This is a genomic window from Dorea sp. BIOML-A1, assembly GCF_009875615.1.
Classification (GTDB): domain Bacteria; phylum Bacillota; class Clostridia; order Lachnospirales; family Lachnospiraceae; genus Dorea_A; species Dorea_A amylophila.
On sequence record NZ_WWSA01000002.1, the window covers coordinates 1 to 115,343 of the forward strand.

A 115,343-nucleotide genomic window follows, 5' to 3' on the forward strand; every position below is an offset into this window, starting at 1 on the left:
GACGGAACCTGAACAGGAACGGCTTCCTACTTTTTATGCAGGTCCGGGTCGTCGTGCCTTTCTGAATTAAATCCCAAGCGATTGAGTAAAAAGCTGCGACTTCTCCAGCCTCTCATAAAATTCCTCATAAAAATTCCCATCTTCCCCATAAGGCGTCAGATAAAATTGTGTCAGCACATGCATACTGATTGTTCTGGCAGTTGAATCAGAATTTGAAGAAGAATCAGAAGTAAGATTCATAACGTATTTCTGAAGCCCTTTCAGAAAGAAATGCCAGTCAGCAATATATTTCTCGTAGGTTTTCAGATTCGGTGTATCCAGCCATTTTTTGATCTTTACTTTAGAACGATCCGTTTTCGGACATTCATGTACCTGTAAGAAATATTGGAAAGAATGGTTTTCATAAAAACGTCCCAGAGGGAACATGCGGCAGATTCCGGGACGGAATGCATGAACCGTACACCGTCCGTCCGCATCAAGGAAAGAACAGGCCTCTTTGGTTCCGGTCATCTTCAGATTCGGAAGAATGATCCCGTCTGCCACATTCAGTTCCAGCGGACCGGCCAGGAGTTCATTCACTGGTTTTGACAGATTGATGGAAAGCCGGTACACATCCAGTGGATCAAGGATGATGGAACTTCCCATACCGTGACAGCAGGCGGAGCAACCGTCACAGCCTTTGCAGTCAGTCCTGGCCATATCGTTGCTGCTGTATAATTTCCCATCGGATATTTCATCCAGATTAATCTCTCTTAACATACTCATTACCTCATATCTGTGATTATAGTTTTTTGTATAGTCTTGTTAGATAAGTTGATTATAGTGTAATATAGAGAAAGATGCAAATAAAATAGAAGGGATGTGGACAGGTATGAAATTTTTCCATTTATCGGATCTGCATATCGGAAAGCAGCTTCATCGTTATAATTTAAAAGAAGATCAGCAGGTGATCTTAAAAGAGGTCATTGCCTATGCAAAAGAATTGCGTCCGGATGCAATTGTGATTGCCGGGGATATTTATGATAAGTCAGTTCCATCAGCGGAAGCAGTGACTATATTTGATGAGTTCCTGACGGAACTTTCAGAGATCACACCGGCAATTCCGATTCTGATCATCAGCGGAAATCATGATTCACCTGATCGTCTGAATTATGCTTCAGAGATTTTGAGACGGCATCATATTTATCTTGTGGGGAATGTTCCGGAGCAGCCGGAAGAGCATATTGAAAAAGTAACATTGCAGGATAAATATGGAGAGGTAGATTTTTATCTGTTGCCATTTATGAAACCTGGATATGTAAGAAATGTTTTTGTTAACAATGTACCAGAGACATATGCAGATGCTGTGAGAGAAATCATTAAACGAGAAGAGATAGATTATAATAAAAAAAGAAATGTATTAGTTTCTCATCAGTTTTATGTAGGAGAAAAGGAAGGAAGTCCGGAAACCTGTGATTCGGAAGTATTTTCCGTAGGAGGGATTGATAATGTAGATATCGGGGCAGTGAAAGAATTTGATTATGTGGCGCTTGGACATCTTCACGGGGCACAGTACGTCAGCAGGCCAAAGATCCGGTATTGCGGTACGCTTTTGAAGTATTCTGTCAGTGAGAGCACGCAGACCAAAAGTCTTACTGTGGTGACTTTAAAAGAAAAAGGGGAGAAGCCGGAAATTGCATGCTATCCGCTGCATCCGCTCAGAGATGTCAGAAAGAAAAAAGGAACGCTGGAAGAAATTATAAAAGAAGCCGGTGAAGAAGAAAAAGAGGATTACATCAGTATTACGCTGACAGATGAGATCGATCCATATAAACCGAAAGAGCAGCTGGAACGGGTATTTTCCCATATATTAGAGATCCGGGTAGATAATCAGAGAACAAGAACCAAATTAAAAGAAATGGATGAAGATCTTGTTATGAAGGATCCGTTTACCTCTTTTTGTGAATTCTATAAGGAGATGCAGGGAAGAGAGATGAATACGCAGGAGGAGACAATCATGAAAGAAATCTTTGACAATGTGAAGGGAGTGGAGTAGATGAGACCGGTTAAGCTTATTATGTCAGCGTTCGGATCATATGCCGGCAGAACAGAGATTGATTTTACAGAGATTCCCAATGGACTGTTTCTGATCACAGGAGATACAGGTGCAGGTAAGACTACGATCTTTGATGCAATCACATATGCGTTGTATGACAGGACCAGCGGCGGCACCAGAGATGGAAATATGATGCGGAGCCAGTATGCGGATGAAGGAACGGATACTTATGTTGAGTACACGTTTATATATCAAAAGAAACAATATAAGATACTAAGAAATCCGGAATATATGCGCCTGGGAAAAAGAAAATATGCAGACGGGTCACTGAGATATGTGAAGGAGACCCCAAAGGTAGAACTGACACTGCCGGATGGAAGTGTATTCAAAGGAAAGAAGAGAGAGACGGATCAGAAGATTGTAGAAATTACAGGGCTGGATGCAGATCAGTTTACCCAGATTTCCATGATAGCACAGGGAGAATTTCTGAAGCTTCTGCTGGCTGAATCAAAAGAACGGAAAAAGATATTTTCCAGAATATTTCAGACACGCTTTTATTACAGAATACAGGAAGAATTGAAGAAACAGGCAGTACAGTTATATGTCAAACTGGAACAGAATCTGCAGGAAATGAAGCTTGAGATGGCCAGGACAGAGTATCCGGTGTGTGAGAACGGAAAAGAAACGGAGCTTAGCAGAAAATGGAAAGAAGTATCCGGACAGGATATTCCGGACAGAGACAGAATATCGGAGATACTAAAAGAAATCATCGGACAGGGAAGCCGATTGGAAAAGGCCTGCAAAAAAGAAGCAGACGGGGCACAGGTGCTTCTGGAAGATAAGAACCGTCTTCTGAAGGAAGCAGAACTTCTAGATCAGCTCTTTGATTCGTATGGACAGGTACTGAGCCATCTGAAAGAAAAAACAGCGGAAAAGGCAAAATATGAGCTTATGAAGGAGCAGATACAGTCCGGTAAGAGTGCAGAACGTGTCAGAACAGAGGAAAAGAGATATCTGGAAGAAGAAAAAAGGCTGACAGAGTTAAAAACACAGGATCATAGTCTTCAAAAGAAATTACAGGAATGCAGACAATTGTTGCAGGAACTTACAGAAGATCAGAAAGAGGCTGTGAAAGAAAAGACAGAAAAAGAGATTGTACTGACCGAGAAAAAAGTGCGGATACAGGATGCAATTTTGCAATATGAGAGTATTAATAAAAAGCAGGAAACTTTGAATAAACTTGCAGAAGAAATAAAAAAATATTTAAATCATGCAAGAATAATAAAAGAAAAGAATGAAATCCTGCAGAATAAGAGCGAAGAAATAATTGAATTTCTAAAGCAACATGAAGATGTTGAGATATGCATAAATGAATGCAGAAATAAAAAACAACAGACAGAAGAAAAAATGCGGCAATATAAGGAACTGGACAGACAGGAAAACAGAAAAGAACAATTAAAGGAAGACTGCGAAAGAGCAAAGAAAGAAGCTGAATGTGAACAGAAGAATTATGAACATGCATGGGCGGAATATGAAATGAAGTATCAGAAGTTTCTGAAAGAACAGGCGGGAATACTGGCTTTGACACTGGAAGCAGGACAGCCTTGTCCGGTCTGTGGTTCCAGAGAACATCCTCAGATTACATTATTGAGTGACGAAGCACCGACACAGGCAGAAGTAGAATCTGCAAAGGAGGAAAGAGACAGGAAAGAAAAAACAAGAGATATAAAAGTCGCTGCATTCCGGGAATGTCTTGCAGGATACCAGGCAGCACAGGAAATCTGCCAGACGCTTCAAATGAACATAAAAGATGCGCCGGAAGACGGATTTAAGACTAACTGGAAAAAGATTATGCAAAATCTGGGACAGACGTTTGCAGAAACAGAAGAACAATTAAAACAACTGGAACAGATTTCCGAAAAATGCAAAGCATTAAAGAAGAATCAGAAACAGATTGCGGAGCAGTCGGTGGAACTGGAAAGAAAAGAACGGGAAACGGACCAATGCCTGACGGAATCAAAGCTGGTATATACAAAAGTACAGGCTGAATATCAGACTGCGAAGGAGAAACTGCCATATGAGACCATAGAAGAAGCAGAAAAACATCTGGCACAGACAGTAGGAGCATTGGAGCAGTTGAGAAAGAATTATGAGACAGTGACCAGACGTCTGACAGAAATGCAAAATAAAGAAAAGGAACTGGAAGGACGTAGTAAGACCGTGAAGGCATCTGCTTTACAATCTCAGAAAGAAGCAGAGAAAAAGAAACTCCGTTATGAACAGGTAATGAAGGCACAGGGATTTGCGGATGAGGAGAGTTATCATAGGAAATGCATAAAGGAGACGGAACTGGAAGAAGCAGAACGGTGGACAGAAGCATATCAGAGAGAACTTCAGGAACTGGAAGCAAACAGAAAATTACTGGAACAGCAACTGAAGGGGAAAGAAAAGAAAGATATAGCGCAGATCAAACAGGAAATAAAAGAAGCATCTGAAGTGCTGGAGCAGATTCGCAGGGAATATATGAGGCTTCATAATATCAATGAAAAGAATAGAGAAATCAGGGATAATCTGAGACGCAATTTTGAGAAGAACAGTGGACTGCAGAACCAGTATGAAATCATTGGTAATCTGAGTAAGACGGCGAATGGAAATCTGAGTGGAAGTGCAAAACTGGACTTCGAGACTTATATCCAGAGGCAATATTTCCGGCAGATCATACGTGCCGCAAATAAGAGGCTGATCCGTATGACATCCGGCGAATTCATTCTGCAATGCAGAGATGTTGAAAAGCTGGGAAGCCAGGGACAGGCCGGACTGGAACTGGATGTGTATCATATGGCAACAGATACGATCAGAGATGTCAAAACCTTATCCGGCGGAGAATCTTTTATGGCAGCGCTGTCTATGGCATTGGGACTTTCTGATATAGTGCAGAATACAGCAGGTGCGATCCATCTGGATACGATGTTTATAGATGAAGGTTTCGGATCTCTGGATGATGCATCGAGAGATCAGGCAATTCGTGTACTGAATGATCTTGCGGATAAAGACAGACTGGTGGGAATTATTTCACATGTAAATGAACTGAAAGAACAGATCGATCATAAGCTTGTAGTGAAAAAGACGGACAAGGGAAGTTCTGTCAGCTGGTCGGTATAAGGACGGAAAATCTGTTATCGGATCCGTTATATACAGAGATAAAAACAGGGAAGCTGTTGCATGATACGCAAGCGTTAGCAACAGCTTCCCTGTTTTTATTCGTTTAATAGTTATTTATGTTCTTCCTGATATTTCAGAGAAGCTTCGATAAATCCTCTGAACAATGGATGCGGTCTGTTCGGTCTTGATTTTAATTCCGGATGTGCCTGTGTGGCGATGAACCAAGGATGTTCAGGAATTTCAATCATTTCAACAATCCTTCCATCCGGTGAGAGACCGGAGAGCTTCATGCCGTGAGAAGTAAGAGCCTCGCGGTAGTCATTATTGACTTCGTAACGATGACGGTGGCGCTCACTGATCTGATCTGTTCCGTACATTTCGTAAGCTTTGGATGTCTTATCAAGTACACAAGGATAAGCCCCAAGTCTTAAAGTTCCGCCGATATCTTCAATGCCAATCTGCTCTGGCATGATATGGATGACCGGATGAGTGGTGTTTGGATCAAGTTCTGCACTGTGAGCATCATTGTAACCGATGACATCTCTTGCAAATTCTACGATAGAAAGCTGCATTCCGAGGCAGAGACCTAAGAACGGTATATTGTGTGTACGTGCATATTTGATCGCCTCGATCTTTCCTTCGATACCACGGTTACCGAATCCGCCGGGAACCAGGATACCACTTACGTCACTAAATAATTCCTCGGCATTATCGGCAGTAACGGTTTCTGAATCGATCCATTTGATATTTACAGTAGCACGGCTGAAGATTCCACCGTGTTTTAATGCTTCTACAACACTGATGTAAGCATCATGAAGCTGAATATATTTACCAACCAAAGCAACTGTGACTTCGGTGGTTGGATTCTTAAGGTAGTCGACCATTTCTGTCCAGTCTTTTAAATCCGGTTCCGGGCAGTCGAGGTGGAGACATTCACATACAACACCTGCAAGATTCTCTTCTTCCATTGCAAGAGGAGCTTCATACAGATATTCTACATCCAGGTTCTGCAGTACATGATTAGACGGTACATTACAGAATAATGCGATTTTGTCTTTCAGTCCGACACCGAGTGGATATTCGGAACGGCATACCAGAATATCCGGCTGGATTCCCATTCCCTGAAGATCTTTAACGCTTGCCTGGGTAGGTTTTGTCTTCATTTCCTGAGAAGCCTTCAGATATGGAATCAGTGTGACATGAATCAGGATAACATTTTCACGTCCTTTTTCATGCTGGAACTGACGAATGGCTTCCAGGAAAGGCTGACTTTCGATGTCACCAACGGTTCCGCCGACTTCAATAATGGCAATTTCCGTATTCTCAGCGGCTGGATTGCGATAAAAACGGGATTTGATTTCATTTGTAATATGTGGGATAACCTGAACCGTTCCTCCACCAAAATCTCCACGGCGTTCCTTCTGAAGAACAGACCAGTAAATCTTACCGGTTGTTACGTTGGAATTCTTGCTCAGACTTTCATCGATGAATCTTTCATAATGTCCAAGGTCAAGGTCGGTCTCAGCACCATCATCAGTTACAAATACTTCACCATGCTGTACAGGGTTCATAGTACCAGGGTCAATGTTGATGTATGGATCGAATTTCTGCATTGTAACTGTGTAACCACGAGCTTTCAGCAGACGTCCGAGAGATGCAGCTGTAATCCCCTTACCTAATCCAGATACTACACCGCCTGTAACGAATACGTATTTTACTGCCATAACTTCCTCCTTAAGTCAAAATTAGTTTCTCTGTTATATAAAGTGTTCAAAAAAATACTTTAAGATTATACACCTTTGTTATTAAAAAATACAGAGTTTTTTTCATATTTTGCTTCAAAAGTTGCCTGAATAGACAGCAGTTTGAATTGTTTGATGTCTACAGACCCCGGCATAACAGATACATGAGCCTGACAGCCTTTTAATTTAGGAAGCTGTTCCATCGCAAGTTTTGCATCTTTACTGGTAGCAGCACTTACAGAAAGGGCAATCAGAACTTCATCGGTATGAAGGCGTGGATTGCGGCTTCCCAGATATTTTGTTTTCAGACTCTGGATTGGTTCGATCGCCTGTGGAGAGATGATCTTGATCTCATGTCCGATACCTGCAAGTTCTTTTAATGCATTCAAAAGAAGAGCAGAGCATGCGCCAAGAAGATCCGATGTCTTGCCTGTCACGATCGAGCCGTCTGGGAGTTCCAGTGCAGCTGCAGGCCCGCCTGTACGCTCGGATTCGGTGAGAGCCGCATCGACTACCGGACGGTCATGAACGGTAATATCTGCCTGGTTCATTAACATTTCTAATTTATAAGTTTCTTCTTCAGAGCATGCGCCGAGAAGAAGTCTTCTCCTGGATGCATAGTATCTGCGGATGATTTCCTGACAGGAAGCGTTTCTACATGCGTCATCATTGCAGATACAGTTGCCAGCCATATTTACCCCCATATCTGTTGGGGATTTGTAAGGACTTTCTCCGTAGATGCGCTGGAACATGGCATTTAATACAGGGAAAATCTCTACATCACGGTTATAGTTGATCGTTGTCTCACCATAGGCTTCCAGGTGGAACGGATCTATCATATTAATATCATTTAGGTCGGCCGTAGCTGCCTCGTAAGCCAGGTTGACCGGATGTTTTAACGGAATATTCCAGATTGGAAATGTCTCAAATTTGGCGTAACCTGCTTTGATTCCGTGCTTGTGTTCATGATATAATTGTGACAGGCAGACAGCCATCTTTCCACTTCCAGGTCCCGGAGCAGTCACAACGACCAGAGGACGGCTTGTTTCTATATAATCATTTTTTCCGTAACCATCGTCACTTACGATAAAAGGTACATTTGTCGGATATCCGGGAATCAGGTAGTGACGGTACACTTTGATGCCAAGCTTTTCCAGACGGTTTTTGAATAATTCGGCACTTTCCTGTGCGTTATATTTGGTAATAACGACACTTCCGACATAGAGCCCAAGTTCCTGATAGATATGCATCAGGCGGAGTACATCGGAATCATACGTGATACCAAGGTCACCACGGATCTTATTCTTTTCAATATCTTCAGCGCTGATGACGATGACGATTTCGGCCTGATCGGACAGCTCGCATAACATACGGAGTTTGCTGTCAGGCTGGAATCCAGGAAGAACTCTGGAGGCATGGAAATCATCAAAAAGTTTGCCTCCGAATTCCAGATACAGTTTGTTGTCAAATTGTCCGATACGTTCACGGATATGTTCAGACTGCATCTTCAGGTATTTTTCATTATCGAATCCAATTTTCATAAGTACATTCCCTCATCTAAAATATATTTGATTTTTTATAGTGGAAAATCTGCCGGAATCGGCATAAGCATTTTCATTTCAAGTATACTACAACACATAGGAAGTTTACAATCTTTTCATAATGTTTTTATTGATTTCTAACATAGTGGTCTTTATAATAATTAGTTATACAGGAGGATTAAAATGGACAACCAAAATAATAAGAATAACAAGAATAATAAACAAGGTATTTCGTTTATTTTATTGGTCACAGTTATTACATCGATTCTTGTGGTTGCACTGTTCCAGTTTCAGGGAATGACCTCTGCAAAAGAGATTACTTATAATAAATTCCTGAAGATGGTAGATGACGGCAAGGTCAAAAAAGTAGAGATTCAGAGTGATAAGATCATGATTGTCACGAAGAAGGATAAGGACAGTGGAATTTCACAGGAATATTATACCGGAGTTGTGAATGATGACGAACTGACCAACCGTCTGGAAAAAGCCGGTGTAGAATTTAATCAGGAGATTCCGGATACCACATCCGCGGTAGCAATGAACGTTATCTTAACATTCCTGCCAATCGCATTCTTTGTCGGAATGATCGTCTGGATGACAAAGCGTATGTCAAAAGGCGGCGGCATGATGGGAATCGGTAAGAGCAATGCCAAGATGTATGTAGAGAAGCAGACAGGTGTGACATTTAAAGATGTGGCCGGTCAGGATGAAGCAAAAGAGTCCTTACAGGAAGTAGTAGATTTTCTGCATAATCCCGGGAAATATACGAGTGTCGGTGCAAAGCTTCCGAAGGGAGCGTTGTTAGTCGGTCCTCCGGGAACCGGTAAGACACTTTTGGCGAAAGCAGTAGCCGGTGAAGCAAAGGTACCATTCTTCTCACTGAGCGGTTCAGCATTTGTGGAAATGTATGTCGGGGTAGGAGCATCCAGGGTACGTGATCTGTTTAAACAGGCTCAGCAGATGGCACCATGTATCATTTTCATTGATGAGATTGATGCAATCGGTAAGAGCCGTGACAATCAGATGGGCGGCAACGATGAGCGTGAACAGACACTGAACCAGCTTCTTGCGGAGATGGATGGATTTGAAAGTAATAAAGGACTGGTGCTTCTTGCAGCAACCAACAGACCGGAGATCCTGGATCCTGCGTTATTGAGACCAGGACGTTTTGACAGACGAATCATCGTGGAAAAACCAGATCTGAAAGGACGTGTAGAGGTCCTGAAGGTACATTCTAAAGATGTAAAGATGGATGAGACTGTTAATCTGGAAGAGATTGCACTGGCAACTTCAGGAGCAGTTGGTTCCGATCTCGCCAATATGATCAATGAGGCAGCAATCAATGCAGTAAAACATGGAAGAAATGCAGTGTGTCAGTCAGACTTATTTGAAGCAGTAGAAGTAGTACTTGTAGGAAAAGAGAAGAAAGACCGGATTATGAGTCAGGAAGAACGGAGAATCGTTTCCTACCATGAAGTCGGACATGCGCTGGTAAGCGCATTGCAGAAAGATGCGGAACCGGTACAGAAGATTACGATTGTTCCACGTACGATGGGAGCACTTGGTTATGTTATGCAGACTCCGGAGGAAGAAAAATTCCTGAATACGAAGAAGGAACTTCAGGCGATGTTAGTCGGATTGCTTGCAGGACGTGCCGCAGAAGAAGTGGTATTTGATACGGTTACAACGGGAGCTTCCAATGATATCGAGAAAGCAACAAGCGTTGCAAGAGCCATGATCACACAGTATGGTATGAGTGAGAAGTTCGGACTGATCGGTCTGGAATCCATTCAGAACCGTTATCTGGACGGACGTCCGGTCAGCAACTGTGGACAGCAGACAGCATCCGAGATTGATGAAGAAGTCATGAAGATGCTGAAAGATGCTTATGAAGAAGCAAAACAACTGCTGAGAGATCACAGACAGTCACTGGATAGGATTGCGGCATTCCTAATCGAAAAAGAGACGATCACCGGAAAAGAATTTATGGAAATCTTCCATGAAGTAGAAGGAATTGATCCGGATGCACCGAAGAAGGAAGAAGCAAGAATCGGTATGAATCCGGTAGAAGGTGAAGGGTTTGTTATGAAATCAGCAGATGATACAGCCGAAGAACCTGTTGAAGCAATAAAGGAAGTTGTCTGCGAAGAAGAATAAGTATAAAGAGAATAGATATATGAGGAAAGATACAGGGTAAAGTTTGAGAAAGCCCTGTATCTTTTTTCTTTTCAATTATATCTGCCTGGTATATAATAGGCAGGATGAGAGTATTCTGGAGGAAAGAGTATGAAGGGAAGATTATTCGGAGTCGGAGTCGGACCGGGAGATCCGGAACTTATGACATATAAAGCAGTACGTATCATAAAGGAATGCCAAGTGCTCGCAGTGCCTGCGAGAGGCAGGAAACATGCGGTCAGCTACAGGATTGCAGCGGAGATGATAGAGAACATGGAAGAAAAAGAATTCCTGGGTCTGGATACGCCGATGACAAAGGACAGACAGATTCTGGATCGGAATTATGAAAATGCAGCAGGGAGAATTATAGAAGAACTGGAAAAAGGGAAGGATGTAGCATATCTGACGCTGGGAGATCCGACAATCTATTCGACTTATATGTACATTCACCGCATAGTAAAAGCAAAAGGGTATGAGACAACGATCATCAGCGGAATTCCGTCCTTTTGTGCTGCAGCGGCGAGACTGGATGACAGTCTTGTTGACCAGGCAGAAGAACTTCATGTAATCCCATCCAGCTATGGGATAGAAGCGGCACTAAACTATTCCGGTACAAAGATTCTGATGAAGTCCGCATCCGGAATAAGTGAAGTAAAGAGGACTTTGGAAGAAAAAGACGGAAATGTGAATGTAAAGATGATAGAAAACTGTGGAATGCCAGAGGAGCGGATATATGAAAGAATAGAAGATGTTCCGGAGCAGGCAGGCTATTATTCTTTATTGATTGTAAAAGAGTCGGAAAAAGAGCGATAACAGGATTCAAAAAATCAGAGAAGATGTTTAGAATTAGAAAATAAAAAATATACAGGAGACGTATATGGAGAATTTTAACATACAGGAAGAACTGAAGAAGCTGCCCGGAAAACCGGGTGTATACCTGATGCACGATGAAAGGGATGCAATCATCTATGTCGGAAAGGCAATCAGCCTTAAGAACCGTGTCCGTCAGTATTTTCAGAGCAGCAGGAATAAAGGTGCCAAGATAGAACAGATGGTGACACATATTTCCAGATTTGAATACATTGTGACAGATTCTGAATTGGAAGCACTGGTGTTGGAGTGTAATCTGATAAAGGAACACAGACCGAAGTATAATACTATGCTGATGGATGACAAGAGTTATCCGTTTATAAAAGTTACAGTAAATGAGCCGTTTCCGAGGGTTATGCTGGCAAGACAGATGAAGAAGGACAAGGCAAAATATTTTGGCCCTTATACCAGTGCAGGCGCAGTGAAAGATACGATAGAATTGATCCGTAAGCTTTATCATATCCGCAGCTGTAACCGTTCGCTGCCAAAAGACATAGGGAAAGAGAGACCTTGTCTGAATTATCATATCCATCAGTGCCAGGCACCATGCCAGGGATACATTTCTCAGGAAGAGTATCGGAAATCCATAGACGAAGTTGTACGTTTCCTGAATGGACATTATGATCTGGTGTTAAAAGAACTGGAAGAAAAGATGATGGCAGCATCGGATAGTCTGGAGTTCGAAAAAGCAATTGAATACAGAGAACTGCTTACAAGTGTACAGAAGGTTGCTCAGAAGCAGAAAATCACAGATACGGCAGGAGATGACAGTGATATCATTGCAATGGCTTCTGAGGGAGAAGATGCAGTTGTGCAGGTATTTTTTATTCGAAGCGGAAGACTGATCGGACGGGATCATTTTTATCTGAAGAGCGCAGAAAATGATACGGAAGGCGAGATATTGTCAAGCTTTATCAAGCAGTTCTATGCAGGCACACCATATATTCCTGCGGAACTGATGCTGCCGGAAGAGATTGAAGATCAGGATATCATTGAAGAATGGCTGACGGCAAGGAGAGAACGCAGAGTACATCTTCGCATTCCGAAGAAGGGAACGAAGGAAAAACTGGTAGAACTGGCACAAAAGAATGCGCAGATGGTGTTAAAGAATGACAGAGAACGTCTGAAACGTGAAGAGGGAAGAACGATCGGTGCAGTGAAAGAACTGGAAAAGATACTGGGACTAAAAGGCATCATACGCATGGAGGCATATGATATTTCCAATACGAACGGATTCGATTCTGTCGGATCGATGGTAGTCTATGAACATGGGAAACCAAAACGGAACGATTACCGCAAATTCAAAATTAAAACTGTGCAGGGTCCGGATGATTATGCCAGTATGAATGAAGTACTGACCAGAAGATTCGGGCATGGATTGCGTGAACAGCAGGAAGAAAGTGAAACCGGAGGCTTTCAGATATTTCCGGATCTGATCATGATGGACGGAGGACGGGGGCAGGTGAATATAGCACTGGAAGTACTGGAAAAGCTTCATCTGCATATTCCTGTGTGTGGAATGGTAAAAGATGACAATCACAGAACGAGAGGACTGTATTTTAATAATACCGAACTTCCGATTGACCGCAACTCGGAATGTTTCCGGCTGATTACCAGGATACAGGACGAAGCGCACCGTTTTGCAATTACATTTCACAGACAATTGCGCAGCAAGGGGCAGGTGCATTCTGTGCTGGACGATATTCCGGGAGTCGGCCCTGCAAGAAGAAAAGATCTGATGCGATGCTTTGAGAATATTGATGCAATCCGTAATGCAACAGTAGAAGAGTTAAAAGAACTGCCAAGTATGAATGAAAAATCTGCACAGGAAGTATATAAATTTTTTCACCAGAATCATTAAGTATGGTATAATAATTAAAGAGATTTTTAATACGTGTGAGGTAGAAGAATATGGCGAATAAAGTTGAATTAAAAACACTTGTTGAAAAAATGAATCTTAAAAATTTAACACCGGATGTAGATCTGTCTGATAAAGATGTAGAGATACCAGATATTAACAGACCGGCACTGCAACTTACAGGATTTTTTGAACATTTTGATTCAGAACGTGTACAGATCATTGGTTATGTAGAATATACATTTCTGGAGAAGATGACAGATGAAGATAAGAAAAAGCGGATTTATGAGACACTGCTTTCTTATAAGATTCCTTGCCTGATCTTCTGCAGGAATCTTCCACCGGAAAAGATGCTTCTGGAGATGGCAGAAAAGGCAAATATCCCTGTATTCCAGACAGAGAAGAAGACATCGGAATTTACAGCAGAGATCATCCGATGGCTGAATGTGGAACTTGCACCATGCATTTCTATTCATGGTGTGCTGGTTGATGTATACGGTGTTGGTGTGCTGATCATGGGTGAAAGTGGAATCGGTAAGAGTGAAGCCGCACTGGAACTGATCAAGCGTGGACACCGTCTTGTCAGTGATGATGTCGTAGAGATCCGCAGAGTCAGTGATGAGACACTGGTTGGATCGGCACCGGATATCACAAGACATTTCATTGAATTGCGTGGTATCGGTATTGTAGATGTAAAAGCATTGTTCGGTGTACTGAGTGTCAGGGAGACACAGAATATTGATCTTGTTATCACGCTTGAAGAGTGGAATAAGAACAAAGAATATGACCGTCTCGGACTGGAAGAAGAGTATACAGAATTCCTTGGAAATAAAGTGGTGTGTCATCATCTTCCAATACGTCCTGGACGTAATCTGGCGATTATCGTTGAGACAGCGGCCGTTAACCACAGACAGAAACAGATGGGATATAATGCAGCACAGGAACTGTACAAGCGTGTACAGCAGAATCTAACAAAAAAATAGGAGAGTAGCAAAATGAAATATTGTTTTGGTGTAGATATCGGGGGAACAACAGTAAAATTAGGTTTGTTTACGACCGATGGGGAGATTGTAGATAAGTGGGAGATTAAGACCCGTACAGAGAATCAGGGAGAGGCAGTTCTTCCGGATATCGCAGAGGCGTTAAGGGAAAAGCTTGAAGAAAAGAAGATCGACAGAGATGAGGTGGAAGGAATCGGAGTCGGAGTTCCGGCACCGGTGAATGCGGAAGGTGTGGTACAGAACACTGCAAACCTCGGATGGGGATATAAAGAAGTAAAAAGAGAGATGGAAGAGCTTTCCGGCATGAGAGCCGAGATCGGTAATGATGCCAATGTAGCCGCACTTGGAGAAATGTGGCTGGGAGCCGGCAAAGGACGCAAAAATATCGTTATGGTAACGCTTGGAACAGGTGTAGGCGGTGGAATTATCATTGATGGAAAACCATTGGTAGGAGCGCATGGTGCCGGTGGTGAGATCGGGCATCTCTGTGTGAATTATGAAGAGACAGATCATTGCGGATGTGGTAATACCGGATGTCTGGAGCAATATGCATCAGCCACAGGAATTACCAGACTGGCGAATATCCGTCTTGCCAAAGATGATGCCAAGTCAGTATTAAGAGAGCAGGAAGTCAGTGCAAAGACTGTATTTGATGCAGTGAAAGCCGGAGATGCAGTGGCAAAAGAGATTGCAGAAGAATTTGGAAAATATCTCGGACATGCAATGGCTAATTTGGCAGCAGTGGTAGATCCGTCAGCAATTGTGATTGGCGGGGGTGTATCCAAAGCAGGTGAAGTACTGATAGAGTATGTGGAAAAGAACTTTAAAGAGAGAGCTTTTTTTGCTAACAAAGATACCGAATTTGTCCTTGCGACATTAGGGAATGATGCAGGAATCTGTGGAGCTGCTAAATTAATTCTTTCATAAAGGATATTGGAAAAAATGAGATTGATTTTACAATCAAAAAAATATGTATAAAAAATGCGGGATGGTTTTAACTATCCCGCATTTTTCTATATATTACTGAGGTGTAGTACCGCCGGTTGAGCCACCGGTTGTATCGCTGCCGGTTGAACCACCTGTAGTACCGCCGGTTGAACCGCCGGTTGAACCGCCGGTTGAACCGCCGGTTGAACCACCGGTTGAGCCGCCCGTTGTAGTACTACCGGTTGAGCCGCCCGTTGTAGTACCGCCGGTTGTATCGCCGCCGGTTGCTGTGTTACCGGTTGTATTGCCGGCCGTTGAATTACTGCCGTTTTCTCTATTGGAATCGCCGGAAGTATTAGCAGTAGAATTGCTGTCGTCTTCTGTGGAAGAGTTCGATTTGCTTCCGTATGAATATCCATGTCCGGAACATGTTTCGGTAGGCAGTGTGTCTTTTGCAAAATATTCTGTAATAGACGGGCATCCGCTTCCTGCGAGTTTTCCTGTAATTGTACAGATGCTTTTACGTTCAACGGAAGAAGGAACTTTGAAATCTTTTTCTTCCAGATTCTCGTGAATACGGCTCATGATACCTTTCCAGAGTCTGAAACGGAAACTTGTGTCATAATCACATTCCTTGTTGTCATCATATCCTCCCCATACGGCACAGGTATAATATGGTGTAAATCCACAGAACCATAAGTCTTTGTTGGAAGTTGTGGTACCAGTTTTACCGGCTACCGGCATATTAGGAAGCTGGCATGCAGTACCGGTACCGGAATTGACGACATCTTCCATTGCGCTGGTGAGAAGGTATGCTGTACTGTCTTTGAGTACGGTATGTGATTCGCCGGTACCATCCAGAAGGACATTGCCATCATGGTCAACTACTTTGCTGTAAAGCGTTGGTTTATTATATTCGCCGCCGTTGGCAATCGTTGCATATGCTGCACACATTTCGTAATTGTAGACACCTTCTGTGATACCACCAAGAGCAAGAGTCTGGGAAGTGCTGTCATCGAACACTTTTCCATTGATCGTCTTATTTTTTACAAGAGTACTGATTCCGAATTTCTGACAATACTCATAGCCTAATTCCTGAGTGATCTCATCACTTAATTTTACAGCTACTACGTTGATGGAACGTTTGATACCTTCACGGAGAGTTGTAGTACCGCCATATTGCTTATTGGCATTTCTTAAAACCTGTCCGTTTTTCAGTGTATATGGTTCATCATCAATTGTTGTTGCAAGAGTTTTGTCACAGGAATCTAATGCCGGTGCATAAGCCGCAAGAATCTTGAATGTAGATCCCGGCTGTCTCTTAGAACCCTGGTAGGCTCTGTTAAGACCAAGGCTGGAAGCTTTTTCTCCACGTCCGCCGACCATTGCTTTGATCTGTCCGGTCTTCTGATCCATGATCGTGATAGAAGACTGTGGCTGCGGAGTGATCGTGATACGTTCATCATAAGTATCTCCCTCCCTGGCAATTGTTGCTTTCCATTCTTCGACCATTGCTCTGGCAGCATCTTCGCTGGAATATAAAAGTCCCTGATCTTTTCCGTAAGTTTCTTTTACATAATTCTTGATGTTATTGCTGCCATAATTTTCCGTTGATCCATCGGCACGGGTTACAGTCAGTGCATAATCCAGACCATATTCTTTCAGTCCCGGATAATTGGAATCATCATTGGCTTCTTCATCGCAGATCTGCTGCATGGTTTGATTCTGTGTAGAATAAATACTAAGACCGCCGCTGTAAACAGCATTATAAGCCTGCGTATCAGTATAACCAAGCTGGTCTTTCAGATCCTGAATAACTTGCTGGGCAAGTGCATCAACAAAATAACTATAGGTATTATCTGCCTGAGAAGCAGTATTGGTTGTCTGGATCCGCGCATATACATCATCGGCAAGTGCTTCATCATATTGTTTCTGGCTGATATAATCCTGTTCCAGCATATTCTTTAATACTTTATTGCGTCTTACTTTATTGTTATCCGGATGAGTGATCGGATCATAAGTACTTGGACTTTGTGTGATTCCGGCAATGACTGCACATTCAGATAAGGTCAGATCAGATACATCTTTTCCGAAATAACGCTGCGATGCAGCCTGAACCCCGAGACAGTTCTGCCCAAGATTGATCGTATTCAGATAACTTTCAATGATCTCGCTTTTATCCATTTTCTTTTCAATCTGTAAAGCAAGATACTGTTCCTGGATCTTACGCTGGAATTTGTCATAAAACGTTTTTTCTTTGGTAAAGTTCGGGAACACATTGTTCTTGATCAGCTGCTGTGTAAGAGTACTGGCACCTTCAGTGAAATTACCACCTCTTGCAATGCCGACTACTGCAGCACGGGCAATACCCTGCAAATCTATACCGTTGTGTTTGTAAAAACGTTCATCTTCAATCGCAACAAAAGCATGCTGCAGATCTTTTGGTATCTCATCAACGGATTTGTATACCCTGTTAGAACCGGAAGATACAAATCGTTCAATCTCTGTGCTGCCGTCATCGGCGTAGACGAAAGTGGTAAATCCTTTCGGTTTAACGTCAGATGCGGAGACATGAGGAGTATCATCAATGATCTTTTTTATAAAAAGACCGCCGCCGGCTACTCCGACTACTGCTGCAAGAACAATACAGATCAGTAATGCTTTGAATAAACGGACAACGATACGTTTTCCCTGCATCGTAGATTTGGACGTTATTTTTTTCTGCCTTTTCGCAGCCTTTTTCTTTCCATAATTCATGCGTTTAGGCCTCCTTTATACCAGGTTATTATAGCAAATGTACACTCTTTTATAAAGAAAAAAATGAAAACTTCATATTAGACTAGGAAAATCTTAAGAAATTAGGTATTATATTATGTATAAATTTACAAATTATACGAAAGGACGACAAAATGTTACCAGAATACAGAACCATCTATCAGGGCGGAGAAGATGAGATTGTAGAAAAAAAATCAAGATTTATCGCAACTGTAATACCGGTGGAGAATGAAGAAGAAGCACTGGAATTTATAGAAAAGACAAAAAAGAAATACTGGGATGCCAGACATAACTGTTTTGCATATGTGATCGGAGAGAGAGGACAGCTTCAGCGCTGCAGTGATGACGGAGAGCCGAACGGAACAGCCGGAAAACCAATGTTGGATGTATTGCTTGGAAATGAACTGAGGAATGTGGCTGTGGTTGTGACACGTTATTTTGGCGGTACACTGCTTGGGACAGGAGGGCTGGTTCGGGCTTATTCACAAGCTGTGAAAGCCGGTCTGCGGGCATCGGTCGTGATAACGAAGATTCTGGGTGTGAAACTTCATATAGAGACAGATTATACAACATTCGGTAAGATCCAGTACATTCTGGCCCAGAGAGAGCTGAAAATACTGGATACGGTATATACGGATAAAGTAGAATTGGAAGTACTGATCCCGAAGACGGAACTGGAACAGGTGATGCATGCAATTACGGAAGGGACGAACGCACAGGCAGATATGACACCGAAAGAAGAGTGTTATTATGCTGAGATTGACGGTGTGCCAACGGTTTTGGAATAATTGCTTTGATGGTTTCTGGTGCATACAGGAAATAAAAAAGAGACGGCATGATAGGCTGCCGTCTCTTTTTTGCATCCTGCATTACAGGTATTGTGTTGCATTTTATATAGAATTTTAAGAAAATTCTGGTTCGATCAATCCAAATGTTCCGTTCTTACGTCTATATACAACATTTACTTCGTCAGACTCTGCGTTACAGAATACATAAAAATCATGTCCGAGAAGTTCCATCTGAACACACGCATCTTCCGGATACATAGGTTTAAATCCGAATTTTTTGGTACGTACGATTTTAATCTCGCCGTCATCTTCAATATTATCTTCGGCGTCAAAGAATTCCTGTTTGAAGTTACCGCCTTCCTGTTCACGTGCTACCAGTTTATTTTTATATTTACGAAGTTGACGTTCGATGACTTCTTCTACAAGATCAATCGATACATACATATCAGAACTTTCCTGTTCGGAACGAACCAGACCACCCTTTACAGGAATTGTTACTTCAATTTTCTGATGTCCTTTCTGTACACTTAAGGTTACGTGAATCTCTGTATTCGGAGTAAAGTACCTTCCTAACTTTCCTAACTTGCTTTCTACGGCCTCTCTTAAGCCTGGTGTTACATCGATGTTCTTTCCAATAATAATAAATTTCATGATGCCCAACTCCTTTGCGACATAATTTCAAATAATTGCACGTTATACAATCATCAAATAAATGAATTATAATCTGACAATTGTTACTCGAACCGGCAATCTATCTGATATGTGTAGTATAACATGTTTGGTCGCTAATGTATAGCACGAATTACCTGAATTCTTGAAATTTTTCCATCATGAAGTTTGGCAACCCGCAGACCGCAATCGTGGAAGTAATAACATGCACCAACACGGGGCGTGATATTCTGTTCTTCGAGATGCCGCAGCAGTACATTGGAAAGGGTATCATCTGCTTCATGCGGAATGCTCACGCTGAGAATCTTGTTGACAACTTTAGCCTTGGTTGAAGCACGGAATACCGTTTCGTCTGCTATGTCGAATTCTGAGAATAAGAATTTTCTGGTTGCAAATAAGACTGCGATGGAACAGACGCCGATCAGACTGCTGTAGATGGAAGTGTGGTCCATAATGATGTGTCTTGCAATCGCAAAAAGCAGAACCTCAAATACGGTACTCGGAGAGTGCGAATACATCATACGGATCAATTCGACACCGATGATCAGATTAAAACAAACCTCGAGAAGATCATCGTAATTCGGATAGGTGTTCAGATTCGGAATATACTGAAGTGAACATACCATACGAAGGCAAAGCAGTATGATACCGATCGCAAGCATAAATGCAATCACATATTCCAGAATTGCGGCCACCTGTTTGAGAAGGTGAGAAATCAGTTCTTTCATTCGTGGATTCCTTTCTTTTATATAGATTTTCGCTGTAATTCCAGTATAAGTGAAAAAAAGATATTTGCCAATATCCCAAAGAAAGATATCATATCAAAATGAAGAACAATGGAGAAGAAAAATTTTTAGTAATGTGTGCTGCAGATGAGAACAAAAAAGCGGCAGAAAATAAAATATATAAATTGTCAGGTTTTCGTGAACAAAAACTGTTTTATATATTTTATTTTCTGCCGCTTTCGTGCGGTCAGTTATAACCGTAAATGTTTATTCATTAGCGATTTACACGTTTTCTCATCTTAGGATCCAGAATCTTTTTACGAATACGGAGTGATTCCGGAGTAACCTCCAGAAGTTCATCTGTATCGATGAAGTCGATTGCCTGCTCCAGACTGAGGACCGTCGGAGGTGTCAGACGAAGTGCATCATCTGCGCTGGAAGAACGAGTATTGGTAAGATGCTTGGTCTTACATACATTTACTTCGATATCATCTGTTTTTGCATTTTCACCGATGACCATACCGGAATAAACTTTTTCACCGGCACCGATGAAGAGTGTTCCACGCTCCTGAGCACTGTACAGACCATAAGTTACAGACTCACCGGTCTCGTATGCAATCAGAGATCCCTGTTTACGATACTGGATATCTCCCTTATATGGAGCGTATCCGTCGAATGCAGTGTTCATGATACCATTTCCCTTTGTGTCTGTCAGGAAATCACCACGGTAACCGATCAGACCACGGGATGGGATACGGAACTCAAGACGTGTATATCCACCATTGGCAGCACCCATTGTCTGTAATTCACCTTTTCTCTGGCTCAGTTTATCAATAACGACACCAGTGTATTCATCAGGTACATCAATGTAAGCAATCTCCATTGGCTCAAGAAGTTTACCATTCTCGTCTTTGTGATACAGAACCTCAGCTTTGCTGACTGCGAATTCATATCCTTCACGTCTCATATTCTCGATTAGAACGGAAAGGTGAAGTTCACCACGTCCGGATACTTTGAATGCGTCCATGTTTTCGGTATCTTCAACACGAAGGCTGACATCTGTGTTCAGTTCGCGCATCAGACGATCACGTAAGTGACGGGAAGTTACATATTTTCCTTCCTGTCCGGCAAACGGACTGTCATTTACAACGAAATCCATAGAGATTGTTGGTTCAGAAATCTTCTGGAACGGAATTGGTGTCGGATTTTCAGGTGAGCAGAGTGTATCACCGATGGAAATGTCAGAGATACCTGAAATTGCCACGATTGCACCGATAGATGCTTCTTTTACTTCTACTTTCTGCAGACCGTCAAATTCATATAATTTACTGATCTTAACTTTCTTCTGTTTGTCAGGATCATGATGGTTGACAACAACCATGTCCTGGTTAACTGCGATCGTACCGTTATCTACTTTACCAACACCGATACGTCCAACATATTCATTATAGTCGATCGTACTGATCAGAACCTGAGTCGGAGCTTCCGGATCACCTTCTGGTGCAGGAATATAATCCAGAATGGTCTCAAACAGAGGCTTCATGTCTTTCATTTCATCCGAAATCTCAAGTGCAGCCACACCATTCTTAGCGGATGCGTATACGAATGGGCAGTCTAACTGTTCATCAGAAGCACCAAGGTCAATGAGCAGTTCCAGAACTTCATCGATAACTTCTTCGGCTCTTGCTTCCGGACGGTCAATCTTATTGATACATACGATGACCGGAAGTTTTAACTCCATTGCCTTGCGGAGTACAAATTTGGTCTGCGGCATAGCACCCTCAAACGCATCAACAACGAGGATAACACCATTAACCATTTTAAGGACACGTTCTACTTCGCCGCCGAAATCAGCATGTCCCGGAGTATCTATAATATTGATTTTTACACCGTTATAGGTGACGGCAGTATTCTTGGAGAGGATCGTGATTCCACGTTCTCTTTCGATATCGTTAGAGTCCATGACACGTTCTGCTACTTCCTGATTTTCACGGAATACACCGCTTTGCTTTAATAATTCATCTACTAATGTTGTCTTACCATGGTCAACATGGGCAATAATCGCGATATTACGTACATCTTCACGTTTTGTCTTCATTACGAATCTTCCTTTTCTCTACCTATTATTATCTGCAACCACATTAGTTTATCACATTTTTTGAAATTTACAAGTATTTAGTTCTAAAATGCTGATTTGATTCATAGACTTTGTAATGACTTAAAATACGATCCAGAGGAAGGGAGATTACAAAATTATGTCAGATAAGATGATTGAGAACAACCAGGTAACTATGATGGGAGAAATCGTATCCCCGTTTTTATTCAGCCATGAAGTATTCGGAGAAGGCTTTTATATGGTAGAAGTGGATGTGAAAAGACTCAGTAATTCCAAAGACAGGATACCGCTGATGATTTCAGAACGTCTGATAGATGTTTCGAAAGATTATACAGGGGAATTTATTATGGTAAACGGACAATTCCGGTCTTACAACAGGCACGAAGAGATGAAAAACAGATTGATTCTTTCTGTTTTTGTCAGAGAACTCTTTTTTATTGAAGAAGAGCTTGACGGGGCAAAGACGAATCAAATCTTACTGGATGGATATATCTGTAAACAGCCGGTATATAGAAAAACACCGCTGGGAAGGGAAATCGCAGATCTGTTGCTGGCAGTGAACAGACCGTACGGGAAATCCGATTACATTCCATGTATCTGCTGGGGAAGGAATGCCAGATTCGCTTCTGCATTTGAAGTTGGGGAGCACGTGCAGGTGGTTGGAAGAATTCAGAGCCGTGAATATACGAAGAAGATCACAGAAACAGAAACACAGAAAAGAGTTGCCTACGAGGTATCGGTCAGCAAGCTGGAATGTATGGATGAGCCGGTGTAAAGGATGAATTTTCGATAAGGGTTCGGATTGACATCATATTTAATTGATGATAGAATTTCATTAGATTATATGAAAGTCAGGAGGATCACTATGGCTATTTTTACAGGAGCCGGCGTGGCAATAGTCACACCATTTAATGAAGATGGAAGTATTAACTATGACAGACTTGATGAGTTGATCGAGTTTCATTGTGCACATAAAACAGACAGCATTGTAATCTGTGGTACAACAGGAGAGTCTGCTACCATGACAGAAGAAGAACACATGCAGTGTGTGAAATTTACAATCGACCGTGTGAATAAGAGAGTTCCGGTTATCGCGGGAACAGGTTCCAATTGTACACGTACTGCAATAGACATGTCAAAAGAAGCTTCCGAGTATGGAGCAGACGGTCTGCTTCTGGTTACACCTTATTACAATAAAGCAACACAGAACGGACTTATCGGACATTTCAGTGCGGTAGCAAAAGAAGTGACAGCACCGATCATTATGTACAGTGTTGCCAGCAGAACAGGCTGTAATATTGAACCTGCAACAGTTGCAAGACTGGTAAAAGATGTAGATAATATCGTGGGCATCAAAGAAGCATCAGGAAATATCTCACAGGTTGCAAAGATCATGAACCTGACAGACGGTAATGTTGACCTCTATTCAGGAAATGATGATCAGATCGTGCCGGTATTATCACTTGGAGGAAAAGGTGTGATCTCTGTACTGTCGAATGTGGCACCGGATGCAGCACATGACATTTGTGAGAAGTATTTTGAAGGGGATGTGAAAGGAAGTGCAGAACTTCAGCTGAAGGCACTCCCTCTGATCGATCAGTTATTCTGTGAAGTGAATCCAATCCCGGTTAAGAAAGCAATGCAGCTGATGGGAATCGACTGTGGCCCGCTTCGCATGCCGCTTACAGAGATATCCCCTGAACATGAGAAGAATCTTGCTCAGGCAATGAAAGATTTCGGTATTCAGTTAGTATAATAAAAAGACAGAAGGATATCATACGTCTATGGTATCCTTTGTTTTTACCGGCATACGCCCGGAAGAAGCATGTATACAGAGGAGGACAAGAATATGGTAAAAGCGATTATGCATGGATGTAACGGACATATGGGACGTGTTATTACAGATATTATCAAGAACACAGAAGGAATTGAACTTGTAGCAGGTATTGATAAATACACCAAAGTGCCAAATGAGTACCCTGTATTTGAGAACATTGGTGCGTGCGATGTGGAAGCGGACGTTATCATTGATTTTTCGAATGCAGCGGCAGCAGATGATTTGTTGGGTTATTGCGTGGAGAAGCAGGTGCCGGTCGTACTTTGTACAACAGGACTTTCAGAAGAGCAGCTTGCAAAGGTGGAAGAATCTGCAAAGAAAGTTGCAGTTTTAAAATCTGCAAATATGTCACTTGGAATCAACCTGCTTCTGAAGATCTTGCAGGATGCTACTAAGGTACTTTCACCGGCAGGATATGATATCGAACTGGTAGAGAAGCACCATAATCAGAAGCTGGATGCACCAAGCGGTACTGCACTTGCACTGGCTGATTCTATCAATGAAGCAGCGGATAATCAGTATCATTATGTATATGATAGAAGCCAGGTGCGCCAGAAACGCGACGGAAAAGAAATCGGAATTTCAGCTGTACGCGGAGGAACGATCGTTGGAGATCATGAGGTGCTTTTTGCAGGGCAGGATGAAGTGATCGAGTTCAAACATACAGCGTATTCCAAAGCGGTATTTGGAAAAGGAGCAGTGGAGGCTGCAAAGTTCCTGGCAGGAAAACCGGCCGGAAGATATGATATGTCAGATGTGATCCAGTTCTAAAATGTGATATGATATAAGATATTGGAATCTAAAGTCCCATCTATGATGCCGGTGGATTGTTCTGTGCTTTGTGCTCACACAATCCCGGCATCTTAAAAAAATAAAGGGGAGACCGGGAGGTAATTATGAGACAATTGGAGGAACGTTATCTGGAAAGACTTTCTCAACTGTATCCGACCATCGCCAAAGCTTCTACAGAGATCATCAATCTGCAGGCAATCTTAAATCTGCCAAAGGGTACAGAACATTTTCTGACGGACATTCATGGGGAATACGAGGCATTCGCACATGTTTTAAAGAATGGCTCTGGTTCTGTGCGCCGTAAAATTGATGATGTATTCGGTAATACTTTGAGTAGCAGGGACAAACAGACGCTTGCTACTCTTATTTATTATCCGAAAGAGAAGATGGACCGGATCAAGAAGACGGAAAAGAATATGGAAGACTGGTATAAGATCACACTATATCGCCTGATCGAAATCTGCAAAAGAACCGCCAGCAAGTATACCAGATCAAAGGTCAGAAAAGCATTGCCCGCAGATTTTGCATATGTGATTGAAGAGCTGATCACGGAGAAAAAGGATATGACGGATAAAGAGTCTTACTATAATGCAATCGTAAGCACGATCATCCGTATCGGAAGGGCAGAGAAATTTATTATTGCCATGAGTGAACTGATCCAACGGCTGACGGTAGACCATCTGCATATTGTGGGGGATATTTATGACAGAGGACCGGGACCGCATATTATCATGGACAAGCTGATGGACTATCATTCGGTAGATATCCAGTGGGGCAACCATGATGTCCTGTGGATGGGTGCGGCAGCCGGGCAGAGAGGATGTATTGCCAATGTGATCCGTATCTGTGCGAGATATGGAAATCTGGACATTCTGGAAGAAGGATATGGAATCAATCTGCTTCCGCTGGCAACATTTGCCATGAATACATATCGGGATGATCCGTGCGAATGTTTCAAATTAAAAGGCAGTCCGAATTACAGTGCAAGTGAGATGCTGCTGGATGTGAAGATGCACAAAGCGATTTCGGTGATCCAGTTCAAGGTAGAAGGGCAGATTATCAAGAAAAATCCGGGATTTAAACTGGATAAACGCAATCTCCTGCATCATATTGACTATGAAAAGGGTACAATTGAACTGGATGGGAAAGAATATAAAATGCTGGATTCGAATTTCCCGACAATTGACCCGAAAAAGCCATATGCACTTACCAAAGAAGAAGAGGATATTATGGAGCGTTTGGAAAGGGCATTTGAAAACTGTGAAAAATTACAGAGCCATATGCATTTCCTGTTGAACAAAGGCGGATTATATAAAGTGTATAATGGAAATCTGTTATATCATGGCTGTGTACCATTAAAAGAAGATGGCAATCTGAAGAGTGTGAGGATTTTCGGTCATACATATAAGGGGAAAGGTCTCTATGAAGTCCTTGAAAGTTATGTAAGAAAAGGATTCTATGCTATGGATTCCAAGGAAAAAGAACGTGGAAAAGACATTATGTGGTATATCTGGCTGAGCGAGAATTCACCACTGTTCGGTAAAGACAAGATGGCGACGTTCGAACGTTATTTCCTGGCAGAAAAAGAGACACATAAAGAGAAGAAAAATCCATATTATCTGTTGCTGGAAGATGAAAAGGTAATCTGCCATATACTGAAAGAATTCGGACTGGAAAATGAAGATGCGCATATTATCAACGGTCATGTACCGGTAAAATGCAAAGATGGGGAAAAACCGATCAAGTGCGGCGGAAAAGTTCTGGTGATCGATGGTGGATTTTCGAGAGCGTATCAGAAAGAAACAGGTATTGCAGGATATACATTGATTTACAATTCTTATGGACTGATCCTGGCTGCGCATGAGCCGTTTGAATCTACAGAAGCGGCCATTGAGAAGGAAAGTGATATACATTCAGACAGTACCGTAGTTAAACGGACATTGGAACGTAAAAAAGTGGAAGATACCGATGTGGGAAGACATCTGAAAGAACAGATCGCAGATTTGGAAGTGCTCCTTGCAGCATACAGAAGTGGTGTGATAGCAGAGAGACTGTAGAAATGTAAAAAAATACCAGTATCAGCAGCATACGGATTTTGTATATATTTTCAAAAAATGCAGATATTACTGATGACAGGTAATACTTGATGGCAGATGAAAAATATACGAAAGGAAGATTGTACAATGAAACAATGGAAAAAAATGCTGCTGATATTAATGTGTGCAGGAGCAATGTCGGGGCTGACCGGCTGTGGAAATAATACAAATGATACAGATGATAACGCAGTAAATGAAGTGGAAGATGGTGTAGAAGACGGTGTGGATGATATCGTAGATGATCTGGATCCGGACGATACGGAAAAAAACGATACAGGAAAAAATGATACGGATAATACCAGATAGGAAAAGGGACACCTGATTGCTGCAAGGTAAGACAAAAAGTACAAAACAAGGATGCCGGGGTGAAGGAAAAATATCCTTCCGGCATCCTTCGTTGTTGTCCGGGGCATTCGCGGCAAACTGGACGGCTGTACTTTAGTGTGGTAAAATGGTTGAAAACGCAAAAAGGAGATAAACATTTATGAAATTCAGACCATGCATTGATATACATAACGGAAAAGTAAAACAGATTGTCGGAGGGAGCCTTCGGGATCAGGGAGACCAGGCGGAAGAGAATTTCGCGGCAGATCAGGGAGCCGATTATTTTGCGGAAATGTATAAAAAAGACGGACTGAAAGGGGGACATGTCATTCTCCTGAATCCGGCATCGTCGGAATATTACGGACAGACAAAAAAACAGGCATTAAAGGCATTGCATGCGTATCCGGGAGGATTACAGATCGGAGGCGGAATTACGGCAGACAATGCTTCGGAATATATCCGGGCAGGAGCAAGCCATGTGATCGTGACTTCTTATGTATTCAAAAATGGTGAAATCTACTGGGATAATCTGAAAAAATTATGTATGGCAGTGGGAAAAGAACATGTGGTTCTGGATCTGAGCTGCAGGAAGAAGGACGGAAGATATTATATCGTAACTGACCGCTGGCAGACATTTACCAATGTGGAGCTTGGAACGGAGATCCTTGGCAGACTGTCCGGCTATTGCGATGAATTTTTAGTACATGGTGTGGATGTGGAGGGGAAAGCTTCCGGAATAGAACAGGAGCTGATAAATATCCTGAAGCAGGCAGACATTCCGGTGACTTATGCAGGAGGTATCGGAAGTATGGAGGATCTGGAACAGATACGCAGAACCGGAAACGGAAAGGTTGATTTTACGATTGGAAGTGCGCTTGATCTCTTTGGTGGCAGGATTCCGTATGAAGTGATAAAAGAATATCATTAATGTGCCATGCGGAATCAAAAAGTAATCCCCTATAAACAGGTCGTAAATAAAGTGTTAACACTTTATAAATCAGTTGAATTGAGGTATGGATAGTGATAAAATAATGAATAAAGTGGTCGTTTCGCGGCCTTAAAGAGAAATAAGGAGTATACATCGAATGAATATTATACAGAAAATATTTGGAACTCACAGTCAGAATGAGTTGAAAAGAGTATATCCGATCGCAGATGCGGTTATGGCACTGGATGAAGATATGCAGCGGCTTTCAGATGAAGAATTGAAAGCAAAGACAAAAGAATTTAAGGACCGTCTGGAAAATGGCGAGACTTTAGATGATATTCTCCCGGAGGCTTATGCAGTAGTGAGAGAAGCGGCAAGCCGTGTGTTGGGAATGAAGCATTACCGCGTACAGATCATCGGTGGAATCATCCTGCATCAGGGTCGTATTGCAGAGATGAAAACCGGTGAAGGTAAGACACTGGTCGCAACTCTGCCGTCTTATCTGAATGCACTGGAAGGAAAAGGCGTACATGTTGTAACTGTCAATGATTATCTGGCAAAACGTGATGCAGAATGGATGGGACAGGTACATGAATTCCTCGGACTGACTGTAGGTGTGGTACTGAACAGCATGGATAATGATGAGAGACGTGCCGCATATGATTGTGACATCACATATGTGACAAATAACGAACTCGGATTTGATTATCTGAGAGATAACATGGTTATTTATAAAGAACAGCTTGTGCAGAGAGGGTTGAACTATGCACTGATCGATGAGGTTGATTCCGTACTGATCGATGAGGCGAGGACACCACTTATCATTTCCGGACAGAGCGAGAAATCTACAAAGCTTTACGAAGCATGTGATATACTTGCACGTCAGCTGGAACGTGGTGAGGCAAGCGGAGAATTCACCAAGATGAATGCCATCATGGGTGAGGACATTGAAGAAACAGGAGATTTCATTGTTAATGAAAAGGAGAAGAATATCAACCTTACCGAAGATGGTGTAAAGAAAGTTGAAAAGTTCTTCCATATCGATAACCTTGCAGATTCGGATAATCTGGAGATTCAGCACAATATTATTCTTGCATTACGTGCACACAATCTGATGTTCCGTGACAAGGATTATGTAGTAAAAGATGATGAAGTGCTGATCGTGGATGAATTTACCGGACGTATCATGCCGGGACGCCGTTATTCGGACGGACTGCATCAGGCAATCGAAGCAAAAGAACATGTAAAGGTTAAGCGGGAAAGCAAGACCCTGGCAACCATTACATTCCAGAATCTGTTCAATAAATATACGAAAAAGTCAGGTATGACAGGTACAGCTCTGACAGAAGAAAAAGAATTTCGTGAAATTTACGGAATGGATGTTATTGAGATTCCGACAAACGTGCCTGTAAAGCGTCAGGATCTGGAAGATGCAGTGTATAAGACACAGAAAGAAAAGTTCAGAGCTGTGTGCGATGCAATTGAAGAGGCACACGCAAAACACCAGCCGGTACTGGTTGGTACGATCACGATCGACAATTCGGAACTGTTAAGTGGTATGTTAAAGCGCCGCGGCATCAAACACAACGTACTGAATGCCAAGTTCCATGAACTGGAAGCTGAAATCGTTGCACAGGCAGGTATCCATGATGCGGTAACCATCGCAACAAACATGGCAGGCCGTGGTACGGATATCAAACTGGATGATGAAGCAAGGGCGGCCGGAGGTCTTAAGATCATCGGAACCGAGCGGCATGAATCCAGACGTATCGATAACCAGCTGCGTGGACGTTCCGGACGTCAGGGGGATCCGGGAGAATCCAGATTCTACATTTCCCTGGAAGATGATCTGATGAGACTGTTCGGATCGGAAAGACTGATGAATGTGTTCAATACACTTGGTGTGGAAGACGGCGAGCAGATCGAGCATAAGATGCTTTCCAGTGCGATTGAAAAAGCACAGGAAAAGATCGAGAGCAACAACTTCGGAATCCGTAAAAATCTGCTGGAATATGACCAGGTAATGAACGAACAGAGAGAGATTATTTACGAAGAAAGACGCCATGTGCTGGATGGAGATAACATGCGCGATTCTATCTTCCACATGATGAATGATTATGTGGAAAACGCGGTAGACATGGTAACCAGTCCGGATCAGGATTATGATGAGTGGAATCTGACAGAATTGAATCTGACGATCCGGAATACGATTCCGATGGAAGTGATTACGGAAGAAGATGTCAAAGATATCAGTCAGACGGAACTGAAGCATATGCTGAAAGAACGTGCGGCAAAGGTTTACGAGGCGAAAGAATCAGAATTTCCGGAGCCGGAGCATATGCGTGAGATTGAGCGTGTCGTTCTCCTGAAAGTGATCGACGCAAAATGGATGGATCATATTGATGATATGGATCAGCTGCGTCAGGGAATCGGTCTTCAGGCTTATGGCCAGAGAGATCCAAAGGTTGAGTACAAGATGATCGGATACGAGATGTTTGATGAGATGACAAGAAGCATTGAGGAAGATACGGTACGTACGATCCTGCATGTCAAACTGGAACAGAAGGTAGAAAGAGAACAGGTTGCAAAAGTAACCGGAACGAACAAGGATGATACAGGAGTACGTGAGCCGAAGAAACGTGCCGAAAAGAAAGTATATCCAAACGATCCATGCCCGTGCGGAAGCGGAAAGAAATACAAACAGTGCTGCGGACGGAAGAATTAATTTCAGAATGCAGACGTATATGATATTATGAGATGACGGCGGCAGGGATAACCCGGCTGCCGGATAAAGAAGAATATAAGAAAAGAAAGAGGTGGAAATGTGGTTGAATTAGATCAGTTCAAAACAATAATGAACGCTTATGAAGAACCTCTTGCCGAAATGAGGGATTCACTTTGACGTTGCAGGGAAAGAGCGGAGAATCGAAGAACTGGAACGAAAGATAGAAGAACCTGGATTCTGGGATAATCCGGAAGAATCACAGGAACTGATGAAAGAATTGAAGAATCTGAAAGAACTTGTGGAGACAATCCATAATCTCTACAGTTCTTATGAAGATATCGGTCTTTTGATCGAGATGGGATATGAAGATGAAGATCCGGAGATGGTAAAAGAACTGGAGGAAGAGATCCATACATTTGAAGAAGTGTTTGAAAAGCTGAAGATCCAGACACTGTTGTCAGGCGAATATGATTCCTGCAATGCGATCATGACGATACATGCCGGAGCCGGCGGAACAGAATCCTGTGACTGGGCAGGTATGCTTTACCGTATGTACAGCCGGTGGGCAGAGAGAAAGGGATTCACACTTCAGGTGCTGGATTTCCTGGACGGAGATATCGCCGGAATTAAAGCAGTTACATTTGAAGTGAATGGTGAGAATGCCTATGGCTATCTGAAATCAGAAAAAGGTGTCCACAGGCTGGTGCGTATTTCACCGTTTAATGCGGCAGGAAAACGCCAGACATCTTTTGCATCGTGCGATGTACTGCCGGATCTGAAAGATGATATCGATATTGAGATTGCAGATGATGATCTGAAGATTGATACATACCGCGCAAGTGGTGCCGGAGGACAGCATGTAAATAAGACGTCTTCCGCAATACGTATTACGCATCTGCCAACCGGAATTGTGGTACAGTGTCAGAATGAACGGTCACAGCACCACAACAAAGAAAAAGCAATGCAGATGTTAAAAGCAAAGCTGCAACTCATGAAAGAGCAGGAGCAGGCTGAAAAAGTATCAGATATCCGGGGTGAAGTGAAAGATATCGGATTTGGCAATCAGATCAGGTCTTATGTTATGCAGCCATATACACTGGTGAAAGACCATCGTACAAATGAGGAAAACAGTAATGTAAATGCCGTAATGGATGGTGATATTGATTCATTTATCAATGCATACCTGAAGAAGATCGCGAACGGCTAAAGGGAGGGAATATATGATCAATATAGCAGTAATGGGCTACGGGACAGTGGGTTCCGGAGTGGTAGAAGTCATCAATACCAACGGGGCACGTATCAATCAGAGAATCGGTGAAGAACTGAATATCAAATATGTGCTGGACATGAAAGATTTCCCGGGAGATCCGGTGCAGGACAAGATCATACATGATTTCGAGACGATCGTATCAGATGAAGAGGTACAGATTGTTGTGGAAGTGATGGGTGGTATCGAACCGGCGTATACATTTGTAAAACGCTGCCTGCAGGCCGGAAAGAGTGTGGCAACATCAAATAAGGCACTGGTGGCAAAGCACGGAGCAGAGCTGCTTTCCATTGCAGCGGAACATAATATTAATTTCCTGTTTGAGGCAAGTGTCGGAGGGGGTATTCCAATCATCCGTCCGCTGAATTCTTCTCTGACTGCAGACGAGATCGAGGAGATCACCGGAATCTTAAACGGAACGACAAATTATATGCTGTCCAAGATGTTTTACGAAGGGGCAGATTATGATACCGTCCTGAAAGAAGCACAGGCAAATGGATATGCGGAAAGAAATCCGGAAGCTGATGTAGAAGGTTACGATGCCTGCAGAAAGATCGCAATCCTGTCATCCCTGATCTCGGGACAGCAGGTTGATTTTGAAGATATCTACTGTGAGGGAATCACAGAGATTACGGTAGAAGATATGAAATATGCAAAGGCAATGGGAACAACGATCAAGCTGCTGGCGTCCAGCAGACGTTATGCGGGCAACAGACTGCATGCGATCGTAGCACCATGTATGTTATATCCGGATCATCCGCTCTACAATGTCAATGATGTATTTAATGCAATCTTTGTGCATGGAAATGTACTGGGAGATGCGATGTTCTATGGAAGCGGGGCAGGAAAACTTCCGACTGCAAGCGCCGTAGTTGCAGATGTGGTAGACGAAGCAAAACATCTGAACCGTAATATTATGACAATGTGGAAAGAAGAAAAGCTCCAACTGGAAGATAAGGCGGATTCCAAGAGAAGATTCTTTGTGAGAATTAAGGGAGATAAAGAAAAACTGATTCCACAGCTGAAAGAATCATACGGAGAGATTGAAGTCGTAAACGTTCCGGAACTGGAAGATGAATTTGGATTCGTAACACCTGTTATGATGGAAGGTGATTATGAGACCAGATCAAAACTTTACAAAGAGCAGATCGTACATATGATCCGTATACAGGATTAATCAGATTGGTCTGTCACAGGAGGAAACATGTTAATAGTTAAGAAATTTGGCGGCAGTTCTGTTGCCAATAAAGACAGAATATTCAATGTGGCAAAACGCTGCATTGAAGATTACAGGGCCGGACATGACGTGGTGGTTGTACTTTCTGCAATGGGAGATACTACAGATGAACTGATCGCACTGGCGAATACGATCAATCCGGACGCAAAAAAAAGAGAACTGGATATGCTGCTTACTACAGGAGAACAGGTGTCGGTATCCCTGATGGCTATGGCAATGCAGGCACTGGATGTACCTGCTGTATCCTTGAATGCTTTTCAGGTTATGATGCACTCCACATCCCGTTACGGGAATGCTAGATTTAAAAGAGTAGACACCGAACGCATCATGCATGAACTGGATTCCAGAAAGATCGTGATCGTAACCGGATTCCAGGGAGTCAATAAATATGACGATATCACAACACTCGGAAGAGGCGGTTCCGATACAACAGCCGTTGCACTGGCGGCGGTACTTCATGCTGATAAATGCGAAATTTACACAGACGTAGACGGTGTGTTCACCGCAGACCCGAGAGTTGTAAAAACTGCAAAAAAACTGGATGCGGTTACTTATGATGAGATGCTGGAACTTGCAAGCCTTGGTGCAAAAGTTCTTCACAACCGTTCTGTGGAAATGGCAAAAAAATATAATGTGGAATTAGTGGTGCGGTCCAGCCTGAACCGTTCAGAAGGTACCGTAGTCAAGGAGGGTTCGAATATGGAAAAATTACTGGTTACAGGTGTGGCTGCAGATAAAGATACAGTCAGAATCTCTGTTATCGGATTAGAGGATAAGCCGGGGACGGCATTTGCTGTATTTAATACACTGGCTGCAAATAATATTAACGTAGATATCATTCTTCAGTCTGTCGGAAGAGAAGGAACAAAAGACATTTCCTTTACGGTTGCATCTGAGGATCTGCAACATGCGATTGAAGTACTGAATGCGAATAAAGAAAGACTTACGATCCAGGATATCACATGGAATGAAAAGGTTGCAAAGCTTTCCATCGTTGGAGCCGGAATGATGAGTAATCCGGGAGTAGCTGCGAAGATGTTTGAATCATTATACAATTCCAGAGTCAATATCAATATGATCTCCACATCCGAGATCCGTATTACGGTACTGATTCCGGAAGAAGATATTGAAAAAGCAATGAATGCAGTTCATGATGGATTTGGACTGGGAGCCTGAGAAAAAGTCGGGAAAAAAGGAAAGACAATTATTTATCTGAGTGAAGAAAACCGGTAGCGAGTTTACGCTTCTCATCGGAAGAAGAACGGAATGCGAATACAAGATCCACTTCTTCTTCGGTGAGATAGATGTAGTTACCGGTATTTTTTTCGATTCCCTGCATATAAGGAGTAACCGTCTCGCGCATGCCGGAAGGATATTCTGATCCGGGAATAAAATGTTCGGCTTCGAGATCACAGAGGATAAGCTGATCCATAGTAACGTGAAAATGTGCAGCAAAAGAAGCCAGATAACCAAGATCCGGCGTACGTGTACTGGTTTCATAATTGCTGCAGGCCTGACGGCTGATATTGAAGATATCAGCAATATCATCCTGCTTTAGACCAGATATGGTTCTGAGATAGAATAAGTTTTTGGCCAGTTGCAGATTTGCCATGTTAAACCTCCACAAGTTACATATTGCTGTTAGTATAACAATCTGACCATAAAATAGATATGATATGCAACAAGACGTGACAAAACGAGAAAAAGCAACGAAATGTGGCGCGCGGACAAATATCAATTTATAAACGGCTCAGATAGCTGTTATGATATTTTCCGGAAAAAGTGACATCTTCGCCGAACCAGCCGGGAGCGGTGAAAGAATCTGCATCGTCTTCGGTTTGGAATTCTACTTCTACAAGCATAAGAGGAGCAAGATCGCCTTCGAAGATATCAAGCTCTGCGGTGAGGCCGGAAGAAAGCGGGATTACATACCGTTTCTTTTTAATCAGACGTCCATCAATCTTGCCAAGAAGATGATGATAGGATTCCCGGTCAAGAGGAAGGTTATATTCCTGACGGGACATCAGTCCGGCAGACTTGTAAGTGAGTTCGTACTTTTCATTATCACGACGGATACGTACAACGGGATTGGTGTTCAGATACCCCTGCTCGAGAAGGCGGCATGGGTAAGTTTCCAGCTGATCCGGCAGCTTTGCAACAAGATATTTTCGTTCTATTTCCATATTATAAAGTCTCCTTTCATTTGCGGTGAAATTATGATACAACAGTTTACAGAAAAAGTAAACGGTGATAGAATTTAGAATAAATAAGAGATGAGGAGGATAATGAAGATGAAAAAAGTATGCGTATTATTGGCAGACGGATTTGAAGAGATCGAAGGTCTGACTGTTGTTGATCTGTTAAGAAGAGCAAAGATATATGTAGATACAATATCCATCATGGATGATTACATCGTACATGGAGCACATGGAATCAATGTGCAGACAGAAGATTTATTTGATGAAGTAGATTTTGATGAATTTGATATGGTTGTGCTTCCGGGCGGAATGCCGGGAACCCTGAACCTGAAAAACCATGACGGAGTTAGATATGTGGTAAAACAGTATGCAAAAGAAGGAAGATATGTGGGAGCGATCTGTGCGGCACCTACCATATTAAAGAGCCTGGGAGTACTGGAAGGCAGGAGGGCAACCTGTTATCCGGGCGTGGAAGATGAGATGGAAGATGTCGTGCTGACAGAGACAGCGGTTGTAGTAGACGAGAATATTATCACCAGTCAGGGCGTTGGCACTGCAATTGATTTTGGACTGAAATTGATCGAGATTCTGGATGGCGAAGAAAAAGCGAAGGAAATCGCAGATTCTATAGTCTTTTAATAGTTTTTCATAAAATTTAATAAAAATAGAAGAAAAAAGCGGAAAAACACCGGATTTAAGCAAAAACGGGGACTAGATATTTACCAGAGTTTGTGTTATACTTCTGTGGTGAATGTATTGTAATATACCCGCTTTTTTTCCGCTACCCATGAGGCGGGTTAGAAACAGGAGGAAATAGTAAATGAGTTTACAGGTAGAAAAGTTAGAAAACAACATGGCGAAACTTACTATCGAAGTTCCGGCCGATGATTTAGAAAAAGCGCTTCAGAGTGCATATATGAAGCAGAAGAACAAGATCGCTATGCCGGGATTCCGTAAAGGAAAAGTACCACGTCAGATGATCGAGAAAATGTATGGACCGGAGATCTTCTACGATGATGCAGCAAATGCACTGATCCCTAAGGCATATTCTGAAGCATATGAAGAGTGTGAACTTGAGATTGTTTCAAGACCGGAGATCAACGTTGTTCAGATTGAAAAAGGAAAATCATTCATCTTTACAGCAGATGTTGCAACAAAGCCGGAAGTAAAACTCGGTGAGTATAAAGGACTGGAAGTAGATAAAGTATCTACACGCGTAACTCAGAAAGAAGTAGACGCTAAGATCCAGGAAGAAGCAGAGAAAAATGCAAGAGAAGTTGTAGTTACGGACCGTGCGGTAGCAGACGGTGATGAAGTAATTCTCGACTTTGAAGGATTTGTTGATGGTGAAGCATTTGAAGGCGGAAAGGGAGAGAACTATCCACTGACTATCGGATCAGGATCGTTCATTCCTGGATTTGAAGAGCAGTTAGTAGGCGCTGAAGCTGAGAAAGAAGTTGAAGTAAAAGTTACTTTCCCGGAAGATTATCATGCAGAAGAATTAAAAGGAAAAGAAGCTGTATTCAAATGTACAGTTCATGAGATCAAAGCAAAAGAACTGCCGGAAATTGATGATGAGTTCGCAGCAGAAGTATCTGAATTCGATACATTAGAAGAATACAAAGCAGACGTAAAAGCAAAGATCAAAGAGCAGAAAGCAGCAGACGGAAAGAGAAATCAGGAAGATCAGGCTGTAGAGCAGGCTGTTAAGAATGCAGAATACGAGATTCCACAGCCAATGATCGAGACACAGACAACTCAGATGGTAGAGGATTTTGCACAGAGAATCCAGTCTCAGGGAATCACTCTTGAGCAGTACTTCCAGTTCACAGGACTGACTGCAGAGAAGATGATGGAAGATATGAGACCACAGGCAATCAAGAGAATTGAGACACGTCTTGTACTTGAGGCAGTAGCAAAAGCTGAAAATATCGAAATCACAGATGAGAAGATCGATGAAGAACTTGCCAAGATGGCTGAATCTTACAACATGGAAGTTGAGAAACTGAAAGAATTCATGGGTGAGAACGAGAAGAAACAGATGAAGGAAGATCTGGCAGTTCAGGAAGCTGTTACATTCCTTGTTGAGAATGCAGTAGAAAAATAAGAATGTCAGATCATAACATAGTATAGTCAGGAGGCATATACATGAGTTTAGTACCTTATGTCATTGAACAGACAAGCCGTGGAGAACGTTCTTACGACATCTATTCAAGATTATTAAAAGACAGAATTATATTTCTGGGCGAAGAAGTAACAGATGTATCTGCAAGTGTGATCGTTGCACAGCTTCTGTTTCTTGAAGCAGAAGATCCGGAGAAAGATATCCATCTGTACATCAACAGTCCGGGAGGCTCTGTAACAGCCGGAATGGCAATTTATGATACCATGCAGTATATCAAATGCGATATTGAGACAATCTGTATTGGTATGGCTGCAAGTATGGGTTCATTCCTTCTTACAGGAGGAACAAAGGGCAAGAGACTTGCGCTTCCAAACTCTGAGATCATGATCCATCAGCCGCTTGGCGGAGCTCAGGGACAGGCAACAGAGATTCAGATCGCAGCAGATCATATCTTAAAAACTCGTCAGAAACTGAATCAGATTCTGGCAGAAAATACAGGACAGCCGTTAGAGGTCATCAACGCAGATACAGAAAGAGATAACTTTATGACTGCGGAAGAAGCCAAAGCGTATGGTCTGATTGACGAAGTCATCAAGAACCGCTAGGGCAGTCCTCAGACGAGGTGAAAAGTATGGCAGGAAAGAACGATGATCAGGTAAGATGCTCGTTCTGTAACAAGACGCAGAATCAGGTGAGAAAGCTGATCGCAGGTCCGAATGGGGCATATATCTGTGATGAGTGTGTGGATGTCTGCGCAGAGATTATAGAAGAAGAATTTGAATACGAGAACGGAAGAGAATGGAATCCGTTCTCGGATATCAATCTTTTAAAACCGGAAGAGATCAAAGCATTTCTGGATGAATATGTCATTGGTCAGGAAGAAGCGAAAAAAGTATTATCGGTAGCTGTTTATAATCATTATAAACGTGTAATGGCGGGAAGAAATATGGAAGTAGATCTTGGTAAAAGTAATATTCTCATGCTCGGACCGACAGGATGCGGTAAGACGCTTCTGGCTCAGACACTGGCAAAGATTTTGGGAGTACCGTTTGCGATTGCTGATGCAACAGCATTGACAGAGGCCGGATATGTCGGTGAAGATGTAGAAAACATTCTTCTGAAGATCATTCAGGCGGCAGACGGAGATATTGAACGTGCAGAGTATGGAATTATATATATTGATGAGATTGATAAGATTACAAGAAAATCAGAGAATCCATCGATTACCAGAGATGTATCGGGTGAGGGTGTACAGCAGGCGCTTCTGAAGATTATTGAAGGAACAGTTGCCAATGTACCTCCACAGGGAGGAAGAAAGCATCCGCATCAGGAGATGATCCAGATCGATACCACGAATATTTTATTCATCTGTGGAGGAGCCTTTGAAGGAATCGAAAAAATCGTTGAAAAACGTATCGATCAGAAATCAATTGGATTCAATGCAGAGATTGCAGAAAAGCATGAAGATGATGTGGACAGACTGCTTCAGCAGATTCTGCCGCAGGATCTTGTGAAATTTGGTCTGATTCCGGAAATCGTAGGCCGTGTACCGGTAACAGTAGCATTGGAAATGCTGGATAAAGATGCATTAATGAAGATTCTTACAGAGCCGAAGAATGCATTGACTAAACAGTATCAGAAGCTGTTGGAACTGGACGATGTAGAGCTTACATTTGATGATAAAGCACTGGAAGCAATCGCAGAGACTTCCCTGAAGAGAAAGACGGGAGCAAGAGGACTGAGAGCGATTATGGAAAGTATCATGATGGATATCATGTATAAAGCACCATCGGATGAGACATTAAAATCATGCCACATCACAGAAGATGTTGTAAAAGGAACAGGAGAGCCTGTATGTGAACATGCAGAACCTGACTCAGAAAGTGCATAATAAATGAAAAGAAAGACGGCGGGTGCGAAGAATAATTGTACCCGCTGATTTTATACCAAGATAATCCAGTCGGTGAACAGGAGTGTGAATATATGACAGGAGAAACCTATAGTCTGCCTATGGTTGCCTTAAGAGGACTTACGATACTGCCGGAAGAGGTCAGACATTTTGATGTAAGCAGGGAAAAATCACTGCAGGCGATTGAAGAGGCGGTAAAAAACGGCCAGAAGTTATTCGTCAGCGCTCAGAAGGATCTGGAAATAGAAGAGCCGGGAGCAGAAGATGTCTATCTGGTTGGCTGTGTTGTTACCATAAGGCAGGTAGTAAAATTACCAAAAAAAATGAGCCGTGTACTTGTATCCGGAGAAGTAAGAGCAAGTCTTGTAAGAATGGATAGTGAGACACCATATCTCCAGGCAACGGTAGTAGAACTGCCGGATGATGAAGTAGTATCCGGAGAGCGGGAAGAAGACGATCCAATGAACCGGGAAGCAATGATCCGTGGATTACAGGATGTCTTCAAAGAATATCTGTTAAAGAACCCAAAGCTTTCAAAAGAACTTGGCATGCAGGTGGAATCCATTCATGATCTGAAATACCTGACAGATGTGATTGCTGCAAATATGCCGTTTTCATTCGAAGATGCGCAGGAACTGCTGGAAGAGACGAACGTTATGAGACGGTATGAACTTCTGCTATATAAGATTGTGAATGAGATCCAGGCACAGAAAGTAAAAGAAGAGATCCAAAGTAAGGTGAAAGAACGTGTGGACAAGAATCAGAGGGAATACATCCTACGGGAAGAACTGAAAGTAATCCGTGAGGAACTTGGTGATGACAATACCATGTCGGATGCGGATGAATTCCAGCAGGCGGCAGATGCATTGAAAGCTTCGAAAGAAGTAAAAGAAAAGCTGAACAAAGAAATCAAAAGATTCCGCAATTCCATGAATTCCCCGGCGGAAACAGGCGTTATCCGGACCTATATCGAAACAATGCTTGAAATGCCATGGGATAAAACTTGCAAAGAGCATAAAGATATTGCATTTGCAAGACAGGTACTGGATGAAGATCATTACGGTCTGGAGAAAGTAAAAGAACGAGTACTTGAATATCTTGCAGTACGGGCGCTTACGAAAAAAGGCGAAGCACCGATCATCTGTCTTGTGGGTCCTCCGGGAACCGGTAAAACTTCGATTGCGAAATCTCTTTCCAGGGCGTTGAAGAAGCCGTATGTGAGAATTTCGCTTGGAGGTGTCCGTGACGAAGCGGAAATCCGGGGGCACAGAAAGACTTATGTAGGAGCAATGCCGGGAAGAATCGCAAATGGAATGAAACAGGCAGGAGTCAAGAATCCACTGATGCTGTTGGATGAGATAGATAAAGTCAGCAATGACTATAAAGGAGATACATTCTCAGCACTTCTGGAGGTTCTGGATGGCGAACAGAATAATAAGTTCGTAGACCATTATCTGGAAGTGCCGATGGATCTGTCGGAAGTGTTATTTATCACAACGGCAAACAGCCTGCAGACCATTCCAAGGCCGCTTCTTGACCGTATGGAAGTCATTGAGGTTACCAGTTATACAGAAAATGAAAAACTGCATATTGCGCAGGAACATCTGATTCCAAAGCAGATCGAAAAGCATGGACTGAAAGCAGATCAGCTGACCATCAGTAAAAATGCGATTTGGAAGATGGCAAGAAATTACACAAAAGAAGCAGGGGTCAGACAGTTGGAACGTAAGATCGGTGATATCTGCCGTAAATCAGCAATGGAGATCCTTGAGAAAAAGAAGAAATCCATTCATGTGACAGAGCGGAATATGGAACACTATCTGGGTAAGGAACTTTACAGTTATCAGATGGCAAATGAAGAAGATGAAGTTGGTATTGTGCGTGGACTCGCATGGACCAGTGTCGGCGGTGATACACTCCAGATCGAAGTGAATATGATGCCGGGAGAAGGAGAAATCCTGCTGACCGGACAGCTTGGCGATGTCATGAAAGAGTCCGCGAGAACCGGTATCAGTTATATCCGTTCCGTAAGCAAAGAGCACGATATTACAGATGATTTTTTTAAGAAACATGATATACATATCCATATTCCGGAGGGAGCCGTTCCAAAAGACGGACCATCTGCCGGTATTACAATGGCAACTGCAATCATGTCTGCGGTGACAGGAAGAAAAGTACGGGCAGACCTCGCTATGACAGGAGAGATTACACTGCGCGGACGTGTACTCCCGATCGGAGGGCTGAAAGAAAAGCTTCTGGCTGCAAAAAATGCAGGAATGAAGACCGTACTTGTCCCGGCAAAAAATGAAAGAGATGTTGAGGAAATTTCAACAGAGATTACAAAGGGACTGGAAATTAAATTTGTAACACACATGAATGAGGTGCTGAAAGAAGCACTTGTATAGTCAGATCTTCTGGCACGGGTCAGAAGATGGATCAAAGGAGAAATATATGATAATCAGAAATATTAATCTGGAAACCGTATGTGGAATCACCAGCAAACTTCCGGAGAATACACTTCCGGAGATTGCATTTGCAGGAAAATCCAACGTAGGAAAGTCATCCCTGATCAATGCGCTTATGAACCGCAAATCATACGCAAGAATATCTGCAACACCGGGAAAGACACAGACGATCAACTTCTATAATATTAATGAGGCATTATATCTGGTCGACCTGCCGGGTTACGGATATGCGAAGGTATCCGAACAGGAGAAGATCAAATGGGGACAGCTGATCGAACGTTATCTGCACGGGTCGAAGCAGTTGAAAGTAGTATTCCTTCTGATCGATATCCGTCATAAACCATCCGGTAACGACAAGATGATGTATGAGTGGATCGTGTCACAGGGATTCCATCCGGTGATCATTGCAACAAAACTCGATAAGATCAAACGCAGCCAGAAAGACAAACAGATCAAGATTGTAAAAGAAGGTCTGGGAGTGTTACCGGGAACAATTGTCATCCCGTTCTCATCAGTGACGAAACAGGGACGTGATGAGATATGGGAGCTGGTGGAAAGAAATTATCTGAATACTCAGGAGAATGAAGAATAGACAGAATCCATTTCAGATGGTAATTAATGAGATAAAGTTTGTCAAAGGATTGACAAACTTTATCTTTTTTGTTATGATTAGACTAAAGTACAAACATTGGTCTAAAACGGGTAAAAAATGTGAAAATAACAAGTATAATAAGAGGAAAGGAGAATATCATGGATCTGATAACCAATATCCAGAAGTATTCTATTCATGACGGGGACGGAATCCGTACGACCGTATTTTTTAAGGGATGTCCGTTAAAGTGTGTGTGGTGCCATAATCCTGAGACACAGCGCTTCGAGCAGGAAATTCAGTATGATGCGGAGAAATGTACCGGTTGCGGCGTATGCGCAAAAGTCTGTCCGAACGGCGCGGTTACCATGGAAGACGGAAGACCGAAGCTGGATAAAAAACTTTGTAAGCTCTGCGGAAAATGTGAGAATTTCTGTACACAGGGAATCCGGGAGATCGTTGGCCAGGAATATCCGGTAAAAACACTTGTAAAGGAACTGATGAAAGATCTGATGTTCTATGAACAGTCCGGCGGTGGAGTTACACTTTCCGGTGGTGAAGTGATGACTATGTCTACAGATTATGTACTTGCGATCGCAAAAGCTTTGAAGAAAGAAGAAGTATCGCTTACAATTGATACATGCGGATATGTTCCGTATGAGAAGTTCGAAGCAATCCTTCCATATGTCGATACATTTTTATATGATGTAAAGGTAATGGATCCGGAATTACATAAGCAATATATCGGAGTAGACAATAAACTGATCTTAGATAATCTTGTAAAACTTTCAGATGCAGGAGCAAGGATATACATCCGCATCCCTACTGTTAAGGAAGTAAATGGAAACGAAGAGAATATGAAAGAGACGATCCGTTTCCTGAAAGAACACGATATTCATCCGGCACAGGTTAATTTGCTGCCATATCATAATACGGGAAGCAGTAAATATCCGAAGCTGGATATGGAATATAAAGGTAATGACTTGAATGCACCGACAAAAGAAGAGATGGAGGGGTTTGTGAAACTCTTCCAGGAAGCAGGTTTTTCTAACACAAAGATAGGAGGTTAAAACAATGGCTGAAAAAAGAGGCATGAACGAAAGAATCCAGAAGTTAAGAGAACTGAGTGTTACAACACCGGTACACATCGATCTGGAAAGAGCAAAGATCGAAACAGATTTTTACAGAGAAAATGACGGAAAATATTCTATCCCGGTTATGAGAGCTATGGTGTTAAAAGAGTATTTTTCAAAGAAGACACTTTACCTTGGAGACGGTGAGCTGATCGTAGGAGAGAAGGGAAAAGATCCACAGGCATCTCCGACATTCCCGGAACTTTGCTGTCACAGCGTTGAGGATATGACAGTTATGAGTGAGCGTGATCTGGTATCCTTCCACACAACAGAAGAAGACAGAAAACTCCAGGCAGAAGAGATCATTCCGTTCTGGAAGGGAAGAACTATGAGAGAGAGACTTCTGGCTTCCATGACTCCGGAATGGAACGACTGTTACGCAGCAGGTATGTTCACAGAATTTATGGAGCAGAGAGGACCGGGACATACATGTGGTGGAGAACAGGTATTTACAACAGGATATCTGGACTACAAAGAGAAGATCAAAAAGACAATGGATGCTCTTGATTTTATGAATGATCCGGATGCTCTGGATAAAATGGAAGAGTTAAAAGCCATGGATATTTCCTGCGATGCAGTGATTATTCTTGGTGAGAGATATCATGAATTAGCACTAGAGCTGGCAGAAAAAGAGGCTGATCCGGTACGTAAAGAAGAATTAAAACAGATTGTAGCCAACCTGGAGGTTGTACCGGCACATGCACCACAGACATACTGGCAGGCAATCCAGTTATACTGGTTCACACATCTGGCAGTTACAACAGAACTGAACCCATGGGATGCATTCAGCCCGGGACGTCTTGACCAGCATCTGATCAAATATTATGAAGCAGATACAGAAGCAGGAATTCTGGATGATGAGAGAGCAAAAGAACTGTTAGAGTGCTTATGGGTGAAATTCTACAATCAGCCTGCACCGGTTAAAGTAGGTATCACATTAAAAGAAAGTGCCACATACACAGACTTTGCAAATATCAATACCGGAGGAGTTACACCGGACGGACGTGATGGTGTCAATGCAGTCAGCTACCTGATCCTTGACTGTATGGACGAGATGAAGTTGGTTCAGCCAAACTCTAACGTAACGATCAGTAAGAAGACCCCTGCACGTTTCCTGAAGAGAGCATGCGAGATCTCAAGAAAGGGATGGGGACAGCCTGCGTTCTACAATACAGAAGCACAGACCATGGAGCTTATCAATGCAGGAAAATCACTGGAAGATGCACGCCGCGGCGGATCTTCAGGATGTGTTGAGACAGGAGCATGGGGAAGTGAAGCATACATCCTGACAGGATACCTGAATATTCCAAAAGTATTCCAGCTGACACTTTATAATGGATTTGACAAGGAATCCGGAAAACAGCTCGGCCTTAAGACCGGTGAAGCAAAAGATTTCAAGTCTTATGATGAATTATGGGATGCATTCCAGAAACAGCTGAAACATTTTATTGATATTAAGATTCGCGGAAACAATGTGATCGAGAAATTATATGCAGAGAATATGCCGGCACCTTGTCTGTCAGTGGTAACAAATGACTGCATCAGCAATGCAAAAGATTACAATGCAGGTGGAGCAAGATACAATACAAACTATATCCAGGGTGTAGGTATCGGAACAGTTACCGACTGTATCACATCTGTTAAGTATAATGTATTCGATAAGAAGAATTTCACAATGGAAGAGCTGCTTGAAGCTATGGATCATAACTTCGAAGGTTATGATGCAATCTTCCGTATGGTACATGACAAGACACCGAAGTATGGTAACGATGATGATTATGCAGATTCTGTTATGCAGGATGTATTTAATCTGTATCATGACCTGATCACAGGACGCCCGACCATGAGAGGCGGAAAATACGGAGTAGATATGCTTCCTACTACATGTCACGTATACTTCGGAGAAGTGATCGGAGCAACTGCAAACGGAAGAAAAGCGAATGTACCTGTATCGGAAGGTATCTCTCCAGAGAAGTCTGCTGATACAAACGGACCTACAGCTGTTATCAAGTCATGCTCTAAGATGGATCACCTTGCAACAGCAGGAACACTTCTGAACCAGAAGTTTACGCCTGATGTTGTTGCCGGAGAAAAAGGTCTTGAGAATATGTCAAGCCTGATCCGCAGCTACTTTGCAATGGACGGACATCACATTCAGTTCAATGTCATCGACAGACAGACACTGATCGAAGCACAGAAACATCCGGATGATTACAGAGACCTGATCGTTCGTGTTGCCGGATACAGTGACTTCTTCCGTAACTTAAGCAAACCGTTACAGGATGAGATCATCAACCGTACAGAACAGTCATTTGAATAAAATGAAATCTGCAGGGTAAACCTGAAGATAATTAAAAAATAAAAAAGTCCTTAGGCAGGAATCGTGATGCCGGCTGTTGCCGGATGTATAAATTCTTGTTTAAGGACTTTTTTTCAGGCCTGGCAGCAAAAATATGATATGATATTAGTGAACGTAGAAATACGGATAAAAAATATGTTAAGAAAAGAGATGGAGAAAAGTTATGAATCTAAAAGGAATGAATTTGAAAAAGGAAAGGACGAAAATTCAGATGGTGCTGACGGTTCTCGTTATACTGTCGGTAGTCAGACAGTTTTTCCTGGGAAATTACCACAATATGTTTCTGGGAATTCTGACCCTGTTTTTGTTCATGGTACCCGCTGTATTAGATCAGACACTGGGAGTAACGATTCCGGTAGGACTGGAGACGGTGATTCTGATTTTTATCTTTTCGGCAGAAATACTGGGAGAGATCAACGCATTTTATGTTAAGATTCCTGTTTGGGATACCATTTTACATACGACAAACGGTTTTCTTATGGCGGCAATTGGATTTGCACTGATCGACCTGTTTAACAGAAGTGACCGGTTCTCAATTAAGATGTCTCCGTATTTCGTGGCATTTTTTGCATTTTGTTTTTCGATGACAGTCGGTGTATTGTGGGAGTTCTTTGAATTTTCAATGGACTGGTTCTTCGGACTGGATATGCAGAAAGACTGGATCCTTCCATCGATCAGCTCTGTGAAACTCAACCCGACAGGTGCAAATGTCCCGGTGCATGTGGACATCCAGTCAGTGGTGATCAATGGCGAAAAATGGAATCTGGGTGGATATCTGGATATCGGAATAGTGGATACGATGAAAGATCTGATGGTGAATTTTATCGGAGCGGTGGTGTTCTCGATCATCGGAATTCTATATCTGAAGCACCGTGGCAAGGGAAAACTTGCGGCATCACTGATCCCGCAGGTAAGAGACGAGAAGGAGCAGAAGAGATAAAAAGAACCGGATAAGAGTGGATTATGGAAAAGAATATACAGAAGATCAAAATAAAGAACCAATTGGAATTATGGGCATTCTGTGCAGTCATAGGAACTGTGGCGGGAGCTTTGGTCTGGGCATTGCTGAAGATCATGGCATCAGGAACAGAAATGATATGGGAGTGGATACCGGAAAGAATTCATATTCCGTATTATACAGTGCTCGTGTGTACTGTGGGCGGAGCCATTATCGGGATATTTCGAAAGTTATACGGGGATTATCCGGAAGATATGGAAACCGTCATGGGAAAAGTAAAGAAAGAAAAAAGATACGAATATAAAAATATGCTGGTCATGATGATCGCAGCACTGCTGCCGCTTCTGATCGGAAGCAGTGTAGGTCCGGAGGCAGGACTTACCGGGATTATCGTAGGCTTATGTTACTGGGCAGGAGAGAATCTGAAATTTGCAAAACAGAATACAAAGGAATATTCACAGATCGGTGCAGCCGTTTCCCTTAGTGTGTTATTTCATGCGCCGTTATTTGGGATCTTTGAGGTGGAAGAAGATCCGGATATGCAGCTGGCAGAGCTTGGAAAAGGATCGAAGATCTTCATATATGGAATTGCACTTGCAGCCGGAACCGGAAGCTATGCGGGACTTTCCGCTTTGATGGGCGGAGGAATGTCCGGTTTTCCGTCATTTGATGCAGTTGCGGTACAGAGAATCGATTATGTGATGATGCTTGTGTATATGTTCTGTGGATGTGTACTTGCATATTTTTATGAGACGACACATACGGTAACCGGAATCATTGCCGGAAAAATTCCGGGTGTCGTAAAAGAAATTCTGGCGGGGTTATGTCTGGGTGTGATCGGAATGTTGATACCGGCAGTGATGTTTTCGGGAGAAGAGCAGATGGGTGTCCTTATGAAAGAGTATGCCGGTTATATGGCGATAGCATTGATCGGCGTAGCATTTCTGAAAATCATATTGACAAATCTCTGTATCCAGTTTGGATTAAAAGGAGGACATTTTTTCCCGGTTATTTTTGCGGGAGTATGTCTGGGATACGGACTTGCGATGCTGTTCTTCGGACAGCAGGGGGACAGTCATGTTGTATTTGCGGCGGCGATTGTAACATCGACACTTCTGGGCGGTATCATGAAGAAGCCGCTGGCGGTGACCATGCTTTTGTTCCTGTGTTTTCCGGTGAAGATATTTATATGGATATTTATTGCAGCAGCAGTGGGAAGTAAATGTGTGAAGAAGATGGGAAAAGAAGTATAGTGAAAATACCCGTTATCAGTATGTATTTCGATGATGCAAACAGGAATACATATTGACAGCGGGTATTTTTTAACGGAATTTGCGGACTTTCTGCGAAATATGTTCCAGTTCCTCTTTTGAAAGCTCCGGGAGCCGTTCCAGCTTATCCATGAACATAGCAAGTGTTTCTTTTTGCTGCATTTCAACCAGTTGTGTGTAGAAGTTTACGACAACACCTGTGACGATCGCAACGACAAAAATAGTGTAAATCGTGAGCAGGACGGAACAGATCTTTCCAATCAGTGTGACGGTAACAATGTCTCCAAATCCGGCGGTAGAGATGACGGCGTAACAATACCACAGCGCATCACCATAGCGGTGGATATCCGGTTCGACAAGCCGGATAACGGCGGCATCGGCCAGGAGGAAGAGGACAAAACCTAAAAGAATATGATCTGCCCGTGTACGTTTTAAAATTCCCCATAAGATTCTGAGTTTTTTCATAATCTGCTTCTCCTTGTATCCGTGTAAAAACTGATTTAAGTATATCATGAAATGCGTAAAAGTGTTCGGCATTTTTGATAATAAAATAAAAGTAATAAAAAAGCATAGAACAAACATTCGATTTAGTTCTGTACTTTTTTTCTCCTGAATGATATACTATACAAGTAACAATACTAAAAATACAACTACTATTTCTAAAATATCACCGCCAGACAGAGCGGCTTAGGAGAAATCATATGGATCATTTTGAATTAGTATCACAATACAAGCCGACTGGTGACCAGCCGCAGGCAATCGAGGATCTGGTCAAAGGCTTTAAAGAAGGAAATCAGTGCCAGACACTGCTTGGTGTCACCGGATCTGGTAAGACATTTACGATGGCGAATGTTATTCAGCAGATCAATAAACCGACGCTTGTCATTGCGCATAATAAGACTCTGGCTGCGCAGCTATATGGAGAATTTAAAGAGTTTTTCCCGAATAACGCAGTGGAATATTTTGTCTCCTACTACGATTACTACCAGCCGGAGGCTTATGTCCCATCCTCAGACACCTATATTGCGAAGGATTCCTCCGTAAATGAAGAGATTGATAAGCTGAGGTTATCGGCAACGGCAGCATTGATCGAGCGCAGGGATGTGATCGTAATTGCCAGCGTTTCCTGCATCTATGGTCTTGGTGAACCGGAAAACTTTGAACAGATGATGGTATCGCTCCGACCGGGGATGGAGAAGGACAGAGATGAAGTCTTGCGCCAGCTGATAGATATTCAATATGACAGAAATGATATGGATTTCAAGCGGGGAACATTCCGTGTACGAGGCGATACTGTAGAAGTTGTACCGGCAGACCGGGGCGATACGGCTATTCGGGTGGAATTTTTCGGAGATGAGATTGACCGGATTTCAGAGATAGACATGCTTACCGGAGAGATTAAAAATACATTGAATCATATTGCAATATTTCCGGCCTCCCATTATGTTGTACCAAAGGAGCGTATGGAGAAAGCAATTAAAAATATCGAGATTGAACTGGAAGAACAGGTAAAATATTTCAAAGAAGAAGGGAAACTTCTGGAAGCACAGAGAATTGCGGAACGAACGAATTTTGATATAGAAATGATGCGTGAGACCGGATTCTGTTCAGGGATTGAGAACTACTCCAGGCATCTGGCAGGACTTGCTCCGGGGCAGCCGCCGAATACATTGATGGATTATTTCCCGGATGATTTTATCATAATGATCGATGAGTCGCACAAGACGGTTCCGCAGATTGGCGGTATGTATCACGGCGATCAGTCGAGAAAGCGTACACTGGTAGAGTATGGATTCCGTCTGCCATCGGCACTGGACAACCGTCCGCTTAGTTTTGAGGAATTTGAAAATAAGATCGATCAGGTCATGTTCGTGTCTGCAACACCGGGGAAATATGAAGAAGAGCATGAACTTTTAAGAGCCGAGCAGGTGATCCGGCCGACCGGACTTCTGGATCCGGAAGTAGAAGTGCGGCCGGTAGAAGGACAGATCGATGATCTGATCGGAGAAGTGAATAAAGAGATTGCCAATAAACACAAAATACTGATAACAACGCTGACCAAGCGTATGGCAGAAGATCTTACCGACTATATGCGTGAGCTGGGAATCCGCGTGCGCTATCTGCATTCGGATATTGACACGCTGGAACGTACAGAGATCGTGAGAGATATGCGCCTGGACGTATTCGATGTTCTGGTCGGCATTAATCTTCTGCGGGAAGGACTGGATATTCCGGAGATCACATTGGTTGCGATCCTGGATGCGGATAAAGAAGGATTTTTGCGTTCCGAGACGTCTCTGATCCAGACGATCGGCCGTGCGGCCCGTAATGCAGAAGGGCATGTTATCATGTACGCAGATACGATCACAGATTCCATGCGTGCAGCACTGGATGAGACGCAGAGAAGACGTGAAGTGCAGATGGCATATAATGAAGAACATGGTATTACACCGAAGACGATCCAGAAAGCAGTCAGAGATCTGATCTCAGTATCCCGGAAAGTGGCGGCTTCTGAATTACAGATGGAAAAAGATCCGGAATCCATGAGTGAGAAAGAATTAGAGAAGCTGATCAAAGAGCTGGAGAAGCAGATGAAGAAAGCTGCGGCAGATCTGAATTTTGAGGCGGCAGCAGAACTCAGGGATAAGTTAATAGAGCTTAAGAAGACATTGCAGGAAATAAAGATATAGAAAAAGGAGATCATAGACTTACATGCCACAGGAAAAAGATTCAAGACAATATATCAAGATCAGAGGAGCAAATGAACACAATCTGAAGAATGTAGACGTAGACATACCAAGAGACAAACTGGTGGTATTGACCGGTCTTAGCGGATCAGGAAAATCATCACTGGCATTTGATACAATTTATGCGGAAGGACAGAGAAGATATATGGAATCATTGTCTTCTTATGCCAGACAGTTCCTGGGACAGATGGAAAAACCGGATGTAGAAAGTATAGAAGGATTGTCTCCGGCTATTTCCATTGATCAGAAATCTACGAACCGCAATCCAAGATCTACCGTAGGAACGGTAACGGAAATCTATGATTATTTCCGGTTATTATATGCAAGAGCAGGAATTCCGCATTGTCCGAAATGTGGGCGCGAGATTAAGAAACAGACGGTTGATCAGATGGTAGAACAGGTGATGGCATTTCCGGAAAGAACCAAGATACAGCTGCTGGCACCGGTCGTAAGAGGCAGAAAGGGAACCCATGTAAAATTACTGGAGCGTGCCAGAAAGAGCGGATATGTCCGAGTCAGGATCGATGACAATATGTACGAACTGTCGGAAGAGATCAAGCTGGATAAGAACATCAAGCACAATATAGAGATTGTTGTAGACCGTCTGGTAGTAAAAGAGGGGATTGAACAGCGTCTGACCGATTCCATTGAAAATGTACTGAATCTTGCGGAAGGACTGATGACCGTGGATGTAATCGGCGGGGAACCGGTCCAGTTCAGCGAAAGCTTCTCATGTCCTGACTGCGGAATCAGTATTGAAGAGATCGAACCGAGAAGCTTTTCGTTCAACAATCCGTTCGGCGCATGTCCGGAGTGCTTTGGACTGGGATACAAGATGGAATTTGACGAAGACCTGATGATTCCGGATAAACGTCTCAGTATCAGTGAAGGTGCGATCACTGTTATGGGATGGCAGTCCTGCACGGATAAGAAGAGCTTCACGTATGCGATCCTAGATGCGTTGAGCAAAGAATATGGCTTTTCATTAGATACACCGTTTGAGGACTATCCGAAGGAAGTCCATGATGTCCTGATCCATGGGACAAACGGTAAAGAAGTGAAAGTATATTATAAGGGGCAGCGCGGAGAAGGAGTCTATGATGTGGCATTCGAAGGTCTGATCCGCAATGTAGAGCGCCGTTACCGGGAGACTTCGTCGGAAACGATGAAAGCAGAATACGAAGAGTTTATGAATATCACACCGTGTTCTGCGTGCAAAGGCCAGCGCCTGAAGCCGGGAGCACTTGCTGTGACGGTAGGAGATAAAAATATTTCCGAACTGACAGGAATGTCAATTGAAAAACTGCAGACCTTTTTAAAAGAACTGAAACTTTCGAACCAGCAATTGCTGATCGGCGGACAGATTTTAAAGGAGATCAATTCCAGAATCCAGTTTCTGATGGATGTCGGACTTAATTATCTGACACTTGGAAGATCGACCGGAACACTTTCAGGAGGAGAGGCACAGAGAATCCGTCTGGCAACACAGATCGGTTCCGGACTCGTAGGTGTGGCATATATTCTGGATGAACCAAGTATCGGACTGCATCAGAGAGACAATGATAAATTGCTTGGAACTTTAAAACATCTGCGGGATCTCGGGAACTCCGTGATCGTGGTTGAGCATGATGAGGATACTATGAGAGAATCGGACTTTATCGTGGATATCGGACCGGGAGCAGGAGAACATGGCGGTGAAGTAGTTGCAACCGGAAATGCGGAAGAGATCATGCAGAATGAAAATTCTGTAACCGGAGCCTATCTGAGCGGGCGTATCCGGATCCCGGTTCCGGAAGTAAGAAGAAAACCAACCGGATGGCTGAAAGTACTCGGAGCACAGGAAAATAACTTGAAGAACATAGATGTGAAGTTTCCGCTTGGCGTGATGACCTGTGTTACCGGTGTGTCCGGTTCGGGAAAAAGCTCACTTGTGAACCAGATCCTCTATAAACGTCTGGCAAGAGACCTGAACCGTGCAAGGACCATTCCGGGCAGACACAAAGGCATCGAGGGACTGGAACAGCTGGACAAGGTGATCAATATCGACCAGTCTCCGATCGGGCGGACTCCGAGATCCAATCCGGCAACCTATACCGGAGTATTTGACCTGATCAGGGATCTGTTCGCGGCAACACCAGATGCAAAAGCAAGAGGCTATAAAAAAGGAAGATTCAGTTTTAACGTCAAAGGAGGACGATGTGAGGCCTGCAGCGGAGATGGAATCATCAAGATCGAGATGCATTTCCTGCCGGATGTCTATGTTCCATGTGAAGTATGTAAGGGAAGACGTTACAACAGAGAGACACTGGAAGTGAAATACAAAGGAAAGAATATCTATGATGTTCTGGACATGACCGTAGAAGAAGCAATGCATTTCTTTGAAAATGTACCAAGTATCCGCAGAAAGATGGAGACCTTGTATGATGTCGGGCTTTCTTATATCCGTCTGGGACAGCCGTCTACGACTCTGTCCGGCGGAGAAGCCCAGCGTATCAAGCTGGCAACAGAGCTGAGTAAGAGAAGTACGGGAAAGACAATCTATATTCTGGACGAGCCGACGACGGGACTGCATTTTGCCGATGTGCATAAGTTGACAGAGATTCTCCACAGATTGACAGAAGATGGGAATACAGTCATTGTGATCGAGCACAATCTGGATGTGATAAAGACCGCAGATTACATCATCGATATCGGTCCGGAAGGCGGTGACAAAGGCGGAACCGTGATCGCAGAGGGAACACCGGAAGAAGTTGCGGAAAGTCCGGTATCCTATACGGGAAAGTATATAAAACCAATGCTAGAACGGTAGAAATATGACATTTTGTTCAATGCATCGTCCAGATTCGTCATATTGTAATATTTATGTAAAAAGGTTCATAAAGATTTAAGCAAAATGGGTCTTTTTATTTTAAATGATTTTGATTATAATGGGAACATGCTCAAAAATAGCATGTGATATAATCATATCTCACCAAAGATAGGAATATAGACAGCTTGATGAAGGGAGAATTGGGAATGTCAGTAGATCTTGGAATTGATTTGGGAACCGCCAGCGTACTGGTGTATGTAAAAGGAAAGGGTGTTATTTTAAAAGAGCCTTCTGTTGTAGCGTATGACAGAGATACGAATGCAATCAAGGCGATCGGAGAAGAAGCAAGACTGATGCTTGGAAGAACTCCGGGAAATATTGTGGCAGTCAGACCTTTGAGACAGGGCGTGATATCAGACTATACAGTAACAGAAAAAATGATCAAATATTTCGTGCAGAAAACACTTGGAAAGCGTACATTCAAGAAGCCGAGAATCAGTATCTGTGTACCAAGCGGGGTTACAGAAGTGGAACGCAAGGCAGTGGAGGAAGCAACTTATGCAGCAGGAGCAAGAGAGGTACATCTGATCGAAGAACCGGTTGCGGCAGCAATCGGTGCGGGAATCGATATCTCAAAGCCGTGTGGCAATATGATCGTTGACATCGGCGGAGGTACATCCGATATTGCCGTCATCTCACTTGGCGGAACGGTTGTAAATACATCCTTAAAGATTGCCGGAGATGATTTCGACGAGGCGATCGTCCGCTATATGCGAAAAAAACATAATCTTCTGATCGGTGAAAGAACAGCGGAAGATATTAAAATCAAGATTGGTACAACCTATCCAATGATCGAAGATGAGACGCTGGAAGTCAGAGGAAGAAACCTGGTAACAGGACTTCCGAAGACGGTAACGGTAACTTCGACAGAGACAGAAGAAGCACTCCGGGAGACAACGGGACAGATCGTAGAAGCTGTTATCAGCGTGCTGGAGAGAACACCACCGGAGCTTTCCGCAGATATCCTTGACAGAGGGATTATGCTGACCGGAGGCGGATCTATGTTACGTGGTATGGAAGAACTGATCGAGGAAAAGACAGGCATCAACACGATGACGGCGGATGATCCGATGAAGGTTGTTGCCATCGGAACCGGAGAATACGTAGAGTTCATGGGTGACAGAAAAGGAATCTAGATTCAGATAGGAATCCGGGTGAGTGAAATCGAATGGAAGAAATAAAAGGATACGTAGAACATATTGTTTACCGAAATGAAGACAACGGGTACACGGTATTCCATCTGAATAATTCAGATGGAGAAGTGACCTGTGTCGGAAGTTTTCATTATATTGAAGAAGGTGAACTGTTAAGACTGAAAGGAGGCTATACAACGCATAAGATGTATGGCCTTCAGTTCGCTGTGGAGAAATCGGAGATATGTGAGCCGGAAGATCTGGTATCCATCGAACGGTATCTGGGTTCCGGTGCGATCAAAGGAGTCGGAGCTTCTCTGGCGGGAAAGATAGTGAAAAAATTCAAAGAAGATACCTTCCGGATCATCGAAGAGGAGCCGGAACGACTGGCAGAGATCAAAGGAATCAGTGAACGGAAAGCAAGAGAGATCGCTTCACAGGTAGAAGAGAAGAAGGATATGCGGCAGGCAATGATCTATCTGCAGAAATTCGGCATTTCTACAACACTGGCAGCAAAGATCTATCAGCATTACGGACGTAATGTCTACCGCACGATAGAGGAGAATCCGTATCATCTGGCAGACCATGTGCCGGGAGTGGGATTTAAGACTGCCGATGAGATTGCAATGAAGATTGGCATACACACAGATTCTGATTTCCGGATCCGCAGCGGAATCTTTTATACCTTACAACAGAGTGTGAATGAAGGACACGTCTATCTGTATCAGGACGTGTTGCTGAAAGAGACGGGAGACCTTCTTGGAGTACAGATACAAGATATGGAAAAGTATCTTATGGATCTTATGATGGAAAAGAAGATCGTCATGAAGCAGTCAGAGCAGGGGGTGAGAGTGTATACTTCCCATTATTATTATATGGAGTTGAATACTGCGAAGATGCTGCATGATCTGAATCTTGATTTTGAAGCAGCTGATGTGACACTTCTTCACAGGATCAATCAGATTGAAAAGAACACAGAACTGTATCTAGACGAGATGCAGAAAGATGCAGTAATGGAAGCAGTCAGGCATGGTCTGATGATACTGACCGGAGGACCGGGTACCGGTAAGACAACGACCATCAATGCGATGATTCATTTCTTCGAAAGCGAAGGACTGGACATCTATCTGGCAGCACCGACAGGGAGAGCGGCAAAGCGTATGACGGAAGCAACCGGATGCGAGGCACAGACGATTCACCGGCTGTTGGAAGTGTCCGGCAATCCGGATGATGAGACAGTTGGTGGTTTCCAGCGCAATGCAGAGAATCCGCTGGAAGCAGATGTGATCATCATAGACGAGATGTCAATGGTAGATCTGCCGTTGATGTATGCACTTTTGAATGCGATCGTGCCGGGAACTCGTGTGATCCTGGTGGGAGATGTGAACCAGCTTCCGAGTGTAGGGCCGGGAAGCGTACTGAAAGACATTATTTCATCCGGATGTTTTCCGGTGGTAAAGCTTACGAAGATATTCCGGCAGGCAGGCGAAAGTGATATTATTGTCAATGCCCACAAGATCAATCGGGGTGAACCGGTTGTGCTGGATAACAAAAGCATGGATTTCTTCTTCCTGAAACGTGATGATACGAATATGATCATCAGTAATATCATCACACTGATCCAGAAGAAACTTCCCAAATTCGTATCTGCATCAGAAGCAGACATTCAGGTTCTGACGCCGATGCGAAAGGGCCTGCTCGGAGTGGAACGGATCAATAAGATCCTGCAGGAATATCTGAATCCGCCGAAGCCTGGCAAACAGGAAAAAGAATATGGAGATCATCTGTTCCGTGAGGGGGATAAGGTGATGCAGATCAAGAATAATTACCAGCTTGAGTGGGAGATCACCACCCGGTACGGAATGACGATCGATAAAGGGATCGGTGTATTTAACGGGGATATGGGGATCATCAAAAAGATCAATACATATGAAGAGACCGTGACGGTCGAATATGATGAAAAGAAGCAGGTAAAATATCCATACAATCTGCTGGATGAACTGGAACTGGCTTATGCGATCACAATCCATAAAGCGCAGGGAAGCGAATATCCTGCAGTCATTATCCCTTTGTTACAGGGACCAAGACAGCTTTATTATAGAAATCTGCTCTATACGGCTGTCACAAGAGCGAGAAAATGTGTGACGGTGATCGGAAGTGAAAGCGTATTCCAGGAGATGATACAAAACACAAACCAGCAGAACCGCAATACGAGTCTTGCAGAGCGAATCCGTGAATTTAATGAATAAAAGTATCATACAAGATATCAAAGAAAATATAATTGTTCTGTTTTGGCCGGAAACCTGTCCATTCTGTCAGAAAGTCTGTAAAGAGGGCATCTGTACAGAATGCAGGGAAAGGCTGGAATTCTTAAGAATCAGAGAACCAAGGTGTATGCAATGCGGCAAGCAGATCCGTAGTATGGAAAAGGAATACTGTTATGACTGTATGCATACACATCATTATTATGAGCAGGGATTAAGCTTATGGAATCATAAAGCTCCTGTGAATCAATCTATCTATCAGTTCAAATACCACAATCAGAGAAGATACGGGGAACTGTACAGTCAGGAACTCGTGAAAAATTTTCAGAAAGAAATCCGGCGATGGAACCCGGATGTGATCATACCGGTCCCGCTGCACCGGGCGAGACGTAGAAAACGGGGTTATAATCAGGCACAGATTCTTGCGGAAAACCTGGGAAGGATGCTGTGCATTCCGGTGGACAGTAAAAGCCTGGCAAGAAGAAAGAAGACCAGTCCGCAGAAGAAACTTGGACATAATGAGAGAAAAAAGAACCTGAAAAATGCATTTGCGGTAACACCGGCATTTCGCCCTGTCCGGAAGGTTCTGCTGGTGGATGACATATATACGACCGGCAATACATTGGATGCGGCGGCAAAAGCATTAAAGGAAAAAGGCGTGGAGAAGGTTTATTTTTTAACTATAAGTATTGGACAAGGGTACTGATATTTGTTATACTTAAAATGATGTTTTTATGGAATTAATATCATGTTGAGGTGGATATATGTTAGATGAGAGAAAAGTAAAATTAATGACAAAGCTTGCTCTCTATGAAGAGACTTATGGAAAAGAAGATTTTAAGATCAGTTCCTATTATAGAAAAGATTATGCAAGCCTGCACGTTATATATGCATTTCTGAGCGTATCAGTCGGTTATGTGTGTCTGGTGGCGCTGCTTTTACTGGCCGGTGTGGAGGATATAATGAGTAATATGTCGAATGGTCTGATCCTGTTCCTTTTTCTGATCATTCTGGCAGGCTATGTGGGTGTGGTGATCGTATATTGCGGAATTGCCAGTCACATTTATAATGAGAAACACAAAAAGGCAAGGAAAAGAGTGAAAAAGTATAATCATAATCTGATTCAACTGCTGAAAATGTATGAAAAGGAGAAAAGATAGATGGACAATATATATGTAATACGTGAAAGAATAGAAGCGGTTTATGGGAAGCATTCCAAGTCATTTGATAAAGCCTTTCAGTTCATACTGGCAATGATAACATTTACAATGATCAATCAGAATACAGGATTTATGAAATCACTTTCCTCACCGGTGATCTCTCTGGGGCTGGCTGTGGTTGCTACTTTCCTTCCACCTGCGGTTATGGTGGTGCTTGCAACGATACTGCTGCTTGCACATACACTGGCAGCGTCCATAGGCATATTCGCAGTGTTTGCACTGATCTTCCTGATCATGTATATATTTTATATCAGACTGGCACCGAAGATGGCATTTGTTGTGCTTCTGACACCGATTGCATTTGCACTTAAGATACCGTTTGTGGTACCGGTTGCATGTGCGTTGATCTATACACCGGTAAGTCTTGTACCGATGGGATGTGGAACTGTTGTATATTATATGATGGAATATCTTAAGAAAATAAGTGCGGCATCTAAGACGTCTGGAAGTAAGGCAATGCTTGCCGAGATCAGCACATACGTACAGAAAGTGTTCCAAAATAAAGAAATGTGGCTCTACATAGTTGCATTTATCATTGGATTTTTTATCATTTATACCATTCGCAGACAGGAACTGGATCATGCCTGGAAGATTGGGATTATTGCGGGAGCAATTGCCAATGTGGTCGTAACGGCAATGGGAAGTATTGCACTGGGCGTAAACACCTCCTATGGTCCGCTGATCATAGGAAATATTGTGGCAGCCGTTGCAGGACTTGTGCTGGAATTATTCCTGTTCTCGGTAGATTATGCAAGAAGTGAACGTCTGCAGTTTGAAGACGATGAATATTATTACTATGTAAAAGCAATACCGAAGGTTGCCATGACAACGCCGGAGAAGACTGTGAAGAAGATCAATGAACGTCAGGAGACGGAGATCATCGATGCAGAAGCGGTAAAACGTTTGTCGCAGGATACGGCGGAAGAAGAGACAAAAGCCATCGATCTGGAAGTACATGCGGGACATGGACAGAAAAGAGAAACAGAACGGAAGCCGTCATATGGTGATGCAGACTATAGAAGTCCGGCACAGATCCGGGCAAGTCAGGCAAGAAAGCATTCGCCGAAGAGAGGACCGGCACCGAAGAAACATGACATGAAAGATGTAGATAAGATGCTTCTGACACAGAGTCTGGAAAATGAATTTCATGCAGGCAACCGCAGAAAAAGATAGAAAGACAGAAAAAATCATTAAAAACCATGCAGGGAGGTGAGAGGAATGGGACAGACAATTGCAGATTTTATTGATAAATATGGAATTGGACTTTATATTCCGAGAGTGCATATCACAGATATCATAGAAGTTCTGATCCTCACTTTTCTAATCTATCAGATCATCATATGGATAAAGAATACGAAAGCATGGATGCTGCTCAGAGGAATCATTGTACTTGCGGGCTTTATTCTTCTCGCAGCTATATTCAAGATGCATACGATCCTGTTCATCGCGAGAAATTCACTGACGGTCATGGCTACAGCGGCAATTGTAGTATTTCAGCCGGAACTGCGGAGGGCATTGGAAAAGCTTGGAGAGAAGCAATTCCTGACATCAGTTGTTCCTTTTGAACAGAACCGGGAGATACGTTTCAGTGAAGAAACAAGAGAGGATATTATCCGTGCATGCTTTGCCATGGGAAAAGTCAAGACAGGGGCTCTGATTGTCGTAGAACAGGCAATACGGCTTACGGAATATGAAAGCACCGGAATCCAGATGGACTGTCTGGTATCAAGTCAGGTGCTGATCAATATCTTCGAACATAATACACCGCTTCATGATGGTGCGATCATCGTAAGAGGTGACAGGATCGTCTCGGCAACCTGCTATCTTCCCCTCTCGGATAATATGGGGATCAGCAAGGATCTGGGCACCAGACACCGTGCGGCAGTAGGAATGAGCGAAGTCAGTGATGCACTGGTCATTACGGTATCAGAAGAGACAGGAGCTGTGTCAGTCGCACAGGGAGGAGAGCTTACAAGAAGTATCAATGAAGCAGAACTTCGTGTGAAGCTGGAAGAGGTACAGCATAAGAGCAGTGAAACCAACAGAATAAAGGCAATGTGGAAAGGATGGCGGAAGCATGCGAAAAAGAATAACTAACAATCTTGCGCTGAAAATACTGGCTTTCCTGATTGCGGCATTCTTATGGCTGGTTGTAGTGAATATCGATGATCCGGTGGATGACAAGACATTTTCCAATATCCCGGTGCAGGTAACGCATGAAGAAGTGATTACAGACAATAATAATACGTATCAGATCGTGGATAACACACAGGAGATTAATGTAACAGTTACAGCACAGCGGTCAGTACTGGATAAGATCAGGGCAGAGGATATTGTTGCGACAGCGAACATGAAAGAACTGACGCTTCGTACACAGGTGCCGATTGAAGTAACGGTCAAAGGATATACAGGAAAATATGAAAAGGCAACGGCAAATCCAAGAAATCTGCAGATCCAGATCGATGAGGAAGCAAAGAATAATTTCCCAATCACACCGACAACAACAGGAACGGTAAGAAACGGATATGAAGTGGGAAGCCTGAAAGCACTTCCAGAAAAAGTAACACTTCGCGGACCGAAGAGAATCATTAACAATATTGCAAAAGTAACAGCAGAAGCAAATGTATCCGGATTATCCGAAGATGAGACGGTAGAAGCAAAACTGGTACTGTATGATGCAAATAATAACGTGATCGACCAGACACTTCTTGCAAACAACCTTGGAAAAGAAGGAGTTAGTGTTGAAGTAGAACTGCTTCAGGTAAAAAGTGTGCCGCTTAAAGTGGATACATCAGAGGTGTCGGCAGCAGAAGGGTATAAACTTGGCAAGATCACGGTAGAACCGCAGGAAGTGGAAGTGACAGGTGATAAGAGTACGCTTGCAGAGATATCAGAGATCGATATTCCACCGAGTGCCCTGAAATTGGAAGAACTGACACAGAGAACGGAGCAGACCATTGACATCTCATCTTATCTTCCGAGCGGTGTGTCCCTTGCGGAAGAGAATGCGAATAAGGTGGTAATATCCATCCAGGTACAACAGCCGGGAACAAAGAGCTTTGAGATATCGACAGGATCGATCATCCTGGAGAATATAGCGGACGGACTGAGCATCAATTACGGATCTAACGTTGATCTGGAGATACAGGTGAAGGGACCGAATGATGTGCTGAATCTGTTCTCACCTGCGAAGAAAGTCAGCATTGATCTTAAGAATTATACAGAGCCTGGTACATATACCGTTCCGGTGTCTGTCGAACTGCCGGATGGCTGCAAGCTTGTGAATGAAGTGAATGTGGAGATCACGCTTGAAAACTCAAAGCAGAGCAGTAAAACACAGGGGGAAAGCCAGAACAACAGTCAGACAAAGACAGATGAAAACAATCAGAACGACCAGAGCGAATAACAGACAGAAATGGGGAGAATACATTATGATCAGACAGAAAGTTACAATAACAAATCCGACGGGACTACATCTCAGACCTGCAGGGATGTTCTGTAACATAGCAAGCAGATACAAATGCAAAGTAGAATTCATGTATAACGATGACACTGCAGCAAATGCGAAAAGTGTATTGAGTGTCCTTGGAGCATGCGTGAAATCGGGAGATGAAATCGAGCTTATCTGCGACGGGGAAGATGAAGAAGAGGCCATGAAAGCAATGATGGATGCGGTCGAGAGCGGGCTTGGAGAGTAAGAAAAAGTAATAAGGAAATATGACAGGCGGCTTGTGTGTGACATGAGCCGTTTGTTGTATGAAATAAATAAAATTTGGCTGAAGAAAGGGAAAACATATGAAGGACAAGATTAAAAATATGCTGGATATTACATTTTGGAAATTTATCATGGTTGGAGTTATAAATACATTAGTAGGAACAGGAGTAATGTTTGCGGCATACAATTTACTGCATCTGAGCTACTGGGTATCTTCTGCATCGAATTATGTGGTGGGAAGTATCGTGAGTTATTTCCTGAATAAATACTTTACGTTCCAGAATAAAGAAAGATCCTGGAAGCAACTGGGGATGTTCGTGATAAATATTACAATATGTTATCTGTTGGCATATGGGATGGCAAAGCCGGTTGTGTCATGGATCCTTCATAATCAGAGTAAGAGTGTGCAGGAGAACCTGTCTATGTTGGTTGGAATGGGCGCATTTGTAGTATTTAATTATATTGGACAGAGGTTGGTTGTGTTTAAGAAATAATTTACGTAAAGTGTGAAAAAATGATAAAATTTTAATGATTTTGGTTGTAACACTTGTGAAAATTATATATAATATTTTCCGTCTAAATACGAAAAATTAAGTGAAAAGAGAAGAATAATGAAGAAAAAACATAAGATAATCTTAGGTGTAGGGCTGGTTTTAAGCACCATACTGGCGTTGTTAGCATCACTTCTTGCATTTAGTGCAAAATGGATGTTTAAAACATGGACAAATCTGACAATGGATGAACTGGTATATCATCTTACAGCACCTTTAGAGGGTACAAATACCGATATGATCAAGGACTATTGTAATGAATGTGCAGTTCCGGTGATATTGATTTTGGGATGTATTCTTTTTGCAATAGCAGCGAATAGAAAGCATACAGGAATCTTGAAGAAAATTGCTATAGTATGTTCCGCAGGAGCTGTTGCAGTGACAGGAATTACAGTAGGTGTAACATGGAATGGATTAGATGTTTCGAATTATATGAAGGGGCAGAGTACATATTCTACATTTATCGATGATAATTATGTAGATCCGTCAAGTGTAAATATTACATTTCCAGAGCAGAAGCGTAATTTGATATATATTTTTTTGGAATCAATGGAAATGACATATGCAGACAAAGAAAACGGTGGTGCATTTAAACAAAATGTAATTCCGGAGCTGACACAGCTTGCACAGGAAAATGAGGATTTTTCAGGAAAAAGCAATAAATTGAACGGCGGCTATTCCATGCCGGGGACGACTTGGACAATGGGAGCGATGTTTGGGCAAACATCGGGATTGCCGTTGAATACCTCGATTGATGGAAATGGTATGGATACACAGGGTTCATTTTTTCCGGGAATAACAACGTTGGGAGATATTCTTCAAAACGAAGGATATTCACAGACACTTTTAATCGGTTCAGAAGCAACATTCGGTGGACGAAAATTATATTTTACAGATCATGGTCAATATGACATCATGGATTACGATTATGCACATGATAATGGTTTGATTCCGGAAGATTATAAAGTCTGGTGGGGATATGAAGATGAAAAATTATTCGGATTTGCAAAAGAAAAGTTATTAGAACTGTCTCAGCAGGATAATCCGTTTAATCTTACGATGTTGACAGTGGACACACATTTTGAAGATGGATATGTATGTGATATATGTCCGGATACATTCGGAGATAATCAGTATGCGAATGTAATGGCTTGTTCAAGCAGACAAGTAAAAGAATTTGTTGACTGGGTACAGCAGCAGGATTTTGCTGCAGATACAACGATCGTCATATCAGGAGATCATCCAACGATGGACAGTGACTTTTGTGAGGATGTGGATAAGGATTACGAAAGACGGGTCTACACCACATATATTAATGCCGGAGCAGAGAAACAAACTAATGAGAAAAGAAATTATACGACCTTTGATAATTTTCCGACAACACTTGCTGCAATGGGAGTTGAGATAGAGGGTGATCGTCTGGGACTTGGAACGAATTTATATTCGACACAACAGACTTTAACAGAGCGGTTTGGAATCGAAAAAGAAGAAAAAGAATTGAAAAGAAAGTCTAAATTATTGAATCAGATGGCACAGATAGATAAGAAAAAATATGAAGAAGAGATAGCTGCGCAGACGGATCCGATAGCGAAGGCTAAGGCAGGAAAATATAATGCTGAAACAAAAGAAATTCCAATTACAGTAAAAAAAGTAAAGTATGCGGATAAGGGAATACAGTCTATTATGGCAGCTGTGTGGAAGTATGATGATCAGAGTGATCTTCAATGGGTGCCATTGGCAATGTATGATGGAAATAAGTGGAAAGGTAACATCGATATAGGAGGGTACGATTCATCGGAAGGAGTGTATAATATTCATATATATCTTGTTGATGGAAATGGTGATTTGTACAATATTGCTCAGACAACAAAAAATATATCAAATTAGTATACAGAAATAATGAATTAATACAATATCCCTTGAGCAGTTAAATAATAATTTGAATCTGCTTGAGGGATGTTTTTTATCTTAGAATTAAATTGAAAAATGAGGAAAATTGTATTTAAAGATTGCACTATTTCTTATAGAATTTTAATTTGATCGATAAAATACTATTAAAATATAAAACCGCTTGATAAAAAAAGAAAGGATTATTATACTATTATTAACAGTAGCATAGATATCTTTAATGAAAGTAGATGAAAGGTGACAATAATGAAAAAACCAACTTTGTATATTATAATCCCTTGTTATAATGAGGAAAAAGTTTTGCCGATAACATGTGAAATGTTTTTGGATAAAATAACAGAATTAATTCAAAATGATAAAATTGATGATTCAAGTAAAATAATGTTTGTTAACGATGGAAGTAAAGACAAAACATGGGAAATTATTAGTGATTTAGCCAAAAAAAATAAACATTATATCGGAATTAGCCAAAGCAGAAATAGAGGGCATCAGAATGCAGTTCTGGCAGGATTGATGGAGGCAAAAGATGAGTGCGATATAACAATTTCAATAGATTGTGATGGACAAGATGACATTAATGCAATGAATTTAATGGTTGATGAATATCTTAACGGTAGTGAAATTGTATATGGAGTAAGAAGCAAAAGGGATACGGACACATTTTTTAAACGATTTACAGCAGAAGGATTTTATTGGTTGATGAATAAAATGGGAGCAGAAGTGGTCTTTAATCATGCTGATTATCGATTGGTCTCGAGCAGAGTATTAAACGAATTCTCGAATTATAAAGAAGTTAATATATTTTTGAGAGGAATGTTTCCGCTGGTTGGATTTAAAAGTACTTCCGTATATTATGAAAGGCATGAAAGAATTGCAGGGGAAAGCCATTATCCATTGAATAAAATGCTGGCACTTGCTTTTGATGGAATTACTAGTCTGAGCATAAAACCGATTAGAATGATAACTTGTCTAGGAAGTTGTATTGCAATATTAAGTTTTTGTGGAGTAGTATGGTCAATTATTATGGCACTTTTAGGGAAAACTGTTGCAGGATGGGCTAGTATGGTATGTATTGTTGCTTTTATTGGAGGAATTCAGTTGGTTTGTTTAGGCGTGTTGGGAGAGTATATCGGAAAAATTTATTTGGAAGTAAAGCATAGACCGAGATATATTATCAGTGAAAGAACAAGTAAAGATAATAGCATTAATGACTAATGAACTAAAGAAAGGTAAAAGGATGAAAAAGAATAAATATATAAGAATGAGTGTAGTAATAATGATGGGAATAATGTGTGTTTCTGGAATGCCTAGTAATGCATATGCTATTGAGAATAATGCAGAAATTAGTGACGGAAATGTGTTACAGAATACAACTGATGAGAGTTATGCAGAGAATAATGATATCAATCCCCAAGAGGAATTGACTGACGATAATGATAAAGAAAATGTGCAAAATCAATCATTAGAAGAAACGGACTTGAATGAGGCTGAAAAAAATGATGAGGCAAACAGTTGGAGATATCAAAATGGAAAGTTAATAGTTCAAGATTCAACAAATAGTAGAGCGGCGAGATATGCGGCAAGATCAGTTGCGCCATGGACAAATATTGATGGTAATTTTTATAACAGCTTGGGACAAAAAATAGAAGGAGTTGTGGCGAAAGGAATAGATGTAAGTGAGCATAACGGACAGATTGATTGGAACAAGGTAAAAAATACGGATGTGAATTATGCGATTATTCGATGTGGATATGGTATGAATCAGACGAATCAAGATGACAGAAAATGGAGTTATAATGTGTCGGAATGTGAAAGATTAGGAATACCGTATGGTGTGTATATATATTCTTATGCTGATTCTGTTCAAAAAGCAGCAAGTGAAGCTGAACATGTATTGAGATTGATTGAGGGAAAAAAATTAACATATCCTATTTATTATGATTTAGAAGAAATTAAAGTGAGAAATAAAGTAAGTGCTGCAGAAATTGCAAAAATTGCAGAGACATTTTGTAATAAAATAGAAGCAGCTGGTTATACAGTTGGAATATACGCAAATACAGATTGGTTTACTAACTATTTGACAGATGCAACATTTAATAATTATAAAAAATGGGTAGCTCAGTATAATTATAAATGTACATATTCAGGGAAATATTTAATGTGGCAGTGCTCTGATAAAGGAAGTGTCAATGGAATAACAACAGCAGTTGATTTGAATATGGATTTTGGAACATTAAACGGAATACACTTAGTAGAAGAAGACGGCGCAACATATTGTTATTCGGGAACTCAAAAGTTATATGGAGAGCAGAAAATAAATAATAGTTGGTACTATTTTGATGAAAATCAAAATGGGAAAATGATAAAAGCAACATTTTGGAATTTACCGGGGAAAATAGTCTATTATGGAGATAATGGGGCTATGAGATACGGAGAACAGAAAATAAATGAAAAATGGTATTACTTTGAGCCAGTAACAGGAGCAATGCAGACAGGATTTTTGAATGTGGGAAATAAAATCGTATATTATAACAATGAAGGATATATGATTTACGGTGAACAAAATATAAATGGTGAGGAATATTATTTTAACACATTCAATGGAGCAATGTTTACAGGATTTAGAGATACTGATATTGGAAAAGTCTATTATGGAACGAATGGGGCTAAATGCCATGGAGAGCAGAGAATCAATGAAAAATGGTATTATTTCGATCCTGCAACAGGAGCAATGCAGACAGGATTTGTTGATTTGGGAAGTAAGACCGTGTACTATAGTACAACAGGAAGTATGTGTTATGGAGAAAAACAGATAAATGGAAAATGGTATTACTTTGAACCAGTAACAGGAGCAATGCAGACAGGGTTTGTGAATCTTGGAAGTAAAGTTGTGTATTACAATACAAAAGGTGAAATGCAGTATGGAGAACAGAAGATAGGAGATAATCGGTATTATTTTAGTACATGGGATGGTGCAATGTACAAAGGCTTCAGAAACGAAAAAGAAGGTAAAGTATATTATAAGACCGATGGATCTAAATGTTATGGAGAGCAGAGAATCAATGAAAAATGGTATTATTTCGATCCTGCAACAGGAGCAATGCAGACAGGGTTTGTTGATTTGGGAACTAAGACCGTGTACTATAGCACAACAGGAAGTATGTGTTATGGAGAAAAACAGATAAATGGAAAATGGTATTACTTTGAACCAGTAACAGGAGCAATGCAGACGGGGTTTGTGAATCTTGGAAGTAAAGTTGTGTATTACAATACAAAAGGTGAAATGCAGTATGGAGAACAGAAGATAGGAGATAATCGGTATTATTTTAGTACATGGGATGGAGCAATGTTAAAAAACGGATGGAAGAATAAACATTATTATAATAACGATGGTATTCGGATTAAATAGTTATTAATAAAAAAGAGAGGAAAGCAAATATGAAAAAGGGTATTGTATTGGGATTAATGCTTGGTGTATTTGGTTTAAGTGGAGTAGGATTACAACAATATACATATGCCGAAAATGCATTGATTGAGCAAGAGGATGAACTATATACAGGAGAAAAACAGATTGATGGGAATTGGTACTATTTTGAGAATGGTAAAAAAGTCACAGATCGTTTTATGAAATTACCGGATGGGAGAATTGTGTATTATGGAACCGAAGGAGCAATGCAGTATGGAGAACAAGAAATAAGTGGTAAGCATTACTATTTTAGTACATGGAATGGGGCGATGCAATTTGGAGTTCAAACGCTTGCAGATGGAAAAGAACATTATTTTTCTTCTGATGGAAGCATGCTTATTGGCGAGGTGAACATAAATGGAAAATGGTATTGCTTTGATTCAAATGGAGAAATGGTAAAAAATAAGTTTTATAAACTTACGGATGGAAGAACTGTTTATTATGGAATAGATGGAGCAATGTTGTATGGTGAGCAAAAGATAGATGGAAACTGGTATTATTTTGATACTTGTTTAGGGACTATGCAAACAGGTTTCTTGCAATTGCCTGGAAAAATGGTTTTCTATGATCAAAATACTGGAAAAATGTTATATGGAAATCAGTGTATAGATGGCGATAATTATTATTTTAATACATTTAATGGGGCAATGTTAACTGGATTCGTAAATAAAGATAATGGTAATAAAATTTATTATGGAAATGACGGAAAACAAAAATATGGCGAAGAAAAGATAAATAACAACTGGTATTATTTTGATGAAAAAACAGGAAATTTAACTACAGGCTTTGTTGAATTGCCAAGTAAAATTGTTTATTATAATCCAGATGGAACTATGCATTATGGAGAATTGTTATATGAAGGTCATTGGTATTATTTTGATTTATTGACTGGAGCAATGCAAACAGGTTTCTTACAATTGCCTTCGAAAGTAGTGTATTACGATCTGAAAACGGGACAAATGCTATATGGAAAACAAGAGATAGATGGTTTTATGTATGAATTTGATACATGGAACGGAGCAATGAAATTAGGATGGAAATCAAAAGACGGAAAAAAATATTATTATACATCATCCGGAATTGCCAAAGGAGAGTGTCGTATAAATGGAAATTGGTACTATTTCGATGAGGTAACTGCGGTTATGCAAACAGGATGGGTTAAACATCATGAACATACTTATTATTATAATTCTGATGGAATTATGCAGTATGGTGAAAAACTAATTAATGGAAATTGGTACTATTTTGATCCCGTGTATGGAATAATGCAAACGGGCTGGGTAAATCATCATGGAAATGTGTATTATTATGACAAAGAAGGAAAAATGTGTCATGGATGGAGTGAAATAGAGGGAACATTTTATTTGTTTGATGAATGGAATGGAATACATAAACCAGGGTGGAGAAAGGAAAATGATAAAATATATTATTATTCAGGCAATGATAGATATTACGGTGAAAAATTAATCGATGGAAACTGGTATTATTTCAATCCAGAAAAAGAAGGAGAAATGGCAACCGGATGGAGCGAACATCACGGACATACATATTATTATAATAAATACGGGGCTATGCAATATGGATGGAATAATATTAATGGAACGGAATATTATTTTTGTAAGGTCACAGGAATATATATTAAGGGATTTTATAGAACACAAGGTGAAACATATTACTATGAAAATGATAAACCGTATTCCGGAGAAAAACAGATAGATGGGAATTGGTATTGCTTTGATAAAGGAAAGATGATTACTGGATGGTATCAGCTTTCAGGACGTAAAGTATATTACAATTCGGAAGGAAAGATGTGTTACGGAGAAAAACAGATAAATGGAAACTGGTATTATTTTAATACATGGAATGGCGCTATGGTAATAGGTTGGTATAATTTACCGGGAAAAAAAGTGTATTATGGAGCAGATGGAGCAATGCTGCATGGTACGCAAGTAATCGGAGGACAAACATATCGATTTGATTCAGTTACAGGTGCGTTGCTTTTAAATGGTATGGAATTAAAAGCACAAATATATAACAGTAATACCGGATGGCTGATTTTAGTTGATACATCAGCTAATCGTGTGGGAGTTTATCGAGGATATGTCAATAATTGGAATGAAGTTAAATATTGGCCGTGTACATCAGGAGCAATGTCTACACCAACTGTAAAGGGGGCGTTTACGGTTCAAGGACGAGGAACCTCTTTTGGCTCAGGATATACATGTTGGTATTATACACAATTCTACGGTAATTATTTATTCCACTCAGTTTTATATAAACAAGGTAGTAAATCAACAATTATTGATGGGAGATTAGGTATTAATGCATCACATGGATGTGTCAGACTGAGTATTGAAAATGCAAAATGGATTTATGATACCATTCCATCCGGAACAAAAGTAATTGTATACTAATCTAACAATAAGGAAGATTAAAACATGAAGTGGCTTGAAGAAATAAGCAGAAAAATTATGCACTACATTATAGTAATTGCTATTACAACTATAATGGTATTAAATTGTGTATTTACTGCACGTGTGGCTTATGATGAAAGTGAAAAAGTATCATATTTTGTTCAACCGCAATCTATTATTTTTGCGGTAGTTATGGGAATAATTATCTGTAGTATGTTTTGTGGATTGAAAAAATTCTCAGAAAAAACTATTTTTGTGGCATTTACTATTATGTACATCGCAATTATGATATATATGGTCCTAAATATTAAAGTATGCATAAGAGCAGATGCCAAATATGTACTAGATGCTGCTAAACAGATTTCAAATGGAAATTATGCAAGTTTAAAAAAAGGAGGATATTTATATATATATCCAAATCAATTGGGATTGGTTTCGTATGATCGCATTTTGTTGAAAATATGTAAAAATGAAAAAATAATGTATATAATAAATTTATTTGAGATTATTTTGATTAATTGGTTTGGCTATAGAATATCTAATTTGATATTTAAATGTAATGTAAGTGTAAACAAAATTGTAATAATATTGGAGTTCTTGTTTTTGCCACAATTATTTTTTATAATGTTTGCGTATGGATTAATACCAGGATTTTGTGCAATGATTGCAGCATTCTATTTTGTGCTTAAATTTATAGAACATAGAAAAATAAGTATGGCAATTATCAGTGCGGTTTTGTGTGTTATTGCAGCTGTGTTGAAAATGAATTTTTTAATAGGTGCTATAGCTGTATTTATTATATTGTTTTTAGATTTTATGAAGAATAAAGAGTATAGAAGTCTTGCACTGGCAATGGTAATTATCATGGGGACGTTGATGTCTGGAAAAGTAATAGGAGCAATATATGAATTTGAGACTGGCGTGGAAAAAAACAATGGAATTCCGTCAACAGCCTGGATTGCAATGGGGACTGACTTGGAAAATACGGAAAAAGCACCAGGCTGGTATGACATTTCTAATTATGCAACATATACATTAGATGCTAATTATGATTCGGAAAAAGCAGGAGAAATATCACAAAAAAAGATAAAAGATAATTTAAAAAAAAGTATTGAAAATCCGGGACGGACTATAAAATTTTATGGAAAAAAAATAGTTTCAATGTGGTGTGAACCAATGTTTCAGTCGGTGTGGAGTGGACCATGTATTGATACAAAAGACTATGTACAATCAACAATATTAAACTCTTTGTATTCAGGAAAAAATGTTGAAAAAGTGTGTAGCATATTTATAAAAGCGTTAGTATTGAACATCTTGATATTTTCGTGTATATTTAGGTGGCGTAGTTCTCAATATCGCGAGAAAAGTGATTTGTTGTATCTGTTTTTTTTGGGAGGAATCATTTTTCATATTTTTTGGGAAGGAAAAAGCCAGTATACATATCCGTATGTTTTTGTGCTGATACCGGGATGTGCGTATGAATTTGAAAAGATTTTAATGAGATTCAAAAAATGTTATAAGTGATATAATAGAGGTGTTAATTAATGACTTATTAATTGCGCCTCTATTATATTTATAAATAAAATGCAGAGGTTGACTTACATCTTCTAATAATATATAATTAAAATGTTTTAGTGTCTAGTTCTAAAAATAGGGAGGCTTGGCATGGATAAAAAAAAGATTTTAATTACGATAATCGTGCCGGTATATAATACCGAAAAATATTTAAAAGAGTGTTTGGATTCCATAGTAAGTCAATCAATAGAGGAAGCGTTCGAGATATTAGTGGTTGATGATGGAAGTAAAGATAGATCGGCAGATATTATTAAATATTATGAAAAAAAATATAAAGGAATAATTAGAGGAATCTATCAAAAAAATCAAGGACAATCAGCGGCAAGAAATCACGCATTAGAAGTTGCAACAGGAGAATATTTGATATTTATTGATAGTGATGATTATATAGGAAAGAATTATATAAAAAAATTAGTGGATGTAGCAAAAGAAACTAATGCAGACATGGTACTATGTAATTATACGAAGGTGGATGAAAAAGGAAATCTATTAAAAATATATAATGCGAACTATTCTGAAGGAAGCATTAGAATTCCGTCATATATATCATGCAATCGGATTATAAAAAGAAGTTTAATGGAAAAATATCACATGAGATACAAAGAAGGAATTATATGTGAAGACATTCCATTAATGCTTGAGTTGGAAATGGTAGCAGATAATGTACAAGTAATTCAGATGCCAGATTATTTTTACAGGACAAATCCAGCATCTACTACAGTTACTTTTAAAAAAAGAAAATTAAAAATGAGTCAGTTGCCATTTCAGGCGATGGAAGAGTGTATTGAATTTGGAAAACAATTTAATAAAAATATTACCGAAGAAGAATTAGAGTTTTTTATATGTAGAATATGGACAGCCCTCATTTTCGACATAGGAAGAAATTGTGAAAGAAAAATAAGAAGGGCCATGGTTAATGAAATTAATACTTTTATGAAAAAATATTTTCCTGATTGTTATAAAAACCCGTATGTTAAATTAAGAAGATTTAAAAATATGAATTTTGTACAAAGAGGTGGAACATGGATATTTGTTCAAGGAATGAAGTTTCACTGTTTGGGAGTAATATCGGAGATACTCTCCGTTTTTTGATGAAAGGAAGGAAAAATAGTATGAACCATACATTTGCAATATGTGCGTATAAAGAGAGCGCTTATTTGGAAAAATGTATAAAATCTTTAAAAAATCAGACAATCAAGTCGAACATAATATTAGTGACATCAACACCGAATGATTTTTTAGAAGAAATATCAAAAAAATATAATTTGCCATATTTTATAAATAAAGGCGAAAAAGGAATTACTCAAGATTGGAATTATGCTTATAAGATGGCGGATACTGAGCTGGTTACAATTGCACATCAGGATGATGTTTATTTGCCGGAATATGCGGAACATATTAGTAAGGCAGTAAAAGGAGTTAAGAAACCTTTGATTATCTTTACGGATTATGCAGAATTACGTAATGAAAAACCAGTGTATCATAATAAACTGTTGAAGATTAAAAGAATTATGTTAATGCCATTGAGGATACGGGGACTTCAGAAATCAAAATTTGTTCGAAGAAGAATTTTGGCTTTTGGGTGCCCTATTTGTTGTCCATCAGTTACATATATGAAAAAAAATTTACCAAAAAAAATATTTAAACCTGGTTTCCGAAGTGATGAGGATTGGGAAGCATGGGAAATGTTATCAAAAAGACAAGGATCTTTTGTATATTTGAATGAGATACAAATGTATCATAGAATCCATGAAGAATCGGAAACATCGGTTATTTTGGGAGATAATGCAAGAAACGAAGAAGATTATATTATGTTTAGAAAATTTTGGCCGGTTCAAATTGCTAAGTTATTAGCAAAAGTATATGCTAAAAGTGAAAAATCGAATGAATTATAGGTGCAAAAGTAAACAATGAATGATAGATTAACGCAAGTGATTATAGGGGAAAAAAACGTAACAGAGAAAAAAAATTTTGTTTGGAATATGGTTGGGAGTGGGATTTTTTCATTTGTTTCAATGGCATTGTCGCTATGTGTGATTCAAATCGCAGGGGAAAAAGTTGGCGGTGTGTTTTCTATTGCAGTAACAATAAGTCAAATGATGTTATATATTGCCTTTTTTGAATTGAGAACTTTTTTGGTGACAGATACAAATAGAAAGTATACTTTTTCACAATATCATGGGGCAAAGATATTGACATGTACGGCGATGATGTTTGTAAGCATTGCATATGTTTTAGTAAAAAAATACGTGCCATACAAAGCTGTTGTGATTATCTTAATGTGTTTGTATAGAATGATTGATGGATACGCAGATATATATGAGGGAGAATTTCAACTGAATGGGAAATTGTATTTATCAGGGAAATCTATGACATTTAGATCTGTACTATCTGCAATTGCATTAATTGTAACATTAGCCATATCAAAAAATATAGTGCTTTCGATACTTTTGGCAATCATTGTGTCTTTTATCTGTGTAATAATATTTAATATCAATATTGCAAAGTATTATGGGAAAATAAAGCCAGATTGCAGATGGAATAATGTGAAAAGTATATTATATGAATGTTTTCCATTTTTTATAGGTGCATTTTTATGGGTATATATATTAAGCGCGTCACGAATTGCTGTTGATAATAATATGTCAAGCCAAAGTATGTCATATTATCAGGTTTTATTTATGCCGGTGTCAATAGTGAATTTGTTCGCAACATTCTTTTTTAGACCGGCACTGACGAGTTTGTCAGAATTGTATTATGGAAATGAAGAAAAGAAATTTATAAAAAAAATAGTATTATTATTAACAATGATTATGGCGTTTACAGTCATTTGTGTGATAGGTGCATATATATTGGGAATTTCGGCACTTTCATTAATAAGTGGTTGCGATTTGCATGCATATAGGAAACTGCTTATTATTTTGATGATTGCAGGAGGAATTAATTCAGCATCTTTTTTTATGTATTACATTTTAACAATTATGAGGAAAGCGAAAAGTATTTTGATAGGGTATATAACATCTGCGATTATTACAGCTGTTATATCCAACAAATTTGTTGAAATGAAGGGTTTGGAGGGCGCTGCTTTTAGTTTTTTAGTTACAGTTATATATTTATTTTTGTACTTTATGATTAGTTTTGTGAGAAAAATGATAAAAAGAAGTAAAAATCATGGGAGAGTAGGCAATTAAATATGAAAAAAATTATTATTATACCTGCGTATAATGAAGAAGAAAACATTGAGAAAACAGTTACAGCAATTAAACAAAATGCAAAGGGATTTGACTATGTAATTATTAATGATTGTTCAATAGATCGTACAAGGGAAATTTGTGAAAAAAATGGATATAATATTGTGAATTTACCGATTAATTTGGGAATTGGTGGAGCTGTCCAAACAGGGTATAAGTATGCTTACGCGTATGGATATGATGTTGCAGTACAGGTGGATGGAGATGGACAGCATGATCCTGAATTTTTAGATAAAATGGCACAATATCTTATGGAACATGAACTGGATATGGTGATTGGGTCAAGATTTATTGAAAAGAAAGGCTTTCAGTCGTCAAGTACAAGAAGAATAGGAATCAAATTTTTTACTTGTTTAATAAAAATGATGACTGGAAAAACAATTACAGATCCAACATCAGGTCTCCGAATGGTTGGAAGAAATGCGATGGGATTGTTTGCTAATGATTATCCAAGAGATTATCCAGAGCCGGAAAGTGTGGTAGCAATATTACGGAGAAAAATGAAAGTGGAAGAAATTCCGGTTGTTATGAAGGAGAGGGAAGGAGGAGTATCATCAATTTCATTAAAGAAATCTGTTTATTACATGATAAAAGTTCCGTTGGCTATATTAATTGAAAGAATTAGAAAATATTAGAGGTGGAAATATGACGGTCAAGATTCAAGTTATAATTGCAATAATTGTAATAATTGCATTAAGTATTATAGTTAATATGATTCGAAAAAAAAGATTAGAATTAAGATATGCTTTGGCATGGTTGATTGTGGGTGTGGGAACATTGGTTTTGGATTGTTTCCCTAAATTAATTAAATGGATATCTGATTTAGTTGGTATTGCTGCCCCTGTAAATATGTTATTCTTTTTTGGATTTTGTTTTTCATTGATCATTATTTTTGTGTTAACGGTTGCTATTTCGAGAGTGTCTATACGAATGAAACAATTGGCACAGGAACTTGCTTTATATGAGAACAAAATGAATGATGAACAAAATACACATAGTTAAATTAACAGGAAGGTTTTTTTATGCAGGATTATATTAAAAAATTTAAAAAGATAATTGTGCTATTATGTATATCAATAATTGCCGGTGGAGTGATAATGGGGGGATATGCCGGCATTCATTATATAAAAGCAGGGGATAATAAAGGAAAACATTCAATTGATAATTCCAAAATAGAAATCAGAGGAAATATAAAAGAAAAAAATGGAAAATATATTGTTTCTGAAAAAGGTGGAAAAATTATAATAAAAATGCCGAAACAATATATTAATAAATTCACGTATGAATATGAATCCAGTTTCTTTTCAAATTCTTTGCTACATGTAAAAAAAGATAATATTTATGGCGTAAAAAAGAACAAAGATATAAAAGATGAATACATGCAGGACATGCCGAGATCAGTAGTTAACATTGATGGAAAGACATCATCAATTGAGTTGGAATTTAATGATTCGCATAACAAATTAAAAGTATTTAATTTCGGCATTGATAATTCATTGAAATTAAATCCGATGCTGGGTGGATTTGTGAGTTGTTTGACATTTGTTTTTTTGTTTTTATTTGTATTCAGAAAAGAAAACAAAAAGTATCCTGCAGTTGCCTTTTTTGTATGTTCTTTTATAGCAGCTACGTGTCTGCTGGTACTTCAGCCGCCTTATATTACAGGATGGGATGAACAAATACATTTTAAAAATGCTTATCTGATTGGCTGTACAAAAGAAAAAGAACCTGCAACACAAGCGCTTGATTATTATTATGGCAATGCATATATGATTAATGAAACTACAAGAGATAATACAGAATCTGTTGAAGAAAAAATAGATTATATAAGAGTTCTTAATACGAAAAATCATTATAGTGGAATAGTAGCTGATGATTATACGTTCCAAATAAACAGTGTGGGGTATATATTCCAGGCATTGTTTTTAAAAATAGGAAAAATTTTTAATATGCCATTTTATATTATGTGGTTACTTGGCAGATTTTCGAATGTTTTGCTGTATTCACTGATAATGAGTTTGGCAATATGGGTTGTTCCAATTGCAAAAAGATTATTATGTGCATTGGGAATGATGCCACTTATGATTTATCAGAGTACAGTATATACATATGATATTACGGTAATTGCATTTTTAATATTAGGAATGTGCATTTTGGTTAGAGAGTTCATCAGAAAAGAAGAAAAATTCCAATATCGATGGCGTATTGCATTTATATTGTGTATGGTGTTAGGCTGTCTGCCGAAAGCGGTTTATTTTCCGATGATATTAAGTTGTATGATACTTAGAAAAGAAAAATTCTATTCAAAAAAAGATGCTTGGATATTTAAAGGTTTTATAGTTGTTGTATGTTTCGCTTTATTGGCATCATTTTTATTGCCGGTGCTTTCATCACCCGAACAATCATCGGATACCAGAGGCGGAGATACAAACGGAGCTTTACAGTTATCTTATATATTAAAACAGCCTTTTGCGTATGCAGTTGTTTTGGGAAAAAATGTTATAGATACTCTTCAGGATTCGTTCATGGGACCGAAGGCGTTGAATTCTTTTGCATATCTGGGGGATGGAAAATATTCTGCTTTATGTGCAGCTTTTTTAACAGGGGTAGCACTGACAGATACATATGGAGATAAGCAAACTAAGAAAAAAACATTAGATATCAGTACGAGGATTGCTTTTCTGATTGTCTTTATTGTTACAATCGTCTTTATATGGACAGCGTTGTATATATCGTTTACTGAGGTGGCAGAAGAAATCATTCAGGGAGTACAGGCAAGGTATTATTTGCCGTTTTCATTTTTTGTTTATTTGTGCATACAAAATAAGAACTTAAAAAATACGATTTCTTTGGAAAAATATCAGTTATGCATTATGACAATTAGTAATGCAATTTTATTCCGAGAAATCGGGCAGATAGTATTAATAAATAAGTGTTTGTAATTCTAAATGAAGAAAAAAATAAGGAGCTGAAAATGAAACAATATATCCAAAATTTTAAAAAATTCCAGCCGCTGTTAGAAGAACTGGTCGCAAGAGATATTAAAATTAAATATCGAAGATCCGTCTTAGGTGTTTTGTGGACATTATTAAATCCATTGTTAATGATGATTGTATTATCAGTCGTGTTTTCAAATCTGTTTAAATTTGATGTGGAGAATTTCCCGTTGTTTATTTTGAGTGGACAGGTAATCTTTAACTTTTTTTCTGAATCAACGACAAATGCGATGGGAGCAATTCTTGGAAATGCATCTCTGATCAGAAAGATTTATGTACCAAAATATTTATTTGTTATTTCGAGAATCTTTTCAAGCTTTATTAACCTGATGGCCTCTTTTACAGCGCTGATTCTGGTTATGGTTGCGACAAGAGCGGAATTGCACTGGACAGTAATCCTTGTTCCGATTCCATTGGTATTGTTAGTAATATTCTCTATGGGAATTGGACTGATTCTTTCGGCAATTGCTGTAAAGTTCAGAGATATCATGCATTTATACTCGGTATTCATTACAGCACTGATGTATCTGACACCGATTATTTATCCAATGTCAATTTTACCGGCATGGCTGAAACCAATCGTAAATTTGAATCCAATTACCAATATCCTGCTGATGTTCAGAGATGTGATGTTGGATTATACAATCTTTGATGCAAAATCAATTATTATTGCGGTGATAGAAGCAGGACTTGCACTTGTAATCGGACTCAGAGTATTCTACAAAGCACAGGATGAATTTATTTTGAACATATAGGGAGCGGTGAAAATATGGAAAAACAGGCGATCATAAAAGTAGAAGATGTTTCGATGAAGTTCAATCTTTCATCTGAAAAATTCGATAGCTTTAAAGAGTATGTGATCAAAAGATTAAAAAAACAGGTGAAGTTTGATGAGTTCTGGGCATTGAAGAATGTATCATTTGAAGTATATAAAGGTGAATCACTTGGACTGATCGGACTTAATGGTAGTGGAAAAAGTACAATGTTGAAAACAATTGCAGGAGTTTTAAAACCAACGACGGGTAAAGTTGAAGTTTGCGGGACAGTTGCTCCGCTGATCGAGCTTGGTGCCGGATTTGATATGGATCTTACTGCAAGAGAAAATGTATTTTTGAATGGTGCATTGTTGGGATACGGAAGAGAAGAGATGGAAAAGCATTACGATAATATTGTGGAATTCTCAGAACTCCAGAATTTTATGGATGTTCCGGTCAAAAACTTTTCTTCAGGTATGGTGTCAAGGCTTGCGTTTGCAATTGCGACGATCGGGACACCGGACATATTGATCGTTGATGAAGTGCTTTCGGTTGGTGATTTCCGATTCCAACAGAAGTGTGAAGAGCGCATCAGAAAAATGATGGAACATGGGACAACTATTTTATTTGTATCGCATAGTATTGCACAGGTTGAAAGTTTGTGTGAGAAAATTGTATGGCTTGAACACGGGCATGTGAAAAGGTTTGGCGATGCAGATGAAATTTGTAAAGAATATAGTCAGTCATAATAGATGAGGTAATAGCATGAAAAAAAAGATTCAGATAATAATTGCAGGGATTATTATTGTTGCAGGTTCGTTCTTATATGCACATATAGGGAAGAATAATTATATATATGACAGAGCAGTGGATACCAGCGAATATATAACAACAGGATCATTCCTGAATGAAACTGTACAGGAACGGTTCAAAAGTAATGAAGATACATTGGATGGTGTTAGGGTAAAATGCAGGATTACAGGTACACCATCAGATACGGTTATCAAATATAGTCTTACAGATGCAGAAACGCAGAAAGTAGTTGCGAATGGCGAAACGAAAGCGACGGATCTGGAAAGTGGAAAATTCTATAATTTTAAATTTGATACTGTGAAAAACTGTAAAGATAAAGAATATATTTTTTCTATCGGCACAGAAGGAGAAATTCCGGACAATGCAGTATTGTTCTGCTTTGAAAGAAAAACAGAACAAGGAACAAAGTTCTGGATCAATGATGAAGAGACAGACGGAACATTGATCATGAAAGCGGTTACGAACCGGTTTGATGCAGAGACATTTTGTGTATTATTGTTATTTATCATTTACGTAATAGCTTTTATGAAATTCTTATATAAATTATTCAAATAGTGGAGTACAAAAGTGAAAATTAAGAAAGTAATAAAGATGTTGATAAAACAGGGACCATTTGCAGTCCTTAGAGCAATAAGAGATCATTACAGAAAAAAAAGAGAAGAAGAGAAATTCAGGAACCGGGTGCGTTCACTTCATCTGATTTCGGATGGTGAGCGGGAAAATCAAAAAAACAGGAAATTTCTGGCACCGGTATCATTTAGTATTATTACACCACTGTATAATACACCAGAGAATTATCTGAGAGAATTATTGGAATCGCTGCAAAAACAGACTTATCCAAAATGGCAGTTATGTCTGGCAGATGGAAGTGATAAGGAGCATGAATACGTAGGTGAAATATGCAGAGAATATGCTTCAAAAGATTCAAGAATCTGCTATGAGGTATTAGAAGAAAACAAAGGAATATCGGAAAATACCAATGAATGTCTGAAATTTGCAACAGGAGACTACATAGGTCTTTTGGATCATGATGATATCTTGCATGAGTCAGCATTATATGAAATGATGAAAGTAATTGAAGAGGAAAAAGCAGATTTCTTATATTCGGATGAAGTAAAGTTCTCTGGAAAAATCGAGGATGCATCAGACTTTAACTTCAAACCTGGATTTGGAAAAGATGAATTAAGAGCCCATAATTATATTTGTCATTTTACAGTATTCAAAAAATCACTTTTAGATCAGATTGGACAGGCATACAGACCGGAATTTGACGGCAGCCAGGATCATGATATGGTTTTAAGACTGACGGAAAAGGCAGAAAAGATTGTACACATTCCAAAGGTTCTGTATTACTGGAGAGTTCATCCACAGTCAGTTTCGATGAATCTGGATTCAAAAAGTTACGCGGTTGATGCTGCAATACATGCAGTCAGCGAACAGTTAGAAAGAACGAAAGAGCCGGGGAAAGTTGAAAGTAATCTTCCGTATCGGACTATTTACCGTGTACATTACGAAATTCCGGACAATGCAGGTGTGCTGCTTATTTTGCATGGAGCAGAAAAGAACACAGAATATGACAGGGCAAAAGAAAAAATTTTGGAAAAAACCACATATAAAAATATTCGTGTCGTATATGCAAATAAAGAGAACGGTACATTTGCTGATAATGTAAATAAACAGATAGATAGTATGAAAGAAGAATACGCAGTTATGATAAATGTTCATTGTCTGCCAATGAATCCGGACTGGGTAGAAGAAATGCTGATGTTTGCACAGAGGCAAGATGTATGTGCCGTATCCCCGAAAGTATATTTTGAAAATAATCTGATTGCATACGCAGGTATTGCTTTGGATGTTAGAGATAATGCGAAAGTGAAATTCTTGTGCCAGGGGGTTAACGGCGCAGAACAGGGATATGAAGCAATGTTGCGGCATGTCCGTAATACTACGGCAGCATGGAAAGATTGCTGCATGATATCGAAGAATGCGTGGAGAAATCTTGGAGGATTGAAAGAAGATGTTCCGGGATACGAAATAATTGATTATTGTCTGAATGGAGAAAAACAGGGACTTTGGACTGTATGGACATGTTTTGCAGAATTTTCTTATTCCAAAGCATTGACAATTGAGGTTGATGATACAGAGATTCAGAAGTTTATTTCAAAATGGGAAAGCAGAATCAGTAAAAAAGATAATTTTTACAATCAAAATCTGGCAGAACTGGGTATTTTATAATTATTAGGAGGAAACGATGGCAGATATACGAGAGTTAACGGCGAAAACACTTCATACATTAAAAGAAGAAGGAATTATCAGTGTCGGAAGAAAAGCAAAGAGTTACGTTCATACGGCAAGAACGGTAGGAAGAGATGCAAAAGACAGAGTCTATAAAGATGTATTATTCATCAATGGTTGTGACGAAAGCGTACCTCATCCGGCGAGATACCGTGTGACACATCAGAGAGAACAGCTGGCAGCGAATAATATTTCTACAGGCGAAGTATATTATGTAAACCTGCAGTTGGATCAGGTCAGATATTATCGTACATTTGTCTTTTTCAGATGTCCATACACAGATATGATTGGTGAATTTATAAAATTAGCCAAAAAGCTGAATAAAAGAGTACTATTTGATATCGATGATCTTGTGGTTGATACAAAGTACACAGATACGATTAAATATCTGGATTCTATGTCTAAAGAAGAACGAGCTTTATACGATGATGGTGTTATGCGGATGGGTAGAACATTAAAATTGTGTGATGCCGCAATTACAACGACAGAAAGACTTGCTGAAGAGTTGGGACATTATGTACCGGAAGTATTTATTAACCGAAATACGGCCTCAGAAGAAATGTGTGCGTTATCCAAAGAAGCGTTAAAAAATAAAACCCGTAAAGACGATCATGTGGGAATCGGATATTTCAGTGGAAGCCTGACACACAACGATGATTTTGAACTGGTATTGCCGGCACTGACTAAAGTAATGGAAAAATATCCACAGGTTCAGCTGCATGTGGTTGGAGAACTGGATCTTCCGGAAACGTTACAGCAGTATAAAGCACGTGTGGTATCTCATCCGTTTGTTGACTGGAAGAAATTACCGTCGCTGATTGCGGAAGTGGATATTAATCTGGCACCGTTAGAGCAGAGCATCTTTAACGAAGCAAAATCCGAAAATAAATGGGTGGAAGCAGCACTGGTGAAAGTTCCAACGGTAGCAAGTAATGTGGGTGCATTTCAGAGAATGATCGTATCAGGAGAGACAGGAATTCTCTGTGATACAGAAGAAGAATGGGTAGAACAATTAAGCAGACTGGTAGAAGATAAGAAAGAAAGAGACCGGATTGCAGAAAATGCGCATAGATATTGTACAAAAAAATGTGTAACTGTATATACAGGATTCCCACTGGTTAAATTTATAAAAAAATACACGACACCAAATATTGCATTTATACTGCCTTCTCTGAATATCAGTGGCGGAATTATGGTGGCACTGTGGCATGCTGTTATGCTTCAGGATGCGGGAATGGATGTCACACTTTTCAATGTAGATAATTCAATTCAATGGTGTACATTTAAAGAACATCAGATACCGGTAATGAGTCAGGATCTCAGACTGGTAGAAGGAAGAATTGACAAAGCTGTTGCGACTATGTGGACGACGGTTGCATTTCTTGAAAATTATCAGAATATCGAAAAGAGATATTATCTGGTACAGAATTTTGAAACGGATTTCTATGAGCCGGGAGTTCCGCTCAGAGTATTTGCAAATCAGAGTTATATCCCGAAGGTACCAATCCAGTATCTTACCATTTCAAAGTGGTGTGAAGACTGGTTAAGAGACGATTATGAACAGATTGCCAGATATGCACCAAATGGAATTGAAAAAGCAAACTTCCCACACCATAAACGTGAGATGAACGGAAAGATCCGTATTCTGATCGAGGGAGATTGCGGAGTAGAGTACAAAAATGTTGACGAAAGTTTCAAAATCACAAATGAACTCGATAAAGAAAAGTATGAGATATGGTATATGTCTTATAATGCAGAACCAAAAGACTGGTATCGTGTAGATAAATTCCTTCATAAGGTACCGTTTGATCAGGTGGCTGATGTATATAATCAGTGTGATATTCTGTTAAAGACAAGCTACCTGGAAAGTTTTTCATATCCGCCGTTAGAAATGATGGCAACAGGTGGATATGCAGTGGTTGTTCCGAATGATGGAAATAAAGAATATCTGGTAGATGGTGAAAACTGCCTGCTTTATCCACTTGGCAAGATTGAAAAAGGAATTGCCGCAATTGAAAGAATCTGTACAGACAAAGGATTACAGGAGCACCTGTATGAAGGTGGTATCAAAACTGCACAGTCAAGAGACTGGGAAAGTATCCGCAAAGAAATCGTAGCTTTATACGAAGATTAATGAAAGCAAAGGAACGATTATAAATGAGTAAGATTGACATCTTAAAAAGGTATTATCATTATTATGGAATGAAAATGTTATTATTAAAGCTTTTCAGAAATCATTCTGCAGAAAATTTCGATTATGATTCATGGCTGAAAAAAAATGCGATTACTGAAGCAGAACTGGAAAAGCAAAAAAAATATGAATTCGCTTATAATCCTAAAATAAGTATAATCGTTCCGACTTATGAAACACCGGAAATGTTTTTAAGAGAGATGATTGAGTCGGTACAGCAGCAAACATATTCAAACTGGGAGTTATGTATTGCGGATGGAAGTGTATCTGATCAGGTAATGCAGGTGATACAGGCATATGCACAGGCAGATAAAAGGATAATTGTAAAGAAGTTAACGAAAAATAAAGGAATTGCGGATAATACCAATGCTGCGATCGCAATAGCGTCAGGAGAATATATTGCATTGCTGGATCATGATGATCTTCTGGCACCAGATGCACTGTTTGAAGTAGTGCGGTGTGTAAATGATAATGAAAAGGCAGATGTTATTTACAGTGATGAAGATAAAATTACTGCCGACAGTGCAAAAAGATTTGAACCTCATTTTAAAACGGATTTTAATATTGAATTGTTAAGATCCAATAATTATATTTGCCATCTGTTTGTTGTAAAAAGATTGATTGTAGAAGAGATAGGTGGATTCCGGAATGATTTTGATGGAGCACAGGATTATGACTTGATCTTGCGGTGCATAGAAAAGGCAGAGGGGATATATCATATTCCTAAGATATTGTATCATTGGCGAGTACATCAAAGTTCAACAGCAGAGAATCCGGAAAGTAAATTGTATGCATATGATGCGGGAAAGCGTGCGATAGAAGAACATCTTAAACGTGTTGACAGACCTGGAAAAGTACGGGAATTGTATTATCGTGGCTTTTATCATGTAACATATAAAGTGAAAGAGAAAACAGGAGTTACTGTCTGCTTTGTAGGTAACAATAAAACAGATGTGAAAAAATGCATGAAATCAATAAAAAAGACAGCCGGAAAAGTGAAATGCCAGTTCATAGCAGTAAAATCTATAAAAGAAGTAAAAGAAGAACAAATCAGATATGAATATGTTTTATTTGTAGATTCTTCTATCAGAATGATCAGCAAAAACTGGATGCGAGAAATGATCGGTATCTGTCAGTTCCCGGAAAATGGAGTGGTTGGAATCCAATTGATAAATAAAAAGAATCAGACAATATACCATAATGGGTTCTTAAAAGGACAAAAAGGGTATGCATTTCAGGGACAGCCTGTAGAAGCGGTTGGTTATTTTCATAGAGATGAATTGACACAATGTGTAGATGGTGTTACTGATAAGTTTATGATGATGAGAACGGAGCAGTTGTCAACAGAACTTTTGAAAAAATATGGAAAAGATATCATTGTTGAAAAAGGAAATGGAAAATTTATTGTAGATCCTCAGATTAAAGCATATTTTAACATATAAAAAGTATGGATGAGAAATGGAGAACTTTTCAACATGGGTGAGTTAAAAAGTGTGACCGAGAGGGGGAGAAAAAATGACACCAAAAGTGAGTATAATCCTAGCAAATTATAATGAAGAAAAATATATTGCAGAAGCTATAGAGAGTGTAATAAATCAAACTTATACAAACTGGGAATTGATTATTATTGATGATGCGTCAACGGATCGGTCACAGGATATTATCAATAGCTATAAAGATTCGAGAATAAAAACCATATTTTGTAAAAAGAACAACCATGTTGCATATGCTTCAAATCTTGGTATTGATATGGCAATAGGGGAATACATTGCAAAGATTGACAGTGATGATGTATGGGAAGCGGAAAAACTAGAAAAACAAGTTTTATTTATGGAAGAACATACAGAATATGGAGTGTGTTTTTCAAAAGTAAATATTATTGATGAAGATTCGATAGAAGCAAATACGAAATTTAGTGATATTTTTGAATTATTTGATAAAGTAAAAAACCGTTCACAGGAAGAATGGATAAAATACTTTTTGAAAAACGGAAATTGTCTCTGCAATGCATCTGCTGTGATCAGAAAAGCAGCGTTGGAATGTGTCGGCGGTCACTATAACCTTGCATTTGTAGGAGCAGAAGATTATGAATTGTGGATGCGGCTGATTATAAAATTCCCGATTTATGTAATGGATGAAAGACTCGTGAGATATAGATGGGAAGAAGCAGCAGGAAAAATAAGTGGTTTCTCACTAGGAAAAATTTATGCGACATTAAATTTACAGACAATGGTAAAGAGCAAAATGTTTGATTATATGTCGGATGAAGAGTTTAAAAAGTTTTTTGGAAATGAATTTGTTAATAAAACGGCAGACACGGCAGAAGAGATAGAATGTGAAAAAGCTGAGTTTATGTTAAGGTGTACAGGAAAGGATGTTAATTTTCTGGGACTGATGCGATATGAAAAACTTTTGGAACAGCCGGAAATATTGGAGATTCTGCAGAAAAAATCAGGCTTTTCATTACCTGAATTTTATAAAGAGTTAAGAGTGAGAAATTTCGGGATTCCGGGGGAAATAGAAGCAAAAGATGCAACGATTGAGGATTTGCGTGGCTTAGTACAAGAAAAAGAAGAAAGTATTCAGAGACAAAAACTTGTATTAGAAAAAGACATAGCAGACAGAGATAATAAAATAAAAGAGTTGGAAGCAATCATAGAAGACTATGAAAATTCGACTTCCTGGAAACTGACAAAACCATTAAGAAAAATTGGAACAATAGTAAAAAAGTAAGAAGGAATGAAAGTTGAAAAAACCAGGCTACTATTCATCCGGTGAATTTGCCCGCATGGCCCATGTGACCCTGCGGACAATTCGCTATTACGACAAACAGAATATATTAAAACCATCTTATGTCACGGAAGCGGGCGCAAGATTCTACACAGATGAAGACTTTGCAAGACTTCAGCAGATTTTACTTCTGAAATATTTGGGATTTTCCCTGGATGATATTCGTGATATGACGATTGATGATGCAGATTACCACTTTATGCTCAACTCTCTTAACATTCAGTTAAAATTAGTCCGTGACCGCATCGAACAGATGCAACTAGTGGAGCAGGCAATTCAGGATACGTCGGATCTGATACAGAAAGAACATTCCATTGACTGGAGTCAGATGTTGAATCTGATCCATCTGACCGGTATGGAGAAGAGTATGAAGAACCAGTATCAGGATGCATCAAACATTTCCGCAAGAATTAACCTACATAGCCTGTATTCGCAGAATACGAAAGGATGGTTTCCATGGATTTTCGAACAATTGGAATTAAAGCCGGGAATGAAGGTTCTGGAGCTGGGATGTGGAGATGGTACACTCTGGAACGTGGACAGGGATAAGATCCCGGAACAGACGGAGATCGTAGTATCAGATATATCGGATGGAATGTTAAGAGATGCAAGGCGTACGATCGGTGCAGACGACAGCAGGTTCAGATTCCGTGTATTTGATGCGGGAAGAATCCCATATGATAAGGATGCATTTGATCTTGTAATTGCCAATCATGTGTTGTTTTATTGCGAAGATATCCCGAAAGTTTGTAAAGAAGTAAAACGTGTATTGAAGCCGGGAGGAAGATTTGTCTGCAGTACATATGGCAATGATCATATGAGAGAAGTGAGTGAACTGGTACAGAAGTTCGATGACCGGATCGTACTGGCAGCAAAGAATCTGTACGAGCGTTTTGGAAAAGAGAACGGAGAAGAGATTCTTCAGAAGGATTTTGAAAAGATAGAGTGGAGGCGGTATGAGGATTCGCTTATCGTGCCGGAACCGGAGCCATTGATTTCTTATATCTTGTCGTGCCATGGAAATCAGGGACAGTATATCCTAGATCATTACAAGGAGTTCCAGTCTTATGTGCGGAAGAAGACGGACGGCGGATTTCATATTACGAAAGATGCTGGGATTTTTGTTGGGTATAATGGTTGAGAATAATAAAAATGTTGTGTATAATAAAATAAATGTATGCATTAATAAATGCGCTTTTTGAAATGTGGCAAGAAAGTGAGCATGAATAAATGAATAACAGGGAAAAATTGCCGGTAGGTGTGGAGAACTTTGAAAAACTAATCAAAGAAAATTTTATTATGTAGACAAGACGACAATCATTGCGGCACTTCTTAAAAGCTGGGCAAAGGTAAATGTTTTCACCCGCCCAAGACGCTTCGGAAAAAGCCTGAATATGAATATGCTCCAACCCTTTTTTGAAATCGGAAGTGACAAATCCGTCTTTGAAGGATTAAAGATTTCTGAAGAAAAAGAATTATGCGATAAATATATGGGAAAGTTTCCAGTGATTTCTATAAGCTTAAAAGGAATCGAAGGACAGAACTTTCAGACAGCCAGAGAAGCAATGCAGTATGTGGTTGGGAGGGAAATCAGAAGATTCTCTTTTCTGACAGAAAGTGAGAAACTGGATGCCGGTGAGTTTGCTTGTATTGTCTGAACTGCTTGCAAAGCATTACGGTAAAGAAGTGATCATTTTGATTGATGAATACGATGTGCCATTGGATAAAGCTTTCCAGTATGGTTATTATGATGAGATGGTAATGTTGATCCGTGGATTATTTGGTAATGCATTAAAGACGAATTCGAACTTGTTCTTTGCGGTGCTGATAGGCTGTCTTCGTGTTTCGAAAGAGAGTATATTTACGGGATTCAATAATTTTAATATTTATTCAATTACCAATGTAGAATTTGATGAATATTTCGGATTTACAGATACGGAAGTAAAAGAAATGTTGTCATACTATGGAATTAAGGAATGCTACGATACCGTGAAAGAATGGTATGACGGATACCAGTTCGGTGAAACGGATGTATACTGTCCGTGGGATGTGATCAATTATTGCAAGAATCGTTGTGCGGATATCAATGCACTGCCGGAAGACTACTGGTCGAATACCAGTGGAAACGCTATGGTACGGCGTTTTATTGATAAGGCGGATTACCGGACGAAAAATGAGATTGAGCAGCTGATCGCCGGAGAATCGATTATAAAGGAGATTCGTCAGGATCTGACTTATAATGAATTAGATAGTTCAATAGAAAATCTGTGGAGCGTTCTTTTTACAACCGGGTATCTGAACTTGGATACAGTGATATCCTGATTGAGATCCCGAAAGACCGCACAGGTGTGGTTGTTGAATTGCAGCAGATTGAAGAAAAGGATTATATGGCAAGACTGAAGCAGGACGGTATGCGGCAGTTTATAAAATACGGAATTGCATGTTATAAGAAGGATTGTAAAGTTATGATTGGAGATGATTCTGATAATACTTAAGAGCGGTTTCCATGCAGGCTGCAGGAGATGATTCCCATCCACCGATAATCTGAACCCATTGGGTCGTATATGTTATTAAACTCCAGTAATATGGACGGATGGGATTGTCATGTATATGTTTTGTGAGGGATATTTTGATTGCGTATTCAGATTCCATTTTACAATAATCCTTTGAGGAAGTATAATAATTAAAGGTTAAGCTATTAGTTGTTGAATATTATATGCACGGAAACGGGAGAGTATACATGTTTAGCGAAAAAGAAAAAAAGGACTTAGATTTGTTGGTGGAAATTGGTGAAAAACAGTCAGGAAAGATAAGTTCTATGCTTGTGAGCAATTACTGGGTAGAATTATCATCTGAAAAGCAGACAGAGGAGATGTACAATCGGATAAAAGCTTATCTAAGTAAGATGAATATAGAAGTTATCGATGATGTTCAGGAACAGGATGCAGAAGTTGAAAATGATGAACAGACAATACCGATGATCCGTCCGTTTGATCCAAGTAAGATTGATATCGATATGAAGACAATGGAATTATCAAGTTTGATTAAGCGCTTACAATATAAAGAGATTGATATGAATACGGATTTTCAGAGAAAGGGTGGATTGTGGACGGACATTCAAAAAAGTCAGTTAATAGAGTCTTTGTTTTTAAGAATACCTATTCCGGCTTTTTATTTTGATGGTGGAATTGTTGATTCGTGGCTGATTATAGATGGACTTCAAAGACTTACGGCATTGAAAGAGTTTGTGATTGATAAGACGCTGAAGCTTACTGGACTGGAATTCTTCAGTGACTTGAATGGATTGACATTTTCAGAACTTCCGAGAGCGTTTGTAAGACGTATTGAAGAGACGAATATTGTCGCTTATATTGTAAAAAGTGGAACTCCGGTAAATGTGAAATATAATATATTTAAAAGAATTAATACAGGCGGACTGGAATTAAAACCACAGGAAATAAGGCATGCATTATATCAGGGGAATGCAACAAAGATATGTAAAAAATTTGCAAAGATACAGGAATTTTTATCTGCAACCACCTTTAGCATAAAAGAAGACCGGATGATGGATCAGGAATTTGTTCTTAGATTTATAGCGGTTTGCTATTATGGAATTGAAAAATATGAAGGAGTACCGGATAATTATCTGAATGGAGCAATGGAATTTCTGAATTCCAAAGAATGTGTGGATGAAGAACTGATGGAGCAGCAGTTCATACGTGTGATGAGATATTCCAGAATTATCATGGGAAAATATGCATTTCGAAAATTAGGGGAGAATGGAATGCGCCGCCCGATTAATAAAGCAATTTATGAAGCATGGTGCAGAAGTATGTTTGTGTTAAATGATTCGGAATTAAAAAAATTAGCAGAAGAAAAGAAAGAAGTATATAAAAGATTTATGAAACTTTGTAATGATGAGGTGTTTTTGCAGATTATTAAAGCAAGTGATAAAAAATCCTTTTTATTTCGGTTTACAAGAATTGAGAATTTATTGAGAGGAGTCTTAGATGATACAAAGAATAGAAGCATCGAATTTTAAATGTTTCAAAGATATTTCGTTGGAGATGTCTAATTTGAATTTACTGTCGGGAATAAACAGTATGGGGAAGTCTACGATAATACAGATGCTGTTGTTGTTAAGACAGTCGTATGAACAGAATGCTTTGGAAAAGGGCATTTATCTGAATGGAAAATATACAAATCTTGGTGTGGGAAAAGATGTATTATATACAGAGGCAGAAGAGAATCGCATAAAAATGAAAATAAGCGATGAAAGTACGATGCTGTCGGCAGAATATGATTATAATGGTATGGCAGATTTTCTGAAATTATTAGAAAATATAGACATAAATATGGTTAAAGATATGAATTTGTTTGGAAGTGGATTTAACTATATTGCGGCGGATCGTCTGGGACCACAAAGTAGTTATGAAAAATCATATTACGAAGTCTGGGAACAGGAACAAATCGGAAATCATGGAGAGTATGCGGTACACTATTTACAGACGCACGAGTCAGAAGAAGTTGAAAATAAAAATATTCTTTATGATGAGGAACCGAGTAGACGACTTCAAAGACAGGTAGAATGTTGGCTGGGGGAGATTACGCCGGGTGTGTCTCTTCGAATGGAAGATTATGGACATAGCAACAGAATTGGTCTTATGGTGCATCAGGAGGGAAATATAGGAGCAGACTACTTTACTGCGCAGAATGTTGGTTTTGGTATTTCTTATGTATTACCAATTGTGCTGGCACTTGTGAAGGCGAAAAAGGGAGAATTAATCATTCTGGAGAATCCGGAAGCGCATTTACATCCAAGAGGACAGAGAAAAATGGGAGAACTGATCGCCAGAGCAGCACAGGGAGGTGTGCAGGTTATTGTAGAAACGCATAGTGATCATATTTTGAATGGAATACGTTTGTGTGCAAAACATAATATGATTGATCCGGATATAGTGCGCCTATATTATTTTTCCAGAAAAAAAGCCGATACAGAAGAATACAGTTCTATCCCAGTTATTGATAATCCGGTCTTATATAAAGATGGAAGACTGAGCTTCTGGCCGGAAGGGTTCTTTGATGAATGGGACAGGGCAATTGATGAATTGTTCTAGAGGATACAAGTATGCAAATGATAATAAATGACTTGTCTGCAAAATTTCCGGTAGATACAATATCCGAGGGCAGACAGATTATGGATAGTTTTTTGAATACATATTCGAAAGTGAAGAAAATAATTATAAATGACTCTGTGCTTATGGATCAGAATTATTGTTCTTTTGAATTGGCAAAAAATTACAGAATAGAACAGTGGAGAAATGATCCGGTTGTAGATATGGAAACAAAGAGAAGATTCCGAGCGTTATTAAATAAATCCGTGATATATGATCCTTCGGAGGTTGAATTGGAAAGCGAATTCAATCTAGAAATTCAAGGGAAGAAATATATATCAAAGGGATGTCTGCTGGCATATGAAACAGAGGGCGTGACGATTAGTTTTTTGAGTGATGACTATTGGGAAACCCCTGAGATTAGTGGATATTATGTGACATTTAATGAGAAGGACGAGTTAAAGGAAGAACATGTACAGGTCCCGAATGTATCGTGTCAGAAGAATGTAGAGCCTTTTGAAGAAAAGTACAAGGAAAAAAGGAAAGAGTGGCGTGCAGAGATCCGGTCAGCACAAGATGTTTTGAAATGTAAAGAGACTAGATTTCCGAATTTAATCTTTTGTGAAAATGCGATAAATGGATGTTATAAGAATGTAGGTGTTGCAGAAGCGGGACAAGTGTATAAACGCCTGTTGGAATTACAGGTGGCAGCTGAAAAAATGGGAAACCAATTTGACAAGAGGCTTTTACCTAAAGCTTCACCGGAAACACCGCTAACATTAGAACAATATGAGACGGAACATACTTTTTTGTTACCGGAAGGAAATGCACAACTGTTTTCATGGCATACAAGGTTTACTGGAGGATATGCCGGAAGAATATTTTTTTATCCGGATACAACACAAAAGAAGATGTATATAGGGCATATAGGACATAAGCTGCCAACCAAAAAGTATCCACATTAGAGATGAATACCAGAAGTAATTCTTAAGAACTTCTTAAATATTACAGGAAAGTTACAAAAAAATAAAAAAAGTACTTGAAGGTGACCTAAGGTCACCTTTTATAATCTAATTAACACGGAACATGGAGACTAGAATAGAAAGTAAAGAACTTGATAACCTATTTATACAAAACGAGGAGGTTCCTGAAATGAAAGGAATTATTTTAGCAGGTGGTTCAGGCACACGTCTGTATCCATTAACAATGGTAACATCAAAGCAGTTACTGCCAATCTATGACAAGCCGATGATCTATTATCCAATGTCAGTGCTGATGAACGCAGGTATCCGTGATATCCTGATCATCTCAACACCACAGGATACACCAAGATTCCAAGAACTGTTGGGAGATGGACATCAGTTTGGTGTGAATCTGTCTTATGCAGTACAGCCAAGCCCGGACGGACTTGCTCAGGCATTTATCATCGGAGAAGAATTCATCGGTGATGATACAGTAGCAATGGTTCTCGGAGATAACATTTTTGCAGGTCATGGACTGAATAAACGTCTGAAAGCTGCTGTTGAGAATGCAGAGACCGGAAAGGGAGCTACTGTATTTGGATATTATGTAGATGATCCGGAACGTTTCGGTATCGTAGAATTTGATCACGAAGGAAAAGCTATTTCCATCGAAGAAAAGCCGGCGCAGCCAAAGAGCAACTACTGTGTAACAGGATTGTATTTCTATGACAATAATGTTGTGAAGTATGCAAAAGAGTTAAAGCCAAGTGCACGTGGAGAACTGGAGATCACAGATCTGAACCGTGTATATCTTGAGAAAGGTGATCTGAATGTAGAACTTCTCGGACAGGGATTCACATGGCTGGATACAGGTACACACGAAAGCCTTGTAGATGCAACCAACTTCGTGAAGACGGTTGAGACACATCAGCACCGTAAGATCGCATGCCTGGAAGAGATCGCATACCTGAACGGATGGATCAGCAAGGACGAGGTAATGGAAGTATATGAAGTTCTGAAGAAGAACCAGTATGGACAGTACTTAAAGGACGTCCTGGATGGAAAATATAAAGAAAATCTGTACTAAAATCTATACTAAGAAATGATACAAAAAGGAGAAATCAAAAAATGACAATTATTGTAACCGGAGGAGCCGGATTTATCGGAAGTAACTTTGTATTTCATATGTTAAACAAATACCCGGACTATCGCATCGTTTGTCTGGACTGCCTGACATATGCAGGTAACTTATCTACACTGGAGCCTGTAATGGACAATCCGAATTTCCGTTTTGTAAAAGAAAGCATTACAGACCGTGAAGCAGTGTACAAATTATTCGAAGAAGAGAAACCGGACATGGTTGTAAACTTCGCAGCAGAAAGCCACGTAGACCGTTCTATCGAGAACCCGGAAGTATTCCTGGACACAAACATCAAAGGTACTGCTGTACTGATGGATGCCTGCAGAAAGTATGGTATCAAACGTTACCATCAGGTATCTACAGATGAAGTATACGGCGATCTGCCGCTTGACAGACCAGACCTGTTCTTCACAGAGGAGACACCGATCCACACAAGCAGCCCATACAGCTCATCTAAGGCAGCAGCAGACCTGTTAGTTCTTGCTTATCACAGAACATACGGACTGCCGGTATCTATCAGCAGATGTTCTAATAACTACGGACCATATCACTTCCCGGAGAAACTGATCCCGCTGATGATCGCCAATGCACTGAATGACAAGCCGCTTCCGGTATACGGAGAAGGATTAAATGTACGTGACTGGTTATATGTAGAAGATCACTGCAAGGCAATCGATCTGATCATTCATAATGGAAGAGTCGGAGAAGTGTACAACGTAGGTGGACACAACGAGAAGACAAACATCGAGATCGTTAAGATCATCTGTAAAGAGCTTGGAAAACCGGAAAGTCTGATCACTCACGTTGCAGACCGTAAGGGACATGATATGCGTTATGCGATCGATCCTACAAAGATCCACAACGAACTTGGATGGCTTCCGGAGACCAAATTCGAAGATGGTATTAAGAAGACGATCAAATGGTATCTTGAAAATAAGGAATGGTGGGAGACGATCATTTCCGGAGAATACCAGAACTATTATGAGAAAATGTATGCTCACCGGGAGGAGATTTAAGAATGAAAGTATTAGTGACAGGTGTTGGCGGACAGCTTGGTCATGACGTGATGAACGAACTGGCATCCCGTGGTTATGAGGGAATCGGTTCTGACATCAAAGAAACATACAGCGGAATCCAGGATGGTACAGCGGTAACAACAATGCCATATGTGCCGATGGATATCACAGATGCATCTTCTGTAGAAAAAGTTCTGACAGATGCAAAACCGGATGTAGTGGTACACTGTGCTGCATGGACGGCCGTAGATCTTGCAGAGGACGAAGATAAGAAAGACATCGTAAAAGCAGTCAATGCAACAGGAACAAAGAACATTGCAGATGTGTGTAAAAAGTTAGACTGTAAGATGGTATACATCAGTACAGACTATGTATTTGACGGACAGGGAGAGAAAGCCTGGGAACCTGACTGTAAGGATTACAAACCACTGAATGTATATGGAGAGACAAAACTTGCCGGAGAGCTTGCGGTATCGGAGACGCTGGATAAATACTTCATCGTACGTATCGCGTGGGTATTCGGAAAGAACGGTAAGAACTTTATCAAGACAATGCTCAATGTAGCAAAGACACACGATACATTGAAAGTTGTAAATGACCAGATCGGAACACCAACCTATACATTTGACCTTGCAAGACTTCTCGTTGACATGATCGAGACTGACAAATATGGTTACTATCATGCAACAAATGAAGGCGGATATATCAGCTGGTATGATTTTACAAAGGAAATCTTCCGCCAGGCAGCAGAGCTTGGTCATGACGAATACGGCGAAGACAAGGTGACGGTTCTGCCGGTAACAACAGAAGAGTACGGTGTATCCAAAGCAGCAAGACCTTTCAACAGCAGACTGGACAAGAGTAAACTTGTGGAAAATGGATTTACTCCACTTCCGACATGGCAGGATGCGCTTGGAAGATATCTAAAAGAAATCGAATTCTAAATTTTATATAGGTGAAGAATAATCTCAGCCACATGACGTGGCTGGGATTAACTCACGTATAAATTATTTAAATCAATAAGGAGACGTAATAATGGGACAGATTAAAGTAGAAAAAAACGCAGGCGGTATCCAGGGACTCTGTGTAATTGAACCAACAGTACATGGTGACGCAAGAGGATACTTTATGGAGACATATAACCAGAAAGATATGGAAGAAGCAGGACTTACAATGCAGTTCGTTCAGGACAACCAGTCAAGTTCTACAAAGGGAGTCTTAAGAGGATTACATTTCCAGAAAGAATTTCCACAGGGAAAACTGGTACGTGTCGTAAAAGGTTCTGTATTTGACGTGGCAGTAGACTTAAGAAGTGACAGCGAGACATACGGAAAATGGTTCGGTGTAGAACTGACAGAAGAAAATAAGAAACAGTTCTATATTCCGGAAGGATTCGCACACGGCTTCCTGGTATTAAGTGATCTTGCCGAGTTCTGCTACAAGTGTACAGACTTCTATCATCCGGGAGACGAAGGTGGTCTTGCATGGAACGATCCTGAGATCGGTATTGAGTGGCCGACACTGACAGGAGAGTATAAAGGAACAGCATCCGGAGAAGGTTATGCGCTGGAAGACGGTACTGCACTGAACTTAAGTGATAAGGATCAGCTGTGGGTTGGACTGAAAGATACGTTCCATTTTTAGGATAAACTATGAATAAGTTATCAAAATTACTGAATGTTGTGATTTATCTGTGCATCATAAGTTATGCACTTCCAACGGGAGTAATGAAGGGCATACCAATTCAGAAAATATTGGTATGCCTGTTGATTATTCTGGGAGGAATATGCCTGGTTTTACAAAGAAAAAGCCTTGAGATTATAAAAAGTGCGAAGCTGGAGATTACTTTAGGTGTTTTGGGATTGTTGGCATGTATAGTCAGTTACATTCTTGGAAATGAATGGAGCATAAAATTTACGGGATTATTTTATATCTCGGTAATTGTGTTTGTAGAATTGTATTTTCTGGTCAGATATGAATTGGCTGAACCGGAAAAGATTGTAGAATGTATCCTTTATATGATGCTTTTGAAGATTCTGGGAAAAATAATCATAGAAATCGTCTTTGTATGTAAGTTGATAGAATATGAGGCTGTAATAGAATTTTATCTAAACATGTTTGGAACGGAAGCATCGACGATGACAATGCATTTGGGCAGATTATTGCTGATCCGTGTGCAGACTTCATCTGATATTATAGTGGTGACATTGATGCCGTTTTACTGGATGATGGAGAAATATAAAAAAAGCATCAGAAGTCTGCTGTTTGCATTGAGCGGGATTTATACATTGATTGTATTTTCGAGAGTTTTGATGGTTGAATTCTGCTGCTTTGCGTTTGTTGCAGTGTTATATTATTGGAAGAAAATCCCGAAGAAGGTAAGATGCATCGGGGTGATTCTTGTGCTTGCTTCGTCGGTATTATGGTTGAAGCCTGTGATACAAATGATAGGATTCCGGTTCTTTTCTTCATTTGCTGTGGAATCAGATGATGTCAGACAGATACAAATGAGAGAATTGATAAACGGAGTGAAGGAATCACCGGTATTCGGGCATGGATTTGGAAGCTACATAAGTGATTATACAAGAAGTGGATCGATACCGTTTTCATATGAAATAGAATATCTGTCATTTTGTTACCAGATGGGAATTTTAGGATTTGTAGTTTTTGTTGGAGGAGTTCTCCTGATATACATAAGAAAAATCGTAAAGTATGCCAGAAAAAACACCTGGGTCATTAAAGTATTTACTTTGATCGGATTGGGCTGGTTTGTGATAAGACCTGCATTTAATCCTGCATTTCTCGGACTACAGAATGGATTTCAGATGATCGGATTATTGATGATCAATATGTATTTTAATAAAAAGCAGGAACCGTATCAAAAGTAAAATGATACGGTTCCTGTTTTTTCTATTTTTTGAATAATTTTCGTCTAAACCAGTCTCTGGCATAAGAAAGAGTATGAAGAATCAGTTCAAACTCGATCAAAATATAGTTAGGCAGGTGCCGCAGCTTAAAAGCAACTTTTTTCTGTTCCCGGGCATGGGAAAGCCCTTCTTTTATTCCGCAGGCATAGTCTTTACCGAACCCCTTATGCATGAAAAACAGATATTTGACAACACAGCCGAGAAAAAGAGGAATAAAGTTCAAAACCAGCTGTAAGAAAGGCATGTTTTTGTAATTCAGGTAAATATTGTTGCGGGCAGATAATTTAACCTTGAAAGAGTTATATTTTGAACCGCTTGTACCGCTTCCTACATGGTAGACAAGTGCTGTGGGACAGTATGTATTTTTGTAGCCGTAAATTTTGGCACGGTATCCGACATCGATATCTTCAAGGTATGCAAAATGGTTTTCATCAAATAAGCCGATTTTTGAAAAAGCATTTCGACGGTAGATGGCTGCTCCGGCGCATGCGGTAAATATCTGATCTGCTTTTGTGTAATTGGAGACAGGACGTCCGGTTCCGCGGCACACGCCCCAACCCATTAAGGTATAAAGATCACCGGCGCTGTCGATCAGTTCTGGATGATACATCTGGATCATCTTACTGCTGACAGAAAAGATGCGCGGAGATTTTTCAATCGCTTTGATCATTTCTTCTACATAGTGTGTATCAACGGTCGTATCATTATTGAGCAATATCACATAAGGTGTAGTGGAATGTTCGATTCCGACATTGACCGCTTTACTGAAACCGTAATTTTTCTTTAAGGAGATAACTTCTATATCTGGGTAGTGCTCACTCATATATTCCAGACTTCCATCAGAAGATGCGTTGTCAACCACTAATACTTTGAAATCCCTGCAGGTCTGTTCTGATAATGACTGGAGGCAGGGCTCCATAAAATGTTTCCCGTTATAGTTTGGGATGATAATTGTTACTTTCATAGTTTGAAAAATACTCCGATCTCTATTTTCTGATTTGTGTCTATTATAGCAAAAAAAAGAAGAGGGTGCTATATGAAGATTGCGTAAAATAATTTTTTAAATATATTTCAAAATTATTAATAAAGTATTAAGAAAAACTGTGGTATAATGGGTTGCCGTAAGGAAAAAATTATTGTAAGATAAAACGTAATGTAAAATTAGATAAATATGGGTGAGGAACATTGATAAAGGATAATCAAAAGTTATTAAACAGATTACATGTAGTAATAGATGCAGTCGTAATTGTATTTTCATATATTGCATCGTGGTACCTGAGATTTAAAAGCGGGATTTTTGAATTGGATCCATGGTTTTTATCGTTGCAGGAATATGCAAAAGTGTTGATTGTAATTGTGCCGGGATATCTGGTCTTATATTATGGATTCCAGTTATATACACCAAAACGTGTGCAGGGACGCAGACTGGAAGCATGGCATATCATTCAGGCGAATGTAATTGGTCTGATGGCATTTATTTTACTGTTATATGTGTGGAAGCAGCCTGATTTTTCAAGGGGAATGATTTTTGTATTTTTCCTGGTGAATGTATTTTTAGAGGTTGTTGTAAGAAATATTATCCGTGAAGTGCTGCGGGATATGCGGAAGCAGGGATATAACCAGAAGCACATTCTGCTGATCGGATATAGCCGTGCGGCGGAACAGTATATTGACAGAATTAAAGCAAATCCGGAATGGGGATATATCGTGAGAGGAATTCTTGCGGATAATGTACCAAGAGGAACAGAGTATAAAGGAATTAAGGTACTTGGAAGAATCGATAATCTTATGATTGTTCTTCCGGAAAATAAACTGGATGAGATAGCAATCACTCTCGGACTGGCAGAATATCATAAATTAGAAAAGATTGTAGGTATGTGTGAAAAATCCGGTGTGCATACAAAGTTTATACCGGATTATAATAATATCATTCCGACAAAACCATATACGGAAGATTTGGTAGGACTTCCGGTAATTAATATAAGAAGAGTGCCGCTTAGCAATATGCTGAATGCATTTGTAAAAAGGGCAATGGATATTTTTGGAGCGTTGGTTGCGCTTACATTATTTTCACCGGTCATGCTGGTAATAACAATTATTATAAAAGTGACATCTCCGGGACCACTGATCTTCAAACAGGAAAGGATCGGTCTGCAGAATAAACCATTCTATATGTATAAATTCCGGTCTATGGTTGTACAGGATGCATCAAAAGAAAAGAATGGATGGACGGTAAAGAACGATCCGCGTGTTACGCCGGTAGGAAAGTTTATAAGAAAAACAAGCATTGACGAATTACCGCAGCTGATCAATATCCTGAAAGGGGATATGAGTCTGATCGGCCCGAGACCGGAAAGGCCTCAGTTTGTAGAAAAATTCAAAGAAGAGATCCCAAGATATATGATCAAACATCAGGTGCGGCCGGGACTTACCGGATGGGCACAGGTGAATGGACTACGTGGTGACACATCGATTCAAAAGAGAATCGAGTATGATTTATATTATATTGAAAATTGGACATTGGGATTTGATATAAAAATATTATTTCTGACATTTTTCAAAGGTTTTATTAATAAGAATGCATATTAGCTTCTAAAGGAGACGGCAATGGCAAAGAAAAGACGCAAGACAAAAAGACAATTAAGAGAAGAACGACAAAAAAAATTGCGCAAAAGAAAAAGAAAAAGAATTATTTTACTAACAATTGAAATTATAATTCTGGCTGCTTTATTAGTAGCTGCTTACGGAATATTCAAACTTGGAAAGCTGGATTATAATGTGTTGAATAAAAAAAAGCTGGAAGTCTATAAGGATACAGGTGAGTATACGAACATTGCATTGTTTGGATTAGATTCGAGAAATAATGAATTGGACGGCGGTGTACAAAGTGACTGTATTATGATCGCAAGTATCAATAATAAGACAAGTGACGTGAAGCTTGTGTCTGTATACAGGGATACGTTGCTGCAGCAACAGAATGGACGCTATGATAAAGCGAACTCAGCATATAATACAGGCGGTCCGGAAGAGGCAATCAGTCTTCTGAACCGTAACTTTGATCTTGATATTAAGAATTATGTCAGTGTGAATTTTAATGCGCTTGTAAAAGTGATTGATGCTCTGGGTGGGATTGATATTAAAATGACGAAAGAAGAAGCACACTGGTGCAATCTGTATGGTGCCGAGACGGCAAGAGTGATTGGCGAACATTGGTCGGATATAGAAGAAAAAGCCGGTACACAGCATCTGGACGGTATTCATGGTGTGGCATATGCAAGAATCCGTTATACAAGTGGTAATGACTTCAAACGTGCACAGAGACAGAGAATTGTATTAGAAAAGGTTGCAAAGAAAGCACAGAAAGCGAATTTCATTACTTTAAATAAAATAGTAAATGAAGTATTTCCGATGATTTCGACAAGTTTTTCTTCAAAACAGATTCTGGGATTTGCAGCGAATGCACTGAATTATAATCTGGTGTCAACAAATGGATTCCCATATCAGGTAACAACCAGTGAAACAGTGAAGAATCATAGCGGTGTATCTTTTGTCATTCCAATCGGTTTGGAACAGAATGTAAAGCAATTACATCAGGAACTGTTTAATGATGATTCTTATGAGGCATCAGACAAAGTAAAAGAGATTGACAGTGACATTGTTTATCTGACGGATATAACAGCAGATAATACAGATGCAATGGAGTCTACGTTTAAAGGAGACAGTCTGAATGAGGGAACGGAATAAAATTATTTTAGAATATGGAACTTATATGCTGAGCTTTTTTGTCAGTTACATAGCGTCACTGGCAAAATGGTATTATGCTTCGGGAATTATTCTGATTGTGGAAGCTGTTTATTTGTATGTTCACTGGGTAAGGGAAAGTGGAAGCTTTGTGGAACTGAGGGCTCTGTTTACACTTGCCTGGGTAGGGGGCCAGGGAATCAGCTGTCTGAAACTCAGTACATTACAGGATACATGGAGCTATATAACCTGGTTGAGCTTTTTTGTGATATATATAGCTTTTGGAATAGGATATGAATGGGGAAGAAAGTATAGCAGGGTAGAGGGAAAAGAACCTGAAAAAAATAAAAAAAAGGCAAACAGGCTTTTTCGATGTATTATGTTGCTGCTGGTTGTGTCGGCCGGATGTTTTGTAATCGAAATTATCCGGATCGGTTATATTCCGGTTTTTTCAGACGAACCTTATTCGTATTCTTATTTCAGAATGTCGGCTTTACATTATCTTCATTATTGTGCAATCAGTTGTATCCTGATACCGGGACTTACGGTGCTTTGGAAAAAAATCGATTCTGAGGAAAGTAAGTGGCGTAATGGAGCAATCATTATTGCAAATATAGTGGCATTTGCAGTTCCGTTTCTCTATGTATCGAGATTTCAGTTTCTGTTTGAAATAGGTGTGGCAGCAGTCATTTATATACTGGTAAATAAAAATATGCGGAAAAGTACCTTGGTTCTTCTTGGTCTTGTGGTTTGTGCAGCGTATGTGGTGATTACATTGTCACAGAAGCGGGATGCGATATATTTGAACAATGTATTTAAAATGAAATATACACATATGCCGGTGTTTCTGACCCAGCCGTATATCTATATTGCTAATAACTACGATAATTTTGACTGTCTGGTGAAAAATCTGCCGAAATTTTCTTATGGCCTGCGGATGTTATTCCCGTTTGTGTCATTAACGGGATTGAAATTTGTAATGCCAAATCTGGTTCCGGCAACGGTCTATCTGACCAGTACCGAATTGACAACGCTTACAATGTTTTATGATGCTTATTATGATTTTGGAGTCATTGGAGTATTTGTGATAGCTTTGCTTATTGGTGTTGTGGCAAAGGTCATTATTGATATTATTAAAAAAAGTGATAACCCGGTTGTATATCTTTTTTATGGACAGATTGCAGTGTATCTGGCTCTTGCATTTTTTACAACATGGTTCAGCAGTCCTGCGACATGGTTCTGGCTGATCATTACAGGGATGATTTATTGCTATGTAGGATATGATAAGAAATAGAGGATGAAAAAGAAAAGATGAATAACGATCAGACTTCTGTAGATGTGGTGATACCATCATACAGACCAGATGAAAAATTTAGCAGACTTGTGAAAAAACTTCAGGAACAGGAATATCCGATCGGCACTATTTTTGTGATCAATACAAAGGCCGGAAGGTTTCCGAAAGAAGTAGAGCAGATGGAAAAGGTAAAAGTATCCCATATAGAACGCCGGGAATTTGATCATGGCGCAACACGGGATATGGGAATGCAGATGTCAAAGGCGGAAATTGTTGTATTTATGACACAGGATGCAGTGCCAGCAGATGAATATGTGATTGGAAATCTGGTGAAAGTACTGGAAGAAGATGAAATGACCGGGGCGGCGTATGCACGTCAGCTTGCAGCATCTGATTGTAATTATATAGAAAAATATACCAGAAAATTCAATTACCCGGAAAACAGCCGGATAAAAAGTAAGGAAGATTTACAGGAAATGGGCATTAAAACATTCTTCTGTTCTAACGTTTGTGCGGCATATAAACGGAATATTTATGAAAAAGCAGGTGGATTCTGCAAGAAAACAATATTTAATGAGGATATGATATTGGCCGGTCATATGATAAATGCCGGATATAAGGTCGCTTATGTGGCTGAAGCGAGAGTGATTCACTCGCATAATTATACAGGGATGCAGCAGTTTCACCGCAATTTTGATATGGCTGTGTCACAGGCAGAACATCCGGAAGTATTTGAGGGTATAAAGTCTGAAAGCGAAGGAATAAAACTGGTGAAGCAGACAGCCGCTCATTTGGTAAAACGGCGGAAAATACATCTGGTTCCCAAACTGGTTTATCAAAGTGGGTGTAAGTACATTGGTTACCGGATGGGGAAAATGTATAAAAAATTGCCGGATAAAGTCGTTAAATGGTGTTCGATGAGTCCGGGTTACTGGGAAAAGTAGACGAAAAGCTTTATTTTTGATTGAAGTTTGTCATATTTTAAGGTAATATAGATATGATATGATAAGCTACGGCTGAAGAAAGGATATAAAAAGTAATGGCAAAAGATAAAAAAAGATATAAAAGACGGGGACGAAGGTCGAAAACAAGGGGTTTTGCATCCTGGTCTTTGGGTAAGAAGATTGGAGCCATTCTTGGAGGAACATTGGTAACGGTAGCAGCGATTGGAGCTGTCATTGTAGCCAGTAAACTTTCGAAGATCAATACAGTAAAGTTAGATACAGATAAATTAAGCGTTTCAAAGGAAGCCAAAAAAAGAGGAAGCGGATATCTGAACGTTGCATTGTTTGGTGTGGATTCAAGAGACAATGATCTGGATAAAGGAACTAGAAGTGATACAATAATGATTGCAAGCCTGAATAAGAAGACAATGAAGGTGAAAATTGCATCGATATATAGAGACACATTGTCAGAGCAGGAAGATGGAACATTGAATAAAATCAATGCAGCATATTCATATGGCGGTCCGGAAGGTGCTCTTTCAGTGTTAAATAAGAATTTGGATATGAATATAGAACATTATGTAACGGTGAATTTCAACTCGATGATAGACATTGTAGATTCTGTGGGCGGAATTGATATCGATGTACAGGAAGATGAAATGCCGTACATCTGTGGTTATGTTCAGGAAATTATGAAGGTGACCGGAAAGCTGTCTCCGGGAGTTACAGAACCGGGAACACAGACTCTGAATGGTGTGCAGGCAACTGCATATGCCAGAATCAGATACACGGCCGGAGATGATTTCAGACGTGCAGAAAGGCAGCGGGCGGTTCTGCAGAAAGTTGTAGAGAAGCTGCAACAGGCATCACCGGCACAGTTGAATAAGATTATTGATAAGGTCTTTCCGGAGGTTTCGACAAACTTCACAATGACAGAAATCCTTGAATATGCGAAAGATGCGTTTGATTATGAACTGGGAGAAACAACAGGGTTCCCATTTGATAAGACAACCGATACATTGGGAAATGTAGGAAGCGTTGTTATTCCGGTTACAATGGAAAGTAATGTAAAGCAGCTGCATAGTTTCTTCTATGGAGAAAGTGATAATTATGATGTGTCTTCCACAGTATCGGGTATCAGTGCAAAGATAGAGAAAAAAGCCGGAAACAGAGATGCGGATACAGACGAATCAACGCAGGAGTTTATGCAACAGCCGGAAGAGACATATTCCGGAAACAGTGGAACAACAAAGAACAGTTCGGGAAGTACAGGAACAACCGGAAGCACTTCGTACAGATCGGGAACGAGTGGTAACAGTGGTACTTCGGGAAGTACAGGGACAACGGGAAGTACAACCGGAAGCACAACTGGAACAAGTACGGGAAGTGGTACATCAACCGGAACAGGAAGCGGAACAACAGGAAGTACAGGAACGACAGGAAATGGTACATCAACGGGAGATACTTCAACCGGGACAGGCGGAGAATCAACTGGCGGCGAAGGTACCACAGAGTAGAACACCATAAAGATAGAAAAAGGGGTATTATTCATGAAAAAAGTCAAAAAAATAATTGTATCATTTCTTTTGATGTGTATGTTGTGTGTTGGAATGACATGTGTGGCAAGTGCAACCGCAGCAGAATTCAGATTTTCTGATCCGCAGACCAGTGTCGGAGCAGAGGTAGATGTAACGGCAAAGGTTTCATCTGCGAAAGCGTTAAATACAATTCAGGCAACATTAAGCTATGATAAAACAAAGCTGCGCTTCATCAGCGGTGATGATGCTACAGGTGGAGACGGAACAATTACAATATCAAGAAATGATGAAAATGCCGGAACAACGATGGAATTCAATTTAAAATTCCAGGCATTGGATGAGGGAACAACATCGGTAGAAGTTGCTAAGGTTGATGGAATTGATAGCAATGGAGTTGCATTGGAGATTACGCCAGGTTCTTCATCTGTCAGCATAGCAGAAGGCGATAAATCGCTGATTCAGGAGGAAGATACCAGTTCGGCTGCTGGTGGAACAGAGGTTAAGATTGGAAAATCAAAATATATCGTAACGGATGATTTTTCGGATACGATTATTCCTGATGGTTTTGTAAGAGATGCGTTGAAATTTGAAGGAACAGATCATCAGATTATTAAGCAGGAATCAAGTGGTGCACTTGCAATGTATCTTACACCTGAAAACGGAGGAGATGCGGATTTTTATCTGTATGACACTGATACCGGAAAATTCGCTCCTCTTGAAGTAATAGAGGTTGCAAAGGGCAGATATATTATTCCTTTGGCTGATGACGGAAATATCTCATTGCCAAGCCAGTATCAGAAGACATCACTTACATTAAACGGAAAAGAGTTTGATACATGGCAGGATACAAAGAATGCGGAATATTATATTGTCTATGCGATGAATTCGGATGGAGAAAAGACAACATACCGTTATGATACAACAGATGGTACGTACCAGAAATATTCGCCATCATCAGGAACATCTTCAGCGTCAGATTCTACTGTCAATAACGGAAAAGGAATCTGGGGAAAAATTTTAAATTTTGTAGATAGTTTTTTGGATATCGTAGTAATTATTGCACTTGTTCTTTTTGCAGTACTGCTGATCGTAGTAATTATTACTTCTGTAAAACTTCATTATAGAGATCTTGAATTGGATGATCTGTATGACGAATATGGAATTGATATGGATGAGGAAGAAGCAGAGAAGAAGATTCAGAAAAAAGCTGCGAAAAAAGTAAATAAAGAGAAGAAGAAAAATAAAAAGACAGCTAAAAAACCAGTAGCTGTAAAGAAAACGTCAAGATTTGACTATGGAGAAGACGAATTTGAAGATTATGAGGATGATTTCGATGATGAGGATCCATGGGTGACAGAAAATATTGCAAAAGCAATGGAGCACAAGCCTGCTAAGAAACAATCAGCAAGGCAGAAAAAGCCAGCAAGGCGTACAGAACCTGAAAGAGAAAAGAAACCATCCAAAGGTGTCCGTGCCTTAGACGAGACAGGTCCGGCAATCCGTAAACCTGTTAAGAAGATCAATCTGGAGGATACCAATGATTTTGAAGCATTTACACCTCTGGATGAAGAAGCATTTGACAACTTTGAAGGTTATTATTCAGAAGATGATGATTATGATCTGTTCGGAGCAGGTTATGATGATGACGATCTGTTTGATGCGACAGCAGATCTTTTAAGTAATCATCCGGAAAAGAGAAGAAGTCATGCGGAGATGGATGATACATTCAAAATGGATGTGATTGATCTCGATTAAAATAGGATGAATAGAATGAACCGGTTTGCAGAAATCAGAAAGAAATTGATGGAAGCAAACCGGTTTGTTTTTATTTTCAAGTGTTCCTGACAAGCTTTTTGAGTGTAGAAAATGTATACCCCATCTCCTCCCATTTTGCAAGCAGCTCATCCAGAATCTCGCCATTGGTACTGGAGGTGTTATGCAGCAGCACGATGGCACCCGGATGGATCCGTCCGAGAAGCTTGTCAAAGGCTTCTTCTTTGGATGGCTGCGCGTCGGCCAGCCAGTCAACGTAGGCAAGACTCCAGAAGAAGGTATGATATCCCATGTCTTTTGCCATCTGCAGATTTTCAGTACTGTATTTTCCCTGTGGCGGCCGGTAGAAGCGGGTCATGGATTTGCCTGTGATATCTTTATACAGAGTTTCTACACTCTTAAGTTCTCTGGAAAATGTCTCCTTTGTTGCAATTTGGGACATATCGGGGTGATGGAAGGTATGATTGCCGATGGTATGGCCTCCTTTTAACATCTGCTTTATCAGTTCCGGATTATCACGCAGAAAGTTTCCGACAACAAAAAATGTGGCTTGAACGTTGTGCCGTTTTAAAGCATTCAAGATAGCCGGTGTATTTCCGTTTTCATAGCCGCAGTCAAAAGTGAGATAGATGACTTTTTTATCCGTCTTTTGTGCATAGTAGGCGTGATATTGCTGAAGCTCATCGAAAGATGCATTACCGACAGGAACTTTGCCTTCCTCCTGAAAGCTGAGACCCCAGTTTTCGGCAGCCGGCAGAATCGTGGAGAGGGGATTGCCGGAAGTCGAGGCTGTCGGAACTGTGCCGGAGGAAGCTGCATTACCGGATGGACTTTTATCATCTGTTCTGACAGACGCAGGTGGAAAGATCCGGGCAATCTGTCCGCCTGCAAAGAAACAGAATGAAAAGAAGAATAAGAGGATCAATGGTTTGTAATTATGTAACCGGGACATAAGAACTCCGCAAGAATCATTTGTTCATATATATGCAGCGAATACAAAGTTATGACCTGCCTTGCAAATAGCAGGGAATCATAGTAGTATAGGGAAGAAAGAAAAAGGGACGGAATTGAATGGAATATGGATGTAAAAATAAATGAACAGGTAAAGAATAAAAAGCAGGACAATATGATCACGCCGGAGATTCGGTATAAAAAGACAGCGAAGGGCATGATGATCACAGAATATTCCGGGACGGACAGTTACGTGGTCCTGCCGGATGAGATAGAAGGCGAAGCTGTGACCGCACTGGATGACTATGCATTTGCCAGGAATCTGGAAGTGGAAGAAATCTGGCTGCCGGAAGACTTGGAAGAAGTTGGTCGTTACGCATTCTACCGCTGCCGGAATCTTAAGAAACTGGTTATGGGAAATCAGCTGCTGGACATGGGAGGCGGTGCGCTGACGGGCTGCCATCTGACGGAAGTAGAGATTTATTTCCGTGAGGGGAAGAAAAGTTGTCTAAAATCCATTGTGGAAGAGATGCGCTATCAGATCCGTGTAAATCTGTATGGATACAGTTGGCGATATGATGCAGGTGAAGAAAAAAACTGTACAGATGGACAGATGTGGGAAGCCAGAATCCTTTTCCCGGAACACTATGAAGAAGCAGTAGAGAATACGCCGGCAAGAATCCTGGAGACGCACCACCACGGTGCGGGAGGATACTACCGCCAGTGCTTTTATAACCGGGAATTAGATTATAAGAAATATGATGAGATGTTCTATCATACGGTTGCGGAGGATACAGAAGAGACGGCGGTGGAGCTTGCACTGAACCGTCTGCGTTTTCCGGAGAAATTGTCGGAGAAGAACAAAAATGTCTACAAAACATACATACGGGAGCATATGGAAACGGTGGCAGCGTATCTGGTAAAGAGAGAAGATATAGAAGGAATCCGGTTCCTGGAGCAGAAGAAGCTGTGGAGTGAACCGTCTTTACAGAAAGGTATGGATGTAGCGGCAGAGGGGAACAGGACGGAAAGTCTGAGTGTGCTTATGGATGTCAGAAAAGAGCTGTTCCCGAAGAAGAAAAAGACGTTTGAATTGTAAGGAGAAAAAGCGTAAAATCATATGGCAGATACGAAGAGACGTATAAAAAATGAAGAAATAAAGAAAGAAACAACAGAACCAGAGGCTGTGTCACAGTCAACTGCCATGCAGGAGCGTATGGAGTCTGTCAGCCGAAAGATCCTGATCACGGCAAGAAATGAGCTTTATATGAAGATGCGTTTCCTGGATGTTGCATTGTCGTGCATGCCATTTATACCGGATATTGGTGCGGACGGCATGGGAACGGATGGACTGTACCTTTATTATGATCCACAGTATCTGGGGGGATTGTTCCGGGAAGACCGCGTTATGGTGAACCGGATCTATCTGCATCTGGTACTGCATGGTATCTTCCGGCATATGCTCCGGAGAAAGGGAAGAGAAGAGCGGATTTATCATCTGGCCTGCGACATTGTGGCAGAATCCATCATCGACGGGCTTCAGTACCGCTGTGTGATGAAGGCCAGGTCTCTTCCAAGAAGAGAGATGTACCGGATGTTGAAGAAAAAAATGAAGACACTTACAGCAGAACGGGTATATGAAGTGCTGAAGAAAGAAGAATTTCCGGAAACGAAGCTTGGACAGTTAGAGTCAGACTTCCGTGTGGACGATCACAGCTACTGGCCGAAAGATGAGGATAAGAAGAAGCAGAGCCAGATCGAGAATCAGTGGCAGGACATCAGCGAACGTATGGAGACGGAGATGGAGACATTTTCCAAAGAAGCATCGGAAAGTTCGGGCGGTCTGATCGATCAGGTGAAGGTCGAGAACCGGGAACGGATGGATTACCGGGAATTCTTACGGAAGTTTTCGGTTTTAAAAGAAGAGATGACGGTAGACCCGGATTCGTTTGACTATAATTTCTACAGCTATGGTTTGTCGTTGTATGGGAATATGCCATTGATCGAGCCGCAGGAGTGGAAGGAAGTCCAGAAGGTCGAAGAATTTGTGATTGTGATCGATACATCAATGTCGTGCTCCGGAGAACTGGTGAAGAAGTTTCTGGAAGAGACATACGGTGTGTTGAGTGAGAACGACAGTTTTTTTCGGAAGGTGAATATTCATATCATACAGTGTGATGACCAGATCCAGACGGATCAGAAGATCACCTGTGAGGAAGAATTGAAATCTTATATGGAGAAGTTAGAATTAAAAGGCGAAGGCGGAACGGATTTCCGCCCGGCATTTGCCTATGTGGACGAAATGATCCGGCAGCATGCATTTGAACATCTGCGGGGGATGATCTATTTTACGGACGGACGTGGAATCTATCCGGCGAAGCGCCCAGTCTACGAGACAGCATTTGTGTTCATGGAGGAAGAATATGAGGACGTGGATGTCCCGCCATGGGCGATCAAGATCATTCTGGAAGAAGGGCAGGACTTTTAAGGAAATGTTGAAATACATGGAGGAAAGAAAATAAATGGATATAAAGCGAGCAAAGAAAGAAATCAAAGATTCTATCGAGGCATATCTTGCCAAAGATGAGTTTGGGGATTATATGATTCCACAGATCAGACAGAGACCGATTCTTTTGATGGGGCCTCCGGGAATCGGAAAGACCCAGGTGATGGAGCAGGTGGCGAAAGAGTGTAAAGTGGCGCTTGTGGCATATACGATTACGCACCACACCAGACAGAGTGCGGTGGGACTGCCATTTATTGAAAAAAAAGTATATAGCGGAAAAGAATATTCCGTTACCGAATATACGATGAGTGAGATTATTGCCTCAATATACGATAAGATGGAAGAGACCGGATTAAAAGAAGGAATCCTCTTCATCGATGAGATCAACTGTGTGTCAGAGACGCTGGCACCGACGATGCTGCAGTTCCTGCAGTGTAAGATGTTCGGCAATCAGAAGATCCCGGAAGGCTGGATCATCGTGGCGGCAGGCAATCCGCCGGAATATAATAAGTCGGTTCGCGATTTTGATGTGGTGACGCTCGATCGTATCAAGAAGATCGATGTGGATGTGAACTATGATGTCTGGAAAGAATACGCATATCAGGCAGATATCCATCCGGCAATCCTTGCATATCTGGAAATCCGCAGAGATTATTTCTATCGCATGGAGACGACAGTAGACGGAAGAGTCTTTGCAACGGCCAGAGGATGGGAAGATCTCTCCCAGCTTCTGAAGACATATGAGAAGCTGGGAAAGAAAGCAGACAGAGAGGTCGTTCATCAGTACATTCAGCACTGGAAGATTGCAAAGGATTTTGCAAATTATCTGGAACTGTACAGAAAATACAAGAAAGATTACGGACTTGAGAAGATCATTGAAGGTGTCTACACAAAGGACACCTTGGAAAGACTGCAGTATGCAGCATTTGATGAGCGTCTCAGTGTAGTTAACATGCTGATCGGAAGACTGGGAACCTGCTTTAAAGATTATTTCCTGAAAGACCGGTTTGTGACGATCTTATATGAATATCTGAAGTTATTAAGATCCAATCTGCAGATCGATCTTGTAGTCTGTGAAGCGAGGGACAAGTACGAAAAACTCCGGAAAGAAGAGCAGATGACAAAGCAGGAAGATCATGTACGCAAACAGGTACTGGATACGCTGGAATCCTATGAACAGCTTACGAAAGAGGAACATCTGGACGGAGAAGCAGCATTTGAACGTGTAAAGGAATTGTTTGGCAATGAAGTGGCAGGGCGGGAAGAACTGACAGAGCATACACTTGCTGCGCTGGAACACGCATTTGAGTTCATGGAAGATGCATTCGGAGACAGTCAGGAGATGGTCTCTTTCGTGACAGAGCTTAACACGAATTATTACAGTATTCAGTTCCTGAAGGAAAATGACTGCGACAAGTATTATCAGTACAATAAGAAATTGTTATTTGACAAACAGCAGGAAGAGATCCTGTCCGAAATGGATGAGATCGAACAGGATCTGAACACTGCCGTAAAATAATGGTTAAAATTTAATATGTAAGTTTATATCCGTGGCGGATCTTACGGAAAATTTTCCAGATAATGACTGCCGGAAAACTGAGTGCAATATAAAGAGACGACAGTACGCCGACACCTCCGCCGATGATCATAAGAATTAAAATACCAATATTCATAAAAAAGTCCTCCTTGCTGATGTTCGCCGCCGGGAGATTTCAAAGAACCCAATGTGGCAGCTTTTGTGTAAATATGATATGGAATTTTGCTTCCGGATACATTATATGCATTTTGGCAAGGCAGTGAAAGAGAAGAAAGGGCTTCTTAACACGGTCTGAACAGAATACGTTAATTTCTTAACGGAGTTTTAACAAAAGAAGTACATTTACTTTAAACGGCACAGGTGTTAGAATAAACAATGTATATGGATACTGGGAGGATTGCGGATATAACGCATATAAGAGCAGCATATACGATGAATGAACGTAAAAAATATAAGATGACATAAAGGAGAATATATATGAAATGGAATCAGTTTCGCCTGAAGACGACGACAGAGGCAGAAGATATTGTCAGCAGCATGCTTGCTGATCTTGGAATCGAGGGAGTGCAGATCGAGGACAAGATACCGCTCACCCAGTCTGACAAAGAGCAGATGTTCGTAGACATCCTGCCGGATATACCGGAAGATGATGGATGTGCATATCTGACATTCTATCTGGACGAAGATGTAGACAAACAGGAACTGTTACTGAAAGTCAGACAGGAATTGGAAGAGATGAGAAGCTACCTGAATGTAGGAGAATGTACGATTGAAGAATCACAGACAGAGGATGTAGACTGGGTGAATAACTGGAAACAGTATTTCCATCAGTTCTATATTGATGACATTCTTGTCATTCCTTCATGGGAAAATGTCGAGGCGAAGGACAGTGACAAGATGGTGATCCATATCGATCCGGGTACAGCATTCGGAACCGGTATGCATGAGACAACACAGCTCTGCATCCGTCAGCTTAAGAAATATGTGACAGAGGATACAGAAATCTTAGATGTAGGATGTGGAAGCGGAATCCTTGGAATGCTGGCATTGAAGTTCGGCGCAAAGCATTCCGTAGGAACGGATCTGGATCCGTGTGCGATCGATGCAACATATGAGAATATGGACAATAACGGAATCAGCAGAGATCAGTATGAAGTCATGATCGGTAACATCATTGATGATAAAGCAGTACAGGACAAGGTGGGATATGAAAAATATGATATTGTAGCAGCAAATATCCTGGCAGATGTACTGGTGCCGCTGACACCTGTGATCATTCATCAGATGAAAAAGGGCGGTATCTATATCACGAGTGGAATCATCGAAGACAAAGAAGATGTGGTAGTAGAAGCTGTGAAGGAGGCAGGTCTGGAAGTCCTGGAAGTCAATCACCAGGGTGAGTGGGTATCTGTAACAGCAAGAAAGAATTAGAGGATCTGATATGCAGCATTTTTTTGTATCACCGGAACAGGTGAGGGAAGAAAAAATCTATGTAGAAGGCAGTGACGTCAATCATATGAAGAATGTGCTCCGTATGAAGACCGGCGAGGAACTGACCATTGGGGACGGTGACGGGTGGCTCTATGTGTGTGTGGTGGAATCTTACGAAGAAGACATGGCGGTACTTAAGATTCTGGAGAAAAAGAAGGATGAGAGCGAACTTCCGTCAAAAATCTATCTGTTTCAGGGACTCCCAAAACAGGACAAGATGGAACTGATCGTGCAGAAAGCGGTGGAACTGGGTGTATACCAGGTGATTCCGGTGGCAACGAAGCGTGCAGTAGTAAAGTTGGATGCAAAGAAAGCAAAAAAGAAGGTCGAACGCTGGCAGCAGATCGCAGTCAGTGCGGCAAAGCAGGCAGGAAGAGGCATTATCCCGGCAGTAGGAGAAGTGTGTACCTATGCACAGGCCCTGAAGTGTGCAGAGGAACTGGATGTTGTCCTGATCCCGTATGAACTGGCAGAAGGCATGGAAGAGACGAAGCAGATCATTGCAGAGATCCGGCCGGGGCAGTCGGTTGGCATCTTTATCGGACCGGAAGGCGGCTTTGAGAAAGAAGAAGTAGAACAGGCTGTGAAAGCCGGGGCAGAGCCGCTGACACTTGGAAAGAGAATCCTCCGTACAGAGACGGCCGGACTTACAATGCTTTCGGTTCTGATGTTCCATCTGGAAGGGTAGAGACATAATCTAATACTAAGAATGAAGAGTACAGGAAGTGAAGAAATGAAGGAAGTATATCTGGATAATTCGGCGACCACTATGGCATATCGAAGCGTCGGGGAACTGGTGCAGAAGGTTATGTGTGAAGACTATGGCAATCCGTCTTCCATGCATAACAAGGGTATGGA

At 40.4% G+C, this 115,343-nt stretch carries 92 protein-coding genes and 1 pseudogene (1 of these 93 running past the window's edge); 80 read left to right on the forward strand and 13 right to left on the reverse strand.

Translation table 11 applies throughout. The features are described from left to right. Positions 1 to 66: 66 nt before the first annotated feature. Positions 67 to 759 (reverse strand): YkgJ family cysteine cluster protein, encoded by a 693-nt coding sequence (locus GT508_RS00860; RefSeq protein ID WP_117597118.1) that lies wholly within the window; start codon positions 757 to 759, stop codon positions 67 to 69. A gap of 112 nt (positions 760 to 871) precedes the next feature. On the opposite strand from GT508_RS00860, the gene GT508_RS00865 reads away from it, so the two are divergent. Next, positions 872 to 2,035 carry an exonuclease SbcCD subunit D gene (locus GT508_RS00865; RefSeq protein ID WP_161143374.1) on the forward strand — a complete coding sequence of 388 codons (1,164 nt, stop codon included), beginning with the start codon at positions 872 to 874 and terminating at the stop codon, positions 2,033 to 2,035. Beyond that, the gene (locus GT508_RS00870) at positions 2,036 to 5,197 is read left to right on the forward strand and encodes an AAA family ATPase (RefSeq protein WP_161143375.1); all 3,162 of its coding nucleotides are present in this window, start codon (positions 2,036 to 2,038) and stop codon (positions 5,195 to 5,197) included. 110 nt (positions 5,198 to 5,307) lie between these two features. On the opposite strand, the gene GT508_RS00875 is transcribed toward GT508_RS00870, so the two are convergent. Both GT508_RS00875 and GT508_RS00880 read right to left on the reverse strand, forming a co-directional pair. Continuing rightward, the gene (locus GT508_RS00875) at positions 5,308 to 6,921 is read right to left on the reverse strand and encodes a CTP synthase (protein WP_055281397.1); all 1,614 of its coding nucleotides are present in this window, start codon (positions 6,919 to 6,921) and stop codon (positions 5,308 to 5,310) included. Positions 6,922 to 6,986: 65 nt separating this feature from the next. Next, positions 6,987 to 8,480 carry a DUF1846 domain-containing protein gene (locus GT508_RS00880; protein ID WP_161143376.1) on the reverse strand — a complete coding sequence of 498 codons (1,494 nt, stop codon included), beginning with the start codon at positions 8,478 to 8,480 and terminating at the stop codon, positions 6,987 to 6,989. A 183-nt stretch (positions 8,481 to 8,663) separates the two neighbouring features. Here GT508_RS00880 and ftsH point away from each other — a divergent pair, with 183 nt between their 5' ends. The 5 genes from ftsH to GT508_RS00905 all read left to right on the forward strand — a co-directional run bounded on the left by ftsH (position 8,664) and on the right by GT508_RS00905 (position 15,311). Further along, positions 8,664 to 10,637, forward strand: coding sequence for an ATP-dependent zinc metalloprotease FtsH (gene ftsH / locus GT508_RS00885; protein WP_055281402.1), 1,974 nt, complete (start codon positions 8,664 to 8,666; stop codon positions 10,635 to 10,637). A 129-nt stretch (positions 10,638 to 10,766) separates the two neighbouring features. Then, positions 10,767 to 11,468, forward strand: coding sequence for a precorrin-2 C(20)-methyltransferase (gene cobI / locus GT508_RS00890; protein ID WP_161143377.1), 702 nt, complete (start codon positions 10,767 to 10,769; stop codon positions 11,466 to 11,468). A gap of 64 nt (positions 11,469 to 11,532) precedes the next feature. Continuing rightward, on the forward strand, positions 11,533 to 13,386 hold the full coding sequence (uvrC, locus tag GT508_RS00895; RefSeq protein ID WP_161143378.1) for an excinuclease ABC subunit UvrC: 1,854 nt from the start codon (positions 11,533 to 11,535) through the stop codon (positions 13,384 to 13,386). A 50-nt stretch (positions 13,387 to 13,436) separates the two neighbouring features. Then, positions 13,437 to 14,366: an HPr(Ser) kinase/phosphatase gene (gene hprK / locus GT508_RS00900; protein ID WP_055281409.1), complete on the forward strand. Its 930-nt coding sequence runs from the start codon at positions 13,437 to 13,439 to the stop codon at positions 14,364 to 14,366. Positions 14,367 to 14,378: 12 nt separating this feature from the next. Continuing rightward, positions 14,379 to 15,311: an ROK family glucokinase gene (locus tag GT508_RS00905; protein WP_161143379.1), complete on the forward strand. Its 933-nt coding sequence runs from the start codon at positions 14,379 to 14,381 to the stop codon at positions 15,309 to 15,311. Between the two features lie 93 nt (positions 15,312 to 15,404). Here the strand turns inward: GT508_RS00905 and GT508_RS00910 are convergent, their stop codons facing one another. Then, positions 15,405 to 18,068 carry a transglycosylase domain-containing protein gene (locus tag GT508_RS00910; protein WP_161143380.1) on the reverse strand — a complete coding sequence of 888 codons (2,664 nt, stop codon included), beginning with the start codon at positions 18,066 to 18,068 and terminating at the stop codon, positions 15,405 to 15,407. Between the two features lie 152 nt (positions 18,069 to 18,220). On the opposite strand from GT508_RS00910, the gene GT508_RS00915 reads away from it, so the two are divergent. After that, on the forward strand, positions 18,221 to 18,874 hold the full coding sequence (locus GT508_RS00915; RefSeq protein WP_055281416.1) for a YigZ family protein: 654 nt from the start codon (positions 18,221 to 18,223) through the stop codon (positions 18,872 to 18,874). 114 nt (positions 18,875 to 18,988) lie between these two features. On the opposite strand, the gene hpf is transcribed toward GT508_RS00915, so the two are convergent. Continuing rightward, positions 18,989 to 19,525, reverse strand: coding sequence for a ribosome hibernation-promoting factor, HPF/YfiA family (gene hpf / locus GT508_RS00920; protein WP_006426234.1), 537 nt, complete (start codon positions 19,523 to 19,525; stop codon positions 18,989 to 18,991). Positions 19,526 to 19,659: 134 nt separating this feature from the next. Next, positions 19,660 to 20,271 (reverse strand): hypothetical protein, encoded by a 612-nt coding sequence (locus GT508_RS00925; RefSeq protein WP_022415036.1) that lies wholly within the window; start codon positions 20,269 to 20,271, stop codon positions 19,660 to 19,662. Between the two features lie 98 nt (positions 20,272 to 20,369). Here GT508_RS00925 and GT508_RS00930 point away from each other — a divergent pair, with 98 nt between their 5' ends. Continuing rightward, positions 20,370 to 20,525 carry a hypothetical protein gene (locus GT508_RS00930; RefSeq protein ID WP_161143381.1) on the forward strand — a complete coding sequence of 52 codons (156 nt, stop codon included), beginning with the start codon at positions 20,370 to 20,372 and terminating at the stop codon, positions 20,523 to 20,525. A 17-nt stretch (positions 20,526 to 20,542) separates the two neighbouring features. Here the strand turns inward: GT508_RS00930 and typA are convergent, their stop codons facing one another. Further along, positions 20,543 to 22,366: a translational GTPase TypA gene (gene typA / locus GT508_RS00935; RefSeq protein WP_006426231.1), complete on the reverse strand. Its 1,824-nt coding sequence runs from the start codon at positions 22,364 to 22,366 to the stop codon at positions 20,543 to 20,545. 157 nt (positions 22,367 to 22,523) lie between these two features. On the opposite strand from typA, the gene GT508_RS00940 reads away from it, so the two are divergent. The 10 genes from GT508_RS00940 to GT508_RS00985 all read left to right on the forward strand — a co-directional run bounded on the left by GT508_RS00940 (position 22,524) and on the right by GT508_RS00985 (position 34,766). Continuing rightward, on the forward strand, positions 22,524 to 23,159 hold the full coding sequence (locus GT508_RS00940; RefSeq protein WP_028088254.1) for a single-stranded DNA-binding protein: 636 nt from the start codon (positions 22,524 to 22,526) through the stop codon (positions 23,157 to 23,159). 90 nt (positions 23,160 to 23,249) lie between these two features. Next, the gene (gene dapA, locus GT508_RS00945) at positions 23,250 to 24,140 is read left to right on the forward strand and encodes a 4-hydroxy-tetrahydrodipicolinate synthase (protein WP_028088255.1); all 891 of its coding nucleotides are present in this window, start codon (positions 23,250 to 23,252) and stop codon (positions 24,138 to 24,140) included. A 93-nt stretch (positions 24,141 to 24,233) separates the two neighbouring features. Beyond that, complete coding sequence (dapB, locus tag GT508_RS00950; RefSeq protein WP_161143382.1) at positions 24,234 to 24,992, forward strand: 4-hydroxy-tetrahydrodipicolinate reductase; 759 nt, start codon at positions 24,234 to 24,236, stop codon at positions 24,990 to 24,992. A gap of 125 nt (positions 24,993 to 25,117) precedes the next feature. Then, positions 25,118 to 27,070, forward strand: coding sequence for a fructose-1,6-bisphosphatase (locus GT508_RS00955; protein WP_055281422.1), 1,953 nt, complete (start codon positions 25,118 to 25,120; stop codon positions 27,068 to 27,070). A 126-nt stretch (positions 27,071 to 27,196) separates the two neighbouring features. Further along, entirely contained in the window at positions 27,197 to 27,415 is a 219-nt protein-coding gene (locus tag GT508_RS00960) for a hypothetical protein (RefSeq protein WP_055281424.1), read from the forward strand. A gap of 178 nt (positions 27,416 to 27,593) precedes the next feature. Beyond that, positions 27,594 to 28,361, forward strand: a complete 768-nt coding sequence (hisA, locus tag GT508_RS00965; RefSeq protein ID WP_055281426.1) for a phosphoribosylformimino-5-aminoimidazole carboxamide ribotide isomerase — start codon at positions 27,594 to 27,596, stop codon at positions 28,359 to 28,361. 157 nt (positions 28,362 to 28,518) lie between these two features. Next, positions 28,519 to 31,086: a preprotein translocase subunit SecA gene (gene secA, locus GT508_RS00970; RefSeq protein WP_055281428.1), complete on the forward strand. Its 2,568-nt coding sequence runs from the start codon at positions 28,519 to 28,521 to the stop codon at positions 31,084 to 31,086. A 99-nt stretch (positions 31,087 to 31,185) separates the two neighbouring features. Beyond that, positions 31,186 to 32,293, forward strand: a protein-coding gene (gene prfB, locus GT508_RS00975) for a peptide chain release factor 2 (protein WP_117597141.1) whose coding sequence is annotated in 2 segments (ribosomal slippage) — positions 31,186 to 31,260 and positions 31,262 to 32,293 — 1,107 coding nt in all. Because the reading frame shifts where the segments join, the coding sequence is not laid out codon by codon here. A 13-nt stretch (positions 32,294 to 32,306) separates the two neighbouring features. Then, entirely contained in the window at positions 32,307 to 33,530 is a 1,224-nt protein-coding gene (locus GT508_RS00980) for a homoserine dehydrogenase (RefSeq protein WP_055281432.1), read from the forward strand. Between the two features lie 27 nt (positions 33,531 to 33,557). Then, entirely contained in the window at positions 33,558 to 34,766 is a 1,209-nt protein-coding gene (locus tag GT508_RS00985; RefSeq protein ID WP_055281434.1) for an aspartate kinase, read from the forward strand. Positions 34,767 to 34,794: 28 nt separating this feature from the next. On the opposite strand, the gene GT508_RS00990 is transcribed toward GT508_RS00985, so the two are convergent. Both GT508_RS00990 and GT508_RS00995 read right to left on the reverse strand, forming a co-directional pair. Then, positions 34,795 to 35,202, reverse strand: coding sequence for a helix-turn-helix domain-containing protein (locus GT508_RS00990; protein ID WP_055281436.1), 408 nt, complete (start codon positions 35,200 to 35,202; stop codon positions 34,795 to 34,797). Positions 35,203 to 35,329: 127 nt separating this feature from the next. Further along, positions 35,330 to 35,773, reverse strand: coding sequence for a CYTH domain-containing protein (locus GT508_RS00995; protein ID WP_117597144.1), 444 nt, complete (start codon positions 35,771 to 35,773; stop codon positions 35,330 to 35,332). A gap of 108 nt (positions 35,774 to 35,881) precedes the next feature. On the opposite strand from GT508_RS00995, the gene GT508_RS01000 reads away from it, so the two are divergent. From GT508_RS01000 to GT508_RS01045, 10 genes are all read left to right on the forward strand, one after another. Then, positions 35,882 to 36,427 (forward strand): DJ-1 family glyoxalase III, encoded by a 546-nt coding sequence (locus GT508_RS01000; protein ID WP_171029332.1) that lies wholly within the window; start codon positions 35,882 to 35,884, stop codon positions 36,425 to 36,427. A gap of 181 nt (positions 36,428 to 36,608) precedes the next feature. Next, complete coding sequence (gene tig / locus GT508_RS01005) at positions 36,609 to 37,895, forward strand: trigger factor (RefSeq protein WP_055281442.1); 1,287 nt, start codon at positions 36,609 to 36,611, stop codon at positions 37,893 to 37,895. 41 nt (positions 37,896 to 37,936) lie between these two features. Then, positions 37,937 to 38,518 (forward strand): ATP-dependent Clp endopeptidase proteolytic subunit ClpP, encoded by a 582-nt coding sequence (gene clpP, locus GT508_RS01010; protein ID WP_028088268.1) that lies wholly within the window; start codon positions 37,937 to 37,939, stop codon positions 38,516 to 38,518. A 26-nt stretch (positions 38,519 to 38,544) separates the two neighbouring features. After that, positions 38,545 to 39,804, forward strand: coding sequence for an ATP-dependent Clp protease ATP-binding subunit ClpX (gene clpX, locus GT508_RS01015; protein ID WP_055281444.1), 1,260 nt, complete (start codon positions 38,545 to 38,547; stop codon positions 39,802 to 39,804). Between the two features lie 92 nt (positions 39,805 to 39,896). Next, entirely contained in the window at positions 39,897 to 42,227 is a 2,331-nt protein-coding gene (gene lon / locus GT508_RS01020) for an endopeptidase La (protein ID WP_138376515.1), read from the forward strand. Positions 42,228 to 42,273: 46 nt separating this feature from the next. Next, positions 42,274 to 42,879, forward strand: a complete 606-nt coding sequence (yihA, locus tag GT508_RS01025; protein ID WP_055281448.1) for a ribosome biogenesis GTP-binding protein YihA/YsxC — start codon at positions 42,274 to 42,276, stop codon at positions 42,877 to 42,879. 158 nt (positions 42,880 to 43,037) lie between these two features. Then, on the forward strand, positions 43,038 to 43,946 hold the full coding sequence (locus tag GT508_RS01030; RefSeq protein ID WP_144100731.1) for a trans-4-hydroxy-L-proline dehydratase activase: 909 nt from the start codon (positions 43,038 to 43,040) through the stop codon (positions 43,944 to 43,946). Positions 43,947 to 43,950: 4 nt separating this feature from the next. Further along, positions 43,951 to 46,329 (forward strand): trans-4-hydroxy-L-proline dehydratase, encoded by a 2,379-nt coding sequence (hypD, locus tag GT508_RS01035; protein WP_161143383.1) that lies wholly within the window; start codon positions 43,951 to 43,953, stop codon positions 46,327 to 46,329. A 202-nt stretch (positions 46,330 to 46,531) separates the two neighbouring features. Continuing rightward, entirely contained in the window at positions 46,532 to 47,308 is a 777-nt protein-coding gene (locus GT508_RS01040) for a hypothetical protein (RefSeq protein WP_161143384.1), read from the forward strand. Positions 47,309 to 47,331: 23 nt separating this feature from the next. Then, on the forward strand, positions 47,332 to 48,579 hold the full coding sequence (locus tag GT508_RS01045; RefSeq protein ID WP_161143385.1) for a chloride channel protein: 1,248 nt from the start codon (positions 47,332 to 47,334) through the stop codon (positions 48,577 to 48,579). A 69-nt stretch (positions 48,580 to 48,648) separates the two neighbouring features. On the opposite strand, the gene GT508_RS01050 is transcribed toward GT508_RS01045, so the two are convergent. Beyond that, positions 48,649 to 49,062 carry a potassium channel family protein gene (locus tag GT508_RS01050; RefSeq protein ID WP_055281460.1) on the reverse strand — a complete coding sequence of 138 codons (414 nt, stop codon included), beginning with the start codon at positions 49,060 to 49,062 and terminating at the stop codon, positions 48,649 to 48,651. A gap of 236 nt (positions 49,063 to 49,298) precedes the next feature. Between GT508_RS01050 and uvrB the strand changes: the two genes are divergently transcribed. The 39 genes and pseudogenes from uvrB to GT508_RS01250 all read left to right on the forward strand — a co-directional run bounded on the left by uvrB (position 49,299) and on the right by GT508_RS01250 (position 98,671). Continuing rightward, positions 49,299 to 51,287 (forward strand): excinuclease ABC subunit UvrB, encoded by a 1,989-nt coding sequence (gene uvrB / locus GT508_RS01055; protein WP_161143386.1) that lies wholly within the window; start codon positions 49,299 to 49,301, stop codon positions 51,285 to 51,287. Between the two features lie 22 nt (positions 51,288 to 51,309). Continuing rightward, a complete protein-coding gene (gene uvrA / locus GT508_RS01060; RefSeq protein WP_161143387.1) occupies positions 51,310 to 54,153 on the forward strand; it encodes an excinuclease ABC subunit UvrA in 2,844 nt (947 codons plus the stop codon). Positions 54,154 to 54,359: 206 nt separating this feature from the next. Continuing rightward, positions 54,360 to 55,349, forward strand: a complete 990-nt coding sequence (locus GT508_RS01065; protein ID WP_028087432.1) for a rod shape-determining protein — start codon at positions 54,360 to 54,362, stop codon at positions 55,347 to 55,349. Positions 55,350 to 55,381: 32 nt separating this feature from the next. Next, complete coding sequence (gene recD2 / locus GT508_RS01070) at positions 55,382 to 57,595, forward strand: SF1B family DNA helicase RecD2 (RefSeq protein ID WP_161143388.1); 2,214 nt, start codon at positions 55,382 to 55,384, stop codon at positions 57,593 to 57,595. Then, positions 57,588 to 58,316, forward strand: coding sequence for a ComF family protein (locus GT508_RS01075; protein ID WP_161143421.1), 729 nt, complete (start codon positions 57,588 to 57,590; stop codon positions 58,314 to 58,316). Before recD2 ends, GT508_RS01075 begins: the two co-directional genes overlap by 8 nt. A 58-nt stretch (positions 58,317 to 58,374) precedes the next feature. Further along, positions 58,375 to 58,770, forward strand: a complete 396-nt coding sequence (locus GT508_RS01080) for a hypothetical protein (protein ID WP_028087429.1) — start codon at positions 58,375 to 58,377, stop codon at positions 58,768 to 58,770. Then, entirely contained in the window at positions 58,771 to 60,003 is a 1,233-nt protein-coding gene (locus GT508_RS01085) for a DUF1097 domain-containing protein (RefSeq protein ID WP_161143389.1), read from the forward strand. Positions 60,004 to 60,048: 45 nt separating this feature from the next. Then, entirely contained in the window at positions 60,049 to 60,927 is an 879-nt protein-coding gene (gene cdaA, locus GT508_RS01090) for a diadenylate cyclase CdaA (RefSeq protein ID WP_117597166.1), read from the forward strand. After that, entirely contained in the window at positions 60,908 to 62,236 is a 1,329-nt protein-coding gene (locus tag GT508_RS01095) for a CdaR family protein (RefSeq protein WP_161143390.1), read from the forward strand. Before cdaA ends, GT508_RS01095 begins: the two co-directional genes overlap by 20 nt. A 25-nt stretch (positions 62,237 to 62,261) precedes the next feature. Further along, on the forward strand, positions 62,262 to 62,528 hold the full coding sequence (locus GT508_RS01100) for an HPr family phosphocarrier protein (protein ID WP_055281752.1): 267 nt from the start codon (positions 62,262 to 62,264) through the stop codon (positions 62,526 to 62,528). A 97-nt stretch (positions 62,529 to 62,625) separates the two neighbouring features. After that, the gene (locus tag GT508_RS01105; protein ID WP_161143391.1) at positions 62,626 to 63,039 is read left to right on the forward strand and encodes a GtrA family protein; all 414 of its coding nucleotides are present in this window, start codon (positions 62,626 to 62,628) and stop codon (positions 63,037 to 63,039) included. A 117-nt stretch (positions 63,040 to 63,156) separates the two neighbouring features. Further along, on the forward strand, positions 63,157 to 64,983 hold the full coding sequence (locus tag GT508_RS01110; RefSeq protein WP_161143392.1) for a sulfatase-like hydrolase/transferase: 1,827 nt from the start codon (positions 63,157 to 63,159) through the stop codon (positions 64,981 to 64,983). A gap of 267 nt (positions 64,984 to 65,250) precedes the next feature. After that, positions 65,251 to 66,219, forward strand: coding sequence for a glycosyltransferase family 2 protein (locus GT508_RS01115; protein WP_161143393.1), 969 nt, complete (start codon positions 65,251 to 65,253; stop codon positions 66,217 to 66,219). Then, the gene (locus tag GT508_RS01120) at positions 66,182 to 68,413 is read left to right on the forward strand and encodes a GH25 family lysozyme (RefSeq protein ID WP_161143394.1); all 2,232 of its coding nucleotides are present in this window, start codon (positions 66,182 to 66,184) and stop codon (positions 68,411 to 68,413) included. The genes GT508_RS01115 and GT508_RS01120 overlap by 38 nt, the downstream gene beginning before the upstream one ends. A 29-nt stretch (positions 68,414 to 68,442) precedes the next feature. After that, a complete protein-coding gene (locus GT508_RS01125) occupies positions 68,443 to 70,884 on the forward strand; it encodes a L,D-transpeptidase family protein (protein WP_161143395.1) in 2,442 nt (813 codons plus the stop codon). A 24-nt stretch (positions 70,885 to 70,908) separates the two neighbouring features. Continuing rightward, positions 70,909 to 72,408, forward strand: coding sequence for a hypothetical protein (locus tag GT508_RS01130; protein ID WP_161143396.1), 1,500 nt, complete (start codon positions 70,909 to 70,911; stop codon positions 72,406 to 72,408). Positions 72,409 to 72,549: 141 nt separating this feature from the next. Further along, positions 72,550 to 73,551 carry a glycosyltransferase family 2 protein gene (locus GT508_RS01135; RefSeq protein ID WP_139009766.1) on the forward strand — a complete coding sequence of 334 codons (1,002 nt, stop codon included), beginning with the start codon at positions 72,550 to 72,552 and terminating at the stop codon, positions 73,549 to 73,551. A 20-nt stretch (positions 73,552 to 73,571) separates the two neighbouring features. Next, a complete protein-coding gene (locus GT508_RS01140) occupies positions 73,572 to 74,354 on the forward strand; it encodes a glycosyltransferase family 2 protein (RefSeq protein WP_227079875.1) in 783 nt (260 codons plus the stop codon). 15 nt (positions 74,355 to 74,369) lie between these two features. Beyond that, on the forward strand, positions 74,370 to 75,650 hold the full coding sequence (locus tag GT508_RS01145; protein ID WP_161143397.1) for a lipopolysaccharide biosynthesis protein: 1,281 nt from the start codon (positions 74,370 to 74,372) through the stop codon (positions 75,648 to 75,650). A gap of 2 nt (positions 75,651 to 75,652) precedes the next feature. Then, positions 75,653 to 76,345 (forward strand): glycosyltransferase family 2 protein, encoded by a 693-nt coding sequence (locus tag GT508_RS01150; RefSeq protein ID WP_161143398.1) that lies wholly within the window; start codon positions 75,653 to 75,655, stop codon positions 76,343 to 76,345. Positions 76,346 to 76,355: 10 nt separating this feature from the next. Then, positions 76,356 to 76,712 (forward strand): DUF2304 domain-containing protein, encoded by a 357-nt coding sequence (locus GT508_RS01155; RefSeq protein WP_161143399.1) that lies wholly within the window; start codon positions 76,356 to 76,358, stop codon positions 76,710 to 76,712. A 20-nt stretch (positions 76,713 to 76,732) separates the two neighbouring features. Beyond that, positions 76,733 to 78,652 carry a DUF2142 domain-containing protein gene (locus tag GT508_RS01160; protein ID WP_161143400.1) on the forward strand — a complete coding sequence of 640 codons (1,920 nt, stop codon included), beginning with the start codon at positions 76,733 to 76,735 and terminating at the stop codon, positions 78,650 to 78,652. 32 nt (positions 78,653 to 78,684) lie between these two features. Continuing rightward, a complete protein-coding gene (locus tag GT508_RS01165; protein WP_055281616.1) occupies positions 78,685 to 79,461 on the forward strand; it encodes an ABC transporter permease in 777 nt (258 codons plus the stop codon). Positions 79,462 to 79,475: 14 nt separating this feature from the next. After that, on the forward strand, positions 79,476 to 80,210 hold the full coding sequence (locus GT508_RS01170; protein ID WP_055281614.1) for an ABC transporter ATP-binding protein: 735 nt from the start codon (positions 79,476 to 79,478) through the stop codon (positions 80,208 to 80,210). Between the two features lie 16 nt (positions 80,211 to 80,226). Next, complete coding sequence (locus tag GT508_RS01175) at positions 80,227 to 80,829, forward strand: hypothetical protein (protein WP_139009771.1); 603 nt, start codon at positions 80,227 to 80,229, stop codon at positions 80,827 to 80,829. Positions 80,830 to 80,841: 12 nt separating this feature from the next. After that, the gene (locus tag GT508_RS01180) at positions 80,842 to 82,509 is read left to right on the forward strand and encodes a glycosyltransferase family 2 protein (protein ID WP_161143401.1); all 1,668 of its coding nucleotides are present in this window, start codon (positions 80,842 to 80,844) and stop codon (positions 82,507 to 82,509) included. Between the two features lie 16 nt (positions 82,510 to 82,525). After that, positions 82,526 to 84,703, forward strand: a complete 2,178-nt coding sequence (locus tag GT508_RS01185; RefSeq protein WP_161143402.1) for a glycosyltransferase — start codon at positions 82,526 to 82,528, stop codon at positions 84,701 to 84,703. 23 nt (positions 84,704 to 84,726) lie between these two features. After that, positions 84,727 to 86,202 (forward strand): glycosyltransferase family 2 protein, encoded by a 1,476-nt coding sequence (locus tag GT508_RS01190; protein WP_161143403.1) that lies wholly within the window; start codon positions 84,727 to 84,729, stop codon positions 86,200 to 86,202. A gap of 73 nt (positions 86,203 to 86,275) precedes the next feature. Further along, positions 86,276 to 87,493, forward strand: a complete 1,218-nt coding sequence (locus GT508_RS01195; RefSeq protein WP_161143404.1) for a glycosyltransferase family 2 protein — start codon at positions 86,276 to 86,278, stop codon at positions 87,491 to 87,493. Between the two features lie 13 nt (positions 87,494 to 87,506). Beyond that, a complete protein-coding gene (locus tag GT508_RS01200) occupies positions 87,507 to 88,691 on the forward strand; it encodes a MerR family transcriptional regulator (protein WP_161143405.1) in 1,185 nt (394 codons plus the stop codon). Positions 88,692 to 88,780: 89 nt separating this feature from the next. Further along, positions 88,781 to 90,045, forward strand: a pseudogene (locus GT508_RS15005) (AAA family ATPase). A 245-nt stretch (positions 90,046 to 90,290) separates the two neighbouring features. Then, on the forward strand, positions 90,291 to 91,592 hold the full coding sequence (locus tag GT508_RS01215) for a DUF262 domain-containing protein (protein WP_055281596.1): 1,302 nt from the start codon (positions 90,291 to 90,293) through the stop codon (positions 91,590 to 91,592). Next, positions 91,561 to 92,667: an AAA family ATPase gene (locus GT508_RS01220; protein WP_117597191.1), complete on the forward strand. Its 1,107-nt coding sequence runs from the start codon at positions 91,561 to 91,563 to the stop codon at positions 92,665 to 92,667. The genes GT508_RS01215 and GT508_RS01220 overlap by 32 nt, the downstream gene beginning before the upstream one ends. Positions 92,668 to 92,678: 11 nt before the next feature. Continuing rightward, the gene (locus GT508_RS01225; RefSeq protein WP_161143407.1) at positions 92,679 to 93,629 is read left to right on the forward strand and encodes a hypothetical protein; all 951 of its coding nucleotides are present in this window, start codon (positions 92,679 to 92,681) and stop codon (positions 93,627 to 93,629) included. A gap of 187 nt (positions 93,630 to 93,816) precedes the next feature. Continuing rightward, positions 93,817 to 94,713 carry a glucose-1-phosphate thymidylyltransferase RfbA gene (gene rfbA, locus GT508_RS01230; RefSeq protein WP_028087015.1) on the forward strand — a complete coding sequence of 299 codons (897 nt, stop codon included), beginning with the start codon at positions 93,817 to 93,819 and terminating at the stop codon, positions 94,711 to 94,713. Positions 94,714 to 94,754: 41 nt separating this feature from the next. Next, the gene (rfbB, locus tag GT508_RS01235; protein WP_028087014.1) at positions 94,755 to 95,783 is read left to right on the forward strand and encodes a dTDP-glucose 4,6-dehydratase; all 1,029 of its coding nucleotides are present in this window, start codon (positions 94,755 to 94,757) and stop codon (positions 95,781 to 95,783) included. A gap of 2 nt (positions 95,784 to 95,785) precedes the next feature. Continuing rightward, positions 95,786 to 96,727 (forward strand): dTDP-4-dehydrorhamnose reductase, encoded by a 942-nt coding sequence (gene rfbD, locus GT508_RS01240; protein WP_055213658.1) that lies wholly within the window; start codon positions 95,786 to 95,788, stop codon positions 96,725 to 96,727. A gap of 91 nt (positions 96,728 to 96,818) precedes the next feature. Next, positions 96,819 to 97,427: a dTDP-4-dehydrorhamnose 3,5-epimerase gene (rfbC, locus tag GT508_RS01245; protein WP_028087012.1), complete on the forward strand. Its 609-nt coding sequence runs from the start codon at positions 96,819 to 96,821 to the stop codon at positions 97,425 to 97,427. A gap of 8 nt (positions 97,428 to 97,435) precedes the next feature. Next, positions 97,436 to 98,671, forward strand: coding sequence for an O-antigen ligase family protein (locus tag GT508_RS01250; RefSeq protein ID WP_138376294.1), 1,236 nt, complete (start codon positions 97,436 to 97,438; stop codon positions 98,669 to 98,671). A 22-nt stretch (positions 98,672 to 98,693) separates the two neighbouring features. Here GT508_RS01250 and GT508_RS01255 read toward each other — a convergent pair whose 3' ends face one another. Further along, positions 98,694 to 99,674, reverse strand: a complete 981-nt coding sequence (locus GT508_RS01255; protein WP_055281588.1) for a glycosyltransferase family 2 protein — start codon at positions 99,672 to 99,674, stop codon at positions 98,694 to 98,696. 221 nt (positions 99,675 to 99,895) lie between these two features. Between GT508_RS01255 and GT508_RS01260 the strand changes: the two genes are divergently transcribed. The 6 genes from GT508_RS01260 to GT508_RS01285 all read left to right on the forward strand — a co-directional run bounded on the left by GT508_RS01260 (position 99,896) and on the right by GT508_RS01285 (position 107,982). Then, positions 99,896 to 101,299, forward strand: coding sequence for an undecaprenyl-phosphate glucose phosphotransferase (locus tag GT508_RS01260; protein WP_138376295.1), 1,404 nt, complete (start codon positions 99,896 to 99,898; stop codon positions 101,297 to 101,299). Between the two features lie 18 nt (positions 101,300 to 101,317). Next, entirely contained in the window at positions 101,318 to 102,454 is a 1,137-nt protein-coding gene (locus GT508_RS01265; RefSeq protein ID WP_161143408.1) for an LCP family protein, read from the forward strand. Further along, positions 102,438 to 103,745: an O-antigen polymerase gene (locus tag GT508_RS01270; RefSeq protein WP_161143409.1), complete on the forward strand. Its 1,308-nt coding sequence runs from the start codon at positions 102,438 to 102,440 to the stop codon at positions 103,743 to 103,745. Before GT508_RS01265 ends, GT508_RS01270 begins: the two co-directional genes overlap by 17 nt. A gap of 17 nt (positions 103,746 to 103,762) precedes the next feature. Continuing rightward, a complete protein-coding gene (locus GT508_RS01275; protein WP_028087006.1) occupies positions 103,763 to 104,689 on the forward strand; it encodes a glycosyltransferase family 2 protein in 927 nt (308 codons plus the stop codon). Positions 104,690 to 104,784: 95 nt separating this feature from the next. After that, positions 104,785 to 106,206: an LCP family protein gene (locus GT508_RS01280; RefSeq protein WP_161143410.1), complete on the forward strand. Its 1,422-nt coding sequence runs from the start codon at positions 104,785 to 104,787 to the stop codon at positions 106,204 to 106,206. 33 nt (positions 106,207 to 106,239) lie between these two features. Continuing rightward, entirely contained in the window at positions 106,240 to 107,982 is a 1,743-nt protein-coding gene (locus GT508_RS01285; RefSeq protein ID WP_161143411.1) for a cohesin domain-containing protein, read from the forward strand. 76 nt (positions 107,983 to 108,058) lie between these two features. Here the strand turns inward: GT508_RS01285 and GT508_RS01290 are convergent, their stop codons facing one another. Beyond that, on the reverse strand, positions 108,059 to 108,952 hold the full coding sequence (locus tag GT508_RS01290) for a polysaccharide deacetylase family protein (RefSeq protein WP_226851447.1): 894 nt from the start codon (positions 108,950 to 108,952) through the stop codon (positions 108,059 to 108,061). Positions 108,953 to 109,078: 126 nt separating this feature from the next. Between GT508_RS01290 and GT508_RS01295 the strand changes: the two genes are divergently transcribed. The 3 genes from GT508_RS01295 to GT508_RS01305 all read left to right on the forward strand — a co-directional run bounded on the left by GT508_RS01295 (position 109,079) and on the right by GT508_RS01305 (position 112,976). After that, complete coding sequence (locus tag GT508_RS01295) at positions 109,079 to 110,050, forward strand: leucine-rich repeat protein (protein WP_161143412.1); 972 nt, start codon at positions 109,079 to 109,081, stop codon at positions 110,048 to 110,050. A gap of 105 nt (positions 110,051 to 110,155) precedes the next feature. Continuing rightward, positions 110,156 to 111,439, forward strand: coding sequence for a vWA domain-containing protein (locus GT508_RS01300; protein WP_161143423.1), 1,284 nt, complete (start codon positions 110,156 to 110,158; stop codon positions 111,437 to 111,439). Positions 111,440 to 111,473: 34 nt separating this feature from the next. Beyond that, positions 111,474 to 112,976 (forward strand): ATP-binding protein, encoded by a 1,503-nt coding sequence (locus GT508_RS01305; RefSeq protein ID WP_117597212.1) that lies wholly within the window; start codon positions 111,474 to 111,476, stop codon positions 112,974 to 112,976. Positions 112,977 to 112,986: 10 nt separating this feature from the next. On the opposite strand, the gene GT508_RS14390 is transcribed toward GT508_RS01305, so the two are convergent. Next, entirely contained in the window at positions 112,987 to 113,130 is a 144-nt protein-coding gene (locus tag GT508_RS14390; protein WP_171029315.1) for a hypothetical protein, read from the reverse strand. Positions 113,131 to 113,471: 341 nt separating this feature from the next. Here GT508_RS14390 and prmA point away from each other — a divergent pair, with 341 nt between their 5' ends. The 3 genes in view from prmA to GT508_RS01320 are tightly spaced (at most 45 nt apart) and all read left to right on the forward strand, a layout consistent with a single transcriptional unit that may run on beyond the window. Beyond that, positions 113,472 to 114,425: a 50S ribosomal protein L11 methyltransferase gene (gene prmA / locus GT508_RS01310; protein WP_117597214.1), complete on the forward strand. Its 954-nt coding sequence runs from the start codon at positions 113,472 to 113,474 to the stop codon at positions 114,423 to 114,425. A 10-nt stretch (positions 114,426 to 114,435) separates the two neighbouring features. Then, positions 114,436 to 115,173: a 16S rRNA (uracil(1498)-N(3))-methyltransferase gene (locus GT508_RS01315; protein WP_161143413.1), complete on the forward strand. Its 738-nt coding sequence runs from the start codon at positions 114,436 to 114,438 to the stop codon at positions 115,171 to 115,173. Positions 115,174 to 115,218: 45 nt separating this feature from the next. Further along, positions 115,219 to 115,343 carry the beginning of a cysteine desulfurase family protein gene (locus GT508_RS01320; RefSeq protein ID WP_161143414.1) on the forward strand. It continues 1,036 nt past the right edge of the window, so 125 of the gene's 1,161 nt are visible here — the first part of the coding sequence; its start codon is at positions 115,219 to 115,221; its stop codon lies off the right edge, out of view.

Coding starts and splice junctions, on each gene's coding strand:
- GT508_RS01195 (WP_161143404.1), top strand. CDS start 86,276: ATGACACCAAAAGTGAGTATAATCCTAGCAAATTATAATGAAGAAAAA.
- GT508_RS01000 (WP_171029332.1), top strand. CDS start 35,882: ATGAAAAAAGTATGCGTATTATTGGCAGACGGATTTGAAGAGATCGAA.
- GT508_RS00990 (WP_055281436.1), bottom strand. CDS start 35,202: ATGGCAAATCTGCAACTGGCCAAAAACTTATTCTATCTCAGAACCATA.
- dapA (WP_028088255.1), top strand. CDS start 23,250: ATGGCTATTTTTACAGGAGCCGGCGTGGCAATAGTCACACCATTTAAT.
- GT508_RS01270 (WP_161143409.1), top strand. CDS start 102,438: ATGAGGGAACGGAATAAAATTATTTTAGAATATGGAACTTATATGCTG.
- GT508_RS01305 (WP_117597212.1), top strand. CDS start 111,474: ATGGATATAAAGCGAGCAAAGAAAGAAATCAAAGATTCTATCGAGGCA.
- GT508_RS00930 (WP_161143381.1), top strand. CDS start 20,370: ATGAAGAACAATGGAGAAGAAAAATTTTTAGTAATGTGTGCTGCAGAT.
- secA (WP_055281428.1), top strand. CDS start 28,519: ATGAATATTATACAGAAAATATTTGGAACTCACAGTCAGAATGAGTTG.
- GT508_RS01160 (WP_161143400.1), top strand. CDS start 76,733: ATGCAGGATTATATTAAAAAATTTAAAAAGATAATTGTGCTATTATGT.
- GT508_RS01050 (WP_055281460.1), bottom strand. CDS start 49,062: ATGAAAAAACTCAGAATCTTATGGGGAATTTTAAAACGTACACGGGCA.
- GT508_RS01290 (WP_226851447.1), bottom strand. CDS start 108,952: ATGTCCCGGTTACATAATTACAAACCATTGATCCTCTTATTCTTCTTT.
- GT508_RS00925 (WP_022415036.1), bottom strand. CDS start 20,271: ATGAAAGAACTGATTTCTCACCTTCTCAAACAGGTGGCCGCAATTCTG.
- recD2 (WP_161143388.1), top strand. CDS start 55,382: ATGGAAGAAATAAAAGGATACGTAGAACATATTGTTTACCGAAATGAA.
- GT508_RS01275 (WP_028087006.1), top strand. CDS start 103,763: ATGAATAACGATCAGACTTCTGTAGATGTGGTGATACCATCATACAGA.
- uvrC (WP_161143378.1), top strand. CDS start 11,533: ATGGAGAATTTTAACATACAGGAAGAACTGAAGAAGCTGCCCGGAAAA.
- GT508_RS00985 (WP_055281434.1), top strand. CDS start 33,558: ATGTTAATAGTTAAGAAATTTGGCGGCAGTTCTGTTGCCAATAAAGAC.
- clpX (WP_055281444.1), top strand. CDS start 38,545: ATGGCAGGAAAGAACGATGATCAGGTAAGATGCTCGTTCTGTAACAAG.
- GT508_RS01250 (WP_138376294.1), top strand. CDS start 97,436: ATGAATAAGTTATCAAAATTACTGAATGTTGTGATTTATCTGTGCATC.
- GT508_RS01295 (WP_161143412.1), top strand. CDS start 109,079: ATGGATGTAAAAATAAATGAACAGGTAAAGAATAAAAAGCAGGACAAT.
- typA (WP_006426231.1), bottom strand. CDS start 22,366: ATGAAGACAAAACGTGAAGATGTACGTAATATCGCGATTATTGCCCAT.
- GT508_RS00910 (WP_161143380.1), bottom strand. CDS start 18,068: ATGAATTATGGAAAGAAAAAGGCTGCGAAAAGGCAGAAAAAAATAACG.
- GT508_RS01190 (WP_161143403.1), top strand. CDS start 84,727: ATGAGTAAGATTGACATCTTAAAAAGGTATTATCATTATTATGGAATG.
- dapB (WP_161143382.1), top strand. CDS start 24,234: ATGGTAAAAGCGATTATGCATGGATGTAACGGACATATGGGACGTGTT.
- GT508_RS01095 (WP_161143390.1), top strand. CDS start 60,908: ATGCGAAAAAGAATAACTAACAATCTTGCGCTGAAAATACTGGCTTTC.
- GT508_RS00955 (WP_055281422.1), top strand. CDS start 25,118: ATGAGACAATTGGAGGAACGTTATCTGGAAAGACTTTCTCAACTGTAT.
- GT508_RS01130 (WP_161143396.1), top strand. CDS start 70,909: ATGAAGTGGCTTGAAGAAATAAGCAGAAAAATTATGCACTACATTATA.
- GT508_RS01085 (WP_161143389.1), top strand. CDS start 58,771: ATGGACAATATATATGTAATACGTGAAAGAATAGAAGCGGTTTATGGG.
- GT508_RS01105 (WP_161143391.1), top strand. CDS start 62,626: ATGAAGGACAAGATTAAAAATATGCTGGATATTACATTTTGGAAATTT.
- rfbA (WP_028087015.1), top strand. CDS start 93,817: ATGAAAGGAATTATTTTAGCAGGTGGTTCAGGCACACGTCTGTATCCA.
- clpP (WP_028088268.1), top strand. CDS start 37,937: ATGAGTTTAGTACCTTATGTCATTGAACAGACAAGCCGTGGAGAACGT.
- GT508_RS01170 (WP_055281614.1), top strand. CDS start 79,476: ATGGAAAAACAGGCGATCATAAAAGTAGAAGATGTTTCGATGAAGTTC.
- GT508_RS14390 (WP_171029315.1), bottom strand. CDS start 113,130: ATGAATATTGGTATTTTAATTCTTATGATCATCGGCGGAGGTGTCGGC.
- GT508_RS00875 (WP_055281397.1), bottom strand. CDS start 6,921: ATGGCAGTAAAATACGTATTCGTTACAGGCGGTGTAGTATCTGGATTA.
- GT508_RS00940 (WP_028088254.1), top strand. CDS start 22,524: ATGTCAGATAAGATGATTGAGAACAACCAGGTAACTATGATGGGAGAA.
- GT508_RS01140 (WP_227079875.1), top strand. CDS start 73,572: ATGAACCATACATTTGCAATATGTGCGTATAAAGAGAGCGCTTATTTG.
- GT508_RS00995 (WP_117597144.1), bottom strand. CDS start 35,773: ATGGAAATAGAACGAAAATATCTTGTTGCAAAGCTGCCGGATCAGCTG.
- GT508_RS01150 (WP_161143398.1), top strand. CDS start 75,653: ATGAAAAAAATTATTATTATACCTGCGTATAATGAAGAAGAAAACATT.
- hprK (WP_055281409.1), top strand. CDS start 13,437: ATGGCGAATAAAGTTGAATTAAAAACACTTGTTGAAAAAATGAATCTT.
- rfbD (WP_055213658.1), top strand. CDS start 95,786: ATGAAAGTATTAGTGACAGGTGTTGGCGGACAGCTTGGTCATGACGTG.
- GT508_RS01225 (WP_161143407.1), top strand. CDS start 92,679: ATGCAAATGATAATAAATGACTTGTCTGCAAAATTTCCGGTAGATACA.
- GT508_RS01155 (WP_161143399.1), top strand. CDS start 76,356: ATGACGGTCAAGATTCAAGTTATAATTGCAATAATTGTAATAATTGCA.
- rfbB (WP_028087014.1), top strand. CDS start 94,755: ATGACAATTATTGTAACCGGAGGAGCCGGATTTATCGGAAGTAACTTT.
- GT508_RS01165 (WP_055281616.1), top strand. CDS start 78,685: ATGAAACAATATATCCAAAATTTTAAAAAATTCCAGCCGCTGTTAGAA.
- GT508_RS01125 (WP_161143395.1), top strand. CDS start 68,443: ATGAAAAAGGGTATTGTATTGGGATTAATGCTTGGTGTATTTGGTTTA.
- GT508_RS00980 (WP_055281432.1), top strand. CDS start 32,307: ATGATCAATATAGCAGTAATGGGCTACGGGACAGTGGGTTCCGGAGTG.
- GT508_RS01045 (WP_161143385.1), top strand. CDS start 47,332: ATGGAAAAGAATATACAGAAGATCAAAATAAAGAACCAATTGGAATTA.
- uvrB (WP_161143386.1), top strand. CDS start 49,299: ATGGATCATTTTGAATTAGTATCACAATACAAGCCGACTGGTGACCAG.
- GT508_RS01175 (WP_139009771.1), top strand. CDS start 80,227: ATGAAAAAAAAGATTCAGATAATAATTGCAGGGATTATTATTGTTGCA.
- lon (WP_138376515.1), top strand. CDS start 39,897: ATGACAGGAGAAACCTATAGTCTGCCTATGGTTGCCTTAAGAGGACTT.
- GT508_RS01075 (WP_161143421.1), top strand. CDS start 57,588: ATGAATAAAAGTATCATACAAGATATCAAAGAAAATATAATTGTTCTG.
- tig (WP_055281442.1), top strand. CDS start 36,609: ATGAGTTTACAGGTAGAAAAGTTAGAAAACAACATGGCGAAACTTACT.
- yihA (WP_055281448.1), top strand. CDS start 42,274: ATGATAATCAGAAATATTAATCTGGAAACCGTATGTGGAATCACCAGC.
- GT508_RS01280 (WP_161143410.1), top strand. CDS start 104,785: ATGGCAAAAGATAAAAAAAGATATAAAAGACGGGGACGAAGGTCGAAA.
- GT508_RS00905 (WP_161143379.1), top strand. CDS start 14,379: ATGAAATATTGTTTTGGTGTAGATATCGGGGGAACAACAGTAAAATTA.
- GT508_RS00860 (WP_117597118.1), bottom strand. CDS start 759: ATGTTAAGAGAGATTAATCTGGATGAAATATCCGATGGGAAATTATAC.
- GT508_RS01185 (WP_161143402.1), top strand. CDS start 82,526: ATGGCAGATATACGAGAGTTAACGGCGAAAACACTTCATACATTAAAA.
- GT508_RS01040 (WP_161143384.1), top strand. CDS start 46,532: ATGAATCTAAAAGGAATGAATTTGAAAAAGGAAAGGACGAAAATTCAG.
- GT508_RS01080 (WP_028087429.1), top strand. CDS start 58,375: ATGTTAGATGAGAGAAAAGTAAAATTAATGACAAAGCTTGCTCTCTAT.
- GT508_RS01285 (WP_161143411.1), top strand. CDS start 106,240: ATGAAAAAAGTCAAAAAAATAATTGTATCATTTCTTTTGATGTGTATG.
- hypD (WP_161143383.1), top strand. CDS start 43,951: ATGGCTGAAAAAAGAGGCATGAACGAAAGAATCCAGAAGTTAAGAGAA.
- rfbC (WP_028087012.1), top strand. CDS start 96,819: ATGGGACAGATTAAAGTAGAAAAAAACGCAGGCGGTATCCAGGGACTC.
- GT508_RS01215 (WP_055281596.1), top strand. CDS start 90,291: ATGTTTAGCGAAAAAGAAAAAAAGGACTTAGATTTGTTGGTGGAAATT.
- GT508_RS01300 (WP_161143423.1), top strand. CDS start 110,156: ATGCAGGAGCGTATGGAGTCTGTCAGCCGAAAGATCCTGATCACGGCA.
- GT508_RS01315 (WP_161143413.1), top strand. CDS start 114,436: ATGCAGCATTTTTTTGTATCACCGGAACAGGTGAGGGAAGAAAAAATC.
- hisA (WP_055281426.1), top strand. CDS start 27,594: ATGAAATTCAGACCATGCATTGATATACATAACGGAAAAGTAAAACAG.
- GT508_RS01145 (WP_161143397.1), top strand. CDS start 74,370: ATGAATGATAGATTAACGCAAGTGATTATAGGGGAAAAAAACGTAACA.
- GT508_RS01115 (WP_161143393.1), top strand. CDS start 65,251: ATGAAAAAACCAACTTTGTATATTATAATCCCTTGTTATAATGAGGAA.
- cdaA (WP_117597166.1), top strand. CDS start 60,049: ATGGGACAGACAATTGCAGATTTTATTGATAAATATGGAATTGGACTT.
- GT508_RS01065 (WP_028087432.1), top strand. CDS start 54,360: ATGTCAGTAGATCTTGGAATTGATTTGGGAACCGCCAGCGTACTGGTG.
- GT508_RS01110 (WP_161143392.1), top strand. CDS start 63,157: ATGAAGAAAAAACATAAGATAATCTTAGGTGTAGGGCTGGTTTTAAGC.
- GT508_RS01135 (WP_139009766.1), top strand. CDS start 72,550: ATGGATAAAAAAAAGATTTTAATTACGATAATCGTGCCGGTATATAAT.
- GT508_RS01030 (WP_144100731.1), top strand. CDS start 43,038: ATGGATCTGATAACCAATATCCAGAAGTATTCTATTCATGACGGGGAC.
- prmA (WP_117597214.1), top strand. CDS start 113,472: ATGAAATGGAATCAGTTTCGCCTGAAGACGACGACAGAGGCAGAAGAT.
- GT508_RS00915 (WP_055281416.1), top strand. CDS start 18,221: ATGTTACCAGAATACAGAACCATCTATCAGGGCGGAGAAGATGAGATT.
- GT508_RS00880 (WP_161143376.1), bottom strand. CDS start 8,480: ATGAAAATTGGATTCGATAATGAAAAATACCTGAAGATGCAGTCTGAA.
- GT508_RS00865 (WP_161143374.1), top strand. CDS start 872: ATGAAATTTTTCCATTTATCGGATCTGCATATCGGAAAGCAGCTTCAT.
- GT508_RS01100 (WP_055281752.1), top strand. CDS start 62,262: ATGATCAGACAGAAAGTTACAATAACAAATCCGACGGGACTACATCTC.
- uvrA (WP_161143387.1), top strand. CDS start 51,310: ATGCCACAGGAAAAAGATTCAAGACAATATATCAAGATCAGAGGAGCA.
- cobI (WP_161143377.1), top strand. CDS start 10,767: ATGAAGGGAAGATTATTCGGAGTCGGAGTCGGACCGGGAGATCCGGAA.
- GT508_RS00870 (WP_161143375.1), top strand. CDS start 2,036: ATGAGACCGGTTAAGCTTATTATGTCAGCGTTCGGATCATATGCCGGC.
- GT508_RS00960 (WP_055281424.1), top strand. CDS start 27,197: ATGAAACAATGGAAAAAAATGCTGCTGATATTAATGTGTGCAGGAGCA.
- GT508_RS01220 (WP_117597191.1), top strand. CDS start 91,561: ATGATACAAAGAATAGAAGCATCGAATTTTAAATGTTTCAAAGATATT.
- hpf (WP_006426234.1), bottom strand. CDS start 19,525: ATGAAATTTATTATTATTGGAAAGAACATCGATGTAACACCAGGCTTA.
- GT508_RS01255 (WP_055281588.1), bottom strand. CDS start 99,674: ATGAAAGTAACAATTATCATCCCAAACTATAACGGGAAACATTTTATG.
- ftsH (WP_055281402.1), top strand. CDS start 8,664: ATGGACAACCAAAATAATAAGAATAACAAGAATAATAAACAAGGTATT.
- GT508_RS01265 (WP_161143408.1), top strand. CDS start 101,318: ATGGCAAAGAAAAGACGCAAGACAAAAAGACAATTAAGAGAAGAACGA.